This is a genomic window from Glaciimonas sp. OK215, from assembly GCF_057787885.1.
Genome location: NZ_CM173544.1, coordinates 576,716 through 692,058 on the forward strand (window position 1 = coordinate 576,716; position 115,343 = coordinate 692,058).

A 115,343-nucleotide genomic window follows, 5' to 3' on the forward strand; every position below is an offset into this window, starting at 1 on the left:
GAGCAGGGCGGTTTGTTCCTGTCGGCGTTAAATGACCGCCTGGCTCAACATGCCTGTTTGATGAGCGATCGGCTTAGTTTTGCCGATATGGCGATATTCCCGTTTGTCCGGCAGTTTGCGCATGTTGATAAAGAATGGTTTTACGCCAATGCCGACACGCATTTAATTCGCTGGCTGGATGGGTTGCTGGAATCCGCCTTGTTCATCTCGGTGATGGAGAAGACGCGATGACCGAAAACATGCAGAAAATCAGGTTTTTCCGGTCGCGTATTCCCGCATTCGAATGCGTTCCCGGCTGCCATGATTGCTGTGGACCGGTGAAGGCTTCGTCAGAAGAGATGGCAAGACTGCCTGTCAAAAGTGATGCAGAGCATGATGCTGCGCTCGCCGCTTTAAGTTGTCCGCATCTCGGCGACCATGGCTGCCAGGTCTATGACGACCGGCCCATCATCTGTCGTTTGTTTGGCACCACGCCACGACTCGCGTGCCCGAACGGGATGCGCCCGGATGCCATGATCGATACGCGGATCGAGGCAAAGATCGACCGGTTTTTTCGCGAGGTACGGCACGTACTGGTTTGAGACGTGCAGTGCGTCGAGAATAAAATTATTCGTCCGTCGGCGAATTATGTGGGCTCGGAAGACTTAAAATTTGTGCCAATTGGCAAGCGGAAATAAGCGCCCTGAATGGGGCGTCGTTAAGGTCCCTTTAAGCCAACTATCTAACACCCCCTCATCTCAGGAGAAAAAATGACTGTTCGCCGCATTGCTGTAAATACCACTACTCGTCTCGTCACGACGCTGACTTCGGCGCTGGCCATGACGGCCCTGCTGGCGTCCTGCGGCTCGTCGGTGCCGCTGAAGGAGAGTCGGACGGCAGCCGAACGTCCGGCAGCCGGAGCGCGGCTGACATCCGCGACGCTGGTTACCGGGAAGTTTAATTGCGAATTAGGTAACAAGGTTGAAGTCGAGTCGCATGCCGGAAACGCTGCGCAATTAACCTGGAAAGGGAAAACGTACGCGATGACACCGGTCTCGACTTCCACCGGTGCGGTGCGTTTCGAAAATCAGGCCAGCGGTCTGGTATGGATCCAGATTCCAGCCAAGTCGATGTTGTTGAATACCCGGCAGGGCGCGCAACTGGCGAACGAATGCAGGCTGCGTTAAGAGCCGGTAAGCAACGGCATCAATTAACAATCTTCGATAACAGCATCAGCCATCCATCACCAAGGAAAAAAATGTCTGCCCATATTTCCAACGTGCGTCCAAAATACGACAAGGTGCTGATCGATATCGTCGATTATGTGACCAAGTACAAGATAGTCTCGAAAGTAGCCTACGACACTGCGCGTAACTGCCTGATCGATACACTGGGATGTGGTTTGGAAGCGTTGGAATATCCGGCGTGCAAAAAATTGATGGGGCCGATCGTGCCGGGTACGGTGGTGCCAAACGGTGCCAAAGTACCGGGTACGCAATTTCAGCTGGACCCGGTTCAGGCCGCGTTCAACATTGGCATGATGATTCGCTGGCTCGATTTCAACGATACCTGGCTGGCCGCCGAGTGGGGTCATCCATCGGACAACCTGGGGGGCATCCTGGCAACTGCCGACTGGCTGTCACGCAACGCGGTCGCCGCCGGCAAGAAGCCGCTGACAATGAAAGACGTGTTGACCGGCATGATCAAGGCACATGAAATTCAAGGCTGTATCGCGCTCGAAAATTCATTCAATAAAGTAGGTCTGGATCACGTGCTGCTGGTCAAAGTCGCATCCAGCGCGGTAGTCGCTGACATGCTCGGTCTGACCCGTGAAGAAACGCTGAATGCGGTGTCGCTGGCATGGGTCGATGGCCAGTCGCTGCGTACCTATCGCCACGCGCCAAATACCGGCTCGCGCAAATCCTGGGCCGCAGGCGATGCGACCTCGCGCGCAGTACGTCTGGCGCTGATGGCGAAGACCGGCGAGATGGGCTATCCATCGGTACTGACCGCCAAGACCTGGGGTTTTTACGACGTCCTGTTCAAAGGCCAGCCGTTCAAATTCCAGCGCAAGTATGCATCGTATGTGATGGAAAACGTGCTGTTCAAGATTTCCTTCCCGGCCGAGTTCCACGCGCAAACGGCGGTCGAAGCAGCGATGACATTGCATCAGCAGCTGGCGCAAGCGGGTAAAGCGGTCGAGGACATCAAACAGATCACGATCCGTACCCACGAAGCCTGCATCCGCATCATTGACAAAAAAGGTCCGCTCAACAATCCGGCCGACCGCGATCACTGCATCCAGTACATGGTTGCGCTGCCATTGATCTTCGGCCGTCTGACTGCGGGCGATTATGAAAACCGGATCGCCGCCGACCAACGCATCGACGTCCTGCGCGACAAGATCGTCTGTGTCGAAGATCCGGCTTTCACCAAGGATTATCACGATCCGAAGAAGCGTTCGATCGCGAATGCGCTGACGGTTGAATTCAAGGACGGCAAGAAACTGAAAGAAATCGTGGTTGAATATCCGGTCGGCCATGCGCGTCGCCGCAAGGAAGGGATTCCACTGCTGGAAGATAAATTCAAGATCAATCTGGCGCGCCAGTTCCCGATCAGGCAGCAGCAAAAAATTCTGGAGGTGTCACTCGATCAGAAAAAACTGGAAGCGATGGCGGTTAACGAGTATATGGATTTATACGTCATTTAATTCTCGGTTCCCACCTTGGCCGGTCAGTTTTGGCTGAGATGACGGTTTTTAGAGACGTCCATTCGCGAGGAGATAGCATGAGTTACGCCAGCCTGTACCAACGATCGGTCGATGATCCACAAACATTCTGGGCCGAGCAAGCCAGAAGAATCGACTGGCATCAGCCCTTTACTCAAGTTCTCGACTATACCAAGCCCCCGTTCACCAAATGGTTCGTCGGCGGCACCACCAATTTGTGCCATAACGCAGTCGACCGCTGGGTCGCCACACGCGGCGAGCAGGCGGCACTGATCGCGATTTCGACTGAAACCAACAGTGAGCGCGTGTATACCTATCGAGAACTGCAGGCGGAGGTGGTGCGCGCCGCAGCCATCCTGCAATCGTTCGGCGTAGGGCGGGGCGACCGCGTGCTGATTTACATGCCGATGATCGCCGAAGCCGCATTTGTGATGCTGGCCTGCGCCCGCATCGGTGCGGTACATTCGGTGGTGTTCGGCGGCTTTGCCGCACATAGCCTGGCGACGCGCATTGACGATGCCAGGCCCAAGTTGATCGTCTCCGCGGATGCCGGCTCGCGCGGCGGCAAAGTCGTGCCGTACAAGGGTTTGCTGGACGATGCGATCAATCTCGCACAGCACAAGCCGGGGCACGTGCTGCTGGTCAATCGCGGCCTGGCGGAGATGCCGTTGACTGCCGGTCGGGATGTCGATTTCGCGCAACAACGCGCGCTGCATATGGATGCTCGCGTGCCGGTAGTCTGGCTGGAATCGAATGCGCTTTCTTATGTTCTGTACACCTCGGGCACCACCGGCAAACCCAAGGGCGTGCAGCGCGATGTCGGCGGCCAGGCGGTGGCGCTGGCGACCTCGATGGACTATATTTTCCGCGGCAAGGCTGGCGGTACTTTTTTCAGCACTTCAGACATTGGCTGGGTCGTCGGCCATTCTTACATCGTCTACGGGCCGTTGATGGCTGGCATGGCGACCATCATGTACGAGGGATTGCCAACTTCTCCCGATGGCGGCGTCTGGTGGAGCATCGTCGAGAAATATAAGGTGACGCAGATGTTTTCGGCGCCGACTGCGATCCGGGTATTGAAAAAGCAGCCCGCGGAATTGCTGAAGAAATATGACGTGTCATCGCTGCAAGCATTGTTTCTGGCCGGCGAACCGCTGGATGAAACGACCTCCAACTGGATTGCCGGCGCGCTCGGCGTGCCGATTATCGACAATTACTGGCAAACCGAATCCGGCTGGCCGATGCTGACCATCGCCAAAAACATCGAAGACAAACCGACCCGGCTCGGTAGTCCCGGCGTCCCGATGTACGGCTACAAGATGGCGCTGCTGAATGAATCCACCGGTGAACTTTGCGGCGCCAACGAAAAAGGGGTGTTGGTGGTGGAGGGGCCGCTGCCACCCGGTTGTCTGCAAACCATTTATGGTGACGACGATCGTTTTGTCAGCACCTACTGGTCGAATTTCGCGCGTCATGTCTACTCCACCTTTGACTGGGGCATCCGCGATGACGATGGCTATTATTTCATCCTGGGGCGTACCGACGATGTCATCAATGTCGCCGGACATCGGCTGGGTACGCGAGAAATTGAAGAGAGTATTTCCAGTCATCCGAACGTTTCGGAAGTGGCGGTGGTCGGTGTCGAAGATAAGTTGAAAGGGCAGGTTGCGGTGGCGTTTGTGATCCTCAAGGATGGCGGCGGGCTGACCGATGCGGCGGCCCGACTGACTATGGAAAAAGAGATCATGGGCGTGGTCGACCAGCAGATCGGTGCGGTGGGGCGGCCTGCGCGGGTGTACTTCGTCAGCCTGTTGCCGAAGACGCGTTCCGGCAAGTTGTTGCGGCGCTCGATTCAGGCGATTTGCGAAGGGCGTGATCCGGGCGATTTGACGACGATTGAGGATCCCGCTTCGTTGCAGCAGATTCGGGAGGCGCTGACGAGTTAGGAGGGGAGCGCAGCTATACGGAGTGCCTTGCGCCGGGTGACGCGGAGGCAATCCAGCGTCCACAGAGTGTCTGATTCAGGCATTGCCCAGAGTATATTGTAGAAATTGCATCTGATTTTCTTCGTTATGTTCGCCAACGCGTTGCCAGCCACCGCATGTTTGCCAATAGCGCGTTATCATTGCACTGATTTGCTGTGCCGATTTCGGGCTATCCGGCTCGTGTCGTGCAGTCAGACAGACGGTTTGGCGCCAGCAGGTTTTTTCCCCCATCATCTTTCACTATGACTTACATCCTTCGTCCCGCGACGGTCAGCGACGCAGAAGCCATCTGCGGCGTCTATAACCCCTATGTGTTGAACACCACCATCAGCTTTGAGAGCGTTGCCGTGACGCCGCCGGAAATGGCGCAGCGGATCAGCGACATCACGGCGACGTTTCCGTGGCTGGTGTGCGTTGACGGAGAGCAGATCCTCGGTTACGCCTACGCTGCCAGATGGCGTCCGCGCACGGCTTATCAGCATGCTGTCGAGAGCTCGGTGTATCTATCCGGCGCAGCGGCTGGCAAAGGTCTAGGCACCATGCTGTATCGCGCGCTGCTGGCGGAACTGGCCAAGTTGCCGGTGCACACGGTGATTAGCGGCATTGCCCTGCCGAATCCGGGCAGCATCGCGCTGCACGAAAAAATGGGGTTTGAAAAGGTCGGCGATTTTCGTCAGGTCGGCAGAAAATTCGATACCTGGATTGATGTCGGTTACTGGCAACTGGTGCTGTGATGAGATCTTCTTCATTGGCGCTCGCAACCGTTGTGGCCGCGCCGTTACCTGTCGTCGACGGCGTCGCTCCCAGTTATTTGTGGCTGCCGGCCGGCGACTGGCCGGACTTGCTGACATTTCTTGGGCAACGTTTCCCGGCTGTTGCCAGCGCTACCTGGATTGCCCGGATGGGAAAAGGCGAAGTGGTGGATGCCAGCGGCGAACTGCTGACACCGGCGACGCCATATCGGCGCGGCAGCTGTATTTACTATTACCGCGAACTGGACACGGAAACCCCGATCCCGTTTGAAGAAGCCATCCTGTACCAGGACGACCGCCTGCTGGTGGTCGACAAGCCGCATTTCCTGCCAGTGATTCCGACCGGGCGGTTCTTGCATGAGACGCTGCTGGTGCGGCTGAAAAAGAAGACCGGGCTGGCGCACCTGACGCCGATACATCGACTCGATCGCGAAACCGCAGGGGTGGTGATTTTTTCCTGTGACATCGCGACCCGCGGTGCGTATCAATCGCTGTTTCAGCAGCGCCTGGTGGACAAGGTCTATGAGGCGCTGGCCCCGGCCATGCCACAGCTGGATTTGCCGCTGGTGTATCGCAGCCGGATGGTTGACGGCAGCCCGTTTTTCCGTATGCAGGAAGTCTGCGGTGAGCCGAATTCGGAAACCCATATTGCACTGATCGAACGGCGCCAGGAAAACAGTCTGTATCGATTGCGCCCGCTGACCGGCAAGAAACATCAGCTGCGGGTCCACATGGCCGCACTCGGCATGCCTATCGTCAACGACACTTTTTATCCCGATGTCCATCCGTGCAAAGGGGATGACTGGTCGTCGCCGCTGAAGTTGTTGGCGCGCGCCATTTCCTTTCAGGACCCGGTGAGCGGGGAGCGCTTGCGTTTTGAAAGTAAGCGCATCATCTGAAGGTGCAGTCGTAAGCTGTGCTGATCCGCCTCAGATTCTTTGCAATGTTTACACGAATATCAGGAGCAACAGATGAGATCAACCCGTGCCACCTCCGCCGTCGAGCGTCTCAACGCACGCAGTAGCGGCCTGCGCTATTCAATGGTACGTACGGCAGGCGAGTTATTTATCCTGGCGCAAAATGCCGGTGAAGCACCGGCCATCCGCGTTAGCGAACCCTTGGAACTGGATGAATTTGTAAAATTCGTCAATGCCTACGGGCCGCAAAAGCCCAGGCGCATCAGCAAGCTCGACGTTGCGTTCGAGAAGCAATTGCAGAAAAGAGACAAATAGCCGCTACCATGAACCCCGATCCTGTCACGCCAAACGACACAGCTGTGCGCGTCATCCTGGTCCATGGCATGGGGCGCACGCCACTGTCGATGCTGATTCTGGCTGCGCGTTTGCGCGCCGCAGGCCTGCACCCGCTGCTGTTTGGCTATTTGGCCGCCTTCGAGCGCTGGCACACATGTCTGGCGCGCCTGCACCAATTCATCACGCGCAAAACCAGGGGCCAGCGCTACATTGTGGTCGGCCATTCGCTCGGTTGCGTGCTGACCCGGGCAGTCCTGCCACGGCTGGCGCAACAACCCGAAGCATGTTTCTTTCTGGCACCACCGATGCAAGCCAGTCGCATGGCAAGAACCTTTTCGAGTTGGCGTCTGTTCCGCTTGATGACAGGAGAGATGGGTCAGTTGCTGGCGCAGCAGGACTGGATCGAACAATTGCCGATGCCGACGATACCCACCACCATTTACGCCGGAACCGCCGGCCCGCGTGGACGCTGGTCACCGTTTGGCGATGAACCGAATGACGGGATCCTGACCGTTGCCGAAACACGGCTGGCGAGCATTACCTTGATTACCGTACCGTCGATACATACCACTATCATGAACTCGCGTCGTATCTGTGACGACATTGTCGCCGCTGTGAACAGACTGAATTAGATGCAGGTTGTGGAAGGCATTCCGCTTTTTCGCCCTGCCTGATCTTATCTGTGCCGCTATCGAACTCAGGAAAATTACGAAATGACAATAGGAATACTAGCGGCCATGCACGATGAAGTCGCCGACCTGATCGACGCCATGACCAGACAGAGCGGCAATCACGTGCGCCGCATCGGCATGCGCGACTATCACGTCGGCGAGCTGGACGGGCAGCCGTGCGTGGTGGTGCTCGCCAGAATCGGTAAGGTCGCGGCAGCGGCGACGGCGGTGACATTGATTCGTGAGTTTGGCGTGACGGAGCTTGTGTTTACCGGCCTTGCCGGCGGCGTCGGACCGCATGTCAAGGTCGGCGATATCGTGGTCGGAGACCGTTTAATCCAGCACGATCTGGATGCGCGTCCGCTGTTCCCCCAGCACGAGGTGCCGTTGCTGGGGCAGTCCGAATTCGTGGCGGATAGCGCGCTCGGTGCTGAATTGCAAGCGGCAGCCAGCTTCTTTCTGAGAGAAGATCTGCAACAGGCGGTGCTACCTGAGATCCGGAAGGCTTTCGGCATTGGGCAGCCGGTATTGCATGTCGGGATGATTGCCAGCGGCGATCAATTCGTGGCGGATATCGGGCAGGTCGAGCGCATCTTGTCGGTATTGCCGGATGCACTGGCGGTTGAGATGGAGGGCGCCGCTGTGGCGCAAATATGTTTTGAGTACGCCGTGCCTTGTGCCGTATTACGTACCATATCCGATCGCGCCGATGCCAGCGCACACATCGATTTCGGCAAGTTTCTGAGCGGTGTCGCCAGTCACTACTCGACGGGTATTCTGCGGCGCTTTTTTGCGGCACGCGGTTCGGATCGCGCCGCTGGCGGGACCTGAACGAACGCTCTTCGACTAAAGATCAAAACGTTTCATCAGACCGATTGTCATCAGATCGGCGTCGTTCTTGTTTCTGAAGGTGACTGCCCGCCCGAAATTCGCGAAGGCTTTCAAGCTGCTGCCGAGGTTCCGGTCAACCTGGATGGAGATCAGGCCGTTGAGCGTCAAGTCGCCGGATTCCCGTCTGTTGGCCGCAAGATAAGGGCCCGCACCGCCACTGATGGACCAATCTTCAGCTATCGGTTGCACGTACCACCCTTGCACAGCGATCCCGCGGCGATTCACGCGCACGCCGTCATCGCCTTCTTCGATGCCGGCAACCGACGTTGCCCATTGGCCGTCGTATTTTTTTGCTTCAACCGCATAGCTAAGTCGCTTTCCCGGTCCCGACTGATTTGTCTGGGCGAAACCGCCCGCCACTGCGAGCCATATCGGGTGGCGGCCGGGTTGGTCAGGCGCACTCGCATACCCGGAGCCGAGTTCTTTGCCGATGCCGACCAGCAAGGTGCCAGAGGAAGGGGCGCCGGGCATCACAACGTGGTTATAGGCAAGCCGGACATTCAGACCGCGGGAATACTGGTCGAGGCGGGCCAGAAAGGCCACGGAAAACAACGCGCCAAGGCGTGCATCATCGATTTCTGTTCCGTTGACGGTCGTTCTGTTCATGCTGAAATACGGCCCGGCAGCGAGCTCGACGTCGAGACTTGGCTGCAATTTTTTTCTGTAGACCATCTGCAGCGCGTATCCATCCCGATGGTTGTTGTCCGGATGCCCTTCGTTGTAATAAACAATGTCAAGCCGAGGTGCTTCGCCAACTGGGATGCGGCCGCTCGCAACCTGTCCGAAAAGATCGATAGTCGGTCCGAATCTGATTTCCGCAGCGCGCCATCTCATTGGTTTTTGGCCGCTCAAGCCGGGGCCGTACATGATGCCGTTTCCGAGTGCTGCCGATGCGTAGCCTTGATATCCGTCTGTCGGCGACTCCGTCGCTTGCGCCGCGTCGGCGGCCTGAGCCAACGGTAACCAGCAAATCAGTGCACAGGCCAAAGAAAAATCGCGAACCGTTTTATTTTTTATGAGCATGACGCCCTTCCTGTGTCAGTGAAAACCGGCTTGACGGCTTGATCATGCGCTGTTGCGTTTCAAATCAACGTCTTCGGGGCCCGGGCGTTGACTCTCGCTTGTAAAACAGCGAGCTATCGACAAGCGCGTGTCAGAGGTAACTATCTCACGGTTCCGACGTTTTCGGCAGCTCTTGTGCGGACATAGCCCATTCGGCAGCGCTCCTGGCATGAATGCCGGTTGTGTCGAATACGGGGACCGGCGCATCATTCGGCCCCACCAGCATGGCGATTTCCGTGCAGCCGAGAATGATCGCCTGCGCCCCTTGCACAACCAGGCTGGCAATGATGCGTTGATATTCGGCGCGGGAAGTGTCGCGCACCTGGCCCATGCAAAGCTCGTCATAAATGATGCGATGCACGATCTCTCGATCAGGCTCGGAGGGAATCAGCACATCAATGCCGTGGAGGCGAACGAGCCTGTCACGATAAAACGCTTGTTCCATGGTGAAACGGGTGCCGAGCAAGCCGACTTTGACTAGCCCCGAGCCTTTGATCTCAGCGGCAGTTGGATCCGCAATGTGGAACAGCGGAATCGAGACTGCCGACTCGATGGCTGGCGCCACCTTGTGCATCGTGTTGGTACAAAGAACCAGGAAATCGGCGCCTGCCGCTTCGAGTGCACGGGCTGCGCCGGCTAGCCGCCGCCCGGCTTCCGGCCAGTCTTCTGCATGCTGCAGACGTTCAATTTCGTGGAAGTCGACGCTGTAGAGAATCACCTTTGCAGAATGCAGACCGCCAAGCTGCGCTCTGACCGTTTCGTTTATGAGGCGATAGTAAGGAACCGTAGACTCCCAACTCATACCGCCAATCAAGCCAATTGTTTTCACTGCGATCCCTGTATGCCGGTAATTGGAGACGCTTAACTATCTGGCGGCTTGTGGCCGCCACACGCGGTTTTTATGCAGACCGCCCGCCGCTCAGCCGAACGGCCTTACGCCAATCAACCACCCGTGCAGCAGGAATGCGAACAGCGCCCAACTCACGAGCCCGACGCTGACAACGACAACATCCCGCGCGCGCGTTCCGGCAGGACCGTGCGTTCCCGCCAGCCGATCGCGGCGGCGCGCCGCTGCGAAATCCGCCACGGCCCAGACCAGGAAGGCGCCGAACAATACAACGGCAGCCAGGCCGCCGTTCGCGAGCAGGTGCGCCAGGGCCCAGACCTGTACGCCCAGCACCATCGGGTGCCCGACCGCGGCCTTGATGCGGTTGCCCGGCACGTACGCGGCCGCGAGCAGAACGAAGGCCAGTGCGGTCAGCGGCGCGGCGAGATGGCGCGTCGCCGTTGGCGGCGTCCAGAGGAGCAACGGGTGCGCGCGCGCCAGTCCGTAGCCCCAGACGATCAGCACCAGCCCGACAGCCGAAGCCAGTGCGTACGATCCTTTCCAGCCGTTTTGACCCATACGGGCAATCTGCGCTGCGCGCCAAGGCGCGGCCACGATGCGGACCGAGTGCACGCCTAGAAAAATCAACAAGCCTAGTATCAGTACCGTCATGTCGTAGCCCTCGCGTTTTTGTGCTTCGTGATTGTCGCACAACAGCCCGCGGGTTCCAAACTCACGTTGGCGCAGCGCAGATCGCGCTCGCGAAGCTGCTGCTCATAGAGGGCAAGTGCCGATTGGTGTAAAGTGCGGTGGTAAAAGATCGGCGGCGCTGTATCAAACAGGCCACACGCAAATATAATTTGTAGCCCGGCCAGTTTTCAAGCTGGCGAATACGCTGCTTACTCAATTAAATATTAAAGAATTTGAACTCGATGAAAATAGCAACGTGGAATGTCAACTCGCTCAAGGTCCGTCTGCCGCAGGTCTTGCAATGGCTGACGGATAATCCGGTGGATGTATTGGCAGTGCAGGAGACCAAACTGACCGATGATAAATTCCCGCAGGCGGAAATCGAGGCCGCCGGTTATCAGGTGGTGTTCAGCGGTCAGAAAACCTATAACGGTGTGGCGATTCTTGCACGTCATCCGATCACGGATGTGGTCAGGAACAATCCGTTGTTTGAAGACGAGCAACAGCGTTTGCTGACCGCGACGATTGCCGGCATGCGGATAGTCTGCGCGTACATTCCGAACGGACAGTCGCTGGAATCGGATAAGTATCAATACAAGCTGAAGTGGCTGGATGCTTTGCATGACTATCTGGATGGCGAGCGCCAGCAGCATCCGAATCTGGCGTTGCTGGGCGATTACAATATTGCGCCGGAAGATCGCGATGTCTATGATCCGGCGGCGTGGGTCGGCGAGAATCTGGTCTCGCCGCCAGAGCGCGCGGCGTTCGTCCGCTTGCAGGGCCTGGAACTGACCGATGCGTTTCGCATGTTTGCGCAAGCGGAGAAACTATATAGCTGGTGGGATTATCGCCGCATGGGATTTCGCCTGAACCGCGGCATGCGCATCGACCACATCTTGTTGTCGCCGCCATTGGCTGCAAAATGTACGGCGTGCGTCATCGACAAGGTGCCGCGCAAATGGGAACAACCTTCCGATCATGCGCCGGTGATTGCGACCTTGGAGGAGTGATCGGTTTGCAGGCGGAAATAGAAAAACGCGACCTTCGGGCCGCGTTTTTTTATTTCCGCTGATTGCCTTTCTCTCCTGGCGCGCTGCTTCGGCGGAGTCGGCGCTCACTGGATTCCCCCATTGAGCGGCATTGTTAAATTGCCATGCAGCATGTTTCGCCGAGATGTTTACCTTGCTTTAAGGTTGCCTAAAAGATCAGGGTGGTAAGCGTCAATTTTTATTGATTGAACGTCCAATCAATTTAAACTATACTCATTTGCTTAAATAGCGGGCAGACGGTGCGCCCTGCGCACGCTGATGGAGAAGAAGTGAGGAAAAGAAACGAAATGCAGTCGTTGCGGCGGCAGCAGCTGATTCAGGCGACGCTTGCCGTGATCGACCGGGTCGGTCTGGCCGATGCCACCATCGTGCTGATTGCCAGGCAAGCGGGATTGTCGACCGGCATCATCAGCCATTATTTCGGCGATAAAAGTGGTTTGCTGGAAGCCACCATGCGCCAGATCTTGCGTGACTTGAGCGACGATGCATTGCGGCGCAGGCGTGCACTGGCAGGTGAAGAAGACACCGCGCAGGCGCAACTGCGGGCGTTGGTGGATACCAACTTTAGCGACAATCAAATCAGCGGTCCGGTCATGAAAACCTGGTTTGCTTTCTGGTCGTCGAGCATGCATCAGCCATCGTTACGGCGCTTGCAGCGGGTCAACGACCAGCGTTTGTATTCCAACCTGTGCGCCCAGTTCCGACGCGAATTGGCGCTGCCGCAGGCGCGTCAGGCCGCGCGCGGCCTGGCCGCGATGATTGATGGATTATGGTTGCGCGGTTCCCTGTCCGGCGAAGCGTTTGATGTGAGCACGGCCCGGAAAATTGCTTATGAATATCTGGATCAACAGTTGGCCAAAGGCAGTGCGGGTTCGTAATGCGTCGTAGCCGGGCTCGCGTCAGGCCGCCTTAAGCAGGCGCTAACCGGAATGAAACGGTTCGGCAGCACATTGTGATTTTTCATTTAACCGAATATTTATTCGAACAGAGGGGCTTCAAATGCCAGTATTCCCACTGCAGCAACTTTACATCGGCGGTCGTCGGGTCGATGCCACCAGCGGTACGACATTCGAGAGCATCAACCCCGCCAACGGTGAGGTGCTGGCAGTGGTCCAGCGCGCCGCCAAGGCTGACGTTGATCTGGCTGTTGACAGCGCCAAAAAGGGCCAGCGCGTATGGGCGGCGATGACCGCGATGCAGCGTTCACGCATCTTGCGCCGTGCGGTGGAAATTTTGCGCGCACGGAATGACGAACTGGCTGCAATCGAAACGCTGGATACCGGCAAAGCACTGTCGGAAACGCGTTATGTCGATATCGTCACCGGCACCGATGTGCTGGAGTATTACGCGGGTCTGGTGCCATCGATCGAAGGCCAGCAAATCCCTTTGCGTGAGAGTTCGTTTGTCTACACCCGACGCGAGCCGCTGGGTGTGGTCGCTGGCATTGGCGCGTGGAATTACCCGATTCAGATCGCCCTGTGGAAAGCGGCCCCGGCACTGGCTGCCGGTAACGCGATGATTTTCAAGCCGAGCGAAGTGACTTCGCTGACGACGTTGAAACTGGCAGAAATTTTCACTGAAGCAGGTTTGCCGGATGGCGTCTTCAATGTGTTGACCGGCAGCGGCCGGGAAGTCGGTACGTGGTTGACGGAACATCCCGGCATCGAAAAAATATCCTTCACCGGCGGCACCGCGACCGGTAAAAAAGTCATGGCCAGCGCCTCCAGTTCGACACTCAAAGATGTGACGATGGAACTGGGAGGAAAATCGCCGTTGATCGTGTTCGCCGATGCGGATCTGGATCGTGCCGCCGACGTCGCCGTGATGGCAAACTTTTACAGCTCGGGCCAGGTCTGCACCAACGGCACGCGCGTGTTTGTGCATCGCTCATTGAAAGAAGCGTTCGAAGCCAAGGTGCTGGAACGCGTTGCCCGCATCCGTCTCGGCAACCCGCAAGACGCCGACACCAACTTCGGCCCGCTGGTGAGCTTTACGCACATGGACAGCGTGCTGGGTTACATCGCGACCGGCATTGCCGAAGGTGCGCGTCTCCTGATCGGCGGCAAGCGTGAAGTCAGCGGTGCATACGCCAAGGGAGCGTATGTGCAGCCCACAGTCTTCACCGATTGCACCGACGAGATGACAATCGTCAAGGAAGAAATCTTCGGTCCGGTGATGAGCATCCTGGTGTTCGATGAAGAAGACGAAGTGATTCGTCGCGCCAACGATACCGAATATGGTCTGGCGGCTGGCCTGATGACAGAAAACCTGAGCCGCGCCCATCGCGTGATTCATCGGCTGGAGGCAGGGATTTGCTGGATCAATACCTGGGGCGAGTCGGCGGCGGAAATGCCGGTCGGAGGTTACAAACAATCCGGCGTCGGCCGTGAAAACGGCTTGACCACGCTGGAACATTACACGCGCATCAAGTCGATCCAGGTGGAGTTAGGTGCTTACACGTCAGTGTTTTAACGCGCTTCATTGAGCGAGCAATCAGGAGCAACACATGCGTCAATCTCAAGAATACGATTACATCATCATCGGCGCCGGTTCTGCCGGGAATGTGCTGGCCGCGCGCCTGACTGAAGATGCGGGCGTCACGGTGCTGCTGCTGGAAGCCGGCGGCCCCGATTACCGTCTGGATTTTCGTACCCAGATGCCGGCTGCGCTGGCGTTCCCGTTGCAGGGACGGCGCTACAACTGGGCCTACGAAACCGATCCGGAACCGTATATGAACAACCGCCGCATGGAATGCGGACGCGGTAAAGGTCTGGGCGGGTCATCGCTGATCAACGGCATGTGCTACATCCGCGGCAATGCGATGGATTACGACGGTTGGGCCAGGCATGACGGCCTGGAAAACTGGTCGTACCTGGATTGCCTGCCGTACTTCAAAAAAGCCGAAACCCGCGATGTCGGCGCTAACGATTACCACGGTGGCGAAGGCCCGGTCAGCGTCACCACGCCGAAGGCTGGCAACAACGTCTTGTTCCATGCAATGGTCGAAGCCGGTGTGCAAGCCGGTTATCCGCGCACCGATGATCTTAACGGTTATCAGCAGGAAGGCTTCGGTCCTATGGATCGCACCACCACGCCAAACGGCCGTCGCGCCAGCACCGCCCGCGGTTATCTGGATCAGGCCCGCGCCCGTCCAAATCTGAACATCGTCACCCATGCGCTGACCGACCGCATCCTGTTTTCCGGCAAGCGCGCCAGCGGCGTCGCTTACCTGCACCACGACACCCCGCTCACCGCACACGCCAGACGCGAAGTGTTGCTGTGCTCGGGAGCGATTGCCTCGCCACAGATTTTGCAGCGCTCAGGCGTCGGCCCGGCGCCATTGCTACGCCGGCACGATATTCCGGTGGTACTGGATTTACCCGGCGTTGGGGCTAACTTGCAGGACCATCTGGAAGTCTATCAACAGTACGAATGCAAGCAGCCGGTGTCGCTGGCACCCGCATTGAAACTCCACAATCAACCGGCGATCGGTGCCGAATGGCTGTTCATGGGGAGCGGGACCGGTGCCAGCAATCAGTTCGAAGCGGGCGGTTTTATCCGTTCTGACGAGAGCTTCGCCTGGCCGAACATCCAGTATCACTTCTTGCCGGTGGCGATCAATTACAACGGCAGCAATCCGATCAAGGTGCACAGCTTCCAGGCGCACATGGGATCGATGCGCTCGTTGAGCCGCGGTCGCGTCCATCTGAAATCGAAAGATCCACGGCAGCATCCAAGCATCCTGTTCAACTACATGGCGGACGAGCAAGACTGGCATGAATTCCGTGCCGGTATTCGCATCACCCGCGAGATCATCGGCCAGCCGGCGTTGGCAGCCTATGCCGGCAACGAAATTTCGCCAGGCAAGCAGGTGCAGAGCGATGCCGAACTGGATGATTTTGTCCGCAACCATGCCGAAACCGCATTCCATCCATCTTGTTCGAACAAGATGGGCTATGACGAGATGGCGGTGGTCGATGCGCAAGGGCGCGTGCATGGTCTGGACGGTTTGCGCGTGATCGATGCATCGATCATGCCGATTATCACCACCGGCAATCTGAACGCCCCGACGATCATGATCGCCGAGAAAATCGCCGATATGATTCGTGGGCGTGCACCGTTGCCGAGGGTCAATGTGCCGTATTACATGGCCGGTGATGCGCCGGCGCGGCGTCAGCGTTAGCTTTGTATCGTTGCCGGACTTGCATAAAAAAGCGACCGTCTGGTCGCGTTTTTTATGGCTTGGCTGATGCGCGAGTTGCTATCATTGCTGACGCTTCTTCTCTTCCTTCTTCACTTTCTTGTCAGCCTTCTTTTCTTTCATGGTTTTGGCGGGTTCTTTCTTTACCGCTTTTTTCGTATCCTGGCTCTTGCTCATGATTTTTGCTCCAATTGTTTAATAAGCACCCATAAAGTCACGTTTACCGATTTCAACGCCATTGTGGCGCAGGATTGCGTAGGCAGTGGTGACGTGGAAGAAAAATTGTGGCATACCGTATTGCAACAGATACGCCTGACCCGTCAGCTTCTTCTCTTTTGGGGTACCGGGACGCAGCAAGACTTCCAGGGATTCGCTGCCGTCGATTTGCGTTGCTGTCAGGCCATCGATGAAGGCCAGCGTTTTCTTGATACGCGCTTGCAGTTCAGCAAAGGTCTGCTCGCTATCTTCATACGCCGGTACTTCGATACCGGCCAGACGCGATGAGACGCTTTTAGCGAAATCAGCAGCGATCTGAACCTGGCGCGTCAGCGGGAACATGTCCGGGAACAGGCGCGCTTGCAGGAAGGCGCTGGCATCGATTTTCTTTTCGGCAGCGTGAGCTTCGGCTTTGGCCAGGACATCGCTCAGGCCGTTGAGCATTTGTTTGAAGACGGGAATGGATGAGGTGTACATGGAAATTGTCATGGGTGAGCCTTGGTTGGATGAAGTCGACGTGCAAAGTGATGAAAGTATATCCGGTTAGCGGCGTTCATGAACAGATCGTCGGCGGCAGACGAACATGCGTACCGATCATACTCATCGTCGCTTATGTGACGGGGCAAAACCTGGCGCGCATGGTGCGCCTTGCAACATACGTTACGCTTGCTGCCAGCCCCTGCGCTTACTCAGGCATATCTGGCGTGACCCGCAGCCATCCGGTTGGACAACGTTGGATATCTGGGTAATAACCGGCTGGGTTCCTGCAGTAATAACTATAATCTGCGCCCGCTGGGACATAAATCAATTGGCTGTCGTCGGGGTAGACAGGCGCGCCATAGAAGTAGGGATCCCAGAAGAACGGGCCGCCGACGATGAACAGGCCGCGACCGTGAAAATCGTGGAATCTGCCATCGTGGAACCTACCTGACATACGCGCGCCGCCGCGATGGTTATCAAAGTGCTGGTGGCCCTGAAAGCTACCGCCATTATGTTGAAATCCACTGCTATCTCGCGCCTCTGCCAAGTTGCACCCTAGCGCCAGCATCAGCGCTGCCAGCCATACAAAAACCGCTTTCGTGTTCATGCCAACACCTCTTCCATAATTGCTTCTAATGCAATACATCGACTTGTGCCTCCCTGTCTTTAGTCTAGGTATTGATAGCTAAACGACTAATACAAACTGGTAATGCTTGAAACAATCTGTATCAAGAATGGAAGTAGAAGATGGCGAAATGCATGGCGAGTACGCAGTTCGGACAGGCGGAGAATTTTGTCTCGGGGAACGGCGGTAAGGTTTAGAAGCCCGCCAACCGGCCGCCAAAAGTATCGTATGGTTGAATATGACGAGCTTGGGCTTCTCAGTCCAAGCTACAGATTGTCAATTTGAATTCCTGACAGCGCTCTGAAAATGCTAATAACGCAATAACTTTACTTGCCCCAGCTATCCTTCAAAGTCACCGTCCGGTTAAACACCGGTTTTCCCGCCACACTATCCACCCGATCCGCGACAAAATACCCGTGCCGTTCAAACTGATAACGGTCATCCGGCATCGCAGCGGACATACCTGGTTCCAGATAGGCAGTGACCACTTCCTTCGAGTGCGGATTCAATGCCAGTTTGAAGTCCTTGCCGCCCGCATCCGGATGCGGGTCGTTGAACAGACGGTCATACAGGCGGACCTCGGCTTCCAGCGCATGGGCGACGCTGACCCAGTGGATGTTGCCCTTGACCTTGTAGTTGGCGCTGCCGTCAGTGCCGCTTTTACTGTCTTCGAAGTAGTTGCAGTGCACGGCTGTGACGTTGCCGTCGGCGTCTTTGTCGAAGCCGGTGCATTCAACGACATAACCGTGACGCAGGCGGACGCGGCTGCCGGGTTTGTCCGCGCTCGGCGGGGTCAGGCGGAAATAGCCTTTGACCGGCGTTTCCATGAAGTCTTCCCGTTCGATCCACAAGGTTTTGCTGATCGGGAAGTGGCGCAGCGCGGTGGCGTGTTCCGGGTGTGCCGGTGGGTAGACCGGTGCGTGGCACTCGACGGTTTCGCCTTCCGGAAAGTTGTCGATGATCAGTTTTAGCGGGCGCAGCACGGCGTTGGCACGCGGGGCTTTCGGATCCAGGTCTTCGCGCAGCGCGCCTTCGAGCGAGCTCATGTCGATCCAGCCGTCGGACTTGGTCACGCCGGTGCGTTCGCAGAACAGTTGCAGCGCTTCCGGCGTATAGCCGCGGCGACGGATGCCGACCAGGGTCGACATGCGTGGATCGTCCCAGCCGTCAACGATGCCTTCGTCCACCAGTTGACGCAGCTTGCGCTTGCTGGTGATGACGTAGGTGACGTTGAGGCGCGAGAATTCGTATTGATGCGGTACCGGCTTTTGCAGGAAGCCGCCGTCGCTGAGTTTTTCCAGGATCCAGTCGTAGAACGGCCGGTGATCCTGGAATTCCAGTGTGCAGATCGAATGCGAGATGTTTTCCAGCGCATCCGAGATCGGGTGGGTGTAGTCGTACATCGGGTAGATGCACCACGTGTCGCCAGTGCGGTGATGATGGGCGTGACGGATGCGGTAGATCGCCGGATCGCGCAGATTCATGTTCGGCGACGCCATGTCGATCTTGGCGCGGACGATGTGCGCGCCATCCTTGAATTCGCCGGCTTTCATGCGCCGGAACAGGTCCAGCGATTCTTCCGGCGAACGGTTGCGGAATGGCGAATCCTTGCCGACTTCGCCAAAGTTACCGCGATTGGCGGCCATGTCTTCGGCGCTTTGGCTGTCAACGTAGGCGAAGCCGGCGGCGATCAGGTGTTCGGCCATTTCATACAATTGGTCGAAATAGTCGCTGGCGAAGTACAAATGCTCGCCGGTTGCGTCTTTCCAGTCGAAACCCAGCCATCTGACGCTGTCGATAATGGTATCGACGTATTCCTGCTCTTCTTTTTCGGGATTGGTATCGTCGAAACGCAAATTGCAACGGCCCGCGTAATCGCGCGCCAGGCCAAAGTTGACGCAAATCGACTTGGCGTGCCCGATATGCAGATAACCGTTAGGCTCAGGCGGGAAGCGCGTTACGACCGGTGGCAACGGCTGACCCTGGCCATCCTTGCGTTCGGCATAGACGCCGGCGGTCATATCGGCTTCGATGATGGTGCGCAGGAAGTTGGACGGTGCCGGTGCTGGCGCACTGTCGCCGTTAGGAGTGCCGGTCTTGTGATCGTTGCTCATGAATGATTTTCTCGCAAAGCTTTACAGAATATGGATGAGGGGCATTTTACCGTAGCAGAGTGGTTTGTCGGTCCTGCAATGGGGTTTTTTGTTAACCTGCCGGCTGAGTAAGCCAGCGTGATTTCCGTAAATATCGGACAATTTGCGTTACTCACAGCAAGGATCCAGCAATGCCCGCAAAAGCAACACAACAAGCCGCCATGCGTACCATGGCAGTGCGCCACCCGGACCACCCGACGATCCCGGTCGCGCTGTTCTACCCCAGCAAGTCGCCGACAAGAAAAATGCGCCTAGGCCCCTACGCCCCGGTGCTGGCCTTCAACGGCGTCCCGGAATTCCCGTTAAAAGGATTGATCCTGCTATCCCACGGTACCGGCGGCAGCCAGCTTGCCCACTACAACCTGGCCCTGCGGCTGGCACAAAGCGGCTATCTGGTGGCCGCACCACAACATCCTGGCGATAACTGGGAGGATCGCTTGCTAGTCCGCTCCGACAGCTATTTTGCCGAACGTCCACGGCAGTTGTCGCGCTTGCTGGATGCCGTGCTGGCCGATTCCCACTGGCGCGACCGGATTCCAGCCGATCGGATCGGTGCACTCGGCCACTCGGCGGGCGGTTTCAGTGTGCTGGCGCTGGCAGGCGGCATGGCTAATCGGCAACAAGTGCTGCGGCATTGTGCTACCACCGATGACGATCAATTGTTTTGCCGCTTGGGTGGCGATCCGGATGGCCTGGTCGAGGCGACCGCAGCGATAGATTTCGATGTACGGGATAGGCGCGTGCGCGCGGTATTTGCGATGGCACCGATAGGCGTGGTGTTCGCGCCGGAATCGCTGGCGCGGATAGACGTGCCGCTACAGGTCGTGACCGCCGAGAAGGACGCCGTGCTAACGCCGAAATATCACGGCGACTGGCTGCGTGCGCGCTTGCCGCAGGCTGAATTTGAGCAGGTGCCGAATGCCGGGCACTTTGCCTTCATGGCACAGTCACTGACGCCGCTGGTATCGGACGCCGGCGATCCGGGCGCGAATCCGCCGGGGTTTGACCGGGCGACTTATCTGTTGCGGCTGGAACAGCAGGTGCTGACTTTCTTTGATAAAACCCTGGGCTGACACGTCATTGAGGATTGTTGTAAATTGTCAAATAATACTTTTAACTGTCGTCGCCATGCGCTGCAGCGGTTTCCTGTAAATTTGTTAACATTTGTCCTGATGGCTGTTTCAACCGAGAGAGATGATGTATGTGGCCCTATCCTAAAATCGTTGCCCATCGCGGTGGCGGCACGTTAGCCCCGGAAAATACCCTGGCAGCCATACGTTGCGGCCTGGCGCATGGTTATCGTGCGGTTGAGTTCGATGTCATGTTGTCCGCCGACAGCGTGCCGGTGTTGATGCACGACCCGCTGTTCGGGCGCACCGTCCGTGGGGTCGGCAAGGTCAGCGATTTCACTGCGGCGCAATTGACGGCGATGGATGTGGGCGGCTGGTTTGGTCCGGAATTTATTGGCGAGCCGGTCTGCACTTATCAGCAGGCCATGGCGTTTTGTCGGCAGCACGGAATCTGGATGAATGTTGAAATCAAGCCGGTTGAAGGGTTGGAAGTCGAGACCGGGCATGTGGTGGCGCAGGTGACGCAAGCGTATTTTGAGACTGAAGTCGCGGCGCATGTGGCGCAGCCCGACGCCGCCACGGCGGCCCGTTTGCCGTTGCTGTCGTCATTTTCGCAGGAGGCGTTGCGCGCGGCGCAGGTTGCTGCGGGAGCGATTCCGCGGGCGTATCTGACGGACGTGATTGAAGATGACTGGCATCAGCGCCTGCAGGAATTGGGGGCGGTCGCCTTGCATACCAATCATAAGCATTTGGCGCCGATGCAGGCGGTGGCCATCAAGCAGGCGGGTTATGGCTTGTTTTGTTATACCGTGAATACGGTCAGGCGGGCGGGAGAGATGCTGGCCTGGGGCGTGGACGGGATTTGTACCGATCGGATTGATTTGATCGCCGCCGATTTTGGTCGTTGAAACAGTCATTACTCCCTGCGAGAGGCACCGCTGATCCGCTCGGCATGACGCGTCAAAACCTGGTCGCATCCACAAAAAGCCCGTCGGGGAAGATCCTGACGGGTTTTGTACGGCATAGCCTCTGAGGTGAGTGGCTTGTATCACGTATAATCAAGGGTTTGCAAAATAATACTTCCCTTGCTCGCCTTTCTTTTTTGCCCAAGAACATGAACTCAGCCGATATCCGCGATAAGTTTCTCAAATTCTTTGAATCCAAAGATCACACCGTTGTGCGCTCGTCCAGCCTGGTGCCGGGTAATGACCCGACACTGCTGTTTACCAACTCCGGCATGGTCCAGTTCAAGGACGTTTTCCTGGGCACGGAAAAGCGCAATTACGTGCGCGCAACGTCGGTACAGCGCTGCTTGCGCGCCGGCGGCAAGCACAACGATCTGGAAAATGTTGGGTACACCGCACGCCATCACACCTTTTTTGAAATGCTGGGTAACTGGTCTTTCGGAGACTATTTCAAGCGCGATTCGCTGATTTGGGCATTTGAGCTGCTGACCAAGGTGTACGGCTTGCCAGCTGACAAACTGTGGGCCACTGTATATGAAACCGATGACGAAGCGTACGACATCTGGGTCAACGAAATTGGCTTGCCGGCAGAGCGCGTGGTCCGTATCGGCGACAACAAAGGCGCGCCGTTTGCGTCGGATAATTTCTGGCAAATGGCAGACACCGGTCCTTGCGGACCATGTTCAGAAATTTTCTACGATCACGGCCCGGATGTCTGGGGCGGCCCGCCGGGCAGCCCGGAGCAGGACGGTGACCGTTACATCGAAATCTGGAACAACGTGTTCATGCAGTTCGACCGTCAAATCGATGCCAAGACCGGTGAGGCGACATTGACGCCGTTGCCGCGTCAATGCGTCGATACCGGCATGGGTCTGGAACGTCTGGCGGCAGTCTTGCAGCACGTGCATAGCAACTACGAAATCGACTTGTTCCAAAGTCTGATCAAGGCCGCCGCGCGCGAAACCAATGTCACCGATCTGACCAACAATTCGCTGAAAGTGATCGCCGATCATATCCGCGCTTGCTCGTTCCTGATTGTCGATGGCGTCATTCCTGGCAATGAAGGCCGCGGTTATGTACTGCGTCGCATCATCCGCCGCGCTTTGCGCCACGGTCACAAACTGGGTCAAACCAAGCCGTTCTTCTACCGGCTGGTCAAGGATCTGGTACTGGAGATGGGCGCGGCCTATCCCGAGTTGCCGGAAGCCGCCGAGCGCGTGGAGCAAGTCTTGCAGCAGGAGGAAGAGCGTTTCGGCGAGACCCTGGAACACGGCATGAAAATTCTGGAAGCCGCGCTGGCCGGGAATCCCAAGAAGCTGGACGGCGATACTGCGTTCACTCTGTATGACACCTTCGGTTTTCCGCTCGATTTGACGGCGGATATTTGCCGCGAACGCGAAGTCGAACTTGACGAAACGGGCTTTGACGTAGCGATGAAACGCCAGCAGGACGCCAGCCGCGCCGGCGGTAAATTCAAGATGGCGGCAGGGGTTGAATACAGCGGCGACAAAACCAGTTTCGTCGGCTATCACGAGTTGGCACATGACGCCAAAGTACTGGCCTTGTACGTTGACGGCAGCGCGGTACAAAAAATCGGCGCCGGTCAAGACGCGATTGTGGTGCTCGATACGACGCCGTTCTATGCGGAGTCCGGTGGGCAGGCAGGCGATGTCGGCGTGCTGGAAACTGCGACGGCATTGTTTGCGGTATCCGATACGCAAAAAGTCCAGCCGGAAGTATTCGGTCATCATGGCCGTCTGGAAAAAGGTTCGCTCAGCGTTGGCGAGCAACTCGGGGCCAAAGTCGATACCGCTCAGCGCGCGCGCACCGTGCGCAATCACTCGGCAACGCACTTGATGCACAAGGCGCTGCGCGAAGTGTTGGGCGCGCATGTGGCCCAAAAAGGTTCGCTGGTCGATGCTGATAAAACCCGTTTCGACTTTAGTCATAACGCCCCCGTAAGTGCCGATCAAATTCGCCGTATCGAAGAGATCGTCAACCGGGAAGTATTGGAGAACGTTGCCACCAGCGCCAAATTGATGTCGTTCGACGACGCAGTTGGCAGCGGTGCGATGGCCCTGTTCGGCGAAAAATACGGCGACGAAGTACGCGTCTTGTCGATTGGTTCTTCGACCGAATTGTGCGGCGGCACGCATGTCAGTCGCACTGGCGATATCGGCTTGTTCAAGATTGTTGCCGAAGGCGGCGTGGCGGCGGGTATTCGTCGCATCGAAGCGGTCACGGGGATCGGCGCACTGGCACTGGTACAAAACCTGAGCCAGCGTGTGACGGAAGCGGCGGCGGCCTTGAAAGCACAGCCGGAAGAACTGACACAACGGATTGGTCAGGTGCAAGATCACGTCAAGGCGCTGGAAAAGGAACTGGCCGCATTGAAGTCGAAACTAGCGGCGAATCAGGGCGATGGCCTGGTCGATCAGGCGGTGGATGTCAACGGCATCAAAGTGCTGGCAGCCACACTCGAAGGTGCCGACAGTGCGACCTTGCGTGAAACCATGGACAAGCTGAAAGACAAGTTGAAAACGGCGGCTATCGTGTTGGCGGCGGTCAAAGACGGCAAGGTCAGTCTGATCGCCGGTGTCACTGCCGATGCGACCGCTAAAGTCAAAGCCGGTGAACTGGTCAACTTCGTTGCTCAGCAAGTTGGCGGCAAAGGCGGCGGCCGTCCTGACATGGCGCAAGCCGGCGGCACCGATCCGAGTGGTTTGGCGGCGGCGTTGCAAGGTGTTGTGGCGTGGGTTGGCGAGCGCGCTTGATGCGCTAAATATGGAAATTTGATGAGGTCGACAGAAGTGGGTCGACCAAGTAAAAACGGGGTCTGCGGTTTCACCGACGCGTGTGAAATTTTGCTGACCCCGTTTTGCGTTTAATGACTGATTTTGCGGAGCATAAGCTGATGAGCGATTTTAAATTCTGCCCGATTTGTGCAGCCTCTTTGATCCTGCGCGCCGATGATGGCGAGGCAGGAAAGCTCCGGCTGGCCTGTCCTGATGGCCACTGGACGCATTGGGATAATCCGTTGCCGGTGTTGGCGGCGCTGGTCGAGATCGATGGCCGGATCTTGCTGGCGCGGAATGCTGCGTGGCAGGAAAATATGTTCGCGCTGATCACCGGATTCATGGAGCGCGATGAGACGCCGGAGCAGGGCATTGCCCGTGAACTGAAGGAAGAAACCAATCTCGACGCTGACCAGATTACCTTGATCGGCGTGTATGAGTTCATGCGCAAGAACGAGCTCATCATTGCATATCACGTAAAAGCATCCGGCACGATACGATTGTCGGAGGAGTTGCTGGAGTACCGCCTGTTGGCGCCAGAAAAGTTGAAGCCCTGGCGTGCCGGTACCGGTTATGCGGTGGCTGAATGGATGCGCGAACGAGGTTTGGCAGTGGAATTTGTGGATAGGCCGATTTTGGCGGACTGATGTCGGCGCACTCAAACTCCCGTTAATACGACCGCAACCGGTCGGCTAGCGCCATTGGCCGTATTCGGGACCGTCCAACATAAGTGCTTTGAATACGCGCATAATCTAGGAACTTTATATTGCTGCTGTTGCGCATTTATTGTTTTTATGGCATCTGTTAATGTTTATATTTTGTCACGACGATTAATTGTTGATTTGTAGCAATGCTGTTGTAAAAAATGGCGGATTTTTGTTGCGATGCATCAAAGCTGATATGTTTGGAGTAAAATCGCCAGACCGCAGTGAATGTTAAATAATTTTTGATCTACAAATTGGTTATGGAATTTAATAAAGAACTTGATGCACGCGGTTTGCACTGCCCGTTACCGATTTTGAAAACCAAAAAAGCGTTGGCGGACATGTTGAGCGGTGAAGTGCTGCGTGTGTTAGCGACCGACTCTGGTTCGGTGCGTGACTTTCAGGCTTTCGCCAAGCAAACCGGTAACGACTTGCTGTCCCAAAGCGAAGAGAATAAAGAATTCATTTTCTTTATGAAACGCAAGTAAGCTCGCAAGCTTTTCTGCCATGTTGGGTCTGCTCGCGCCGCGCTACAAGCCATTTTCAAAAGCTTGGTTGCAGGCGGCAAACGTGGATGGGCGCCAAAACCTCTATCGCGTGTATATGCTCGTGGTCAGCGTTCTGCTGATTGCCAATTCTTCAAGTTTCCCTGTTTTACGGTTCTATTATTGATAGTGGCATTGTGAACGGGACGAGTGATTTTTCCCTCAATTTTCATTGTCTTTATATTAAATAAATCTCTTTCCTTTTAATGCGACCTTACTTTCGTTATAACAATTAGTTGATTTCTTCTAAAAATTAATAGAACGATCGTGCTAAATTTTGGTTGTGTGTTGAATTCTCTCTTATAATCTCCTATTCAATTAACGTTAACGTCAACTCGATTCTCATTTTTATTAAAAGGCAGACCGATGAAAGTATTAGTTCCAGTCAAGCGTGTAGTCGACTACAACGTCAAAGTGCGCGTTAAATCCGATGGCACAGGTGTGGATATTGCCAACGTCAAAATGTCGATGAATCCGTTTGATGAAATTGCGGTGGAAGAAGCCACGCGTCTGAAAGAAGGCGGCAAAGTCACCGAGGTGATCGCGATTTCCTGCGGCGTCACCCAATGCCAGGAAACGCTGCGCACCGCGATGGCGATCGGCGCCGACCGCGCCATCCTGGTCGAGTCCGATGCCGAGCTGCAACCGCTGGCGGTGGCCAAACTGTTGAAGGCGATTGCGGATAAAGAACAACCGCAACTGATCATCCTCGGCAAGCAGGCGATCGACGACGATTGCAACCAGACCGGCCAGATGCTGGCCGCCTTGCTGGGCTGGCCGCAGGCGACCTTCGCCTCCAAGGTCGTGCTGGAAGACGACAAAGTGCTGGTCACGCGCGAAGTCGATGGCGGCCTCGAAACCCTGGCGCTGACGCTGCCGGCCATCATCACCACCGACTTGCGCCTGAACGAGCCGCGTTACGTGACGCTGCCGAACATCATGAAAGCCAAGAAGAAAACCCTGGATGTGTTCAAGCCGGCCGATCTGGGTGTCGACGTGACCCCTCGGCTGAAGACGCTGAAAGTGGTCGAGCCTGCCAAACGCAGCGCCGGGATCAAGGTGCCGGACGTCGCCACGCTGGTGGCCAAGCTGCGCAACGAAGCCAAAGTCATTTAATCCGCGACCACTTTCACAACCGAACAGATACAGCGGGCCGCCGCCCTCATTTGCAGGCGACCGCAACACCTCATCATCAGGAGATACCATGACCGCTCTCGTCATCGCTGAACACGATAACGCCACCCTCAAAGGCAGCACTCTCAACACCATTACCGCCGCGACCCAATGCGGCGGCGAGGTGCACGTACTGGTCGCCGGCAAAGACTGCAGCGCAGCGGCACAGGCGGCTGCGCAGGCCGCCGGCGTGACCAAGGTACTGGTTGCGGACGCTGCTTATTTTGCCGACGGACTGGCTGAAAACATCGCCGAACAAGTGCTGGCGCTGGCCGCCGGCTATAGCCACATCCTGGCCCCGGCCACCGCTTACGGCAAGAATATCCTGCCGCGCGTGGCCGCCAGACTCGATGTCGGCCAGATTTCCGAAATCGTCAAAGTCGACAGCCCGGATACCTTCGAGCGCCCGATCTATGCGGGCAACGCGATTGCCACCGTGCAGTCGGTCGACGCCATCAAAGTTATCACCGTCCGTACCACCGGCTTCGATGCGGCGGCCGGCGGCGGTGCGGCTGCGGTCGAGAACATCAGCGCTGCGGCGGATTTCGCCAAGTCGGCGTTCGTCTCGCGTGAACTGGCCAAGTCGGACCGGCCTGAACTGACTGCCGCCAAAGTCATCGTCTCCGGCGGCCGTGGCATGGGTTCGGCCGACAACTTCAAGATCCTGGAGCCGTTGGCCGACAAGCTCGGCGCAGCGATGGGGGCTTCGCGTGCGGCAGTCGATGCCGGATTTGTGCCGAACGACTGGCAGGTCGGCCAGACCGGCAAAATCGTTGCGCCGCAGCTGTATATCGCGGTCGGTATTTCCGGCGCGATCCAGCATTTGGCCGGGATGAAGGATTCCAAAACCATCGTCGCCATCAACAAGGATGAAGAGGCGCCGATCTTCTCGGTCGCGGATTACGGCATCGTCGGCGACTTGTTCGAGATCGTGCCGCAACTGGTGGCCGAACTGGGTTAAATCCGCCTTGCGGTAAGAGCAGGTTGACACACAATAATTAGATCGTTTGCAAAAACGCCAGGGCAGTATTACGGAAGTGGTACTGCCTATTTTTTTTTGGAGTACTTGATGAGTTACGTTGCGCCGCTAAAAGATATGTTATTCGTCCTGAATGAACTCGCCGGCCTGGAACAGGTTAGCCAGCTTCCTGGATGCGCAGATGCTACGCCGGAGACAGTCGAAGCCGTATTGCAGGAACATGCCAGGTTTTGCAGCGAGGTGGTAGCGCCGCTGAATCGCTCTGGCGATCAGGAGCCGAGCTATTGGCACGATGGCAATGTTACCACCAGCAAGGGCTTTAAAGAGGCGTTCAAGGCGTTTGCAGAGGCGGGATGGCAGGGCGTGCAGCATCCGGTGGAATTTGGCGGTCAGGGTTTGCCGAAGTTGGTGGCGACACCATGCATGGAGATGCTGAATGCGGCTAACCTGTCGTTCGCGCTGTGCCCGTTGCTGAGCGACGGTGCGATTGAGGCATTGATGACTGCCGGCACCGATGAGCAGAAGCAAACTTATCTGGAAAACCTGGTTTCCGGCAAGTGGACCGGCACCATGAACCTGACCGAGCCGCAGGCCGGTTCCGATCTGGCACTGGTGCGCACTCGTGCCGTACCGCAAGGCGACGGCACATTCAAGATTTCAGGTACCAAGATTTTCATCACCTACGGTGAGCACGACATGGCCGAGAACATCGTCCATCTGGTGCTGGCACGCACGCCCGACGCCCCGGAAGGCGTGAAGGGGATCTCGCTGTTCGTTGTGCCGAAATTCCTGGTCAATGCCGATGGTTCGCTCGGCGCTCGCAATGACGTGCATTGTGTCTCGATCGAGCACAAGCTGGGCATCAAAGCCAGTCCGACGGCAGTACTCCAGTTTGGCGATCACGGCGGTGCCATAGGTACGTTGGTGGGACAGGAGAATCGTGGCCTGGAATACATGTTCATCATGATGAATGCGGCGCGCTTTGGGGTCGGCATGCAAGGTGTCGGCGTGGCAGAACGGGCCTACCAAAAGGCCGTAGTCTTTGCCAAAGACCGCATGCAATCACGTGATCTGAGTGGTTCCGCCGGACCCGTGGCGATTATTCAGCACCCGGACGTGCGGCGTATGTTGATGGCCATGCGTTCACAGATCGAAGCAGCGCGTGCGTTGGCGTACGTAACGGCGGCGGCATCCGACGCGGCGCACCACCATGCTGACGAGGCAACCCGCAAAGCCAATCAGGCATTCTACGAATATCTGGTGCCTGTGGTGAAAGGCTGGTCAACCGAGATGTCAATTGAGGTTGCCTCGCATGGCGTGCAGATTCATGGCGGCATGGGCTTTATCGAAGAAACCGGTGCTGCGCAGTTTTACCGCGATGCGCGCATTCTGACGATTTATGAAGGTACGACGGCGATTCAGGCGAATGATCTGATTGGCCGTAAAACCGTGCGTGACGGCGGCGCTATTGCCAAAGGCATCGTCGCGCAAGTCATGCGCACGCAAGCTCAGCTGGCAGCCAGTGGCGACGCTGATTTGGTAGCGATCGGCAAGCAACTGGCAATCGGTGCAGATGCGCTGGAAAAAGTGGTTGACTATGTGGTGGCGAATCTGAAGAGCGATATCAAGGGTGTATTTGCCGGTAGCGTGCCTTATCTGAAATTGGCCGGCATTGTGCTGGGCGGCTGGCAGTTGGGTCGGGCAGCTTTGATTGCGACACAAAAGCTGGCCTCAGGCCAGGGCGATGCCGGCTTTTATCGGGCCAAGATCGGCACCGCGCGCTTTTTTGCCGATCATGTGCTGGCGCAGGCCGATGGGCTTCGGACTTCGGTTGTTAGCGGGAGTGTCGGCGTGATGGCATTGAGCGAAGATCAGTTCTGACAATTTATGTTGGCAATATTGAAAAAAGCAACCATCAGGTTGCTTTTTTTTGTTGCAGGTTGGGTCAAACATGTACGTCGCCCTGTTTGCTTATTCGGCAATCAGCCGTAAGCGCCACCAGTGAATAGCAGATCAAAGGTGCGCGCAATGCTGCCGATCAAGCCGATCGCACCGACCCCGACCGTCAATACCAGAATGACTGCTATCAGCCAGCTGGATTCCGACTTTTTGTCGGAGCCGGCGTTGTGTTGGGCGTCCCATTTTTCATCTGGGGTCAGTCCGGTTATCAGCGCCTCAAGAATGGCAATCAATGCCGAGATCAGTAGCGGCGCAAACAAATACATCTTTTGCTGATCAGGCCACAGCATCAGTGCGAGTAAGGATAGTGGCAAAGTGGCAAAATGCAGCCAGCCCCCAATGTCTTTACCGCCGTTTAAATAAAAACGGTGCAGGCCGATACTGCCGAATACTGTAGTGATAAAAGTGGCGAGGGTTTTGTTTTTGTGTGCGGTGGTCATGGGGCGTCGAGGAATATTGAGTCGCGTTGTCAGTGAATGAGGCGTAAAAACGGGCAGTGGCCACCTGATTCTGACGTTCAGCGTGGTCTCCAGACTGCCTAGTTGAGGGCGTAGTGTAGCGTAACCCTTGCGAAGTTGTTGATCGTAATCGTGATACTGGCCTGAACGCCCTGAGAGGGCTGAAAGCATCTCGAAATGCCCCCTGTTTGGTGGATTTCATGCAAGCCCCATGCACGTCGACAGGCAGTTGCAGGGCGCCTGATGCAGCGGCGCGACACCCTAGGGTAGTCCGAGGTTGCGGGATTGGTCTGACTTGCGTTATAATTTGCGGCTTTTTCCGTGTTCGACAACACTTTTTGGAATCATTATGGTCGTTATTCGTTTATCTCGTGGTGGCGCTAAGAAGCGCCCGTTTTACAACATCGTAGTTACTGATTCGCGCAATCGTCGTGACGGTCGCTTCATTGAGCGCCTGGGTTTCTACAATCCGGTTGCGTCTGGTGCATCGGAGAGCTTCCGTATTGCCCAAGATCGTCTGACCCATTGGGAAGGCGTTGGCGCGCAAATGTCGCCAACCGTTGCTCGTCTGGTTAGCCAGGCTGGTAAAAAAGCTGCCGTTTAATTCTGTAGCTGGCAACTGATTTGTCTACAGTTACTACAGTTACTACAGTTAGCGCAGTTACGCGGGCAGCTGAATCGGCACAATCAGGGGTCACGACTAGCGTTGTGATTCCGACAGATTTAATCATGGTCGGTTACATAACCGGTGCCTATGGTATTCAGGGCTGGGTGCGGATTAAGCCGTATTCGCCAGACGCCGATGCGTTATTGAACGCCAAAAAATGGTGGCTGGGTAAACCTGATGTGACAGATCTGCAAGATGTTGAGATGATGCAGGCCAAAAACCACAGTGGCGACATTGTGGCGCGGTTGGTCGGAGTGACTGGACGTGATGCCGCCGAGGCGCTGAAAGGCACCGCTGTGCATATTCGTCGCAGCCATTTTCCAGCATTGGACGACGGGGAATTCTACTGGGTCGATTTGATTGGCCTGGCAGTTGAAAACCTGCAAGGCGAACAACTGGGTGTGGTAGCTGACCTGATGGACAATGGCGCGCATCCGATCTTACGGATCGCTGTGCCGGTTGTTGCCGGTCAGGACAAGACAGCCGCAGAATTGTTGGTCCCTTTTGTGGATCAATTCGTCAAGACCGTTGATCAGGACGCAAAAAGGATTACGGTGGATTGGGGCCTGGATTATTAGGCGCCGGGTCATTAGCCGAATTCGCGTGCTTGAGTGGCAAACTGAGCGGCAAACAATTTCAGTAGGGAAGCAATCAGGTGGGCGCTATGCAATTTGATGTCGTCACGCTGTTTCCGGAAATGTTTGCGGCGTTAACGCAGTCGGGTGTTACACGGCGTGCATTCGAGCAAAAAAGATGTGAGTTGGTGCTGTGGAATCCGCGTGATTTCACTACCGACAATCATCGCACGGTAGATGATCGGCCTTACGGTGGCGGTCCCGGCATGGTTATGCTGGCCAAGCCGCTGGAAGCAGCGATCGAAGCCGCCAAACAGCGCCAGCAGCAACAGGGTTCGGCCGTACCTCGGGTTGTGTATCTGTCGCCGCAAGGCCAGCCGCTCACGCACCAGCGTGTCATGCAACTGAGTACCGAGCCAGGTCTGGTATTGTTGTGCGGGCGTTACGAGGCTATCGATCAGCGTTTGCTGGATCGTTGTGTTGATGAAGAAATCAGCCTCGGCGATTTTGTTTTATCCGGCGGTGAATTACCAGCGATGGCACTGATGGATGCGGTCGTCAGGCAATTGCCGGGTGTGCTGAATGACGGTGCTTCAGCGGTCGAAGACAGTTTTGTCAATGGCTTGCTGGATTGTCCGCATTACACCAGGCCTGAAGAATATGATGGTGTGGCTGTGCCGCCGGTATTGATGGGTGGGCACCATGCCGAGATCGAGAAATGGCGACGCCAGCAGGCGCTACTGGCGACTGTTAACAAGCGGCCGGATCTGATCTTGAAGGCACGTCAGGCAGGATTATTGACGGCCAGCGACGAGAAATTTTTACGCACTATCATCGGCTAGCACGGCAGTACGTTTGCAGGCACCGATGTTGATGTGTGATCAGTTTGTAGTAAGCAGTCAGTATCATGTAGTACGAAGAGCGGCCAGTCGGTCGTTCATGTTTAACCCCATCCTCTACTGAGCAGTGCATCGCACCTGGTGTCAGCAAGATGGTATCTGGAGCTAAAAATGGACTTGATCCAACAACTTGAGCAAGAAGAAATTGCCCGTCTAGGCAAAAATATCCCTGAATTCGCACCTGGCGACACCGTTGTCGTCAGCGTCAACGTAGTTGAAGGTACGCGCAAGCGTGCTCAGGCTTACGAAGGCGTTGTGATTTCGCGTCGTAACCGTGGTTTGAACTCGAACTTCATCGTCCGTAAGATTTCTTCCGGCGAAGGCGTTGAGCGTACATTCCAGTTGTACTCCCCACTGATCGCTTCGATCGAAGTCAAGCGTCGCGGTGATGTCCGTCGCGCCAAACTGTACTATCTGCGTGAGCGTTCGGGTAAATCGGCGCGTATCAAAGAAAAATTGCCGCAACGTCGTACTGCCGCTAAAACAGCAGCGTAAGCTTTACTGGTCGGGCATGTGTATTGCTTAGGAAAAGGGGCGCCGGCAGGTGCCCTTTTTTTATATTTGGCCTAAGCGCAAGGCTGATTGTCCAATAAACGGGGAGTGCGTCGGAGGGGATTCACTTTGAGTTGAACGGATCTCTAAATTTGTATGACAATAGAACTTCATGCGATGTGCTACAGGAATTGTTTTGGTTAAATTAACTTTCGATCCTCTGATGCTCCCGATTGATGCCGTCGCTGGCGAGTCAGCGCTGGCACCGGACAGGATGAATGCCGATTGGTTACGCCAGCGTTTCGCGCAGCCGCCGCCATGGCTTCCTGAAAATACCGATGAGCAGTTGCGTAATCGGAACAGAACGACTGCGCCGACCGCTGCTGCGGTCCTGATCCCGATTATCATGCACGCGGAAGGGCCGACATTATTGTTCACCCAGCGTACGGCGCACCTGACCGATCATGCGGGCCAGGTCAGTTTTCCCGGCGGCCGAACCGAACCAAGCGATGCGTCGGCGATCGAGACAGCATTGCGTGAAGCGGAAGAAGAGATCGGCCTGCCGCGTAGCGAGGTTGAGGTGATTGGCAGCTTGCCCGAATATTTCACCGGCACCGGATATCGGGTGACGCCGGTGGCCGGGTTGATTCAGCCGCCGGCAACGTTGCGTGCCGATCCCGACGAGGTCGCGGAAATTTTTGAAGTCCCGCTGGCTTTTTTGATGAATGGTCTGAACCATCAGTTGCGCACCTTCGACTTGCCGGATGGTTATCGCCGTACGTTCTATGCGATGCCTTACGAGCGCTTTTTTATTTGGGGGGCGACGGCCGCCATGCTGCGTAATTTATTTCACTTGCTGCGCGCATGATTCCGACATGTGCCGGTGGCAAGGCAGCTATTTCCGGCATCGAGCTTGCTGCGCCCGCAGTGGCTACGTATCGCCGTATTCCTTAAGCTGATTCACGCGAACTTTATACACTCTCGGTCATAATGGCTCTGGCCTGTCCGTGCAGACGCGAAACTCGACCTTTTCCATCGTCGATGCGCGAATAAATGCGCGCTAAGTGCCGGACAAGTTTGATTCTGTCGGTAGCCTGCGTTATCGTATGCTCCATCGGGTTGTTTAAATATAAAACAGGATTTGCTGACTTCTAAGGCTGATTGATGACTTTTCTCTCTATTCTGTTTGCACTGCTATTCGAACAACTCAAACCGCTTCGTGCGGACAATCCCGTATACGCGTGGATCAAGTATTTCGCGATCAGAATGGAGGCCTGGTTTAACGCCGGCCAGGCGCGCCACGGACGTGTCGGCTGGTTCTGTATGATGTCGGCACTGATGCTGCCAACGGCGCTGATTTACTGGCTATGTGTTCGCATCGGGCCACTGGCGGCATTTGGCTGGAATGTAGTGATTGTTTATTTGACGCTGGGATTTCGTCACTACAGCCATTATTTCACCTCGATCCAGTTGGCGTTGAATACAGGCGACGTTGCCACCGCACGCAGCCTGTTGGCCGAGTGGGCCAAAGAGGACACGACCGATATGGAGGTTAGTGAAATTTCCCGGATTGCGGTGGAAAAGGCCTTGATTACGACGCACCGTAATGTGTTTGGCGTGTTCTTCTGGTTTTTGATGCCGCTCGGCCCTGCCTGTGCGGTGATGTATCGGGTTGCTGAATATCTGGCGCGCGCCTGGAATGAGCCGGATCATATGAAAAATGAGAAGTTTGGCCGTTTTGCGGCGCAAGCTTTTTACTGGATAGACTGGATTCCGGCACGGCTGACTGCAGCTGCTTTTGCCGTAGTCGGCAATTTTGAGGATGCCATCTTCGCCTGGCGTAATTTTGCCGATCGCTGGGAGAGTGAAACCGACGGCATCATCCTGTCCTCCGGTGGCGGTGCGATGGGTGTATTGCTGGGAACGCCGGACGAGAATGCCAGCGCTTTCCTGCCGGTCGACGCCGCCACGGTAGACTCCACCGGACTTGAAACAGACAGTCCGCCGGGCGACGCGCCTACGCCGCGCGCACTTCAGAGTACGGTAGGCCTGGTCTGGCGTGCGTTGTTGCTTTGGATGTTTTTGTTATTGCTCATATCGGTGGCAGTCTGGTTGGGGTGACATTGTTTCTCTGCCATTTTTTTGATGGTCTTCTATAAGATATAATACGTAAGAATTGATTGCGTAATTGCAGAGTGGATTAACCGCCGCCTGACCGATGACCGGTCGGGCGACGTGGTAAATAAGCAAGTCTGATCTAATCACCCTCAATTGCATAAAACCGTAGCTCTCATCTCACAAGGATGGCGAGAATATGTTTGTTGTAAGTATCAAAAAAGAAATGAGCTGTCTGCATGGCCGATATTACTGAACCCACTAATGCGTCTGCCCGCGAATTTTTCATCCAGGGAATAACCAGTGATGGAAGACAGTTCCGCCCCAGTGATTGGGCGGAGCGACTGTGCGGCGCGATGTCCTGTTTTCGACCTGAAGGCAGCGGCGGGCGGAATGCCCATTTGCAATATTCTCCCTATGTTCGGCCGGCGCTGCTGAACGGTGTGCGTTCCGTTGTCGTGAATGAAGCTATACGCGAGATTGAGCCGCTGGCGTATCATTTCGTCGTCAATTTTGCCAAAGACAATGATTTGCAAATCGTGCATGCCTGCCTGCTGCCCGATGTAGATCAATCAAACAAAGAATCGCCGCACTCGTCCTGAGATACGGTCACGCCGCGATCCGGCTGGGATTAGATCCGGCCGGCAACAGATTTGTATTCGGCATCCAACAAAATCATACGGAATTTCTACTATTCGGCAGTACTGCGAAAAAGAAATAGCCATACGACGCTTCCAGACAAAAAGTCCGTGTAATATTTCGCACAACTGTTTGCAATGGAGTGGAAATGTTTCGAAGTGGCAGGACATTCTTTTTACCCATTGCTGCTTTATCCGGGCTGATGCTGGGCCTTGCTGTCACGATCGTTGGATTTGTCTGCGTGCTCCATCTTGAGCACCAGAAAATGCAGGCCGATTTTCGGCAGAGCGCGAATATACATCTGCGCACCGTGGTCCACGGTTTCGAAGATGTGGTGTACAAACTACGCACCGTGACGCAGCTATTTGCCGTTGTGGATAGTGTTACCCGCGAGCAATTTCATGACTTTGTCGAGCCACTATTAAGTCGCTCGCCTTATATTCAGGCGCTCGGTTTTCAGCGTTTGATTACGCCAGCGCAGCGCCCGGCATTTGAAGCCGACATGCGCAAGCGCTATCCCGACTTCCTGATTCGCGAAATGGTCGATGCCAGGACGGACGCCGGTTCACTCAAGGCGCCAAGCCGTATTGTTGACTACATCGAGCCGATTTCCGGTAACGAAGCCGCATTCGGCTTGAACATCTCGAATAACCCGGCGCAGGAAGATGCGATTGAGCGCGCGCGCGATACCGGCCTGCCATCGTCTACTCGTGTGTATGGCTTGACCCAACCCAGTGCCTACAAGTGGGGCTTCGTGATCCTGATGCCGGTTTATCAGCGCGGTGCGGTGCTGGCGACTGTGGAGGACAGGCGACGGGCGGTAACCGGGTACACCAGTGCTGTCATGCGTGCCGATGATGTGGTGGGAAAAATACTGCTGCGGGAGGATAAGGAACCACTGGCTAAAGTGTTGCTGAGCGTGTATGCCAATGCGACGCCAACTGCGTCCAGTCTGGTCTATCGTAGCGGCAGCCATGATGCGGCCTCCTCTCTCAACATGTTTTCGACCTGGCTGTTCCAGGACATGCCGGAAACCATTTCACGCAACTTCGACGTCGCCGGAAAACCGTGGTACATCGTGGCAACCACGCCGCAATCCGCTTTTGCCGAAAGTCATCTGGGGTCATTGCTGGTGCTGATCGTCGGTGGCTTGTTAAGCTTGATCGGCGCTTCGTATATGTACGTTTTGGCGACCCGTTCCAGGCGCATTGAGCGTCTGGTCGATGTCCGCACCCGGCAGGTGCGTCTGGCGACCGAATTGATGAAGGAAGACAGCGTTGCCCGCAAGCGGGCGGAGCAGGCGCTGCAATTGTGTGAGCGGGCAATCGAGGCGAGTGCCCACGCGATTATTATCACCAGTGCGAGCTTGCCCGACCATCCGGTGGAGTATGTTAATCCGGCATTCCAGCTCATCACCGGCTACACCGCAGAGGAGATGATCGGACGCAATATCGATGTGCTGTACGGCGATGATAACGAGCAGGCCGGACTGGAAGAAATTCGTTCCGCGCTCAGGGAGCAACGTAGCGCCAATGCGATATTTCGCAGCTACCACAAGGATGGCACGCTGTTTTGGAACGACATGTACGTGGCGCCGGTCAAAGATGGCGCCGATAAGGTCACGCATTTTGTCACCGCCTTATATGACATCACGGAAATGAAACGCTATGAGGCCGAGTTGGAGCATCAGGCGCGTCACGATACGCTGACCGGACTGGTAAATCGGAATGTGCTGCGTGACCGCCTGAGTCAGGCAATTGTTTATGGCGCACGTTACAGCCATCAGGTATGGGTGCTGTTCGTCGATCTGGACCGCTTCAAATTCGTCAATGACACCTTGGGCCATAACGCCGGAGACCAGTTATTGAAGAAAGTCGCGGCGCTGCTCAAATCGTTCACGCGCGAGGCCGATACGATTGCCCGGCTCGGCAGCGATGAGTTCGTACTGATTCTGCCTGAGCGCCGCGAAGAGGAGCTGGGCGTCAAATTGATACAGCAGATCATGGAAACGATTGCGCGACCCTTGCAAATCGAAGGACACGATTTTTTCCTGACCTGCAGCGTCGGCGTCGCGGTATATCCAAATGACGGTCAGGATCCGGAAAGCCTGTTGAAGCATGCCGATATCGCCATGTATCGGGCCAAGGAGATGGGCAATAACAATTACCAGTTCTATACCGCCGAGATGAATGAACGGGCGCTGGAAAGATTGCGCATTGAAGGGGATTTGCGCAGTGCGCTGGAGCGCAATGAATTTGTGCTGCATTATCAGCCGCAGGTAGATTTCCGCACCGGCCGTATCGTTGGCATGGAGGCGCTGATCCGCTGGATACATCCGAAGCTTGGCGTGATCTCGCCGACGCGATTTATCGATCTGGCCGAAGAGACCGGCTTGATCGTGCAGATCGGTGCCTGGGTGCTGCGCACTGCCTGTGTGCAAGCCAAAGCGTTCCAACGCAAGGGTTTGGGATATTTACGGGTCTCGGTGAATTTGTCGGTACGTCAGTTCTATCAGAAGAATCTGGTGGAGTCGGTGATCAAGGTATTGGATGAAACCGGCCTGGCACCGCATTATCTGGAGATCGAGTTAACTGAAAGTCTGGTGATGACCGACGTACAGTTGGCGGTGGGCATCCTCGAACATTTAAAAACGGTCGGTGTGCAATTGTCGATTGACGATTTCGGCACTGGCTATTCCAGTCTCGCTTATCTGAAGCGTTTCCCGATCGACGCGCTCAAGATCGACCAGTCATTTGTGCGCGACATCACGCGCGATCAGGATGATGCGGCGATTGTTGCTTCGATCATCTCACTGGCCCATAACCTGCGCTTGCAGGTGATTGCCGAAGGGGTCGAAACGCGCGAACAGTTGTCCTACCTGCAGCGCCATCGCTGCGATGAAATGCAGGGTTTTTATTTCAGTCCGGCAGTTCCTGCCGAACAGATTGAAACAATGTTGCGCGAAGGCAAGACACTGCCGTAACGTTTGTCAGACTGCTGGTTGCGCGGCGTGTAGCCATCTTCAGGAACACAGGCAGCAGTTTGCGGTCGTATTGTCTGCCGAGCAGGCAGGCCCTTGTCACGCTAAACTGAATGCGCAAGAGAGTCGCATTTTTCTTATGGAGCATACGATGACAACCACCAGAACCGAGCGCGATACCTTTGGCAACATTGAAGTTCCGGCAGAACGCCTTTGGGGGGCGCAAACGCAACGCTCGCTAGAGCACTTTCATATTTCCACCGAGCGCATGCCGACCGAGCTGATCACGGCACTGGCCTTTGTCAAACACGCTTGCGCCCGGGTCAATCTGGACCTCGGAAAACTGGAGTCGCGTAAAGCTGGCGCCATCATGCGTGCAGCAGAAGAGGTGATCGGCGGCAAACATCCGGATGAATTTCCATTGGCAGTCTGGCAAACCGGTTCCGGTACGCAGAGCAACATGAACATGAATGAAGTGCTGGCCAATCGTGCTTCCGAGCTGCTCGGCGGTGAGCGCGGCGAAGCACGTTTGATCCATCCGAATGATGCAGTTAATTTAAGTCAGTCATCGAATGATATTTTCCCGACAGCGATGCATGTCGCTGCAGTGGCGGGTATCAGCGAATCATTGTTGCCGGCATTGAAGGCATTGCGTGCCACCTTGCAGGAAAAGTCGCTGGCGTTCGCCGACATCGTCAAGATTGGCCGCACCCATTTGCAAGATGCGACGCCGCTGACGCTGGGTCAGGAGTTTTCCGGCTATGTCGCGCAACTCGATCATGCCGAACGCATCATCGCCGCGTCGTTAGATGCCTTGTACGAACTCGCTGCCGGAGGTACGGCGGTTGGCACCGGTCTGAATGCGCATCCTGAATTCGGCGCCCGCGTCGCTGCGGAGCTGAGTAAAGCGCTGGACCTGCCGTTCCGTACTGCAGAAAACAAGTTTGCCGCGCTGGCGGCCCACGATGCGCTGGTCGCAGCGCATGGTGCATTAAAGACTTTGGCTGCGGCACTGATGAAGATCGCGAATGATGTGCGCTGGATGGCTTCCGGGCCGCGGTCCGGGCTGGGTGAAATCAGTATTCCGGAAAACGAACCAGGTAGTTCGATCATGCCGGGCAAGGTAAATCCGACCCAGTGCGAAGCGCTGACCATGTTGTGTTGTCAGGTGTTCGGCAACGATGTCGCGATTAACTTCGGCGGCGCTTCCGGCAATTTCGAGCTGAATGTGTTCAAACCGCTGATCGCGCATAACTTTCTGCAAAGCGTGCGCCTGTTGGCAGACGGTATGAACAGTTTCGATCATCATTGCGCGCGCGGTATTGGCGCGAACGAGGATCGCATTGCCGAGCTGATGGAGCGCTCGCTGATGCTGGTGACCGCGCTGGCACCGCATATCGGTTATGACAAAGCCGCTCAAATTGCCAAGCATGCGCATCACAATGGCAGCACCTTGAAGCAGGCGGCACTGGATCTCGGCTATGTCACCGAGCAGGAATTCGCGGCCTGGGTGCAGCCTTCGCAAATGATCCGGCCTGAATAGCGAGAGCTGACTTTTGCCCGGGAAAGGCGTCAGACGGATGTTGCCTGAGTAGCCCTATGTTAAATAAGGTTAATTTAAATGCCTTCCGTGGCGCGTTGAATCATGCTTTACTATAATGCTGGCTACTGATCGTAGCGTTTTGGCAAGTGGTCGCCCCGGGCTGAGAGCGAACCCGCGTTGCGGCCACTACCTGCGATCTGCATTCTTTTTAGCGTCATCCCGAAAGCCTATGTTTCTACCCGTTTTTCTACGTCCAACCTGCTGTGTCGATGCTGCGCCGAAGCTAAGGTTTTTCAGGGTTTTTTGCGCATGACGACATGCCGCCGCAGGCCTGCATCATGGTTGATGTATCCCATCTACGCCATTGTCTTCGGCCTGCTGTCCGTGAATGCAACCGAGGCTTGCGCCGCCTATAAAGTCGAGATTGACGCTCCCAAGGAAATCAGCGCTTTGCTGAAAGAGCATCTTGATCTGGTGCGCTACAAGGATCGCGACGATCTGAGCGAAGACCAGCTGAAATTCATGCTCGAGACGGTGAACGATCAGGTCGTGCAACTTGCTTCGACCGAGGGTTATTTTTTACCGACCACCACGGTCAAAGTTGATCCGGGCGAGGTCAAGGTGATTCATCTGAAGGTGGATGCGCATCAGCGCACCATGGTTTCCAGCGTCAACATTGATGTGACCGGCAAGGTTGCGGCTGAAGTGCCGGAACGGATCCCCCGAATTCAGCGCAACTGGCGCTTGCCAGTCGGTCGGCCATTCCGTCAGGGCGATTGGGATGCGGCCAAGGAGCACAGTTTGCAGCTGCTGCAATACAAGCGGTTTCCTTCAGCCAGGATTGTGCGCTCTGAGGCAAGAATTGAACCTGATAACAACGCTGCAAAATTATCGGTGCAATACGATAGCGGACCGACGTTTACACTGGGCGCGCTGGAGATCAGCGGTACTAAGCGGTATCCGCCAAGCATCATCGAAAACGTTAATCCGCTGAATGTCGGTGAGGATTATGACCTTGATCGCTTGCTGTATTTACAGCGGCAGATTCAGAGTACCGGTTATTTCGGGAATGTCATCGTCGGTATCGATGACGATCCGGCGCACCCGGAGCTGGCGCCGGTGAAGGTCCAGGTCACCGAATTTCCAACGCAACGCATCCGTGCCGGTGTCGGCTATGCCACGGATACCGGCGCCGATGTGCAGGGACGCTATACGAATTACAACATATTCGGCAATGCCTGGGTGTTTGACAGCCAGGCCAAGATTGAACAGAAGCGTCAGCAGGGTTCGCTCGAATTGGATATGCCGCCAGACCAACGCAGCTTCATCAACGGTATCAATACTTCGGTTGATCGCACGACGCTGCAAGGGGTTGACCTGCGTAGCCTGCGGGCCGGATTGAAGCGCGCGCGTACCCTGGAAAATTACGACACGGCGCTGACGCTCGATTATTATCGCGATGCGCTACAGCAAATCGATGGCGCAGTGTTGCCACCCAACACCGTGATCCTGCCGGGCCAGCATCAGGCGGTGGTGCCGGGATTCAGCTGGACCCGGCGTGACGTCGATGATCAGATTTTCCCGACCGAAGGCCATATATTTTCGGCCCAAACCGGGATTGCTTTCAAGGGCCTGCTGACCGACCAGAATTTTTTTCGTGCTTATCTGCGGTACAAGCAATACGTGCCGGTCGCCAAACGCGACATCATGATTTTCCGCGTGGAAGGCGGCGCGGTGATTACCCAGGGCGCCAGTTCGGAAGTGCCGGCATCGCTGTTGTTCCGCGCCGGCGGTAATGAATCTGTGCGTGGTTATAGTTATCTGGGTATCGGCAACACGCAAAACGGCATCGTTTATCCAACCAAATATCTGGCGACTGCCAGCGCCGAGTATCAGCACTGGTTCAATCATGCGTGGGGCGGTGCGGTGTTCTACGATATCGGTGCCGCGACCAATAGCTGGGCCGCTAAGGAAATCAAGGTCGGCACCGGCGTAGGCGTCCGCTGGCGCAGCCCGGTGGGTCCGGTCAATGCCGACCTGGCATATGGCGTACAAGACAAACGCATCCGGCCGCATATTTCGCTAGGCATCGCTTTTTGAGAAATTGGTTCCTAGTTCATTTACCACTACAAGACAGTTTGCATGACCAGAGCATTCCCACCAACTCCCGACCAATCAGCAGCGCCCGAACCGATACCTCCTTCAGCCGGTAAGCGCGGCGGCGGTCGGTCGCGTTTTGTGCGCAGAATTCTGGCGTTGATATTGACGTTGATGTTGGTATTGGTGCTGGCCGTTGTCGGGCTCTGGGTTGGCGCTCACTCCGAATCCGGTACCAGGGTAATATGGCAAGCGAGTACTTGGCTATCGCAACGGCATCTGAGCGGAGAACTGGTTGGCGGCACCCTGGCCGATGGTGTCCGTCTGAAGAATGTCGTCTATCGCGATGCCACGCAACAATTTTCCATCGACAAGATCGATGGCAACTGGGCGCTGAGCCTGTCGCCGCTGAAGCTAAGCGTCAGCCACTTGCATGTCGGCACGGTAGATGCACGGATGCCAGCAAAGCCGTCCGAGCCAATGACGTTACCGACCCGACTGGCCTTGCCGCTGGCATTGTCGCTGAATGGCATTACGCTGGACAAGCTCTCCCTGCAGCAAGGATTGAGCACAACTGAATTGCGCAATTTGTCATTGCATGCGGAATCTGACCGGATCCACCATGCGCTGGTATTGGAACGACTGGACACCGCGTTCGGCCGCGCCAGTGCCATTCTTCATCTGAGCGGCGACGCACCATTTCCGATCAGCGGCGGCGCTGAATTGAGCGGCGCCTACGAGCAGGAAAAATATCAAGTCGATGCCAATCTGTCCGGTACGCTGTCGGCCTTGAACATAGAAGTGCATGGCCGTGGCGACAAATTGAGCGGCACCGCAAACATTGCCGCGACGCCGTTCGCACCGATACCGTTGCAGCGCGTGCAAATAAGCGCCAAACACATCAATCCCAAATTATTCAGCACCGCAGCGCCTCTGGCTGACCTGAATGTGCAAGCGGATCTGGTGCCGGTTTCAACATCCGCGTCCGCCGGCAGCTCAGGTAAAGCCAGCGCCAATGCCGACCTGACGATCCTGGCCGTGAGCGGCCCTGTACACCTCACCAATGCGATGCCGGGCGCGCTCGATAAAGATCGCCTGCCGTTGATTTCCGCAGATGCCGAGTTGCGACTCGATGCGCAGACCCAACAACTCTCCAGCTTTCAGATAAAACTCGTGGATAAGGCCGCCATCAGCGGTGCCGGTGTATATCATAGCGACGGCAAAGAAAAACACACCGGCGCGTTTAACTTCAACGTTGCGGGCCTTGATTTGCATGCGCTGCACGGGCAGTTGCATGCGTCGCAGTTAGGTGGACCGGTCAGCGTCAGGCTGACCCCGGACACGCAGGAAATTCGCTTGCATCTTGCCGATAAAAATCTCTCGGCAAAAGTCGACGCGTTGATCGACCCCAGGAAAATCACCTTGCGCGCCGCACAATTGGCTGCCGGGCCCGCACGTCTCGATGCTAGCGGCAGTGTAGCCCGCGGCGGCGAAATGGCCTATGCGGCCAAGGGCAAGCTGCGTGATTTCGATCCCGGTTTGTGGATAAAAACCAGCGCGCCCAAGCGTGCCGGCGCCGGCAAAAAGGCCGGTGGTGGAAAAGCTGCCAAACCGGTCTCTGCCCGCATCAACATGGATCTCGATGCTGCTGGCAAGTTGATGCCAGAGCTGCAACTGAAGCTGAAGTTCAGCATCCTCGACAGTGTGTATGACGACCTGCCGATGACTGGGAACGGCACCATCAATCTGGCCGGCAAGCGTTTATTGCCAAGCGCTGCGCGACTGTCGGTCGCCGGGAATAACGCGCAGCTGAATGGCAGTTTCGGTGCGAGCGGCGACCATCTCAATGTGAAAGTTGACGCACCGCAATTGCAGCGACTGGGATTCGGCTTGGGTGGCGCTCTGCATCTGGACGGACAGATTACCGGCAGCATGCAGCGACCCGCAGTGCGGGCCAGCTACAGTGCCGAAAAATTGCTATTTGGTGCACATCAGCTTGCCAGCCTGGCGGGACAAGCCGACATCCAGGCCGACCTCAGTGCCAAGCTGACGGCTGCCGCCAACCGCCTGCAACTCAGCATCGAAGCACATGGTTATCGCGGTCCGGATATCGTCCTCAATAAGTTGAGCGCGAATCTGTCCGGTACTTTTGGGAACCACAGCCTGAAGCTCGAAAGCGACGGCACCGTGCGTGAAAAGCCATTGGCCCTGCGGCTGGCGGCACAAGGAAAACTGTTTGAAAGTGCTACTGGCTACGGTTGGCAGGGCGGCTTGAGCGAATTCAAGAATCAGGGAATCCCGCGGATTTCGCTGGATGCACCATTATCGATTCGCGCTACGGCCGATACGGTCGTGTTGGGCGCCACGCGCTTGAATATTGCGAATGCTGTCATCGATCTGAAAAACTTTAGTGTCGACCATGGCCGGATTCGCTCCGCTGGTGCGATCAATGCACTGAATGTGAATACCATGCTGGATCTGGTGCATGAATTTAGCGGCAACGCGCTACCGTTAAAAACCGACCTGGTACTCGACAGCAGCTGGGATTTTGGATTGACCGAAAGCGCTACCGGTTTTTTCATGGTCAAGCGCCGCAGCGGCGACGTCCGTGTGAATTCAGGGCGTGGAGAAACGGCGCTGGGCTTGTCCGAACTGCGGGTGCGGGCGGATTTTCAGGGTACGCAGGTCAATCTGAATGCGGCAGTGGCAGCCGCCCGGATCGGATCCGCCAATGCCCAAGTGCAACTGGGGTTGGTGCGACTGGGAAATAGCCTGACAATTACCGATCGCTCGGCGTTGGCGGGGGCCGCCAACGCCAGTGTTCCCGCATTGAAAACGGTGGGCGCTCTGATCGGACCGCAGGTCGGTCTGGATGGCAGCCTGGCGCTGAACGTCAAGCTGGCTGGCATGCTGGGACAGCCGAAATTGTCCGGGGCATTAACCGGCGATAAGCTCGCGCTGACCCTGTACGATCAGGGCATCAAATTGCGCGATGGTATCGCCCGTATCACTTTGGCAGAAAATGTCATCGATTTGCAGCAGCTGGAATTCCACGGCGGTGATGGCACTTTGCGCGCCAGCGGGCGGGTTCAGCTAGGAAAAGCCAATCCGGATCTGACGGCAACTGTGGTGGCGGATCGCTTACAGCTGTTCGCCAGTCCCGACCGGCAATTGATGTTGTCAGGTCAGGCCAAGATTGCCAACGTCAATGAGCAGTTGCACGTTGACGGCAAGGTCACGGTCGACCGTGCACTGTTCGATTTGCCCAAGAGTAGTGCGCCGACGCTCGGTGACGATGTCGTGATTGTCCGGAATGATGCCAAGACCCGTGCTACCGCGCTGACGGAAAAAGAAAAAATCGCGAAGACGGCAGAAAAGCCGGCTGGCAGCATGACGCCGATCATGAATATCGAAGTGGGTTTCGGCAGCGATTTCCGCTTCCGTGGCAGTGGTGCCGATCTGCGTCTGGGCGGCAGCATGATGGTGCATAGTGAACCCTTTTTGCCGTTGCGCGCCACCGGGACTATCCGTGTCATCGACGGTACCTACGAGGTGTTCGGGCGTAAGCTGGCGATTGAACGCGGCCTGATTAACTTCCGGGGGGCGATCAATAATCCGAACATCAATATCCTCGCGATGCGGCGCAATCAGGATGTCGAGGCGGGCGCTGAGATCAGCGGCTACGCAGCGGCACCGAGGGTCAAGCTGGTGTCTGAGCCGAATGTCCCGGATGAAGAAAAGCTGTCCTGGCTGATGTTCGGCCATGGCAGCGATAGTAGCGCGCTCGGTCAGCGTCAGGCTGCAAGTCAGGCATTGGCGCTGCTGGGCAATTACGGCGGCAAGAAAATCGCGCAAGGCATCGGCCTGGATGAGTTTTCCATCGGTTCCAGTGAATCCGGCCTGGTCGACCAGCAGGTCGTGAACCTTGGCAAAGCGATTACCGAAAAAATCAACCTCGGCTATGAACAAAGTCTGACCGGCGCAGCCAGCGTATTGAAATTCACCTGGCAACTTTCAAGGCGCTGGTCGATGGTGGTGCGCGGGGGAACCATCAACGGCATGGATGTGTTGTATACCCGGCGCTTTGACAATCTTGGGACGGACAAGAAGAAAATAGATCCTGTCGAAAAAAATGACAACAAGCCGCAATAAGGAACGGGGGCATGCTGCGACCCACGTAGCGCTATCTTTCGATACACTGACGTCTTTTCCCTGGAAGTTGCCGTTTTATGATTCTTAGATACCTTCAGGCCTATCCGTCCGTGTTGCAAGATCAGATACGCCAGCTCATCGAGCAGGATCGTTTGGGCGAATATCTGCAGAAGCGTTATCCGGGAAAGCATGCGGTGCAAAATGATAAAACCTTGTACGCCTATACGTTGGCGCTGAAGCAGGAGCATCTGAAGAATGCCCCGAACATCGACAAGGTGCTGTTCGACAGCCGGCTCGACCTGACGCATAAGGCCCTGGGTTTGCACACCGCCATCTCGCGCGTTCAGGGCGGCAAGCTGAAGGCCAAGAAGGAAATCCGCGTAGCCTCCTTATTCAAGGACGCCGCACCGGAGTTTCTGCAGATGATCGTGGTGCATGAACTGGCTCACCTCAAGGAACAGGATCACAACAAAGCCTTTTACAAACTCTGCGAATATATGTTGCCTGGGTATCACCAGCTTGAGTTCGATCTGCGGGTGTTCTTAACCCATCGGGACCTGAACAAAGCGGTTGCCAAAGAAACTGTTTAAGGTTTGGCGAAATTCAGCTGAGAATCAGCTGCTTCCGACACCCTAACTTGCGAGGCCTGCCATGCGCCGCTACAAACGGCTGTTGATCGTTATTCTGTTTCTGGCGTCGCTGCTCGCGCTATTTCAATTTTCGGGTCTCAGAGAACATTTCAATTTAGTGTTTCTGCGTCAACAGATCGTCGACAACAAAGTCAGCGGTTTGCTGATCTTTGTTCTGCTGTTTTGCCTGGGCAACCTGATTCAGGTACCCGGCTGGATATTTCTGGCCGCGGCCGTACTGGCGCTGGGCAAGACCTGGGGCGGTCTGGCGACCTATATCGCGGCCACCGTCTCCTGTGTGTTTACTTTCCTGACAATACGTTTCATCGGCGGTGACGCCATCCGCGAATTGAAGAATCGTCATGCGCGCAAGATACTCCGTGGCCTGGATGCGCACCCGATTAAAAGCATCGCGTTGTTAAGGGTATTGTTTCAGACCGTTCCTGCCCTGAATTACGCGCTGGCTTTGTCCGGCGTGAAGTTTTATAAATACCTGATTGGCAGCATGCTAGGTTTGCCATTGCCGATCATGTTGTATTGCCTATTTTTTGACTATGTCGGCAAGGTGCTGCATGTGGTTTGAGGCGATTGTGGCTCAGCGGCCTTCGATAGTCCCGTATCCGATATCATGACCGTTCGATTGAAGCGGAAGGTAAACAATGAACAAACAATTTTCTGTCGCTTGTGAGCGCAATCGTGTGCCGATTGCCGCAGTGCTGGGGAGTGTATTGACGACGTCGCAACGGGTGCTGGAGATCGGTAGCGGTACTGGCCAGCATGCGGTGTATTTCGCGGCGCAATTTCCGCATCTGACCTGGCAAACCAGCGACTTGCCGGCAAATCACGCGAGTATCCTGGCCTGGCAGCAGGAGGCTGGATTGCCGAATGTGTTGCCGCCGTTGGCGCTGGATATGGCAGATCCCGATTGGCCGCAGACGCTGGCGGCAGCGTACGATGCGATTTTCACGGCGAATACCTGCCACATCATGGCGTGGCCGCAGGTGCGGAACATGTTTGCCGGCGCGGGACGGGTGTTGGCGTCCGGCGGACGCTTTTGGACGTATGGGCCGTTTAATGTCGACAGGCAATTTACCAGCCCCAGCAATGCGGCGTTTGATGCCAGTTTGAAGGAATATGCGGCGCATATGGGAATACGGGATATGGCCGAGCTGCTGGTGTTGGCGGCTGAGCATCATCTTGTGTTGCTGGCTGACCATGCCATGCCGGCGAATAATCGGTTGCTGGAGTGGGAGCGGGTTTAACCTAAAAACGGCAGTTGACCGCTTCAAGTGACCTATACGATTTTGATTAAATTGAATAGTTCTTCAATCAATACGGTCACCTGTCTGGTGACCACGCTACCGGCACGATTGCACATTTTTCCGGCTCCCTGGCGTCGTTGCTCCTCCTTGCAGAATGCAGTCTGCCGCGTCGTCGCGCCTAGCCAGAAAGCCGGAAAAACGCACACTCATGCCGGTCCAACTACCGTTTCTAGGTTTAAGCGTTGTTGCTGCTACCGCCCCCGGTTTCTTAACTGCGACGCCCTGTCATTTCTTCACCGGCATCCGGCCGCAGTTTCAGTGCGAACGGCAGCGAACTCATGGCGATGATGCCGATGGTCAGAAATGCCGGCCAGAAGTCGGCGCTGACGATGCTGGTATTGCCCTGAAGCTGGTTTGAGATTTGTAGTGCGAAGCCGCCTACCGTGACGCCCATGCCGATGGCCAGTTGCTGGGCGACGCTGGTCAGGCTGGTAGCCTGGCTCATTTGTCGGGGGTCGATATCGGCATAGGCGATGGCGTTCAGGCTGGTGAACTGCATCGAGCGGACGCAGCCGCCTAGCAGCAGTAACGCCGCCACTATGGCATGCGGGCTATCCGCAGTGAGCGCACCGAATGCGGCCATCGATGCAGCACCGAACATGGTGTTATAGATCAGCACCGAGCGGAATCCAAAGCGTTTTAGAACGACACTGGTGATGGTCTTGACAAATATGGCGCCGATCGACGATGCGCAGGTGAGCAAACCGGATTGAAACGGCGACATCCCGAAGCCAAGCTGGAACAACAGCGGCAGCAAGAACGGTAAGGCGCCGACGCCAATCCGGAACAGCGAACCGCCAAAGATATTCATGCGCAGCGTGGGAATCGATAACAGGCGCAGATTCAGCAGCGGATGTTCGCAGTGGAACGCATGCCAGACGTAGGCCAGCAACGCGCTTGCGCCGATAGCCAGGCAGATCAGCGAGACGTCGCTATTGACCAGGTGGCGTCCGGCGCTGGCCAGGCCAAACATCAGGCAGGAGCAACCGACCGCTGACAGCACAAAGCCGATCCAGTCGAGTGGTACGGCGCGGTCTTCGCGCAGGTTTTGAATATACCGGTTGGCAAGGTAGATGCCGAGTATGCTGATGGGGATATTGATGAAAAATATCCAGCGCCAGTGAAAATAAGTGGTGATGAAGCCGCCCAGCGGCGGTCCGATCACCGGCCCCAGCAATGCTGGAATCGTCAGGTAGCTGAGGGCTTTTACCAGGTCGGCCTTGGTGACCGTGCGCAAGATCACCAGACGTCCGACCGGGACCATCATGGCGCCACCCAGGCCCTGGAAAAAACGGGCGGCGACAAATTCGGCCAGCGTGTGCGACATGCCGCACAGGATAGAGCCGAACATGAACACGCCTATGGCGCTGCGAAAAACGGTGCGCGCGCCGAAACGGTCTGCCATCCAGCCGCTGATCGGGATGAACACCGCCAGACTGACCAGATACGAGGTCATCGCCAGTTTCAGCGCAATCGGACTTTCGCCCATGTCGCGCGCCATGGCCGGCAATGAAGTGGCAATGACGGTCGCATCCATGTTCTCCATGAAGAGAGCACAGGCGACAATCAGAGGGGTAAGAAAAACGCGTGAGATTGCCATGAGGGAAGGTGCGCAGACGACAGTCTCTGCTGCAATCGAAGCTGCCGCAGAGACTGTCGCAAAAGCTGGCTAGTATACCGTTTGGGCGCATCCTTCGCTGATCAGGTAGCATACTCGCTTGTTAGTATTTTCTCGTTTCACACCACGCCGTGTGAGCGCCGCTTTGGTAAAAATATGGCCACAACGCCTCAATCAGCATCAGATATGTCTTCAGGCCACAATTCCGACGCAATTCCAAATGTACCCGGCGGCAACGCGCAGCCATACGCAGAGTGTTATGCCTTGCTCGACGATCGGAGCGCGGATCAGACTGTCGCCGCCTCCCGTTTGTACACTGGCTACCAGAGTGCGCTCTGCTGCCACACTGCCGCGCAGTTACCGCAGTTGCTGGCGCAGATGCAACAGGCATTGCGGGACGGCTTGCAGGTGGTGACGCTTTTCAGTTACGAACTGGGCAGCGCGCTGCACGGCATGGCGTCGCTTTCTACCGAATTGGCGCCGGCAGATGCGCCGCTGGCAGAAGTGCTGCTATTTGCAGACTGCCGCAAATTGACCGCCGCAGAGGTCGACGACTGGTTGCAACAGCGTGCGGATGGCGAGATCGATACCGGTTCCGACAGCGCGCAGGTGTCCGGCATCGCCAATGTGCGCGCCAACATCGATCGCGCTGAATTTGACGCCGCCATTGCCCGCATCCACGCGTATATCGAAGCGGGCGACACCTATCAGGTGAATTACACTTACCGCTTGCATTTCGATGCTTACGGTAGTCCGCTGGCACTGTATCGACAATTGCGCGAGCGCCAGCCGGTGCCTTACGGGGCACTGATAGCGTTGCCTGACGGTCGTGCCGTCTTGTCGTTGTCGCCGGAATTATTTGTGCGGCATGAGCAGGGCGTACTGACGGCACGACCGATGAAAGGTACTGCGGCCGCCAGCGCCGATGCGGCACAGAATCAGCAGACGGCGCTGGCCTTGGCAGCCGATCCCAAAAATCGCGCGGAAAATCTGATGATAGTTGATCTGTTGCGCAATGATTTGGGGCGGGTGGCGCAATCCGGGTCGGTGCGGGTGCCAAGGCTGTTTGAAGTCAGCCGTTACAACACGGTGTTGCAAATGACCTCAACGGTGCAGGCGCAACTGCGCAGCAATGTCGGCCTGACCGAGTTGATGCTGGCACTGTATCCATGCGGTTCGATTACGGGAGCGCCGAAACTGCGGACCATGCAAATCATCGCTGAGCTGGAGGCGGCGCCGCGGCGCTTGTATACCGGTGCGATTGGATGGTTCGACGCGCCTGCGGGAGAGCGTCAGATCGGGGATTTCTGTTTGTCGGTACCGATTCGCACTTTATTGCTGGAAGCCGAAAATAATGATGGTGTGCGGCACGGCGAGATGGGCGTCGGCGCCGGTATTGTGCACGATAGCGTGGCGTCGGATGAGTACGCTGAATGCGCATTGAAAGCGCAATTCCTGACCGGTCTGCGCGGCGATTTTTCCCTGTTTGAAACCATGCATGCGAGCAGGGCAGACGGCTGCCGTCATCTGGATTTGCATCTGCAGCGCTTGCGCGCATCTGCTGCGTATTTCGGATTTGCGCTGGATGAAGCCGGATTGCGAGCCGGATTGCGTGAACATTGTTCCCGCTTCCCCGATAGCGCGGCGTACCGGCTGCGCCTGAGGTTGTCGGCGGATGGCACTTATGCCGTGGCGAGTGCGCAGCTGCTTCCTCTTGATCTGCCCGTGAAGGTGTTGATTGCCAGTACGCCGATGCAACAGCACGATCTGTTTTTGCGTCACAAAACCACCCTGCGCAGCCGCTACGATCAGGCCTGGAAATGCGCCGAGCAGCAGGGTGCCTTCGACATGCTGTTTTTTAATCAGGCCGGCGAGTTGACCGAAGGTGGCCGCAGCAATGTGTTTGTCAAACTTGGCGGGCGCTGGTACACGCCGCCGCTGGCTTGCGGTTTGCTGCCTGGCGTGATGCGTAGCGTGGTCCTCGCTGATCCGGAGTGGAATGCATCGGAACGAAGACTGACGCGTGACGATCTGCAGGCCGCCGAACAGATCATGCTGTGCAACGCGCTGCGCGGCACCTTGGCTGCGGAGATCGCATGGTGAATTCGATACGGTCCGTCAGGCCTCTCAATAGAACTGCGCCAGTAGCGGAAACTCCTTGATCAGCAGCGGTATCACGCGTGCCGATGCCAGCGCGCCGGCAATCCCGGCCACCGAGATCGACAGCATCGCCAGTGACAGCCGCACTGTCAAGCCACGATTCCGGGCGCGCAGTACCAGCGGAAGATTGATCAGCACGCTAGCCAACGACGCGATGACAGCACCGGTGGCGACCACGTGTGCCGACACCGCATTGTTGCTCAGCAAGCTGGCAGCTGCCGCCACCGCACTGGCACTTGAGACGACCCCGCCAATCAGGCTGACGGCATAAATGCCAAGTTCGCCAAAGGTATCCTGGGTCAGCACGCCGGCGATGTGCAGGATCAGAAACAGCAACCCGTATTTCAGCGCTGCGGTCATTGAAAACGGTAGCGGCAAATCGCCCGGTTCGGCCTGGCTGTCATCGCTGGTGCGCATCGCATTGCGGTCCATGAAAAACCAGCCGGCGTTGACCAGCAACATCAAAACGAACGGCACCGCGGCCGTTAATGCCGCTTCAGGAGCAAGAATGAATAACAGGCTGGCGTTGCGTATCGTCATCGCTGCGGTAGCCAGCAGAATGCCGCGATAGGCAGCGCTCACGGTGTCCGGCCGATTGTCTTTGGCACGCGACGCCATCTCATTGACGGTGACGCTGCTGTTGACCAGCCCACCCAAAAATCCGGCCAGCGCGATACCACGCGTGCCGTAGATTTTCCAGAGGACGTAGTTGACGAAGCCGATGCCGGCAATCAGAATCACCGTGACCCACGCAGCGCGCGGCTCAATCAGATGCCATGGACCGATGGCGCCGGGCGGCAAGGCGGGATAAATCACAATAGCCAGAATCGCCAGCATCAGCGCCGAGCGCATTTCGGCCTCGGTCAGGCCAACGCTGAAGCCCGCCAGGCGATCTTTCCAGGCCAGCAGTGCGGTGACGATTACCATCACTGAGGCCGGGGTCGCAGTGTGGCCTTTGCCGCACAGGATGCCGATGACGCAGGTGATCAGCATTGCTGCCGAAGTGGTCAGTTCGGTGCTGACATGTGTGCGCAGCCGTTGCAGGTTTAAAAATACCGTCAGGCCGCCGGTCATGAACAAAATCAGATAGGCATAAGTGTCGCCCAGGATGCCGCCCATGCCGCCCAGCAATGCGATCAGTCCGAAGGTTCGCAGGCCAGCTTCCTTGCCGCGTCGTTCGCGCTCCAGTCCAATCAGCAGCCCTAGCGCCAGCGCCAGGCCCAGGCGGGTCAGGCTGACCACGTATGGCCATTTCACTTCCGGCAGGGACATGCCGATCTGGATGAGTGGTTGCGCGGCGATGTTGAGGGTATTCGGATCGATGGCGGTCATGGTGCGTGATGTTGTTGCTGTTGGGGAAACTATAAACCGAACGCGGTAAATGCGCTCAAATGAATGGCCCTTCAAAAGCAACTGCAACGATCAACCGTCTGGTTTTGCGTCTTCACATTGATGCACTGAACCGGGCCTAGAACGCAATGATCACGACCGATCCCGCCACAATCAGCGACCCGCCAATGGCTACCGGCCAAGTCAGCGGCTCACCGGCGAACAATAATCCCAACACAATCGCGAAGGCGACGCTCAGTTTGTCGATCGGAGCGACTTTCGAAACGGGGCCGATTTGCAGGGCGTGGTAATAGCAAAGCCAGGACAGGCCGGTGGCGATTGCCGAGAGTATCAGGAACAGCCAGTTGGAGGCGCCGATCAGCGCCGGCTTTTGCCATTCGTGGCGCAAGGTGACGATACCGGCAATCACGCCCAGGATGATGACGGTACGAATAAACGTAGCAAAATTCGAATTGATGCCGACCACGCCGAACTTGCCAAAGATCGCCGTCAGACCTGCAAAAAATGCAGAGCCAAGGGCAAACAGTTCCCAGCCGGGGCGTAGATTCATGTTTGATTCTCCTGTGGAAAATGACGATGGACGCCACTTTCTCACATCTACACGGCTCGGGCAAACTGATGGCGAAACCACCTGCTATTCCCGCTTGGACATGGCCGGCGCCACGAACGTCCAGGAAATAGGTAAGGGAGGAGGCATTTATGCACACCAGAACGAGCGGATGCCCGCAACGCCATAAGCACCATTTTTTTGCGCACATGTCAGCAATTGACGGGTCATCCCACCTAATGCATAAACAGGAAGAGTTGTGCGTGCAGCCATGTCTGCAAAAACCTCCCATCCCAAAGGCTGTGCTTCCGGATGGCTCGCGGTGGCGAGTACTGGCGATAAAGTTGCGAAATCTGCGCCAAGCGTTTCGGCTTTCTTTAACTGTTGCAGCGTATGACAAGCCGCGGAGACCAGCTTGTCGGGATCAAGTGGCCGATGTTGAAAAGCAGCCAGGCGGGTACCGTCCAGATGAACCCCATGCGCGTCGATCTCATTGACGAGTTCCGGATCCGCATTGAGCAACAGGATTGCACCATGTTGCCGGCAGCAAGCCAAAACTTCGACGGACAGTTTTTTGTAGACCGCCGGTTCGAGTGTTTTCGCACGGAGTTGGACCAGGCGAATCCCCGTGATGAGCGATTTTTCCAGTTGATGGATAAACTCTTCAAGTCGATTTTTATCTTCAGGCTCGGGCGTCACCAAATACAGAGGGGAAAGTGATTGTTGTCGTGTATTCATGTCCGGGCTTCTTTCGAGTTCACGGTGAAACGGTGATCAGCGTCAACGTGCCAGGCTTCAAACGCAAGCGTGGCGCCGGTTTCTGTTGCGTGGCGGCTTCGGCAGGTTCGGCTTCGGCGGCGGCCAGGTACACCTTGTGTGAAACCGGATCGATCGCCAGGGTCCTCGCGCCAGGCACGGTGTTGACGGTTTGCTTGAGTTGGTAATGGGTGGCGTCGAGTGCGCTAATCACGTTGAGCGTGCCGTCGCCGTTCGAACTGAAGGCCAACCTGGCCGCCGCATCATAAGCCGTTGCATCGCTGCCGCGACCGATAGGCGGCGCATCCAGTATTTTCCCGGTATTGGCATCGACGATTGCCATTTTTTGATTGTGGCAGCCAACGAATAGCCGCTGTGTGGCTGGATCGATGGAAAGACCCGCCGGCTCATCGCAACTGGCAGACAAGTCGTAGCGATGCGTGATCACCAGCTTTTTGGTATCCACGACAACCAGTTGGTTCTTGTCTTCCAGATTGACAAACAAGCGCCCTTTTCCGTCAACCGCGACAAACTCCGGCTTGCCGCCGAGCGGTATCGCGGCCAGCGCCTTGCCGCCCGCCGCATCGATTGGCGTCAGGCTGCCGGACCCGCCGTTGGCCGCGAACACGCGCTTGCTCGCTGGGTCATACACGATGCCATCGGGTTTCTTTTCAGCAGGCACGTTGCCGATAACCTTGAGCGTTGACAGCGCAAATATGGTCACGGAATTGTCTTTGCCGTTACTGGTGAATCCACGATCGAGATCGGCGGCCAGCGCGACGCCATGCACGCCAGGCGTATTCGGGATTGCTCCTACAATCTGCTTCTTGTCGACATCGAATACATCGACCCGGTCACCGTGCGTAATGAACAAATGCCGGTGCTCGGCATCCACGATCAGATAATCCCATTTGACGTCGCCATCCAGGTGCTGCTTGTCAATGATGTGGTAAGCGGTATCCTCTGCGTGGGAGGTAACCGGGCAGCACAGAATAAATGCAGTAATGGCGGCGACGGCGAACGAAGACGCAATTCGCATGTTACGCGGCGAACGAAGAAGCATGCTGACATTCCTTTTCAATGCATGGGTAAAAAATTCCTGGATTATCGATTGGCACTACGCCATGCGCCTCTCGACCTCACTTATTGCTGCTGGCCGGTTCCGCGCCCAGCCCCAGCTCCTTGCGCAGTTCAGTCCGCGCGGACTCAAAGTCGACTTTGAAGTCAGCGCGTGTCATCAGGCTCGCTGCGATCACTGTTCCGACAATACGCCCGGCCTCAATGTCTGAACGATAATGCACGCCACCGACGATGCGATTATTCGCATACTCGTGAGCGCGCGCCATAATCTCGATCCGCTTTTCGGGGACCATGTTCGACAGGACGATACCCATTAATGTACCAGCTGTCGCATGCCCGGAGGGATAGGCGCCCGATGCAGTCATTTTGACCACCGGCTTTACCAGGTCGCTATATTGATACGGACGTGGACGTTGCCAGAAATCTTTGGACGGATCGACCACGGCGCCTTCTGAACTCACGACCCGTGCAAAAAATGCGGAAAATTTTGGCAATCTGCCGGCGACGAATTTCGGTCCCAGGACATCGCTGAAGCGCCAGATATTTTCTACTGCATCTGCTTGAGCACGTGCCACCATTTCCGGTGTACGCGTGACTTGCAGCGTCAACACCTCGCCAAGCTCCGCCCTGGTCTGCGCCGACTCGTTCGCCGGGGGCGGCGGCAAAAGCTTGATCAAATCGATGTCCCTTGCAGAGATGAACGGCTGTGCTTCCGTTGCGCATGCGGGGAGGCTGGCGATGCTGGCGGCAGTGACGAAAAAGAAAAACAAAGATGCAGATAATTTGCGCATGACAACCACCTTGGAATGAATTGAATAAAAGAAAAACGCGTAAGAAAAACCTGCTGCCGTTTCTAGGGTTGCTTCACCTGTGCCAGCTCGCAAACCGATTTGCTGCCGTCGATGCGACAGCTATTCACCTGTTGACCGGATGTGTTCCACACCTTGACGTCCCAATGGTTGGGGCCGTCACGCTCCATCGTCATAAAGCCAAAGCCGTTGACCCATGAACTCAAGTGTTCCACCACCGCACCCGGCGCCGGTGTGGCACCAGGCGGCAATACTTCCGGCAGTGGCACCACATCTTCCTGGGTGCCCGAAAAGCCGGCCACGAACTGGGTCGGATGGGGGCTGGAAAAGCTCACCTCCTGCCAAACGTGCACGTGGCCTGACATCAGGGCATTCACACGTGGCGGCAGGATAAGTGGATTGACTTTAGCGAAGACTGACTGAAGCCCGCGATTGCCTGGCAACAGGGACACTTCGCCTTCGGCATTCCGTTTCGCCGCAAAACCGAGAATCGGATGGTGGTTGACCGCAATGTTGTAGTCGGCCTGCTGCGACAGGATCTCCAGCTTGCGGTACATGTCGAGGTACTTTTCCTGCCGGATATCGCCTTGCGGAATCGGACCGCCGCTAGTATTCGAGGTGTCCAGGACGATGAACTGCGCAGCGCCGCCCACCGGCACTGCGTAGGGATCGCTGTAGTCGCCCATGTCGTCATTGGCCGCATCATTGCAATCGCGGCCAGGCGTCAACGGACGCGGATCGATAAAACGCCACCAGCCCTGACCGCCGCGTGCGCAGGACTCGTGGTTACCGCGCACCAATATCCACGGCGCGGCTTTCAGCAATGCTGTCGCGGGTTCGAAAAAATCCGCTTTCCATGCCTCCCATCCATAGCCCCAGGCACTGCCGGCACAACCGGCGTTGTGTTCCGGACAGGCGTTTTCCCGGTACAGATAATCACCGACGTGCACCACCAGATCGGGCTTCCAGCTGGCCGCCAGGCCGGCAATTTTGGCAAACGGATACTGGCGCGCATCATTGCATGGCTGGAAAGCGCCATCGCTCTTTTTCAAACGGCAACCGGTATCGCCAATGACCACGATCCGTTTCGCTTCAGCTTGAGGCAGCGGTAACGACCGGCCTTCGACCGTTGCCGTTACGGTATGCAGCGGGATCATCTTTTCGCAAGTAAGCAACGGGAAGGAAGATGGCTTGGACTCGTCAGGCGCGGAGCGGGTCGGCCGCTGCGGAATGATTTGGGCTTGTGCCCGCACATCCATTGGTAGCCGATGCCCGTCGAGCTGGATAGGCGGGCACTGGGCGGCAACCGTCAGCACGCGAGCAACCGGCACGCCGTTCTCGCCCAGTACCACGAACGAGACGAAGTCCGCCGCGCTGCCCGATCCGCCTGCAACCGAGGCGCATCCGAATAAGGCAGCAGCCGGCGCCAGTAAAACAAGCAAACGCCAATACGAGGCGAGAGATGAACAAATCATGCCGTACTCCTTCAAATCAGCGTGTGAATTCGACCCAGACCTGATACAAGCGGTCGCTGCCGCGCATGTCCGGCGGCGGCTCCGGATATTGCGCACTCTGTACCGACTGCAGCGCGGCCCGGTCGATCATCCCGATGCCGCTGCTGACTACCACCCGTGCCTGAGAGGGGAGCGTGTCGCGCAAGTGGAACTCCAAACGTACCCGGCCGGCAAAGTGCAGTGCGGCCGCGGCCGCTGGGTAAGCGACGGCAGCCTGCACCGCAGCGCGTACCTTGGCCGCGTATTCGGCACTTGGATCGGCACGGCCGCTAGCCGCCGGCGTTGGCGGCGGGGGCGGTGGAGGCGACACAGGTTCGGTAAACGTGGTCGGCGCCTGCGCAACCGGCAACGGGGTGACCGGGGTCGGCGCTTGCTTGGGCGGCGGCAGGACTTGCGGCTGAGGCCTGGTCGGAATGACCTTGGCTTTAGGCTGCGGTGTCGATTTCGGTTTCGGCGGCTTGGGAGCGGGGGGCGGTTCAGGTGGCCGCTCGTCCTGATTCAACAGAGTGATCGGCACAGGTTCTGACAAGGCGGGTTTGAATGGCGTGCCGACCAGGATGGCGCAGACGATAGCCAATAGCGTGGCTTCGACCACGATTGCCAGGCCCAACGCCTGCATCGGAAAACGGCGGATACTTGCAGACATGATGTTCCTACCTGGCTGCGGCATTGCGCGTGGCAAGGCCGATTTCGGTCGCCCCGCCGTTACGGATTGCATCGATCACTTCCATCACCTGTTGCAGCGAGGCGGTCTGGTTGCCGGCAATGGTCACTGCCGTCTTGCTGCTGTCGCGCTGACGCAGCAAAGCCGTCAGTTGCGCCGGCGTCAGAGGGCGGTTTTCGACCAGCAGCGCACCGTCCGCCGCAATTTCGACCAGCAGCTTGGGCGGCGGCATCGTGACGGCGGTCGAACTGGTCGGCAATTTGGTCACATGACCCGAGGTGGGAATCATACGCAACGTCAACATCGCGAAAAAGACCAGCAAGAACAGCATGATATCGATCATCGGAATGATTTCGATCCTGGCCTTCCGGGTTTCGAGGTAACGCATCTCAGGCCCTCGCCGGAATGGAAATCGATTTAATATGGGGCACGCCGAATGACAGCGGCGACTCCAGACGATCGTGACGATTGACCAGCATGATCTTGATTGTCTCAAGCTGATGCAGAACAACCCGCACGCGCGTGTGCAAGGCATTGAAGAACACCAGTCCGATCATGGCGATAAACAGGCCGGAAGCCGTAGCAATCAGCGCTTCGGCAATCCCGCCGGTAACTTGCGCCGCGCCATTCTGGGCATCGCCCAGTACATGAAACGCATTGAACATGCCGATGATCGTGCCAAACAATCCTAGCAGCGGCGCCAGCGTGATCACGGTATCGAGCACCCATAGAGAGCGGTCGAGGATCGGCACCTCGTGCATGATTGCTTCTTCCAGATGGCCGCCGAACGTGTCGCGGTCGGCGCTGGCCGGTTCTTTCCGCAGGACGTCGAACAGGCGGACATGCGGCAGGTGTGAAAATTTTTCCGGCACGGACCAAACGTTATTCGCACCTTCCTTTTTCAGCATTGCGATCAACTGCTCGCCGCCTTGCTGCATGTTGGACAGGTGGCGGGTGCGTTCGATGATGACGGTCAGGGCAACCAGCAACAGCAGCAGCATCAGGTACAACGTGCCGCCGGAGTCATTGGCGAGTTCAAGTAAATGGGAAATGTTCATGATTTGAAGTGGAAAATGGAGCAGCCAGGCTGCCCCGATGAATCGGACGACAGGATCAGAAGTCGATCGTCAAGGTCAAGGCAGTGCTGCGGGCCGGCAGCAGCGTCAATTGATCGCCCGGCGCCGGCACCGACGTCGTGGTCGTAGCCGGCGTCACACCAACGATGCTGTGCTTGTCGAACAGATTGTTGATGCCGAACTGGATCTTGGCCTGCTTCGCCCAACTGACCGGATTCTTAACCGTATAGTTGACGAACAGGTTAGACAAGGTGAACGGATCGATGGCGACGGCCTGGTGGGTGGCGCCGTTGTCGTTGTACGTTTTGCCCACGCGCTTGGTGAACCACCCCATGTTCCAGGCACCCCGTTCATAGCTCAGGCCCAGCGTTTCTGTGTCGCTCGGGGCACTGGCAACCCATTGGCCGCTGGAATATTTCGCGCTGCCGTAGGTGCCGTTGATGTACAGGTTAAATCCACCGCCCAAAATAATATTGCTTTCGGCTTCGACGCCTTGACTGACTGAAGTGCCGTTGGCGAAGAACGTGGTGTTGCCGCTGATATCGGTGGATGACGAGTAGGCATTATCGAACTTGATGTGGTAAGCGTCGACATCCAGGGTGAATTTGTCGGATTTCCACACTGTACCGATCTGGAAAGTCTTGGTCTTGATCGAAGCAGGCAGGACGGTGACCTTCGCATTTTTGACGTCGAAGACGTTGGTTGGCGGAATTTCGTCGCCGACGGCGTATTGTGCGTAAGCCGACCAGTTCGGCTGCAACTTGTAATGCAGATCCAGCGAAGGCAGTGTCGAGCTGTAAGTGGCTGCGTGCGAGATACTTGGTGCGCCGCCGAGGTTGCCGACCGTCTTGCCGTTGTCCGCGAACTGCGTGAAATCCTGCCGGTACGCCGCATACTTGATGCCCGGTGTGATTTTCAGGTCATTGGTGACATTGAATTCATATTCGGCAAACGGCTGCAAGGTCGTTGTTTTGAATTTTTCATGGAAATTGGGCAGCACTGCATCGATCCAGGTGCGCGGATCGGATGGTATCTGGTAGCGGTTGGTGTCCGCATATTCCGACCACAATCCGGTACGGAAAGTCCCCATGCCGGATTCCTGGCTCAGGCGCAACAGGTTGCCGTAGGTGCGATAAGCGTTGAGCTTGTCGGTGGCACTCGTAGTAGTGATGGTTGTGCCGTTATAGTTCTGCTGGTTGTGGTACGCATAGGTATACAGCTTGTCGTCCAGCTTCCAGCCATTGCCCAGATTCGACGTCAGGCCAAGGTATTCGAAATCTGAGGTGACGTGGTAAAAATTGTAGCCGTAATAGTTAGCCTGCTTCGGATCGTTGCTCATCAGGTAGTTGTCGCCAAACTGAGCCACTTGGACGCGCGTCGGCCCTTTGGTGTTCGGCGTGTTGGAGTGCAGATCGATGTAAGAACCGAACAGGGTCAGTGCAGTATTGTCGGTAATCGCGAACTGGTATTTAAGCGAGACAGCGTCGCGCTTCTGCTTGTTGAAAGTTTGGTAGCCGTCGGACTTCATTTCATGGACGTTGAACAGCAGGTTGGACGACCCATCCGTGCCGATCTGTCCGGTTTCATGTTCAACGCCGATCAGCGAGGTGTTCCAGGTCCCATACGAACCGGTCACGCTAGTGCGCTGTCCTGGTTCGAGGTTGCGCGACAACAGGTTGATGGAGCCGCCGAAATTGGCCGGGCCGATCGTCGCTGCCGAACCCGGGCTACGATCAACCACCGCGCCGCCGATGAACTGGCTAGGAAAAAATGCCCAGGAATGGTGAGTTGGACTGTTGGTATCCTGAAACGGGATGCCATCAAAAGTGATGGAATAGTCGCCATCCTGGAAACCGCGGAAATAGGTCTTTGTATCGCCCAAGGCCGGACCGTTCGGGCTGAAACTGTACACGCCCGGCGTCATTTGGATCACCTGACTGAAATCGGCGATTGGGGAAGTATAGTTGCGGATGAAAGCGTCGCTGACCTCGGATTGCGCCGAGCGCGCCGTCAACGAACCCTGCGAAGGCGCGTTCCTGGCGGCAGCAGGAACGCTCGCTGCATGGTTGGTGGCGCCCGATCCATCGGCGGCGCTGACGGCACCAAGATCGGTGGCTTGCTGAGCCTTGGCGACGTATGGCGTCACCATACACATCACGGCTAGCGCACGCAAAACATTGACAGCACACGGCTTGAGACTAGGGACTTTCATGAGGGCTCCTGTTAGAAAGGATGCATGCTATTGAGTAAATATTTCCTCTTCATGACGTTGGTTTCCAGCCACAATCGCTAGTCGTGCCGTGTCAAAAATTTTAGCGAGTCACGTTACAGCATGGGCATCGCGGAAGGCGATTGGCGATCGCGCGCGCAACTAGAAAACGCAGCGTCGGAATGGGGGCAGGGAGGCTATGTTGCACAAATCTTCGGTAAGTTAGCGAAAAGACAGTAAATGCTCGTAAACTGAAGTCATGACAAAACCCTCTCCCGCCAAATACCGCACGACGAACTGGAAACAATACAACGCTGCGTTAAAAAGTCGGGGTTCGTTACACGTCTGGTTAGACAAGAACATGCAATGGGATGGGCAAGCCCAAGGCCGCCGTGGCCGCGTGCAGAAGTTCAGTGATGCGGCGATCCAATTTTGCCTGACGATCAAAGGCTTATTTGGATTGGCGTTGCGGCAAGCGATTGGTTTTGTGCAAAGCTTGTTACAGTTAGCGAAATTAGATTGGCAAGTGCCCGATTACAGCACGCTATGTCGACGACAGAAGCATTTGACGGTGGTCATCCCATGCCGCAGAAGTGATGGTGGATTGCATTTATTAGTCGATAGCACCGGCATAAAAATGCTAGGCGAAGGCGAATGGAAGACCCAAAAGCATGGTGCAGAATATAGACGACAATGGCGTAAAGTCCACCTAGGGATTGATGCTCAAACGATGGAAATCCGTGCGATAGAAATTACGGATAACAGCATCGGTGACGCACCCATGTTGCCTGCGCTACTCGATCAAATTCCCGCAGCAGAACCCATCATCGCCGTCAGCGGTGACGGTGCGTACGACACCAAAGGCTGTCATGACGCAATTGCGGCACGCGGTGCAGCTGCAGTGATACCCACGCGTAAAAATGCACAGTATTGGAAAGAGACTACGGCGGGCGATACAGCACGCAATGAAACCTTGCGTACAACCCGTTATTTAGGCAGGACGCTGTGGAAGAAATGGAGCGGCTATCACCGCCGTAGTCTGGTTGAAACCAAGATGCGATGCTTCAAACTGTTAGGCGAACGCGTCATGGCGAGAGACTTTGATCGTCAGGTGGCAGAGTTGCAAGTACGCGTCGCAATCCTTAATCGCTTCACCCAATTAGGGACACCTGACACCGTTCTTGTGTCCTGATTTTCTGGGGTATGGGGCTATTGCGCTCAGCAATCTATTTGCGCAACAAAGCCCTACGGAGTCGTCGATAGTAGGTCCGCCAACCGCAAACCACAGAATTGATTTGCCGAGCGACTTGTGACAGATTGATGGTTTGCAAACAGTGTAGCCGCTAACGCCTTACGACTTGGCGAGTCACGCTCGGGCGAGTTTAGGGCTTACGTTTAATCAATGCAGGCACCACTGTTTCGAAAGTGTTGCCCGCCAATTTCGTCGCACTAATCCGGATGATCTTACTTGACGGTCGTTTGCGACTTAACCGCTTGAGCATTATTCAGCGCCGCATTGCCAGGCAACTCAGCCTGATTCCAGCCGCCGCCGAGCGCTGCCACCAGTTTCACACTCGCAGCCATGCGACGGTTAAGGATGCTTAGAGCTGAATCTTCTGCGCTGAGCGAGGTGGCCTGCACGGTCGCGACACTGGTGTAGTTGACCAGACCGGCTTTGTACTGATTCAGGATCAGCGTCACTGCCAGACGTGCCGATTGCACGGTTTCATCTTGTACCTGCGCTTCTTCTTCCAGTATCCGTAGCGCCGCCAGATTGTCTTCGACTTCCTGGAAGCTGGTCAGCACCGTTTGCTTATAGGCCGCGACACTGCTGTCGTAGGCGGCGATGGCCTGGTCGGTTTGCGCCTTGCGGGCGCCGCCATCGAAAATGGTTTGCGCCAGCGCCGGACCGAGCGACCAGACCCGGCTTGGGAGAGTCAGCCAGTTGACGAAACTATTGCTCTGGAAGCCGCCGGATGCCGACAGGGTCAGCGCCGGAAAGTAGGCCGCTTTGGCGACCCCTATCTGGGCGTTGGCAGCCGCGGCGAGACGTTCTGCCGCGCTGATGTCCGGACGCCGTTCCAGCAGTGCGGACGGAATCCCGGTGGGGATTGCCGGCACCACGGCAGCCAGTGGCGCCGGTGCGATCGAAAAAGTCGACGCCGCTTGTCCAACCAACAATGCAATGGCATGTTCGGTCTGCGCCCGTAGCACGCCGAGATCAATTAGTTGCGCCTGCGCCGATTTCAACTGGGTTTGCGCCTGGATCACATCGGCTTTGGCGACGACGCCGGCAGCATACTGGTTTTGGGTTAGCTGAAAGGATCTTTGATAAGCGGCGACGGTATCCTCCAGCAGAATTTTCTGTGCGTCGAGTATCCGTAATTGCCAGTAATCCTGGGCCAATGCGGATTGAGCACTGAGTCTTGCGGCCTGCAAGTCGGCAGCGCTGGCTTGTGCGCTGGCCTGATTCGATTCGACCGTGCGGCGCACCTTGCCCCACAGATCGGGTTCCCAACCGGCGGTCAGAGACAGCGAATTTGTGGTGGCGACCCTACTGCTACTGCTGCTGCTGCTGCTGCTGCTGCTGCTGCTATTGGAACCTCTACCGGAGCGGGTCGACGAGACATTCGCATCCACGGTCGGAAAATACGCCGCGCGCGCCGCTTGCACCAGTGCGCTGGCCTGGCGATATTTTGCTTCGGCCTGGGCCAGATTCTGATTGGAGATGTCGATCTGGGTAATCAGCGAATTCAGCAGTGGATCGTTATAGGTTTCCCACCAATGGTCGCCCAGTTCGTGATCGCGCGGCTCGGCGACTTTCCAGTCTTTGGATTCCTTGAAGGCGGCAGGCGTTTCCAGCGCCGGACGAACATAATCGGGTCCGACCGCGCAGGCACTCAATAACGTCGCCAATGCCAATACACTTATATGTTTCATTTCAATTCCGTCCATTTACAGGGCTGAAAAACGCTGCGCTTTGCGCCGCGCTTGTTCGGCTATCGGTTCAGCTATCTGCCCACCATTATCGGCAACATTAAACAGTCGCGCTATCCGCATCGGCGATATCTTCGCCACGTTTGAATTTCTCTTTGCACCACAGACTGAAGCGATCCAGATACAGATACACCACCGGCGTTGTGTAGAGTGTCAGGAGTTGACTCATGATCAGGCCGCCGACGATCGAAATGCCGAGCGGCGTGCGCAATTCGGCGCCGTCGCCGCGGCCGAGCGCCAGCGGAATCGCCCCCAGCATGGCCGCCATGGTGGTCATCATGATCGGCCGGAAGCGCAGCAAGCAGGCTTCAAAGATGGCATCGCGTGGCGACATGCCCTGGTTGCGTTCGGCATCGAGCGCGAAGTCAATCATCATGATGGCGTTTTTCTTGACGATACCAATCAGCAAAATGACGCCGATCAAGGCGATCAGGCTGAAGTCGGTTTTAGTCAGGAGCAGCGCCAGCAAAGCGCCGACGCCGGCAGACGGCAAGGTCGAGAGAATCGTAATCGGATGAATATAGCTCTCGTACAATATCCCCAGCACGATATACACCGCCAGCAGCGCCGTCAAAATCAGCAACGGCTGACTATCCAGAGACGATTGAAAGACGTTTGCCGTGCCGGCAAAAGTGCCATGCAACGAGGTCGGCACACCCAGGCGGCTCATGGCATTGTTGATGGCCAGCGTCGCCTCCGATAGCGATACGCCCGGCGGCAGATTGAACGAAATGGTGGAGGCAATAAACTGGTTCTGATGATTCACCGATAGCGCGGTATTGGTCGCTTCAAAGTGCGTGAATGAGGACAGCGGGACTTGTGCTTCGACTGCTGTCGAGAGCGTTTGCGCCAGCGATGAGTTCGATGCCAGCTTGCCGTTCGCGGTCAACGCCGGCGGCGTCCCGAGCGCCGAGGTGGTTGGCGAAAGATTCGCGTTTTGCGGTGTGATGCTGACGTAAGTTTTGCTTAAAATTTCCCGGCTTTGCCAGTATTCCGGTGACGCTTCCATCACCACATGATATTGATTCATGCCGCTATAAATGGTTGATATTTGACGTTGGCCAAACAGATCGTTGAGCGAAGAGTCGATCAGCTGAGGCGTTACGCCGCTCCTGATCGCGGTCTCCCGGTCGATCGCCAAGGAGGTTTGCAAGCCCTTGTCGTTCTGGTCGGTATTCACATCCGCCAGCTCTGGCAAGTTGCTCAACGCCGCACGTATTTTGGGTTCCCAGGTGCGCAACTCGTTGAGGTCGTCCGATTGCAAGGTGTATTGATATTGGGCATCGCTGGCGCGGCCGCCGACGCGGATATCCTGTACCGCTTGCAGAAACAGGTTGGCTCCCGCGACATGAGTGAGTTTGCCGCGCAGTCGCGCAATCACCAGGTCGGCAGATAGTTTGCGTTCGGATAGCGGCTTGAGTGTGATGAACATCGAACCGCTGTTGCGCCGGCTTCCTCCGGTGAAGGCAATCACATTTGCAACGGCGGGATCTTTCTTGACGATTTCCACAAACGTATTGAGTTTGCTATGCATGGCTTGAAATGAAATCGCCTGATCGCCCTGAATTCCGCCCACCAGGCGTCCGGTATCCTGTTGCGGGAAAAAGCCTTTTGGAATGATTTTGTACAGGTGAATATTCAGGGCGATGGTGCCCGCCAGGATGAGGATCATCAGCGGGGCGAAGCGTAACGCCCAGGTTAGCGAACGCTTATAGCCATTCAGCATGGCATCGAAAACGCGTTCGGTGGCGCGGAAAAAACGACCTTGCTTGTGGTGCGGGTCATGCTTCAACAGGCGCGCGCACATCATCGGCGTAGTCGTCAGCGAGACCACCAGCGAGACCAGGATCGCCGCTGACAGCGTTACCGCGAATTCACGGAACAGGCGGCCGACAATTCCCCCCATCAACAGAATCGGAATGAATACCGCGATCAGCGAAATACTCATCGACAGCACGGTAAAGCCGACTTCGCGCGCACCTTTGATCGCGGCATCGTATGGCTTCATGCCTTTTTCGACATGCCGCGAGACGTTTTCCAGCACCACAATCGCATCGTCGACGACGAAGCCGGTGGCAATCGTCAGCGCCATCAAGGACAGGTTGTCGAGACTGTAACCGAGCGCGTACATGATGCCGAAGGTGCCGATCAGAGAGATCGGTACCGCGACTGTCGGAATCAGCGCAGCCCGTGCATTGCGCAGAAACATGAATACCACCATGATGACCAGCGCAATCGACGTCAGCAGCGTCTCTTCGGTATTGACCAGTGAGGCGCGAATGGTCGGCGTGCGATCGAGTGCGACGTTGAGATTGATGGCGGATGGGATGGATGCCTGTAATTGCGGTAGCAGGGCGCGCACACTATCGACCGTTTGAATGATATTCGCCCCCGGTTGCCGGCTTAAAATCACCAGCACCGACGGTTTGCCGTTGGCCGAACCGGCATTGCGCAAGTCAGCGACGGAATCGACCACGGTAGCCACATCTTGCACACGAATTGGCGCGCCCTTGCGATAGGACACCACCAACGGCATGTATTCGGCGGCGGTTTTGGCCTGGTCATTGGCATAAATCTGCCAATTTTTATCACCGTCTTCGAGTATCCCTTTGGGGCGATTGGCGTTGGTTGCTGCCACGGCTGTGCGGACGTCGGCACTTCCTATGCCGTATTTATTGAGCGCGGTTGGGTTTAACTCGATCCGCACCGCCGGCTGCGAGCTGCCGCCGACGCTGACGCTGCCGATACCCTGAACCTGGGACAGTTTCTGGGCCAGGACCGTATCGGCGGCATCGTACATCTGACCTTGCGTCATGCTGTCGGATGTCAGCGACAAAATCATGATCGGTGCATCGGCCGGGTTGACTTTGCGGTAGGTCGGATTACTCGGCATGCCGGTGGGCAGCAGGTTGCGGGCAGCATTCAGCGCCGCCTGGACATCGCGCGCGGCACCGTCGATATCGCGGCTCAGATCGAATTGCAAGGTGATGCGCGTCGAGTTGAGTGAGCTCGACGAGGTCATTTCAGTGATCCCTGCAATCGAACCGAGTGCGCGCTCAAGCGGTGTCGCAACGGTGGCAGCCATGGTTTCCGGACTGGCGCCTGGCAACGATGCGGAGATCGAAATGGTGGGGAAGTCGACTTGCGGCAATGGCGATACCGGCAACAGCCGGAATGCCACCAGGCCAGCCAGCGCCACCCCGATCGTCAGCAGGGTGGTGGCGATCGGACGCCGAATAAAAGGAAGCGAGATATTCATAAGCTCAGCGTCATCAAGGCCGCGCCGGTTCGGTGATCGTGCCCTGATCGTCGTCATCATCCCGATGCGCGGCGTCGGCTATCCCAAAGCGCGCTTTGACGCGCCGCGACAGGCTATCGAACCCAAGATAAATGACGGGTGTCGTGAACAGTGTCAGCACCTGTGATACCAGCAGGCCGCCGACCATGGTGATACCGAGCGGCTGGCGTAATTCCGAGCCGACCCCGGTGCCCAGCATCAACGGCAAAGCGCCCAGCAGCGCCGCCATGGTCGTCATCAAGATCGGCCGGAAGCGTAACAGACAGGCCTGATAAATGGCGTCACGCGGCGACAACCCCTCATTGCGTTCTGCATCCAGCGCGAAGTCGATCATCATAATCGCGTTCTTCTTGACAATACCGATCAGCAAGATGATGCCGATGATGCCGATAATCCCCAGATCGTTGCCGGAGATCATCAGCGACAATAACGCACCAACCCCGGCCGACGGCAGGGTCGACAGAATCGTAATCGGGTGGATATAGCTCTCGTACAACACGCCGAGCACGATATACATGGTGATGATCGCCGCCAGAATCAGCCACAGCGTATTGCTGAGTGAGGCCTGAAAGGCCAGTGCCGCCCCCTGGAAGCTGGTTTGTATGCTGATCGGCAAGCCGATTTCCTGCTCGGTGGCGCGGATGGCGTCGACGGCGGCACCTAGCGATGCGCCGGGAGCCAGGTTGAACGAGATCGTGGTGGCCGGGAACTGGCCGATATGGTTCACCACCAGCGGTGCGGTGCGTTCGCTGACGGTGGCGATACTGGAGAGCGGCACCTGGGTGCCATTCGAGGCCACCAGGAAGATGCTATCCAGCGCCAGAGGGCCTTTTTTGAATTCCGGCTGGACCTCCATCACCACCCGATATTGATTGGATTGGGTATAGATGGTCGAAATCAGGCGTTGGCCAAAGGCGTTGTACAGGGCATTGTCAATTGCCGCGGTGGTGAGGCCAAGGCGCGACGCAGCATTCCGGTCGATCTCGATATAAGCCTGCAAGCCCTGGTCCTGCTGATTGCTGGCGACATCGGCCAGTTGCGGCAATTGCTGCAGTTTTTCAATCAGTTTTGGCACCCATTTTGTCAGCTCGGTCCCATCGGCATCTTCGACGCTGAATTGATATTGGGTGCGGCTGACGCTGTCTTCGATGGTCAGGTCCTGCACCGGCTGCATATACAAGGTGATGCCGGGAACATCCCGATTCAGCTTGGGTTGCAAGCGTCGAATGACGTCGGCGGCGCTCAGATCCCGGGTATCGTGCGGCTTCAGATTGATGAGTATGCGGCCGCTATTCAGTGTGGTGTTGGTGCCATCGACGCCGATGAAGGATGACAGGCTTTCGACCGCAGGATCTTGCAATACGACTTTGGCCAGTGCCTGCTGGCGCTCTGCCATGGCCCCGAACGATACTGATTGCGGGGCTTCCGAAATGCCCTGGATCACGCCGGTATCCTGTACCGGAAAGAAGCCTTTAGGGATAAATATATACAGCAGTACGGTCAGCGCCAGCGTCCCGATCGCGACCACCATGGTTGAGCTTTGATGGTCCAGCACCCATTCCAGGGCTTTGCCGTAACGGGCGATGATATTCTCAAGCACAGCACCGCTCTTGCGAGAGAACCAGCTTTCCTCTTCCGGGGGAGTATGGCGCAGCAGCTTGGCACACATCATCGGCGTGAGCGTCAGCGAGATGAAAGCGGAAATCAGAATCGCCACCGCCAGCGTAATCGCAAATTCACGGAACAGGCGGCCGACGACGTCGCCCATGAACAACAGCGGGATCAGCACGGCGATCAGCGAAAAGGTCAGCGAAATAATGGTGAAGCCGATTTGTTCCGCACCTTTCAACGCGGCTTGCAGCGGCTTCATGCCTTCTTCGATATAGCGCGAGATGTTCTCGATCATCACAATCGCATCATCGACCACAAAACCGGTCGCGATGGTGAGCGCCATCAGCGTCAGGTTGTTGATCGAAAATCCGGTCAGGTACATGATGCCGAACGTGCCGACCAGCGATAACGGCACGGCGACGCTGGGAATGATCGTGGCAGGCACGTTGCGCAGGAAGACGAAAATCACCATCACCACCAATATCACCGCCAGGATCAATTCGAATTCGACATCTTTGACCGACGCGCGAATGGTGGTGGTGCGGTCGGTGAGGATCTTGACATCGATGGCGGCAGGCAAGGTGTCTTGCAGGCTCGGCAGGATTTTCTTGATGCTGTCGACGACACCGATCACGTTGGCGCCGGGTTGGCGCTGGATATTCAGAATCACTGCCGGTGAATTGTTGGCCCAGGCCGCCAGGCGGATATTTTCGGCATCATCCACCACATCGCCGATATCGGAGACGCGAATTGCCGCGCCGTTTTTATAGGCGATGATCAGGTCGCGGTATTCGTCGGCTGATTTCAGCTGGTCGTTGGCATCAATGGTCGAAGCCCGCAGCGGGCCGTCGAAGCTGCCTTTGGCCTGATTCACGTTGGCGTTGCCGATGGCGGTACGAATGTCATCCAGATTCAGGCCGAGCGCGGCGACTGCGCGCGGGTTCAGCTGCAGTCGCACCGCAGGCCGTTGACCGCCTGACAGGCTGACCAGGCCGACGCCAGGCACTTGCGAGAGTTTTTGCGCCAGGCGGGTGTCGATCATATCCTGTACCTTGGGCAACGGTAGCGTTTTCGAGGTGATCGCCAGCGACAGTATCGGGGTGTCGGCCGGATTGACTTTGTTATAAATCGGCGGCGTCGGCAAATCGGAAGGCAGCAGGTTGCCGGCGGCGTTGATCGCTGCCTGCACTTCCTGTTCGGCGATATCCAGGCTGAGATCGAGAGTGAATTGCAGCGTGATGACCGAGGCCCCGCCGGAACTGGTGGACGACATCTGATTCAGTCCCGGCATCTGACCGAACTGGCGCTCCAGCGGTGCGGTGACCGACGAGGTCATGACGTCCGGACTGGCGCCCGGATACAGTGTGACGACTTGAATGGTCGGATAGTCGACTTCCGGCAACGCCGAAAGCGGTAGTTGCCGGTAGGCGACGACACCGGCCAGAAAGATCGCCACCATCAGCAAGGTGGTGGCGATCGGCCGGAGAATAAACTGACGTGATGGGTTCATGCGGTTCGTCGTGATTAAGGTTGCGCGCCGGGCTGGGTCGAATTCTTGCGCTTGTCGCTGCCGGCGCCAGCATCGGCGCTGGCACTAGCGCTGGCACTGGCACTGGCCGAAGCACCTGGCCCGCCTTGGCGGCGATGACCGTGTTTCGCGGTGTTGGCCGGAGTCGCTGCCTCGGCCACCGCGCCACCAGGGCCACGCTTGACCGGTTCTACCTTGGCGTCTTCACGTAATTTATCGACGCCGTCGACGACCACGGTTTCGCCCGGCTGAATCCCGCTATCGATAGCGGTCAGCTCACCTTCTACCGGACCGGCGGTGACTTGACGTATGGTGACGGTTTTGTCGGCTTTGACTACATACACAAAATTGCCGCTGTTGCCGCGCTGGATGGCTGCGCTTGGAATCACGGTGGCGCCCTGGCGGGTGTCCAGCAGCATGCGCACGTTGACGAACTGGCTCGGAAACAGCGCATAGTCGTTGTTCGGGAACACTGCCTTCAATTTGACCGTGCCGGTGGTGCTATCGACCTGATTGTCGATGGTGACCAGCTGGCCGGCAGCGAGCTTGGTTTTCTGGGCACGATCCCAGGCTTCGGCCGGCAATGTTTTGCCGGCCTGAAGTTGTTTCATGACGCCAGGAATATTGTCTTCGGGGATGCTGAAAATCGCGGTAATCGGTTGTAATTGCGTGATGATGACAACCCCGTTGGCATCGGAAGCATGGACAATATTGCCCAAATCGACCTGGCGCAGGCCGAGACGGCCGCTAATCGGTGCGGTGACGTGCGAGTAGGTGAGTTGCAAGCGGGCATTGTCGAGGTTGCCCTGATCCGACTTGACGGTGCCGCTATATTGTTTGACCAGGGCGGCCTGGGTATCCACCAGTTGGCTGGCGATCGAATCTTGCGCCAACAGGGTCTGATAGCGTTGTAAATCAATTTGCGCTGCTCTGAGCAGCGCACTGTCGCGCGCCAGCTGGCCCTCAGCCTGGGTGACCATGACCTGATACGGACGTGCATCGAGCTCGGCCAGCAACGCCCCGGCCTTAACCAGTTGGCCTTCCTGGAAATGGATTTTCATTAATTGACCGTCGACCCGGCTCTTGACCGTGGTGGTGGCTTCGGGAGTGACGCTGCCAAGGCCGGACAGGTAAATATGCACATCGGCAGTTTGGGCGTTGGCGACCCCCACCGGCAGCGCGCTATTCGGACCACCGCCACCGGCGCCACGGCGACCGCCTTTACCGCTCCCCTGGCCGCTGGTGGCGGTTTGACCGCTGGCGGGCTGGCTGCTGCGTCCCCAGATCAGGTAGGCCGCTGCGCCGAGTACGACGACCAACAATAGCCACAGCCAGCGCCGGGATGACCCGGTGCGCTTGTCTTGCATTGTGTCGAGTTGCTTCTGTGGCTCGGGATTCTGATCGTTTGGAGTTGAGGTTTTGTTCATCGCGGGCAGGAAGTCAGTCAATTGATGGTGAATTGGTGCAGTGTAACGAGAAAATTTTACCAGCGTAATAATTCGTCCTAAGTATTACATAGTGACGAAAAATCAATGAGATCGTTCATCGCGGAGCGAATTGCCTCTGAGCTATTAATAATCAGGCAATTCCAATACGCCACAAGCCTTGCGCAATATTGCGCAAGGCTTGTGGCGTCCTTTCGATGGCTTCCGTCTGCCAGGGTCAAATCCAACGCATCTTGTAGTGGAATCAAGGCAATGCTTTTGGAGTGATCTTTTGCTTAACCCTTTTGGTCAGGCATCGCGTCGTCCTTCATGCCACGTGAGCCGCCCCAATGGCCGAAGTGACCGCGATGTCCATGATGACTGAAGTGTTGGTCGAGGATTTTTCGCTGCTCAGGTGTCAGCACTGCATAGAATGTCTTCAATGCGGCAGCGTGCGCAGTCATGCGCGCTTCCATCTTCTTCATGAATTCAATGCGGTGCTCCAGGCGTTCAGGTGCCGTTTGCCTGGCCCATTCTTCCTTGCTGGGACGATGCATGGGGGTTTCCGGACGCAGCGGCTTCATTTGGTTGATATACGTTTTCCAGGCGCCTTCCTGCGCTGCCGTGATTTTCAGCTTGTCATGCAGCCTGGCTTGACGTTTTGCCATGTGTTCGGCGAATTTGGCGCGTTGTTCTGCGCTTGGTCCTTCGTGCGTCTGACCAGCTGCCGGAGCCGTTACCGCAGGTGCGGCGGCGAGATTGCCGGTGTTTTGGGCGTAAGCACTCATCCCCATGGCACTAATGCCGATAGCGGTGATGCCGATCAAAAGTTGTTTGCGGAGCTTGAACATGATGAATCCTTTCAGGGATGGTCGGTCTTGAACAGGTAACCCTGCACAGGTCAAATTAAACCGCAACCGTGTATCAGCGATCTTTCGCCTTGCCGCCGGTTTGTATCCCTGTGTGTTACGCCACAGCTGCTTTGTATCGTTATGTATCTGGACGACATCTGGAGACGCGAATATACAAAATTAGCGTCGCCATTGCCCGCATCAGTTGCCATAATCGTGCTCATGGACACTACTGCTCAAATACTGGTGGTCGATGACGACCGCGAAATCCGCACCTTGCTGGCGGAATATCTGAATGCCAACGGTTTGCGCACATTGACTGCCAACAATGGCGCCGAGATGCGCCGGGTGCTGGAGGAGGCGCGCGTTGACCTGATCGTGCTGGATCTCACCTTGCCTGGTGAAGATGGCCTGACGCTGTGCCGGAATCTGCGCGCGCATCCTACCCATTTCGGCATTCCGGTGATCATGCTGACCGCACGCGGCGAACCGCTGGACCGGATTCTTGGCTTGGAGATGGGGGCCGACGATTATTTGTCGAAGCCGTTTGAGCCACGCGAGTTGTTTGCCCGCATTCGCAGCGTATTGCGCCGTACCCAGGCATTGCCACCGAATATGGCAACGCAGGAAGCGCAGCAAATTCAGTTTGCCGGTTTGACGCTGGACCTGATTGCCCGCCATCTGGTGAATCGCGCCGGCGTGGTAGTCGCGCTGTCGGGGGCCGAATACCGGATTCTGAAGGTATTTCTTGATCATCCGAACCGGATTCTGAATCGCGATCAGTTGCTGGAACTGACGCAGGGCCGCGAAGCCGATCCGTTTGACCGTTCGGTGGATATTCAAATTAGCCGCTTGCGACAAAAATTGGGCGACGATGCACGCACGCCTAGCATTATCAAAACCGTGCGTAACGAGGGCTATGTGCTGGCGACCACGGTCACGGTGGATTCGTGAAGAATTTGTTCGGCTCGATTGCCAATCGGGTCTTCCTGATTTTGCTGGCGGGTGTGCTGGTCGCTGCGGGTGCCACTAGTTGGCTGGCCGACAACGAACGCCGCAATGCCTTGCTTGAACTCTACGATTTTCGGGTGGCCGAGCGCGTCGAGCAAATCGTCCTGTCGCTGGATGGGGCCAGTTCCGAGATGCGCCAGGTGGTGCTGCAAACCAGTGAGAACTTCGGTCTGGAAGCCAGTCTGGCGCATGATACCGAAAATGCAGTGGCAGAAAACGCGTCGCTCGCCGCACTGCTAAGAACCCGACTCGGTGCTGCGCGTCGAATTGTCGTGTCCAAAGAGACGGGCTGTAATTTACGGTTTGGCAAATTACCTGGTCCGGGAGGTCCTGCCGAGCGTGAGCGACGGCGGATTGATGAATGTCAGGTGGTGTATGTCAGTCTGCAGGATGGCGCGCTGCTCAAGCTGAGGTTGCGCATGATGCGCGATCCCGGCGGTCTGCACGGGCGCCCGCCCGGCATGCCTTACCCGTCACCGTATTTCGCGTTATTTTTGGCATTGATCGGGATACTCGCCTATGTGGTCGCGAAAATGACGACACGTCCTATCAAGCGTCTGGCAGACGCGGCGACCGCGCTTGGCCGTGACATTGACCGGCCGCAACTGAAAGAAACCGGTCCGACTGAAATCCGTCAGGCCGCCACCGCATTCAATGCGATGCAGGCACGTATCAAGCGGCAAATTCAGCATCGCACCCATATGCTGGCCGCGATCACCCATGATTTGCAAACACCATTGACACGGCTGCGGCTGCGCATGGAAAAAGTCGGCGACCCCGATTTGCGTCACAAGTTGATCGAAGATTTAGCGGTGATGCAAGGCATGGTGCGTGAAGGTCTGGATCTGGCGCGCAGCATGGATTCAGCCGAAGCAATGCAATTGCTGGATATCGATTCGCTCCTCGATAGCGTCTGCGCCGATGCGGCCGACGCCGGCCAGGACGTGACCCTGGAAGGACAGACCCGCGCGTCGATTATGGCGCAGCCGAATGCATTGCGCCGCTGCCTGACCAATCTGGTCGACAATGCCGTCAAGTACGGACGATTTGCGCGCCTGCAGATCATGCGCGAAGGGAGCGGCGATCAAAGTCAGATCGTGATCCGGATACGCGATGGCGGCAGCGGCATTCCGGAGGATCAACTGGCAGCGGTATTCGAACCGTTTTTCAGACTGGAAACATCGCGCTCACGGGATACCGGCGGCACCGGATTAGGGCTGACCATCGCGCGCAATATCGCCGAAAACCATCGGGCTACGCTGGCATTGCGGAATCATCCGGACGGTGGTTTGGAAGTGACTTTGCGCTTGCCGGCAAAGGGTTAGGCTTCGCTTCGAAGCCGGTCGCGGGTGTCGATACGTCGCGGCAAGTCGAAAAAAACCTGCTTCCGCGATGCCGGAAGCAGGTTTTTTCGATACGCATGCAACTCAGTATGGCACGTAGTCTGGCGGGGCAGCATAGCCACGAGGTTGCGGAGGATAATAATCCGGTGGCGGCGCAGGCGCGTAGTAGCGTTGACGACGATTGTCGTCATAGCCGGCCGGCACCGGTACCCGGTTGCCCTTCGCATACATACACTGCGTGTAGACATTGTTGTACTGCCGTTGTATGCCGGCGCCGCTGCGATTGGCGTTGTTGCTGGCAGCCGAACTGCCTACCAGCAAGCCGCCACCGGCACCGATGGCGGCACCTTCACCGGCACGACCGCCCGCTGCGCCAACCAGGGCGCCGACCGTGGCGCCAATCAACGTACCGGCGACCGCAGTCCCGGTCGCATTGTCTGCGGTTGCCTGCGCCGCGTTCGGGCCTACGCGATCTTGTGCGTACTGGTGGCAGACGTTGTCGTCGTTACGGAATTGCTCGTAACTTTTACCCGCCCCCGGCATCGCCATCACGTTCGGGCCGCTTGGTACGCTGACGCAACCGCCCAGCATCACCGCTGCCGCGGCTGCGACAATTTTCAATGGTCTGTTCAAAAATGGTTTATTCACAATGACACCACCTTCTATTTATCTTGGTTGAGAGTCGTCTGGTACTACTTTCAGCCAGCCTTTGGGGCAGCGCGGAATTTGTGGGTAGTAGCCCGCAGGATTGGCGCAGTAGAACTTGTAATCCGGTGCGTCGGCGCTGGCATCGCGCTCAATGTATGTCTGGCGTTCCGGCGCAATATACACCGGCTGCGGAGCGTAATACACCGGAGGCGGGCCGTAATATACCGGCGGTGGTCCGTAATAGAACGGATCGCCTATGCTGATGCCGACACTTGGTCCGTAGAAACCGCCATGACGGCCCCAGGCGTAGCTGGCGCTACTGGCAGCGAGCAAGCTCATCGCAGTCAATGCCAAAAGAATAATTTTTTTCATAATGTCCCTCATACATTTACCAGATAGTTAATAATAATTCGGCCTTTCGGCAGCCACCAAGCTTAGTTACTTTCGGTTGCAAATGCTGTGGTTGAACGAGCAAACTGAAACAATTGCGGACCGGACTGTACATTGCGTTCTGGTGGAAATATGGATTGTAGTTCGTAATTAAGTGAATAACTTATAATTTACCACTCGCACTGGCTTCGGCGAACACGCCGAGCGTCATCTTCACTTTCACCGTCTTTCAGCGAAACTCTCGACCATGTCTACTTCAACCTCTGATCAACAGCAACCTTCGCAAGCGTCGCTAAAAGGCGTCAAAGTTATCGAGCTCGGCACCCTGATTGCCGGGCCTTATGCGGCCAGCTTGCTAGGCCAGTTCGGTGCCGAGGTGATCAAGATCGAATCTCCGGGAGACGGCGACCCGTTGCGTAAATGGCGCAAGCTGCATGACGGTACCTCGTTGTGGTGGTACTCGCAGAGTCGCAACAAGAAATCCATCACGCTGAATCTGAAATCGGAACAAGGCCAGCAGATCGTTCGCGATCTGGTAAGGGATGCCGATATCGTGATTGAAAATTTCCGTCCGGGCACCCTGGAAAGCTGGGGCATGGGCTGGGACGATTTGTCGAAGATTAATCCGAATCTGATCATGGTACGGGTTTCCGGGTACGGCCAGGACGGCCCCTACCATGCGCGTCCCGGGTTTGCCGCGATCGCCGAATCGATGGGCGGTTTGCGCAATCTGGCCGGTTATCCCGACCGCCCGCCGGTGCGTGTCGGCGTCAGCATCGGCGATACGCTGGCCTCGTTGTACGGTGTGATCGGTGCTTTGCTGGCGATGCACCATTTGAAAGTGAACGGCGGCAAAGGACAATTTATCGACATCGCACTGTACGAAGCGGTGTTCGGCGTGATGGAAAGCCTGATTCCCGAGTATGCCGAATTCGGTTTCGTGCGTGAGCGCACCGGCGCCAGTTTTCCCGGCATCGTACCGTCCAGTACCTATCCTTGCCGGGGTGACGGCTATGTGATTATTGCCGGTAACGGCGACAGTATTTTCAAGCGTTTAATGATCGCCATTGAGCGTAGCGACCTGGCCAATGATCCACGCCTGGCACGAAATGACGGACGCGTAGCGCATACCGAGATGCTGGACCAGGCGATTGCCGACTGGACCTCGCAACATGATCTGGAGCATGTGTTGCAAGTGCTGGAAAAAGCCGAAGTGCCGAGCAGCAGAGTATTCACCGCAGCGGACATCCATCAGGATCCGCACTATCGCGCGCGCGACATGATTCAGCGCTTTACGCTGCCGGACGGCCAGCCGATAGACATGCCCGGCATCGTGCCGAAACTGTCGGCCACGCCGGGACAGACCAACTGGGTCGGGCCGGAGTTGGGGCAGCATACCGACGAAGTGCTGGCGTCGATCGGGCGCAGTCCGGAACAGATTGCAGCATTGCGGCAGCAGGGCGTGATTTAATATTTGCGAACTAAAAAAGGCCTGCAAAGATGCAGGCCTTTTTAGTTGGGAAATCCAAACGGCGATCTTCCCCGCCTGAAAAACATTCAGGTCATTACATGAATGCCGCCGCCGGTTGAAATTGCGGGCCCATCGGCTGATTCAGCATCGGGATCGGCAGCGCCGGCTGTTTGCGGCGCTCGGAGCTTGGCGCGACATTGAACACTTCACGATACGTTTTGCTGAAATGACAAGCTGACTGGAAGCCGCAGGCCATCGTGATGCTGAGGATCGACATGTCGGTCTGGCGCAGCAATTCACGTGCACGGCGCAAGCGCAGCGTCAAATAATAATGGGTTGGCGACATGCCCATGTGTTCCTTGAACATGCGCTGCAACTGCCGTGGCGAAGAGTTCGACAGGTGCGCCAGTTCTTCCAGCGACAACGGTTCTTCTATATTCGATTCCATCAGCGACACCACTTCAACCATCGCCGGCCGTGCCGAGTTCATGCGCACTGTCAGCGGTACGCGCTGCTGGTCTTTCTCGTCGCGGATGTGTTCCAGAATAAATTGATCGGCGATGGCCGCGATGGTGGTCTTGCCGACCTGCTTGGAAATCAGGTTGAGCATCATGTCCAGCGGCGCAATGCCGCCGGTGCAAGTCAGGCGGTCGCGATCAATCACAAACAGGTCGCGTGAGAACGCGACCGATGGAAAGGCGCGGCGCAGTGCCGACATGTTTTCCCAGTGGGTGGCGCAGGTATAGCCATCCAGCAATCCTGCCTTGGCCAGCGCAAAGGTGCCGGTACACAGGCTGCCCATGGCAACATCCTGCGCGGCAAAACTGTGTATCAGCGCAAGGGATGCGGTATCAATTGCCGTTTCGATTTCAGTGCCGCCGCATACAAAGACGACATCAGGCACGTCGTTCGGATCGGGGCGGGAAGCGTTGACGGACAGGCCGTTGCTGGCACACACCAGGCCGCCTTCGGGACTGATGACAGACCAGCGATATAGCGGTTTGCCTTCGAGATAGTTGGCCATTCTTAATACTTCGATCGCATTGGAGAATGCAATCATTGTAAAGTTATTAAGCGGAAGAAAAGCAAAATGCGAGAAGGACGAAATTTCACTTTTAGACATGACCGGACTCCTTGGCGAACATCAGCGAGGCACAATGTACCGTCGATTGACGGGAATTAACAAATGCTTTCGGTTGTGCATCGCAATAACCGTGCCATTGTTGTCGAGCTAGATTATTCTCTCTGGGCCCGGCGCAGCGCGGGCTCACAACCCCCCACCATGAGCGCCGCTGTCATAGCGCATCCAGGCCATTTTGACGGCCCCAAATAGCCTGACTTGTGATGCCGTTTTTGCCATTTTTCGGCTGCCGGATGTCTTAATCGGCTGTTGTTATTTTGCCCGAATGGTGTCGGCCGTGCCCAAATTTTGGGCAGACGATCCATTTTGGCGCATTTTCAACCGAGTTTTTGGGATGCTGTGATGCAGCACGAATACATGAAATTATTTATTCGGAATGTCGCTTTTGCTATAGCGCTTGTTTATTGTATTGAGGCAATGTTATTACTCCGCCACTGGCAGCGATGGCGCGATTTTCAGGCGCTTGCCAAAAAGTGACGGCGTTGTCGTAATTTGAAAGGTTCCCGTCCGCTTTAGGAAATAGCACAGCAGGGCTTAGGACAAGAATGTTGTCAACAGAGAGTGTCGGAATATTCTGACATCTGAGTTGTTGAATCTTCGTTGTTGCCCACTACGGACCTGCCCAAAATGACCTCTACCAATTCGTTTTTTTCCCAGTCACTTGCCGAGCGCGATGCGCCGGTCATGCAAGCCATTGCGCTTGAACTCGGACGTCAGCAAGACCAGATCGAAATGATCGCATCGGAAAACATCGTCTCGCGTGCCGTGCTGGAAGCGCAAGGCTCGGTATTGACCAACAAGTATGCCGAAGGCTATCCGGGCAAGCGCTATTACGGCGGTTGCGAGTTCGTCGATCAGGTCGAGGTGCTGGCGCTGGAGCGGGTCAAGAAATTGTTCGGTGCCAGCTATGCCAATGTGCAGCCGCATTCCGGCGCGCAAGCGAACGGTGCGGTGATGCTGGCGCTGGTCAAGCCGGGCGATACCGTATTGGGGATGTCGCTGGATGCCGGCGGTCACCTGACCCACGGCGCACGTCCGGCGATGTCGGGCAAGTGGTTCAACGCAGTCCAGTATGGCGTCCGTCCCGACACACTGTTGATCGATTACGATCAAGTCGAGGCGCTGGCCAAAGAACACCAGCCACGCTTGATCATCGCCGGCTACTCGGCCTATCCGCGGCAACTCGACTTCGCCCGTTTCCGCGCCATCGCCGACAGCGTCGGCGCGCTGCTGATGGTCGACATGGCGCATATAGCAGGGCTGGTCGCAACCGGCCATCATCCGAATCCGATTGACTATGCGCACGTCGTCACCTCGACCACGCACAAAACGCTGCGCGGTCCGCGCGGTGGCTTCATCCTCACCAATCACGAAGAGATCGCCAAGAAAATCAATTCTGCGGTTTTCCCGGGCCTGCAAGGCGGTCCGCTGATGCACGTCATCGCCGGCAAGGCGGTGGCTTTCGGGGAAGCGCTGCAACCGGAATTCAAGCAGTACATCGGCAATGTCGTGGCGAATGCCAGTGCCTTGGGCGAAGTCCTGAAAAAAGGCGGCGTCGATCTGGTGTCCGGCGGCACCGAAAATCATTTGCTGCTGGTCGATCTGCGGCCCAAGGGATTGAAGGGTACGGACGTCGAACATGCGCTGGAACGCGCCGGCATTACCTGCAACAAGAACGGCATCCCGTTCGATACCGAGAAGCCAACCATCACATCCGGCATCCGTCTCGGCACACCGGCGGGCACCGCACGCGGCTTCGGGATCGAAGAGTTCCGCACCATCGGCGGCCTGATTGTGGAAGTACTGGATGGTCTGGCACGCAAGCCGGAAGGCTGCTCCGAGACCGAACAAAGCGTGCGCGCACGCGTTCTGGCGCTGTGCAAGCGCTTCCCTATCTATTAAGAAACGGTGCGGGGATCGGCGCCATGTCATGCGCCATCCAGAGCCTGATTCACCACATTATTTTTCCGGTAACCAACGGAGTACACAATGAACGCATTGCATCAACAAAGCCTGGTCATCGACGGCCTGAATATTTCCAAGTGGGAGCGGCCGGTTTTTGAAGACATGAAAAAAGGCGGTCTCAGCGCCGTCAACTGCACCATCTCGGTCTGGGAAAATTTTCAGGGAACGGTCGGCAATATCGTCGACATGAAAAACCTGATCCGCGACAACGCCGATTTGCTGACGCTGGTGCGTGGTGTCGATGACATCGCCCGCGCCAAGAAAGAAGGCCGCACCGGCGTCATTCTCGGTTTCCAGAATGCCCATGCATTTGAAGACAATCTGGGTTACATCGAAGTCTTCGCCGAACTGGGTGTGCGGGTGGTGCAGCTTTGCTACAACACGCAAAATCTGGTCGGCACCGGTTGTTATGAGCGGGATGGCGGTTTGTCCGGTTTCGGGCGCGAAGTGATTGCCGAAATGAATCGGGTCGGCATCATGGTCGACCTCTCGCATGTCGGCGGGAACACCTCGACCGAAGCGATTCTGGCATCGAAAAAGCCGGTGTGCTATTCGCACTGCCTGCCATCCGGCCTCAAGGAACATCCACGCAACAAGAGCGACGAGCAACTCAAGTTCATCGCCGATCGCGGCGGCTTTATCGGCGTCACCATGTTCCCGCCATTCCTGAAACGCGGCAGCAACGCCAACGTGGACGACTACGTCGAAGCGTTCGACTATGTGATCAATCTGGTCGGCGACGATTGCGTCGGTATCGGCACCGATTTCACGCAAGGTTACGGCAAGCCGTTCTTCGAATGGCTGACGCACGACAAGGGCCGTCATCGCCGCTTGACCGATTTCGGCACAGTCACCAATCCGGAAGGTTTCCGCACTATTGGCGACTTCCCCAACCTGACGGTCGCGATGGAACGCGCAGGCTGGAAAGAAGAGCGGATTCGCAAGGTGCTGGGCGAAAACTGGCTGCGTGTTTTTGGCGAAGTCTGGGTTGCCTGAGAACCGCTGCCTGCGCCAGACCTTTGCCCCAAGCCTACTAATTACTGAGGAGTACCTTGTATGAAACCCCAACTGCCTATCGAAGTGGATGCGGAAACCGGCGTCTGGACGACCGATAGCCTGCCGATGCTGTACGTGCCGCGCCATTTTTTTACGAATAATCACACTGCCGTAGAAGCCGCGCTCGGTCGCGAAAAGTATGCGCAAATCCTGTACGACGCCGGCTACAAATCGGCCTACTACTGGTGCGAAAAGGAAGCGAAGCAACACGGCATGAGCGGCCTGGAAGTGTACGAGCATTACCTGAATCGCCTGTCGCAACGCGGCTGGGGTTTGTTCAGTTTCGCTGAAGTGGATGCGCCGGCTGCGACGGCAAAAATCAAGTTGGTGAATTCGTCATTCGTGCTGCAACAGCCGGATGCGCACGGCAAGCTTTGCTACATGTTTGCAGGCTGGTTCTCGGGCGCGATGGATTGGGTGTCGGACACCACCGGCCAGAACATCAAATCGACCTGTGTCGAGACCCAATGCGCAGGCGAAGGTCATGCGCACTGCGAGTTCACGGTTACGCCGCTGGCGGCCTGAGCCGGCTGATTGACACTTAAGGATACCGAGAACTCATCATGCGTTACCCACATCTGTTTTCACCGCTGACATTAAATAAAGTGACGCTGCGTAATCGCGTTGTCAGCACCGCACATGCCGAAGTGTATGCGGACGCCGGAGGTTTGCCGGGTGAGCGCTATATCCGCTATTACGAAGAAAAAGCCAAAGGCGGTCTGGGTCTGGCGATCTGCGGCGGCTCCAGCGTGGTTTCCATCGACAGTCCGCAAGGCTGGTGGAAGTCGGTCAACCTGACGACCGACAAGGTGATAGAACCGTTGTCGCGGCTGGCTGAAGCGATGCACCGGCATGGCGCCAAGATCATGATCCAGGCTACCCACATGGGGCGTCGCAGTTCCTGGCATGGCGAGAACTGGCCGCATCTGCTGACGCCTTCCGGGATCCGCGAACCGGTGCATCGCGGTAACGCCAAGATTATCGAGATCGAAGAAATCCGCCGCGTCATTGCCGATTTCGCCGCAGCCGCCAAACGCGTCAAGGCGGCCGGCATGGATGGCATCGAAATTTCCGCGGCCCATCAGCAGCTGATCGACCAGTTCTGGAGCCCGCGCGTCAACATCCGCACCGACGAATACGGCGGCAGCCTGGAAAACCGGATGCGTTTCGGCGTGGAAGTCCTGACTGCGGTCCGTGCAGCGGTGGGCCCGGATTTTTGCGTCGGCATGCGCATGTGCGGCGACGAATTTCATGAAGACGGCATCGATCACGAGACTGCCAAACAGATTGCCAAGGCGATGTCGGAAACCGGCTTGATCGACTTCCTCAGCGTAGTGGGTTCGGGCGCCGATACGCACAATACGCTGGTCAACTGCATGCCGCCGATGGCCTTGCCGCCGGAGCCGTTCGTGCATTTGGCGGCAGGCATCAAAACGGTATCGAAAGTCCCCGTGATGCATGCCCAAAGCATTCGCGATGCGGGTCAGGCCGAACGCATTCTGGCGGCGGGCATGGTCGACCTGGTCGGCATGACACGCGGTCAGATTGCCGATCCGCACCTGGTCATCAAGATTCGCGATGGCCGCGAAGACGAGATCAAACAATGCGTCGGCGCGAATTACTGCATCGATCGCCAATACAATGGCCTCGACGTCTTGTGCATACAGAACGCCGCGACCTCGCGGGAAGAAACCATGCCGCATGTGATCGCCAAAAGCCGCGGTCCCAAGCGCCGTGTTGTGGTGGTCGGCGCCGGTCCGGCCGGACTGGAAGCCGCACGGGTGGCGCGTGAGCGCGGTCACGACGTGGTGCTGTTCGAGCGCGGCGACGCGGTCGGCGGCCAGATCAATCTGGCGGCCAAAGCGCCGCAACGCGAACAGATGGCCGGCATCGTGCGCTGGTTCGATATGGAAACCAAACGACTGGGCGTCGATCGCCGTCTCGGTGTGGATGCCGACGAAGCCATGATCCTGGCGGAACAGCCGGACATCGTGGTGCTGGCGACCGGCGGCAGCAATTTCACCGGACAGGTGCCAGCCTGGGGCGTAGCCGAGGGACTGGCCGTCAGCTCGTGGGATATTCTGAGCGGACGCGTGGCGCCCGGCAAGAATGTGTTGGTGTATGACGGGATCAGTACCCATGCGGGATTCGGCGTCGCCGATTTTCTGGCCAGCCGCGGCAGCCAGGTCGAAATCGTCACGCCCGACGTCAAGATTGCGGACGACACCGGCGGCACCACGTTTCCGATTTTCTACCGCCGCCTGTACGCGCAGGGCGTGATTCCGACGCCGAACTACTGGCTCGACCGGGTGTATGCCGAAGGCGACAAAAAAGTCGCGGTGCTGCGCAATGAGTACACCGAAATACAGGAAGAGCGCGTAGTCGACCAGGTCGTCGTCGAAAACGGCATCATGCCGAACGACAGCCTGTACTGGTCGCTCAAGCCGCAATCGGCGAATCACGGCCAGACCGATATCCAGAAATTGTATGCGGCGCAGCCCCAGCCTGCATTGGCGGAGCCGCTCGGCAACGGCCGCTTCCTGCTGTTCCGGGTTGGCGACTGTATCTCGATGCATAACATCCATGCTGCGATCTATGATTCGCTGCGTTTGTGTAAAGACTTTTAAACATGAACTCCGTGGCAACTTCAGCGTTTTTCAGCCTCAATCCAGTCATCACCGTCCTGTTCTGGCTAGCGGTGGCAGGACTGCTTTCCGGTCTGATGCGGCGCGCTACCTTGTGGCGCGCCGGTCGGACCGGTACGGCGGCACCGGTGCAGTGGATGGGACTGCTGGCGATTCCCAAGCGTTACTTCGTCGACCTGCATCACGTGGTGGCGCGCGATCCCTACATTGCACGTACGCACATCGCCACTGCGGGCGGCGCGATTGCGGCAATGGCACTGGTCGCCGTGAATTACGGCTTCATGTTGTATTGGCCGGTGTTGAATGCGGCGATTGCCTTGTTTGCGGTCGTCATGCTGATCGGCGTCGTGTTTGTCTGGCATCGTCGCCGTACGCCACCGGCACGCTTGTCGCTAGGGGCGTGGAACCGCTTGCCATGGGTGCTCGGCGCGCTGGCGCTGGGACTGTTGCTGATGGGCATCCTGCCGGTCGGCGTGTTATCCGGATTGACGGCTGCCGTGACGGTGCTGTTGCTCGGCTTCGGTGCCTGGAACCTGACCGTCGGCATCGGCCGCGGCGGGCCGATGAAACATGCGCTGGCGGGGTTGCTGCATCTGGCATTTCATCCGCGTCCGGAACGCTTCAACAAGAAGCACTTTAATTCCGGATTGGCAAAAACCGGGACGCCAACCACTGCGCTCAAGCCGCTGGCACTGGATCAGGGCGAACTCGGCGTCAGCAAGCCGGTGGAGTTCCGCTGGAACCAATTGCTGAGTTTTGATGCCTGCGTCCAGTGCGGAAAGTGCGAAGCGGCTTGCCCTGCATTTGCCGCCGGTCAGCCGCTGAATCCGAAAAAACTGATTCAGGACATGGTGGTCGGGATGGCTGGCGGCAGCGACGCCAACTTTGCCGGCAGCCCGTATCCCGGGATTCCGCTGGGCCAGCATCAAGGCGCTCCGCACAAGGCAATTTTTCCAGGCCTGATCGAAACAGATACGATCTGGTCCTGCACCACTTGCCGCGCTTGTGTCGAAGAATGTCCGATGCTGATCGAGCACGTCGATGCGATTGTCGACATGCGCCGCAATCAGACGCTGGAACATGGCGCGGTGCCGGGCAAAGGCCCTGAGGTGCTGGCCAATTTGCGTGAAACGGGCAGCGCCGGAGGTTTCGATCTGGGTGTGCGCTACAACTGGTCCATCGACCTGAATGTCGCGCAGATCGCCCCGGGCAAAGCGGTCGATGTGCTGCTGGTGGTGGGTGAGGGCGGTTTTGACATGCGTTACCAGCGCACGCTGAGAGCGCTGGTCAAGGTGCTGCAAGCCGGCGGCGTTGATTTCGCGGTACTCGGCGCACTCGAAACGGATACCGGCGACGTTGCCCGCCGTCTCGGCGACGAGGCCACTTTTCAGGCTATGGCCGGGCGGCTGATCGGCACCTTGTCGACACTCTCGTTCAAGCGGATTGTCACGGCCGATCCGCACGTGATGCATTGTTTGCGCAATGAGTACCCGGCATTCGGCGGTCGCTATGAAGTGTTGCATCACACCACTTTCATGGCAGCACTGGCGCAGCAGGGAAAGATCAGCACCAGCGTCGCGGCTGCCAGCGATCAACGGTTTACTTATCACGACCCCTGCTATCTGGGACGCTACAACGGCGAGATCGAAGCCCCGCGTGAATTGCTCAAGCTGCTTGGCTTGCCGCTGCATGAGATGGAACGCAATGGCATGCGCGGACGTTGTTGCGGCGGCGGCGGCGGCGCACCGTTGACCGATATCCCGGGCAAGCAGCGGATTCCCGACATTCGCATTCATGACGCCCGTGCCGTGCGTGCCGATACGGTGGTGGTCGGTTGTCCTAATTGCACCGCCATGCTGGAAGGCGTGGTCGGACCGCGTCCTGATGTACGCGATATTGCAGAGCTGGTTGCTGCAGCGTTGGAGGCTTAAATGGACATGGCTGTTAATTCAGGTATTAAGCGCATCAACCCGCGGCGTCCTTTCACGGTGACTGCCGATGGCTTGAAACGTATCGTGCTGGGTGAAATCGGTGCCGGCGGCACAGCTGACGTGCTGTCACTGGCAGAAGGACATGCGCATCAGCAAGCGAAGCCGTTGCGCTCCACGCAGGTTCCCACCAGGTCAATGCTGGCGGTGACGCACAGTGACCGTGGCGCGTTGGATGAACATGCGCGTCAGGTCATAGCGGCGGCCGCCTTGCTGGCCGATGCGGCAACCGAAGTGGTGTTGCTGGTGTTTGGCGAACTGAGCGACGACAGCGCAGTGCTTGGCGCCGACCGCGTGGTCGTATTGCCGCAGTACGGGAGCCAGGTGTTCGCCCCCGAACGCGAACTGGCGGCGCTGCGCCAGCTGATCGCGACGCTGCAGCCGCAACATATCTTGATTCCCGATTGCGCACCGTCCGGTGGCGATCTGGGACGACGACTGGGAGCCGCCATGGCACAGGCAGGCGGCACGGAGGACGTCAGTATTGCGACCCATGTGGTCGAAATCAACGCGGCCGGGATTGCCGCCTATCGTCAGCAACGCTCGGTGATGGCACGTCGCAGTCTGTCGCGCATCATGTTGCTGGCAGCCGATATCGTCGATACCCGTTTGCCGTTTCTGGGGCGCGGCGAGCCGGATGCAAAGCTGGTCGATGCAGTCAGCGCCGCCGCTGCCGTCTCAATGAATCATGCAGCGGCATACCGCGATCTCGGCATCAAGGTGCTGGCGGCGTCGCAAATGGCGCTGGACGAAGCGGACTTTATTGTTTCCGCTGGGAATGGCGTCAACGACGTCGGCACCTTCAACGCGCTGGCAAGCGAGCTCGATGCTGCCATCGGCGCCAGCCGGGTGGCCGTTGACGATGGCAAGTTCAGCCGCGACCAGCAAATCGGCGCCACCGGTAAAACCGTCAGTGCCAGCACCTATCTGGCGTTCGGGATTTCCGGGGCGGTGCAGCATTTGCAAGGCATCAAGGATTGCCGTCACGTGATTGCGGTCAACCTGGACGCCAGCGCACCGATGATCAAACGCGCAGATCTCAGCATCATCGACGATGCGCATGCGGTGATGCAGGCTTTGCTGACGCAGGTCAAGCAGGCGCGCAGTGTGGATGGCAGCAATGCCGGCATAAGGAGTGCAGCATGAACGCCAATCAACGCACGTTGCAACGTGTCGCCGTGCTGGTATCGGTCGGCCGGCATCCGGTCAGCGGCGTCGCACGCTATAGCCGCAATGACGCCGCGGCACTCGGCATGGCGCTCGCGCTGGCAGAGTCAAACGCGGGCCTCAGCATCGACGTCATCCACGCCGGCAATCCCGATAATCCGGCGCTGTCCGAATATCTGGCATTGGGTGCCGCCACGGTGAAAGTGATCGCAACGGCAGCGGATCAGGACGTTCTTCCCGCGTTGAAACAACAGCTGGAAAACTACGACCTGGTGCTAGCCGGCAGTCGCGCCGAAGGCGGTGAGGAAAGCGGCTTGCTGCCTTACCTGCTGGCCGGCGAATTGGGTCTGCCGCTGGTGGCCGGTGTGATTGCTGTCAAGCCGGATGCCGAGGGCGTGCTCACACAGCAGTTTTTGCCGAAAGGACGCCGCCGGGAAATCGCGGTGACGCTGCCGGCCATGCTGATGGTGCATCCGCTGGCCCCGTCCAGCGTGCGCTACGCCTACGCCAGATTGCGCGCCGGATCGATTCAGAAACAAATACCGCCGCGCGCCATCGCTTCCAGGGCGCAGCAAGGCTGGACGCTTGCGCCCGCCAAGGCCAGGCCGCTGAAACTGGCAGCCCAGGAAAAGCGTTCCGGCCATGCCCGCATGTTATCGGCGGTGGTAACCGAAAGTCGCGGCGGCAAGGTGATCCAGCAAGGCAGCGCCAGCGACAAGGCGCAGGCGGTGCTGGCCTATCTGCGTGAGCACCGGCTGATCGACTATTAAGAGTAAATGTTGCAACGCAAGTCATTTTGTAGACCCAATTTAGTCAGGTAGTTGTTCCATAAATGCAATACATGGAGAAGAAATTGAAAGTATCCAAACAGATTCAAGACCTGATCGCCAATCGTTTGAAGGGGCACAGCCTGGATGCGCCTTTTTATCTGAGTCCGGAAATTTTTGACCTGGATATGAAGGAGATTTTCGGCAAGCACTGGATTCAGGTAGCGATCGATCCGGATATTCCCGAGCCGGGTGATTACGTGACGGTCGAAGTCGGCAAGAATTCGATTGTGATCGTGCGCGACGACGATATGTCGGTGCGTGCGCATCACAATGTCTGCCGCCATCGCGGCTCGCGCCTGTGCTCGGAGCATAAGGGCACGGTTGGCAATCTGGTCTGTCCTTACCACCAATGGACGTATAACCTGAGCGGTGAACTGCTCTACGCGGAACACATGGGCGATCAGTTCGACCGCAGCCAGCACAATCTGAAATCGGTGCATGTAGAGAATCTGGCCGGCCTGATTTTCATTTGTCTGGCCGAGGTGCCGCCGCAAGACTTCGCCGTGATGCGGGAAGCGATGACACCTTATCTGGCCCCGCATTTCTTGCAGGATTGCAAGATCGCCAAGCAGGTTGACCTGATCGAAGAGGGCAACTGGAAGTTGACGATGGAAAACAATCGCGAATGCTATCACTGCGCGACCAATCATCCGGAACTGACGGCGTCGCTGTTCGAATACGGTTTCGGCTATCAACCGTCGCCGAACAACATCGAGCAGGTCGAAGAATTCACCCGTTTGGCGGCCGAGCGCAGCGCTCAGTGGGAAAGTGCCAATTTGCCGTCCCGGGAAATCGATCGTCTGGACGATCTGGTCACGGGCTTCCGTACCCAGCGTCTGCCGCTGGACCGCGCCGGTGAATCGCAAACGCTGGATGGCAGTGTGGCGTCCGCCAAGTTGCTGGGAAAATTCGAACGTGCGGATCTGGGCGGCCTGTCGTTCTGGACCCAGCCGAATTCCTGGCATCACTTCATGAGCGATCACATCGTCAGCTTCTCGGTATTGCCTTTATCGGCCGAGAAAACGCTGGTGCGGACCAAGTGGCTGGTTCATAAAGATGCGCGTGAAGGGCTGGATTATCAACTGGATAATCTGACTGCGGTGTGGAACGCGACCAATGAGCAGGACAAGACGCTGGTCGAGTTTTCACAGCAGGGCGCGCGTAGCGACGCCTACCAGCCGGGCCCGTACTCGCCGTACACGGAAGGGCTGGTTGAGAAGTTTTGCAAGTGGTATATCGATCGCCTGAGCGAATCGATTGCAGATTGAAATTTTGATTGCCGGAGCAGGTTATGGAAATGCGTGTGGATAAGCTGATGTTGGCAAAACAGGATGTGCCAGAGTCCGGTGTGCGGAGAATCAATCAGCAGAGAATCAATCAAGAGCGATTCTGGGATGCGCTGCCGCCGCAATGGAACAGCGATACGCAAGAGACGCTGGTGTGCATACAGGTACGCGCTGAGACGCATGACGTCAAAAGCTTTATTTTTGCGACGCCGGACAACAGCGGCTTCACCTTTCAACCGGGCCAGTTCATCACGCTGGAACTGGACATCAACGGTGAGACGATTAATCGCTGCTATACCATTTCGTCGTCGCCGGCCCGGCCGCACACGATCTCGATTACGGTCAAGCGGGTGCCCAACGGGCCGGTCTCGAACTGGCTGCACGACAATCTGAAAGCCGGCGACAACGTGCGCGTATTGGGGGCGGCCGGAGAGTTCACTTGCGCCACCTTTCCGGCCGACAAATACCTGTTCCTTTCCGCCGGTTCCGGCGTCACGCCATTGATGTCGATGACGCGCGCCCATCACGATCTGGCGGATGACCGCGACATTACGTTCATCCACAGCGCCCGGACCCCGGACGACATCATCTTTGAACGAGAGCTGGCCTTGATCGCCAGCAATCAGCAGAATTTCCGTACCCGCTTTATCTGTGAACGGCTCGGCGCGCGGCGCGACTGGCATGGTCCGACCGGCATGTTGTCGCTGGCGGCACTGAAACTGATGGCGCCGGATTTTATGCAGCGCGAAATTTTCGTGTGCGGCCCGGCGCCGTACATGAAGGCGGTGCGCGGCATGCTGGACGAGGCCGGGTTTGATCGCCAGCATTATCACGAGGAAAGCTTTTCTTTCGAGAGCCTGCCGGAAGAAGTGCAGGAAGCGGCCACCCATGCGGAAGATGCGGCAACGGCAACCGCCACGGCAATCCTCGAAGCCAGCAGTTTCAAGGTTACCTTTCAAAAAAGTTCGCGCGAAATCGTTTGTGGCGCGCAGCAGCATGTGCTGGAAGCGGCACGTGCCACCGGCGTCCGGCTGGCATCATCCTGCGCCCAGGGCATGTGCGGCACCTGCAAGGTAAAGTTGATTTCAGGCAAGGTCGATATGCAGCACAAAGGCGGCATTCGTCAGCGTGAGATTGATCAGGGCATGGTATTGCTGTGCTGCAGCAAGCCATTGACTGACCTGGTGGTGGATAAATAAATAGCAAGGGATAGCCGGGCCTCGATGCCGTATTCCTCAACATCGGTCCCAGCGTCGCAATTGATCGAAATTTCGTCGCAAATAGCGTACTTTGGTGGTTACCGATAGACGATGATAAAAGCGGCGAAAGGTAAAAGCATCTTGAATTACCTGTTCCACCGTAAAAATTCCATCACCTTGCCATTTCACTTTTAAGAGGTTCTCAATGAAAAAGCACCCTAACTCTTTGGTAACTAAGTTGTGTTGTCTGAGCGTCGGTTTAGGAATCACTGCGATGGCGGGTCTGGCCGGCGCGGAGACCAAGCCCAGCATCAGCATCGGCTATGTCGAAGGTTGGTCCGACAGCGTCGCCACCACCTACGTCGCGGCACAGGTGATGCGAAAAAATCTTGGTTATGAAGTCAAGCTGGTCCCGGTTGCTGCCGGTCTGATGTGGCAAGGCGTGGCCCGCGGCGATCTGGACGCCACCATGTCGGCTTGGCTGCCAGCCACCCACGGCGCCTATTACGACAAGCTGAAAGACAAGGTGGTCGATCTGGCCGTGAATTTTCACGGTGCCAAGATCGGCCTGATTGTGCCGGATTACGTGACCGCAAAAACGGTCGGTGACCTGGAAGCGCAAAAAGCCGGTTTTGAAGGTCGTATCGTTGGCATCGATGCCGGTGCCGGCGTCATGACCAAGACCGAACAGGCGATCAAGGACTATGGACTGGATTACAAGCTGATGCCAAGCTCCGGCAGCGCCATGACGGCAGAACTGGACCGTTCAATCCGGGCCCACAAATCCATCGTCGTGACAGGCTGGATTCCACACTGGATGTTTGCCAAGTGGAAGCTGAAATTCCTCGAAGATCCGAAGAATGTCTACGGTGCTGCCGAGCACGTCGATAGCGTCGCCAATCCCGGCCTGGCAGCCAAGGCCAAGCCTATCAATGATTTGTTGAAGAATTTTTCCTGGAAACCGGGTGAGATCGATAGTGTGATGCTGGCGGTGCAGAATGGCGAAAAGCCGGAAGTCGCGGCCGAGAAATGGGTAACTGCGCATCCTGAACGGGTCAAGGAGTGGTTGCAAGTGACGAAGTAATGGTATTTAGTTTCAATAATCTTCGGTACTTCCGCTGCCGGTAAATCGACGAAGGCGCGCGCCGATTGCTTCGTCTTCGTCGGGAGCTGGTGCAAACACGACGTTCAGTCGTTGTGTTTGCACCAGCTCCGTTGCCATATGCGCTATACACATTGACCAGACCGACGCCGCTGAGCGTGGTCTGGATGAATGCTTCCCCGTTGTCTACCATCAGACGGCCATTCGGTACGAAGGTGGTTTTGGTTTTGGTTTTGTTGCCATCGGTATCCTGAATTTCCACGCATGAGGAAAAAAATACGGAGATGACACTATTTGACAAAACCGCACGTGGCCGCGAAGAAATCGCCATCCGCGGGAACGCTCTGGCACCACGCTTGCGCACATTGCTGTTGCTGGTTGACGGCAAAACCGACAGCGTTATCCTGCTTAGCAAAGTCGCCGGACTGGGGCTCTCGCAGGAACACCTGCAGACGTTACTGGACGGTGGCATGATACAACTCCACGAGCAGCCCCACGACACCCGAGCCGCTGACGCCGGCGCGATTGCCGCCCCAGGCCAGGCAGCCTATGCCGGCCCTGCTATGACGCATGGAATGAAGGTTGAGCGCACCAGCTCTGCCGAGGATGTCAACGAACTGCGCCAGGTTTATCTGGAAGCAATACTGAAATCCAAAGGCGAGGAAATCACCCGTAGTCTGGGTGGTGATCATTACCCACATCTGTTTGGCAAAGACGGTAAAAATCGGTTGTAAACAATTCCAAAAATGGTGGAATTACGCCATCGAAACAGCGTCATTTTTATGATGGATCATCACTTGTCTTCAGGCGACAATCCGACGTCGTTTTTGTTAAGCCGATTACGACCGTAAAAAGTGGAATTGCGACAACATGCGCCTCTGGGTGGAGCGGCCGCTGCGGGTAAAGCGGCATTAGTCATGGCACGACAGTTGCTCCGTCGTTTTTGATTAAGTGGTTGTCGTAAATTTTCATCCGGCGCATAACCTTTCTCGCGACTATGCTATTAGCTTAGGACGAAAATAATGATTTTCAGATGGGGTGAAAGCTGGGCTGCAAAAGTATTCCGGCAAAGCGGCACAACATGGCGCAACATGGAACAAAGTGGTGCGCTGCACATCTACCGGCGGTCAGCGATATCAGCCCGGTAGCAGCGAATGATTAATCAGGAGGCAGTTGATGAAATCTGGAAAAGTGGTTGTAGACCACCTGTACAAGGTCTTTGGGAATAATCCGGGGGCGGCCTTGAGCATGCTTAAAAAAGGCTACTCAAAGGATAAGATTTTTGCTGAAACGGGGCAAATTGTCGGCGTCCAGGATGTTTCATTCGAAGTGCAGGAAGGCGAAATTTTTGTGCTGATGGGGCTATCCGGTTCGGGTAAATCCACCCTGATCCGTCTGATCAACCGCCTGGTTGATCCGAGCGCGGGCAGCATCTGGGTCGATGGCCAGGACGTCGCCGCGATGAGCAAGGCGGAGCTCATCAAACTGCGCCGGCGCGACATGAGCATGGTATTTCAGTCGTTTGCATTGATGCCGCATCGGACCGTGTTGTCCAACGCTGCGTTTGGCCTGGAAGTGGCCGGCACCGGCAAAAAAGAGCGCGAACGTCAGGCCATGACGGTGCTGGAACAAGTCGGCCTGGCGCCCTTTGCCAACAAGCTGCCATGCGAATTGTCCGGCGGCATGCAGCAGCGGGTCGGGCTGGCGCGGGCGTTGTCGGTCAATCCTTCGCTGATGATCATGGATGAGGCCTTTTCGGCGCTCGATCCGCTCAAGCGTAAGGAAATGCAGGACGTCCTGCTCGAACTGCAAAAAGAGCAACGCCGCACGATCATTTTTGTTTCGCATGATCTGGAAGAAGCGCTGCGCATCGGCAGCCGGATTGCCATCATGGAAGGCGGGCGCCTGGTCCAGGTCGGTACTGCGCAGGAAATTATCGATAACCCGGCAGAAGATTATGTCCGTGCCTTCTTTGACGGCGTCGATACCAATCGCTACCTGACTGCCAGCGATCTGATGCAAACCAACGCGGTGCCGCTGCTGAAATCGGCCGATGAACTCAAAGCGAATCCTCACCTGTACGCTAATAGCCGCTCCGACTTTGCGTTCGTGGTGGATGGCGCACGCAAGGTGCAGGGGATCATTCCGACCCGCAGTTTTGCGGATGCCAGCGGTGTGATGCAACCCGTGACGCTGCAGGGCGTCGAGTTGATTCATCACCGTACGACGCTGGACGTGGTGATGGGCAAGCTGATTGCCAGCCCGATTCCGTTACCGGTGGTGGATGCTGACGGCTGCTACTGCGGCGCGATCAGTCAATCCATGGTTCTTCAAGCATTGTCAAAAACTAGAGGCTCACATGTCTGACACTATTCCTCTCGGACGCTGGGTTGACCACGGCGTTCATTACATCCTCGATAAACACGGTAACAGTTTTGACGCCTTCGGCAACGCCATCAGCTGGTTTGCCGAAGTGATTGAACATGGCCTGCAGGTGCTGCCGATCTGGGTGTTGGTAGGTTTCTTTGTCGCCATGGGAGTCTGGCGGGTCGGCTTCAAGTTTGCGCTATTTACACTGATGGCTTTCTTGCTGATTATCGGCACCGGCTTCTGGGATCAGACCGTGGTGACCCTGGGGCTGACTATTTCAGCCACCATCATTAGTCTGGCGCTAGGCGTTCCGGTGGGGATCTGGGCCGCCAAGAGCAAACGGGTGGCGATGATTGTGCGTCCGATCCTGGATTTGATGCAAACCATGCCTGCGTTCGTGTATCTGATTCCGGCCGCAATGATGTTTGGCCTGGGGCGGGTGCCGGGGATCATCTCGACCGTGATTTTTGCGATGCCGCCGGCGGTGCGCTTGACCGCACTTGGGATTCGCCATGTCAACAATGAGATCGTCGAAGCGGGTCAGGCCTTCGGTTGCACGCCGTGGCAACTGCTCTACAAAGTCCAGTTCCCGAACGCGCTGCCATCCATCATGGCCGGGATCAACCAGACCATCATGATGGCCTTGTCGATGGTGATTATTGCGTCGATGGTGGGGGCGGGCGGTTTGGGTAACGACGTCCTGGCAAGTATTCAGCGACTCGATATCGGCCTTGGTTTTGAAAGCGGCTTGAGCGTGGTGTTGCTGGCGATTATCCTGGATCGGATTACCGAGAGTTTCGGCACGACGCCTGAGGCCGGCAAGGTGCCGCGCTTCTCCAAGCTGCGCAGGGCGTTACGCAAGCGTAGCCAGACGTTGGCGACAACCTGAGCTGCCGGAAATAAATAACTGTTCCTGATAGCCGCTGGCGTAGCGCCAGCGGCTATTGTGCGATGGACAGTTATTGCACATGTCGCATGGATGGAGACAGCATGTCTGCGCTGGGATCCAGCCGCAAAGAGTTGATCGAAGTCGCGCGCCTGATGGAAATCCATATCGAAGAAGCGCTCTCTTTCGACGACATCGCCAACCTCGTCGTCCTCTTCCCTCTTCCTGCCATTTCAGCAAAGCCTATCGCAATCGGTTCGGTTGCTCACCAAGCGGCGAACGACATTTTCAGCAGCACCATCTTGGGGCAACGGACGATGCCGCGGCGGCGCCGCTATTGTCGCGATTATCGCCATTGCCGGCTGCGGCCGACAATGGCGCTGGCGGACAATAGTATGTCGCAATCCAGCTAAGCAGAGCACAACTAAGCGTGTAATTTCTAGCTTGTGCAGCGGTGCATCGTAACTTCTCAATCCGGCACAAAACATGGCAGGCTTTTTTGCGCCGGCTTGATCTGTACCAGGCTGTTTCAGTCCGGAATATCGTCCTAAAAAACGCAGCAGTAACGCAAGGTCCTGTATCGGATCGAGGGCTATTTTTTTTTAAAAATCATCTAAAAGTTTGGCGAGGAGCTTTGATCATGAAAGCAAGACATGTTGTGAAGACGTTGGCGGCGCTGGGCCTCATTGCCGGCAATGCGTGGGCGGTGGCACCGGCGGATGTGGCGCGGCTGGGGCAGGATCTGACGCCGGTTGGTGCGGAAAAGGCCGGTAGCAAGGACGGCGCAATTCCGGCATTTTCCGGCACCGAGAGTCCGCTGCCGGGCTGGTCGTATGGCAAGCTGCGCGAGGATTACTGGAAGCACAAGGCGGAAAAACAGCTGTTTGTCATCGATGCCGGCAACGTCGATAAATATGCCGACAAGCTGACGCCGGGCCAGATTCAGATGCTCAAGCAGGTCAAGGGCTACACCATGCCGGTCTATACCAGCCATCGCGATTGCGGTTTGCCCGAGGCGGTCGAGAAGAACACCAAGGACGGCGCGCTGAAAGCCGCGATCGCCAAGGACGGCTGGTCGCTGGAGAGCGCCACGATGCCGGGCGTGCCTTTTCCGGTGCCGCAGAAAGGCATCGAGGTGATGTGGAACTGGCTCATGCGCTATCAGGGCGTGGCGGCCGAGTGGCCGGACGGGTATACCGTCGTATCGCCGCGTCCGGGCACCACCAACCCGATCATCGCGCGCTGGAATCAGTTGTCGTATTTCCCATGGGCCAAGAAAGGCCAGCACACGCCGCAGGATGCCAAAGGTTTGCAAAACGGTTTCTATTATCTGTACTCTGAACCTGCCGCTCTCGCCGGACAGGGCACGGTCCAGCGCTATTACTTCAACAAGGATACGGATACCTACTATTACTTCACCGGACAGCGCCGTGTGCGCCGCCTGCCGAGCTATGCCTACGATGCACCGCTGATCGGTTATGAGAACCAGTATCCGGCAGACATTTCCTTTGGTTTCTACGGCAACCCGGACCGTTTCGAATGGAAGATCGTCGGCAAGAAGGAAGTCTACGTACCGTACAACAACTTTGCGATGCAGCGCTTCAATACCAAGCTGGACGACGCGCTGGGACCGAATTTCGTCAATCCTGCCCTGCGCCGCTATGAGCTGCACCGCGTGTGGGAGATCGAGGGCACGGTGAAGGCTGGCGTGCGTCACTCGACACCGAAGAAGACTCTGTATATCGATGAAGATAGCTGGCTGGTCACCGTCGGCGACGATTACGATGCCCAGGGCAAGATCTGGAAGGCGAAGGAAAACTACATCACGCCGCAATCCGAAATCGGCGCCTGCGTGCCGTCCGCATCGATCTACAACGATTTGATCAGTCGCCGCTATGTGTTTGACGAAACCATTGTCGGCACCGGCAAAGACTTGAAGTTCTATCCTCCGGAAGCGAGCGATTCGCGGTTGACCGATAGCTTTTTCACCGGTGAGAACCTGGGCGCGATCAGCGACCGTTAAATTATCATCCGAAAGCGGCTGTAAGGGCTGCCGCTTTCATTCATCTATGTCGGCTGGCGTTGCGGGTAGGGCGCAATCCAGCCGTGGCGGACCAATTCCAGGGATGCGGTGCGCCTGATTTTTCACAAATTTGGGGATAGTTGAAAATGAACAAATCATTGATTCGTTTGTTCGGCGTGACCATGTGCGGTGCACTGGCCTACGGACCTGCGCATGCCGTCACGTTCGATACCGGGCTCGGCGACATGAAGGCTGAATGGAATTCGAACATTACGGGAGGGCTCGGCGTCCGTACCAAGAATCCAAGTTGCAGTCTGACCGGAGACCCGAATGCCTACGGCTGCGGCAGCGCAGCCAACACCGGGGTGTGGGCCAACGGCGACGACGGCAATCTGAACTACAAAAAAGGGCAGGCTTACACCGCCTACACCAGTTTCACCACCGAACTGCTGCTGTCGATGCCGTCGACGGGCACCAAGTTCCTGATGCGCGGCACCGGGATGTACGACTTCGCCGCCGACCACACACAGCGCACACCACTCGCGTCGGACGTCAGGAGCCAGGCCGTCGACAGCATTCAATTGCTCGACTTCTGGGGGCAGAAAGACTTCAATATCGGCGACGAGCGCGCCCATTTCCGTCTGGGTAACCAGGTGATCAACTGGGGCGAAAGCTATTTTGCTTCGGGCGGCATCAACGCCACCAATGCGGTTGATATCCAGAAACTGCTGATTCCCGGCACCCAACTCAAGCAGGCCTTGCTGCCGGCGCCGATGCTCAGTTTCGCCAGCAGTTTGCCGGCAGGCTTTTCGACCGAGGCCTACTACCAGTTCCAATGGAACGGCAACAAGTATCCGCCGGTCGGCACTTACTGGTCGGCGTCCGACGTGTTCGGGCGCGGCGCGGTTCCGGCCTCGTTCAACTCGCAGAACTTCAACGTCGCCGGCCTCGATGCCGGCACCATCGCGGGGCCGAATAGCAAGAACAGTCAGTTTTACAACGGCGTCAACCAGAATCTGCTCAGCGGGGTATACGCCGGTGCGCCCTTCAATGCCACCGGTGCCCAGTACAACACGGTACTGCCGGGCAATAAACCGCAGTTCGGGATGAAGTTCGGCTACAAGCCGGATGGCGCCGATATCAACTTCGGCTTCTACTATGAGAACTATACCGACAAGGCGCCGGTCCTGTCCTACCTGGCCAACGGTTCGTCGCAATGGTCCTACCTGCAAAATCGCAGTCTGCTCGGCGTCAGCACCAATTTCGCGCTGGGCAGCTGGGCCATCGGTTCCGAGCTGTCGTACCGGCCGCACGATGCGGTGGCGATGTCGGCCTGCTACCTGGCCGGTGGACCGTCTGACGCCAATACCAATCTGGTCAGCGGGGCCAACTGCCAAGCATGGAAGGACATGAAGAAGATCCAGTTCGACATCAATGCGCAGTTGAACATGACGCAGACCACGCATCCGTTCCTGAAGCTGATCGGCGCCGACCTGGGGGTGTTTACCACCGAACTGACGGTGATCAAATACCCCGGCGTGAATGCGAATACCCAGTACACCAGCACCGTCAACGGACAACAGGTCTATCAACTGGCCGATGCGGCGTACGGGACCTGGCTGAACAACAACTCGGGACTCGGTTATCCGATTGCCGCGGCACAGGGCACATCGACCGCGCTCGGGCTCACGGTCGACTTCAACTGGACCTACGACGGCACCTTGATCCCGGGCTGGCAGGTAACGCCGGGCATCACCTTCTATGACGCGGTCAAGGGATACACCCCGACCTTCTCCGCCAACTACGAGGCGGGCGCCAAATCGGCCAACTTCTACATGTTGTTCAACCAGAATCCGCAAAAGTGGCAGGCCGGGCTCAACTTTACGGCGTATTGGGGCGGCAATGCGGTATCTCAGCCGTATTCCGACCGCAATTTCGTCGGCGCATTTGTGACACGCAATTTTTAATGTTGTTGGACGCTGACCGGGCAGGCCCGGCCAGCGTGTTCGGTAATAGGTTGAAGAACGAGGAAGACACGTGTTAAACAAATTAATCCAAAGCCTGGAACATTGGCTCTTCACCCGGCGCCTGCTGGTGCTTGGCACGCTTGCCGCGCTCACCGCCGTGATGGCCTTCTTTGCCTTGCAGCTGCGGATGGATGCCGGCTTCGAGAAGCAGATTCCCATCGGGCACGAATATGTCAAGACCTTCCAGCAATATCGCGCGGACCTGTTCGGCGCGAACCGGCTGACCGTCGTCGTCAAGGCCAGACACGGCACGATCTGGACCAAGGAAGGCATTACCCGGCTGTATAAGGTGACGCAGGCGACCGCCTATCTGCCCAACGTCGACCGGCTCGGTGTGCAGTCCTTATGGACCCCGAACAGCTTCGTCAACGAAATCACCGAGGAAGGTTTTCGCTCGCAGCCGATCATCCCCGGCACGGTCACGCCTGACGGCTTGAACGCCGAGGAAATCGCGCGCATCAAGCAGTCGACTTCGGAAGGCGGTTTCGTCGGATCGCTGGTGTCGCACGACCAGACCGGCGCCATGATCACGGCGGAAATCGGCGAGACCGGGGTGGACGGCAAGAAGATCGATTACGTCCAATACAACCGTCTGCTCGAAGAAAAACTGCGCAAGCCCTTTGAAGATGCCGACTTCGAGATCCAGATCACCGGCTTCGCCAAGCAGATCGGCGACATCGCCGACGGCGCCAAGGCAGTGCTGGTGTTCTGTGCGATCGCACTGCTGCTGACCGCGCTGTCGGTGTACTGGTATTGCCATTCGCTGCGCTTCACGATCCTGCCTATCGTCTGCTCGCTGACCTCGCTGGTATGGCAATTCGGCACGCTGCGCCTGCTGGGTTTCGGTCTTGATCCGCTCGGGGTGCTGGTGCCGTTCCTGGTGTTCGCCATCGGGGTCTCGCACGGCGTGCAGCAGATCAACTTCATCACGCGCGAACTGGCGCATGGCAAGTCGTCGATGGATGCCGCGCGGCATAGCTTTACCGGCCTGCTGATTCCCGGCACGCTGGCGCTGGTGACTGCGTTCGTGTCGTTCATCACGCTGCTGCTGATTCCGATCCCGATGATTCGCGAACTGGCGATCACCGCTTCGCTGGGGGTCGGCTACAAGATCATCACCAACCTCGTCATGTTGCCGGTCGCCGCGTCCTGCTTCAACTTCACCAAGGCCTATGCCGACAAGGCCATGCAGAAGCGCGAACAACGCGCGCGTTGGCTGCGCACCCTGGCGCGGGTGGCCGAACCGCGCAACGCGGTCATCACGCTGGTGCTGGTGAGCGGCGTGTTCGCCACCGCCGTCTGGCAAAGCCGCGACCGCGTGGTCGGCACCCTGCAACCCGGCGCGCCGGAATTGCGGCCGGAGGCGCGCTTCAATCGCGACGCGGTGTCGATTGCGAATAACTACGACGTCGGTCTCGACTGGCTCTCGGTCGTCATCCAGGCCCCGTCCGACTCCTGCGAAAGCCCGGCGGTCGGCACCTTCGACGACAACCTGGCCTACTCCCTGAAAAACGTGCCCGGCATCGTCTCGATCAGCTCGTATGCAGACAATCTGCGCACCTACAACCAGGGTTACAACGAAGGCAATCCGAAGATGAACGTGGTGCCGATCGATACCGGCAACTACGCCGGCCTGTCGACCGAGATCGGGCGCGTGCGCGGCTATCTCAACAAGGATTGCAGCATGACCGCGGTCCACCTGTACCTGGCCGACCACAAGGCGACCACCATCAACCGTGTCATCGATGCGGTCAAACACTTCCGCGATACGCACCCGACGCCGGGCATCACGATCCGGCTGGCTGCAGGCAACGCCGGACTGCTGGCCGCGATCAACGACGAGGTGGCGCAAAGCGAATTGCCGATGATGCTGTATGTGTATGCGGCGATCATGCTGCTGGTGTTGCTGGTATACCGAGATCTGCGCGCGGTGGTCGCCTGCTGTCTGCCGTTGACGGTCGGCACCTTCATCGGCTACTGGTTCATGAAGGAGTTCGAGATCGGCCTGACGGTGGCGACCTTGCCGGTGATGGTGCTGGCGGTCGGGATCGGCGTCGATTACGCGTTCTACATCTACAACCGCCTGCAGGGCCATCTGGCTGCCGGTCAGCCGATCGTCAAGGCAATCGAGCATTCGATTCTGGAAGTCGGCATGGCCACCATCTTCACCGCCATCACGCTGGCCGTCGGGGTTGCCACCTGGAGTTTTTCGGCACTCAAGTTTCAGGCCGACATGGGCAAGTTGCTGGCCTTCATGTTCATTGTGAATCTGATCATGGCGATGACCGCGTTGCCGGCGCTGGCAGTCGTGCTGGAACGCATGTTTCCACGCCGTGGTCCGGTCCGTGCACCGGGCATGTTCAGTCATTAGGAGTGTAAAAATGAAAACAATCAACAGAACCATAAGACGTAGCGCGATGTTCGGCCTGCTGGCCCTGTGCGGCATCGCGCAGGCGGCGGAGCCGACGCCTGTACCGACTATTAAGCCGCAGCTGCAGATCCTGCCCGCCGAGCACTTCAGCGCCGCCGCCAGCGCGCAGATCCTGGCAGCGACGCGGGCGGGCAAGCGCATCGTCGCGGTCGGCGACCACGGCGTCGTGCTGCTGTCGGACGACGATGGCAAGACCTACCGGCAAGCCAAAACGGTGCCGGTCAGGTCGACCCTGACGGCGGTGTCGTTTGCCGATGCCAACACCGGCTGGGCGGTCGGCCATTGGGGCGCGATCCTGAAAACCACCGACGCCGGCGAATCCTGGCTGCTGCAACGCAGCGACAGCAAAGTCGATCAGCCGCTGTTCTCGCTGTATTTCAAGAACCCGCAAGAAGGCTGGGCCGTGGGTCTCTGGTCGATGATGCTGCACACTGCCGACGGCGGTGTGAGCTGGTCCAAGGTGACGCTGCCGCCGCCGCCGGGCACGAAAAAGGCCGACCGTAATCTGTATGCGATCTTCGCCGACGCCAAGGGCAGCTTGTTCGTCGCCTGCGAACAAGGCCGCGTGATCCGCTCGACCGATGGCGGCAACACCTGGACCTATGCCGAAACCGGCTATGCCGGTTCGTTCTGGACCGGGGTCGCATTGCAGGATGGCGCACTGTTGGTCGGCGGCTTGCGCGGGACGATTTACCGCAGTGCGGACGGCGGCGACAGCTGGCAGGCGTCCAAGACACCGTTCAAGAGTTCGGTTACGGATATCGTGCAGAAGCCGGATAAGTCGGTCTTCGCGGTCGGTCTCGACGGCGTGACGCTGGAGAGTCTCGACGCTGGCGTCAGCTTCACCGGCAAGCAACGCAGCGATCGCAGCGCACTGACGGCAGTGGTCGATACCCAGGCGGGCGTGCCGATGATTTTTTCGACAAATGGGCCGCTTGGCCAATAGACATCATCGGGTCTTCAAGCGGATGCGCGAGATCCGCGCGTCATAAGGAGAAAGTGGATGCAGGGCAACATTTAGCCGATTGTCACGCCGGGGTTGACCATTCGATCCAGTTTGATTAGTCTGGGACTCAGTATTCCGGCCGGCATCTGACGCGGTTTTGCAAGCGGTCTCAACATTGTCTTGCTGGTAATGCTACCAGCTGAATCAGTTGTTCTAGTCATAGCGTGAACGAGTGGCGGATCTCCGTCACTCATGGGTCGGATGGAGATAACATGTCGTCGCAACCAATATCCAAAATAGCTATGTCGCAGGCGGTCGGCGCTGAAGCCGCGGCTTCCGACGTTACGCATTTTGGCTTTCTGACGCTGCCGAATTTCTCGATGATCGCGTTTTCCAGTGCGATCGAAGTGTTGCGCATGGCCAATTACATCAGTCGCCAGACGCTCTATCGCTGGTCCGTTATCAGCCTGGATGGTCAGCCGGTGGCGGCGAGTAACGGTTTGCCGATTTCACCGACCCTGACCTTGGAGCAGGCCGGTCTTCCCGAAGTCCTGTTCGTCTGCGGCGGTGTGAAGATTCACGAAGCAGTCAACGACAAGTTGTCTTCTTTTCTACTCAAGCTGGCACGCAGTAATGTCAAGCTGGGCGGGATCTGTACCGGCAGCTACGCCTTGGTAAAAGCCGGGTTGATGAATGGCTATCACTGTGCGATTCACTGGGAAAATCTTTCGGCATTGCGTGAAGAGTTTCCCAAGGTACAGTTTTCCGAAGGTCTGTTTGCGATCGATCGGGATCGTTTGAGTTGTTCAGGCGGCACCGCGCCGATCGACCTGATGTTGAATCTGACCGCCAGCCGCTACGGAAAAACGCTCTCCGCCGAGATTTCGGAGCAGTTCATCCTGGAGCGGATACGCGATGGCAGCTATCAGCAGCACATTCCGATTGCCGCGCGGCTAGGATTCAGCCGCAAGGAATTGATCGAAGTGGCGCGCCTGATGGAAACCCATATCGAAGAAACCTTGCCCTTCGATGAGATCGCACGGCAAGTCGGCCTGTCGCAGCGCCAGCTGCAGCGGATGTTCAAATATTATCTGGATGTGACGCCCACGCATTACTACCTGCAACTGCGGTTGCGGCGCGCCCGCGAATTGCTGCTGCAAACCACCATGTCGATCATGAGCGTGACAGTGGCCTGCGGGTTTCAGTCGTCATGCCACTTCAGCAAAGCCTATCGCAATCAGTTCGGGCGCTCCCCGAGTAGTGAACGGCATATGCATCATCCGTTTCTTGCCGCCGCCGATCTCCCGGCGAGCGCCGATGCCGCGGTGTTGGCATTATCGCTCGAGGCCGATATTATCGCCGCCGCCGAGTTTGACGCAGACAGACAATAGCATGTCGCAATCCATCCACGTTGCACTGTGCACGCAGTGTAATTTGTGGGTGTGCCAAAGCTGAATTACCAGCAAACATTCCAGAACGATCCATAATCACCTTTTAGGTGCCGGTCTTGTACTGTGCACACCAGTCTTTCCGTTTGGAGAAAATAAATGAAATTGTTTCATCGTCCTGCCGTTGTCAGTATCGCACTGGGCATGTTGAGCGCGTTGACACTGTCAGGCGCAGCACAGGCAAGCGAACCCAAGGCTTGTCAAAATGTACGATTCGCCGATGTCGGCTGGACCGACATTGCCGCCACCACCGGCCTGGCGTCGGTTGTGTATGACGCTCTGGGGTATCACACAACAAAAACGATTGCTTCGGTGCCGATCACTTTTGCCGGTATCAAGAATAAACAAATCGACTTGTTCCTCGGCTACTGGTCGCCGACGATGGACCCGATGATCGCGCCATTCGTCAAGGACGGTACGGTAAAAGTATTGGGCACGCCGAATCTGACCGGAGCCAAATATACCCTTGCAGTCCCGACTTATGAGTACGACGCCGGCTTGAAAACCTTTGCCGATATTGCCAAGTATTCGAAAGAACTGGATGGCAAGATTTACGGTATCGAACCGGGCAACGACGGTAATACCCTGATTCAGGGCATGGTCAGCAAGAATCAATTCAATCTGAAGAATTTCAAGCTGGTCGAGTCGAGCGAGGCCGGCATGATGGTTGAACTGGGGCGCGCGGTGCGGCAAAAGAAATGGATAGTGATTCTGGGCTGGGAACCGCATCCGATGAACGTGCAGCAAAAGATCACCTATCTGACCGGCGGCGATGCGGTTTTCGGACCTAATTACGGTGAAGCCAAAGTCTATACCGTGACGCCCGCCGATTACGAAACACGTTGCCCTAACGCCGACAAGCTGGCCAAGAATTTGCACTTTACCACCGACATCGAGAACAAGGTGATGGTCCCGATCATGGATAAAAACGATCCTAAAGTCGCTGCCAAAGCGTGGCTGAAACAGAATCCGCAAGTCCTCGACAAGTGGCTGGCCGGCGTCAAGACGTTTGATGGCAAGGATGGTTTGCCGGCGGTCAAGACAGCGCTGGGACTTTGAAAAGGTAATGCTTTCCGTGACTGTCACGGAAAATCCGAACGAGCCGCCAGGCCGATTCACCGCGATGCATGATTTAGGTGAAATGTATCTGGCGGTAAATACCAACTCTGATGCGAATCAGGAGGAGATCATATGTCAGAAAATCGTGGTGTGGTGTATGTCGGTGACGGTAAAGTCGAAGTCCATTCGATTCCCTTTCCAAAACTGGACAATCCGCAAGGAAAGAAGATTGAACATGGCGTCATTCTGAAGGTTGTTTCAACCAATATTTGCGGCTCCGATCAGCATATGGTGCGCGGCCGCACGACGGCGCCAACCGGTCTGGTGCTGGGGCATGAAATTACCGGTGAAGTGATTGAATGCGGTTCCGATGTCGAGACCCTGAAGAAAGGCGATCTGGTTTCGGTCCCCTTCAACGTCGCCTGCGGCCGCTGCCGCACTTGCAAGGAACAGCATACCGGCGTCTGCGAAACGGTGAACCCGGCGCGTGCCGGCGGCGCCTACGGCTATGTCGACATGGGCGGCTGGATCGGCGGACAGTCGGAATACGTGATGGTGCCGTATGCCGACTTCAACTTGTTGCGCTTCCCGGACAAGGACCAGGCGATGTCCAAGATCCGCGACCTGACCTGCCTGTCCGACATTCTGCCGACCGGTTATCACGGCGCGGTGACTGCCGGCGTCGGTCCCGGCACCACGGTGTACGTCGCGGGCGCCGGTCCGGTCGGACTGGCTGCGGCAGCGTCTGCGCGCTTGCTGGGTGCGGCGGTAGTAATCATCGGCGATGTCAATCCCTTGCGTCTGGTACACGCGCGCAATGTCGGTTTTGAGACCGTCGATCTATCGCTCGACGCCACGCTGAGCGATCAGATTGAAAAAATCCTGGGAACCCCGGAAGTCGATTGTGCAATCGATTGCGTCGGCTTCGAGGCGCGCGGTCATGGCCACGCCGGTGCGCAGGCGGAAGCGCCAGCCACGGTGCTCAATTCATTGATGGAAATCACCCGCGTCGCCGGCAAGATCGGGATTCCCGGCCTGTACGTTACCGAAGATCCGGGCGCCATCGACAACGCTGCCAGAAAAGGCAGCCTGAGCATCCGCCTCGGTTTGGGCTGGGCCAAGTCGCATAGCTTCCACACCGGCCAAACGCCGGTGATGAAGTACAACCGCCAACTGATGCAGGCGATCTTGTGGGATCGGATCAAGATTTCCGACATCGTCGGCGTCGAAGTGATCACGCTGGACAATGCCCCGCAAGGTTACGAACAATTCGATGCCGGTGCGCCGAAGAAGTTTGTGATCGATCCGCATAACCTGGTGAAACGCGCGGCTTGATGCCGGAGCTGCCTAACGGCAGCGATAGCCGTTTGCCAGCGGAGCTGTAGAAGTTTTTAGCGTGACATCGAAGAGCTTGATCGACATGACGCGATCAAGCTCTTTTTTTTCACCAACGGGGCGCGCTTGATGTGCCTGCCTTTTTTCGCTGTTTTTGTGATGCCATATAAGAGGTTTCCACCATGCACACCACACCGACCTACGGCCTTACCTTGTCCTGTCCAAGTGAGGTCGGGCAGGTTGCCGCTGTCGTCAAGTTTCTCGCTGAGCGTCAGTGCTATATTTCCGAACTCTCCGTATTTGACGACGATGACTTCCACGCTTTTTTTCTCCGGTGCATCTTCCGTACACCAGAGGCGGAGCATTTCAAGCCCGAGGATTTGCGCGCGGATTTTGTCACCGTAGCAAAACAGTTCGGCATGCAATGGCAGATCCACGACATGCATCATCGCCCCAAAGTGGTCGTGATGGTATCCAAACTGGATCATTGTCTGGCGGATCTGTTGTTCCGCTGGAAAATGGGCGAATTGCCGATGGATTTTACCGCGATCATTTCGAACCACGCCGACCTGGCGCCGATGGCGGCGGCGCATAACATCCCGTTCCATCACCTCCCGGTAACGCAGGACAACAAGGCCGCACAAGAAGGCGCGGTACTGGAATTGATTGAAAGCTACGGCGCCGAACTGGTCGTGCTGGCGCGTTACATGCAGATCTTTTCCGAGGAAACCAGCGCCAGGCTGCGTGGCAAGGCGATCAATATCCATCACTCGTTCCTACCCAGTTTCAAAGGCGCCAAGCCGTATCACCAGGCCTATCAAAAAGGCGTCAAGCTGATCGGTGCGACGGCGCATTTCATTACCGACGATCTGGATGAAGGGCCGATCATCGAACAGGCGGTGGAGCGCGTCGACCACACCTACAACCCGGAAAAATTACTGGCGGTGGGGCGTGATGTGGAATGTCTGGCGTTGTCGCGTGCGGTGCAATATTTTATTCAACGGCGCTTGTTTGTGAACCGGAATCGAACGGTGATATTGCAGTAAGGCAAGATTCAGCCTTCTAAAAGCTGTTCAATAATTTTTTATAAAATTTTTTCGTGTCAAGGCTGTTGAAGTTGCCGTTGTCGTTGCTTTTGAAGTTGTTGTTGCTTTTGATCTTCCGCATTGAGACGCTGCCAAATGAGCCAACTGGCATTCGGATAAAGAGGGAAAACTTGTCTGAGCGCAGCGAGTTTGTTTTCCCTCCCGAATGCCAGTTGGCTCATTTGGGGACCCGACCAACGGGAGGGCAGTGGCTTTGCGGTCGCCTTCTTTTGGTTACTTTTCTTGGCGAAGCAAGAAAAGTGACTGGCTGTCGGGCCACCCCCGACCAGCATCCACGGAGTACCGAACGTTTTAATTAGCGACGACCGAATATTACGTTTTTCCACCCACCATTTTTCTGTTGTGCTTATTGCCAGCCATACAGCGCACCCATCGTAAAAATTCACCCCAACACACCCCAAAAACGACACCCTTGTCGGAAAAATACAAGCGCCCGTCATCTATGGGAAACAGTTGCCGCTCTCTTGGATCAAGAATGGCATCAAGGAACAGCAATCAGGTAAATAGCGGCTGGCTCCCAAAGATGTTGATTAACGGTGACGAGCAAAGCTAGTCAAGTCACCGTTCCATCAAGAATTTATCCACCCCGAGGGAGTCATGATGCACGGTCTGGCGTATTTATTCTTTTTTAAAAGCATGCAATGAGCATCAGCACATTCGACCTGTTCAAAGTAGGTATCGGCCCATCCAGCTCCCATACGGTCGGGCCGATGATTGCAGCCAGCCGGTTTGCCGGCTATCTGCAGGAAGCCGGCTTGCTGGACTCAGTGCATTCAGTGCGCGCCGAGTTGTACGGCTCGCTTGGTGCGACCGGCAAGGGCCACGGGACTGACAAGGCGGTTTTGCTTGGCCTGGAAGGGCATTTGCCAGACCGGATAGATCCGGATTTTGTCGAGCCCAGGCTGGCGGAAATTCGCAGTACCAGACAACTATTGCTGAATGGCACGCACACCGTTGCGCTGAACGAAAAAGAACACATGATGTTCTTCCGCCGGGAATCGCTGCCGCAACACCCGAATGGCATGCGCTTTCTGGCGCTGGACGCCAGCGCCAAGTTGCTGCTGCAGAAGGAATATTACTCAGTCGGCGGCGGCTTCGTTGTCAGTCAGGAAGGGCTGCGCGTGAACGGCGTGCAGGCCGATGGTCCGGATGTTCCTTATCCGTTTCACTCGGGCGACGATCTGCTGCGGGTATGTGCTGAAAACGGTTTGACCATCGCCCAACTGATGCTGGAAAACGAAAAGCACTGGCGTAGCGCCGAAGAGGTGCGGAGCAAGTTGCTCGGGATCTGGGATGTGATGGCGGCGGCGATCAAGCGCGGCTGCGCGAGCGACGGTGAGTTGCCGGGACCCATGCGGGTCAAGCGCCGCGCCCATGAGCTGTCGCAGCAATTGCGCAATCGCTCGGAAGAATCGCTGAACGATCCGCTGTCGATGCTCGACTGGGTCAATCTGTATGCGATGGCCGTGAATGAAGAGAACGCTGCCGGCGGCCGCATCGTCACCGCGCCGACCAATGGTGCTGCGGGGGTGATTCCGGCAGTGCTGCAGTACTACATCAAGTTTGTGCCTGGCGCCAATACGGACGGCGTGATGACCTTCTTGCTGACAGCTGCCGCGATCGGCCTGATCTACAAAGAGAATGCTTCTATCTCGGGCGCTGAAGTCGGCTGTCAGGGCGAGGTTGGCGTGGCGTGTTCGATGGCGGCCGGTGCGCTGGCCGCGGTACAGGGCGGCAGCACCGAGCAGATCGAGAACGCCGCCGAGATCGGCATGGAACATAACCTCGGCATGACCTGCGATCCGGTCGGCGGCCTGGTGCAGATTCCATGTATCGAGCGCAACGCGATGGGAGCGGTCAAGGCCATCAATGCCGCGCGGATGGCGCTGCGCGGTAACGGAAAGCACTATGTGTCGCTGGATAAGGTCATCAAAACCATGATGCAAACCGGTGCCGATATGAAGACCAAGTACAAGGAAACGTCGCGTGGCGGTTTGGCCGTCAACGTGATCGAATGCTGAACAGCATTGCAAATAGTGTCCGCAAATTTTTAGGAAAATCATGAGCAATTATTCGATATTCAGTCTGATCCGTAACGGTCTTTCGTACCATGAAAACTGGCAGCGGGCCTGGAAAAGCCCGGAGCCGAAAAAAGAGTACGACATCGTCATCATCGGCGGCGGCGGGCATGGTCTGGCGACGGCGTATTACCTGGCGAAAGTACATGGCCTGCGGAATATCGCGGTGATCGAAAAAGGCTGGATCGGCGGCGGCAATACTGCCCGTAACACCACCATCGTACGTTCCAATTATTTGTGGGATGAGTCTGCCGGCCTGTACGAAAAGGCGATGCAGCTGTGGGAAGGCTTGTCGGAAGACCTGAACTACAACGTCATGTTCAGCCAGCGCGGCGTGATGAATCTGGCGCATACGCTGCAAGACGTGCGCGATACCGATCGCCGCATTAATGCCAACCGCCTCAACGGCGTCGATGCCGAATGGCTGACCCCGGCACAGGTCAAGGAGATCGTGCCGATCATCAACCTGAACAGCCACTATCCGGTGCTCGGCGCCTCGTTTCAACGGCGCGGCGGCGTGGCGCGTCACGATGCGGTGGCGTGGGGCTATGCGCGCGGTGCCGATGCGCGCGGCGTCGACATTCTGCAGAATTGCGGCGTCACCGGCATCCGTCGCGACAACGGCGCGGTGACCGGCGTCGAAACAGTCAAGGGCTTCATCAAGGCCAAAAAAGTGGCAGTGGTGACCGCCGGCAGTTCCAGCCTGCTTGCCAGCATGGCCGGGATCAGACTGCCGCTGGAAAGTCATCCGTTGCAAGCGCTGGTGTCGGAGCCGATCAAGCCGGTGATCGATACCGTCGTGATGTCGAATGCCGTCCACGCATATCTGAGTCAGTCGGATAAAGGAGATCTGGTGATCGGGGCCGGTGTCGATCAATATACAGGCTACGGCCAGCGCGGCAGCTATCAGACTATCGAAAGCACGTTGCAGGCGATTGTCGAAATGTTCCCGGTCCTGAGCCGGGTCCGCATGAACCGGCAGTGGGGCGGGATTGTGGATGTCTCGCCGGATGCCTGCCCAATCATCTCGAAGACCGATATCAAGGGTTTGTACTTCAACTGCGGCTGGGGCACGGGCGGGTTCAAGGCGACGCCGGGCTCGGGCTGGGTGTTTGCGCACATGATCGCCAACGATAGTCCGCATCCATTGAACGCGCCGTTCTCGCTCGACCGTTTCTATACCGGCCATCTGATTGACGAGCACGGCGCCGCAGCGGTTGCGCACTAATGCACCAACGCACATACCCCATCACACAAGACTGATTCTGGAGAAACACCATGTTATTGATTACCTGCCCCTGGTGCGGGCCACGTGCGGAAAGCGAATTCCATTGCGGTGGCGAAGCGGATATTGCGCGCCCGCTGGAGACCGAAAAGTTAAGCGATGAAGAGTGGGGCGACTACCTGTTCATGCGTAAGAATCCACGCGGTGTGCATCGCGAGCAATGGGTGCACAACCAGGGGTGCCGCCGCTGGTTCATGGCCGAGCGCGATACCGTGACATATGAATTTCTTGGTTACAGCAAGTTTGGCAAAAATGCCGCGATGGCAAAGCCGGCAACAGAAAAAGGGAGCGCAGCATGAAATCCAGCACAAAGCCCAGCACAAAGCAAAGCCATCGCTTGACAGCAGGTGGCCGGATCAATCGCAACAAAGCGCTGACGTTTTCCTTTAACGGCAAAACCTATGAGGGCTTTCAGGGCGACACGCTGGCATCGGCGTTGCTGGCCAATGGCGTGCATTTTGTCGCGCGCAGCTGGAAATACCATCGGCCGCGCGGCATCGTTACCGCAGGTGTGGAAGAGCCGAATGCGCTGGTGCAACTGGAAACCGGTGCTTACACGGTGCCGAATGCGCGCGCAACCGAACTCGAGTTGTATCAGGACCTGACGGCGACCAGCGTCAACGCCAAGCCGAACATCGAGAACGACCGGATGGCGGTGAATCAACTGATCGCGCGTTTCATTCCGGCCGGTTTTTATTACAAGACCTTCAAGTGGCCGCGCAGCTGGTGGGGCAAGTATGAAGAGGTGATCCGCGCTGCCGCCGGTTTGGGCAAGGCGCCGACCGAACTCGACCCTGACCGTTACGAAAAAACCTACGCGCATTGCGACGTGTTGATCGCCGGCGGCGGTCCGGCCGGACTGGCCGCAGCATGGGTGGCGGGCAAATCCGGCGCGCGCGTGATCCTGGTCGACGATCAGGCTGAACTGGGCGGCAGTCTGTTGTCCGGCCCTGCGGTGATCGATGGCAAACCCGCCTCGGGGTGGGCCGCGCATATCGCCGCAGAATTGCGGAATATGCCAGAGGTGACTATCCTCACGCGCAGCACCGTGTTCGGCTATCAGGATCACAATCTGCTGACCGTGGCTGAGCGCCTGACCGAGCATTTGCCGTTGGCTGCACGCGGAAAATTGCGCGAACGGCTCTGGAAAGTACGTGCCAAGCATGTGATTCTGGCGACCGGCGCACATGAACGGCCTATCGTGTTCGGCAACAACGACTTGCCCGGCATCATGCTGGCCTCCGCAGTGTCCACTTACATCCATCGGTTTGGCGTGCTGCCGGGCCGCAATGCGGTGATCTTTACGAATAACGACGACGGTTACCAGGCCGCGCTCGATCTGAAAGCCGCTGGCGCGCAGGTCGTGGTGGTCGATCCGCGGGCTGCCGGCAACAGTAGCCTGCCGGCATTGGCCAAACGCCAGGGCATCACCGTCGTCAACAACGCGGTGGTGGTCTCGGCCGCGGGTGGACGCCATGTTAAATCGGTTGAAGTGGCTACTCACACCGATGGCGTGCCGGGGCAACTGGTTAACACCTTTTCTTGTGATCTGGTCGGCATGTCGGGCGGCTGGAATCCGGTTTTGCACCTGTTCGCGCAATCCGGCGGCAAGGCCCAGTGGGATAAGGACAAAGCCTGTTTCGTGCCGGGTTCGGCGATGCAAAAAGAAACCAGCGTCGGCGCTGCGAATGGCGATTTCAGGCTGGGCGGGGCGCTGCGCGATGGGGCGCTGGCGGCACAACGTGCGGTCAACGCCTTGGGGTTCAAATTGGCGGCGGTACCGATCTGGAAAGTGGCCGATATTGCCGAAGCAGCTATTCTGCCGTTATGGCTGGTGGGCGATCGCAAGCGGGTCGGTCGCGGTCCGAAACAATTCGTCGATTATCAGAATGACGTTTCGGCGTCCGACATCTATCTGGCGGCACGCGAGGGCTACCACTCGGTCGAGCACGTCAAGCGCTACACCGCGCTGGGCTTCGGTACCGATCAGGGCAAGCTGGGGAATATCAACGGCATGGCGATTCTGGCCGAAGTGCTGGGCAAGACCATCCCCGAGACCGGCACCACGACTTTCCGGCCGAACTACACGCCGGTGACATTCGGGACTGTGGCGGGACGTGAGCTGGGCGATTTCCTGACACCGATACGCAAGACCTGTATTCACGAATGGCATGAAGAACAGGGCGCATTGTTTGAAGATGTCGGCAACTGGAAACGTCCCTGGTATTACCCGCGCGGCAGCGAGGATCTGCATGCTGCGGTCGCGCGCGAATGTCTGGCGGCGCGTAACAGCGTCGGCATACTCGATGCGTCGACGCTGGGGAAAATCGATATACAAGGCCCGGACGCAGTGACCTTGCTGAACTGGATGTACACCAATCCGTGGAACAAGCTGGAGGTCGGCAAATGCCGCTACGGCCTGATGCTCGATGAGAACGGCATGGTGTTCGACGATGGCGTCACGGTCCGTCTGGGCGAGCAGCATTTCCTGATGAGCACCACCACCGGCGGCGCGGCGCGCGTGCTGGACTGGATGGAACGCTGGCTGCAAACCGAATGGCCGGACCTGAAAGTCAATCTGACTTCGGTCACCGACCATTTCTCCACCTTTGCCGTGGTGGGACCGAATGCGCGCAAGGTATTGCAAAAAGTCTGCAAGGACATCGACTTTTCGAATGCGGCATTTCCATTCATGTCGTTCCGCGAAGGCACTATCCAGGATGTGTTTACCCGCATCATGCGCATCAGTTTTTCGGGCGAGTTGTCGTACGAGGTGAATGTGCCGGCAAATATGGGGCGGGCGATCTGGGATGCGATTATCGCGGCCGGCAAGGAATTCGAGATCACGCCGTACGGCACCGAAACCATGCACGTATTGCGCGCCGAAAAGGGTTACATCATCGTCGGTCAGGATACCGACGGTTCGGTGACGCCGTTCGACCTGGGGATGGGCGGTTTATGCGCAAAGTCCAAGGATTTCCTCGGCAAGCGTTCCTTGACGCGTTCCGATACCGTCAAGGAAGGACGCAAGCAACTGGTGGGCTTGCTGACCGACGATCCGGCCGTTGTACTGGCGGAAGGCGGCCAGATCCTGGCGGCGCCAAGCAACGAGCCGATTGCGAAGATGATAGGCCACGTCACCTCCAGCTATTTCAGCCCGATTTTGCAGCGCTCGATTGCGTTTGCGCTGATCAAAGGGGGCTTGAGCAAGATGGGCGAAAGCGTGGCTCTTCCGACCGCATCCGGCGGCTTTGTGAGCGCAAAGATTAACAGTCTGGTTTTTTATGATGTCGAAG

The 115,343-nt window shown here is 57.0% G+C and carries 96 protein-coding genes (2 of these 96 running past the window's edge); 68 read left to right on the top strand and 28 right to left on the bottom strand.

Annotation, left to right across the window (positions count from 1 at the left end):
• The 10 genes from AC3CHX_RS02655 to AC3CHX_RS02700 form a co-directional block, all read left to right on the top strand.
• Positions 1 to 231, top strand: partial view of a glutathione S-transferase gene (locus AC3CHX_RS02655; protein ID WP_488642562.1) — the 3' end only. It extends 375 nt beyond the left edge of the window; the window shows 231 of its 606 coding nt (coding positions 376-606); its start codon lies off the left edge, out of view; it ends in the stop codon at positions 229 to 231.
• A complete protein-coding gene (locus AC3CHX_RS02660) occupies positions 228 to 581 on the top strand; it encodes a YkgJ family cysteine cluster protein (RefSeq protein ID WP_488642563.1) in 354 nt (117 codons plus the stop codon). Before AC3CHX_RS02655 ends, AC3CHX_RS02660 begins: the two co-directional genes overlap by 4 nt.
• Before the next feature lie 168 nt (positions 582 to 749).
• Positions 750 to 1,166 carry a hypothetical protein gene (locus AC3CHX_RS02665; RefSeq protein WP_488642564.1) on the top strand — a complete coding sequence of 139 codons (417 nt, stop codon included), beginning with the start codon at positions 750 to 752 and terminating at the stop codon, positions 1,164 to 1,166.
• Between the two features lie 71 nt (positions 1,167 to 1,237).
• A complete protein-coding gene (locus AC3CHX_RS02670; protein ID WP_488642565.1) occupies positions 1,238 to 2,689 on the top strand; it encodes a bifunctional 2-methylcitrate dehydratase/aconitate hydratase in 1,452 nt (483 codons plus the stop codon).
• A 77-nt stretch (positions 2,690 to 2,766) separates the two neighbouring features.
• Positions 2,767 to 4,653 carry a propionate--CoA ligase gene (locus AC3CHX_RS02675; protein ID WP_488642566.1) on the top strand — a complete coding sequence of 629 codons (1,887 nt, stop codon included), beginning with the start codon at positions 2,767 to 2,769 and terminating at the stop codon, positions 4,651 to 4,653.
• Between the two features lie 281 nt (positions 4,654 to 4,934).
• Positions 4,935 to 5,426: an arsinothricin resistance N-acetyltransferase ArsN1 family B gene (locus AC3CHX_RS02680; protein ID WP_488642567.1), complete on the top strand. Its 492-nt coding sequence runs from the start codon at positions 4,935 to 4,937 to the stop codon at positions 5,424 to 5,426.
• A complete protein-coding gene (locus AC3CHX_RS02685; RefSeq protein ID WP_488642568.1) occupies positions 5,426 to 6,343 on the top strand; it encodes an RluA family pseudouridine synthase in 918 nt (305 codons plus the stop codon). Before AC3CHX_RS02680 ends, AC3CHX_RS02685 begins: the two co-directional genes overlap by 1 nt.
• Before the next feature lie 72 nt (positions 6,344 to 6,415).
• Positions 6,416 to 6,676 (top strand): hypothetical protein, encoded by a 261-nt coding sequence (locus tag AC3CHX_RS02690; protein ID WP_488642569.1) that lies wholly within the window; start codon positions 6,416 to 6,418, stop codon positions 6,674 to 6,676.
• A gap of 8 nt (positions 6,677 to 6,684) precedes the next feature.
• Positions 6,685 to 7,329, top strand: a complete 645-nt coding sequence (locus AC3CHX_RS02695) for an alpha/beta fold hydrolase (protein ID WP_488642570.1) — start codon at positions 6,685 to 6,687, stop codon at positions 7,327 to 7,329.
• Between the two features lie 81 nt (positions 7,330 to 7,410).
• Positions 7,411 to 8,199, top strand: coding sequence for a 5'-methylthioadenosine/adenosylhomocysteine nucleosidase (locus AC3CHX_RS02700; RefSeq protein ID WP_488642571.1), 789 nt, complete (start codon positions 7,411 to 7,413; stop codon positions 8,197 to 8,199).
• A 15-nt stretch (positions 8,200 to 8,214) separates the two neighbouring features.
• On the opposite strand, the gene AC3CHX_RS02705 is transcribed toward AC3CHX_RS02700, so the two are convergent.
• The 3 genes from AC3CHX_RS02705 to AC3CHX_RS02715 all read right to left on the bottom strand — a co-directional run bounded on the left by AC3CHX_RS02705 (position 8,215) and on the right by AC3CHX_RS02715 (position 10,819).
• Positions 8,215 to 9,282 carry a hypothetical protein gene (locus AC3CHX_RS02705; protein WP_488642572.1) on the bottom strand — a complete coding sequence of 356 codons (1,068 nt, stop codon included), beginning with the start codon at positions 9,280 to 9,282 and terminating at the stop codon, positions 8,215 to 8,217.
• Positions 9,283 to 9,427: 145 nt separating this feature from the next.
• Positions 9,428 to 10,150 carry an aspartate/glutamate racemase family protein gene (locus tag AC3CHX_RS02710; protein ID WP_488642573.1) on the bottom strand — a complete coding sequence of 241 codons (723 nt, stop codon included), beginning with the start codon at positions 10,148 to 10,150 and terminating at the stop codon, positions 9,428 to 9,430.
• 90 nt (positions 10,151 to 10,240) lie between these two features.
• Entirely contained in the window at positions 10,241 to 10,819 is a 579-nt protein-coding gene (locus AC3CHX_RS02715) for an NnrU family protein (RefSeq protein WP_488642574.1), read from the bottom strand.
• Between the two features lie 260 nt (positions 10,820 to 11,079).
• Between AC3CHX_RS02715 and xth the strand changes: the two genes are divergently transcribed.
• From xth to betA, 4 genes are all read left to right on the top strand, one after another.
• Complete coding sequence (gene xth, locus AC3CHX_RS02720; RefSeq protein WP_488642575.1) at positions 11,080 to 11,847, top strand: exodeoxyribonuclease III; 768 nt, start codon at positions 11,080 to 11,082, stop codon at positions 11,845 to 11,847.
• Between the two features lie 326 nt (positions 11,848 to 12,173).
• Positions 12,174 to 12,764 carry a transcriptional regulator BetI gene (gene betI, locus AC3CHX_RS02725; RefSeq protein WP_488644705.1) on the top strand — a complete coding sequence of 197 codons (591 nt, stop codon included), beginning with the start codon at positions 12,174 to 12,176 and terminating at the stop codon, positions 12,762 to 12,764.
• A 121-nt stretch (positions 12,765 to 12,885) separates the two neighbouring features.
• On the top strand, positions 12,886 to 14,358 hold the full coding sequence (gene betB, locus AC3CHX_RS02730; protein ID WP_488642576.1) for a betaine-aldehyde dehydrogenase: 1,473 nt from the start codon (positions 12,886 to 12,888) through the stop codon (positions 14,356 to 14,358).
• A gap of 34 nt (positions 14,359 to 14,392) precedes the next feature.
• Positions 14,393 to 16,069, top strand: coding sequence for a choline dehydrogenase (gene betA / locus AC3CHX_RS02735; RefSeq protein ID WP_488642577.1), 1,677 nt, complete (start codon positions 14,393 to 14,395; stop codon positions 16,067 to 16,069).
• A gap of 213 nt (positions 16,070 to 16,282) precedes the next feature.
• Here the strand turns inward: betA and AC3CHX_RS02740 are convergent, their stop codons facing one another.
• From AC3CHX_RS02740 to AC3CHX_RS02750, 3 genes are all read right to left on the bottom strand, one after another.
• Positions 16,283 to 16,792, bottom strand: a complete 510-nt coding sequence (locus AC3CHX_RS02740) for a DUF1993 domain-containing protein (protein WP_488642578.1) — start codon at positions 16,790 to 16,792, stop codon at positions 16,283 to 16,285.
• A 196-nt stretch (positions 16,793 to 16,988) separates the two neighbouring features.
• Positions 16,989 to 17,390 (bottom strand): hypothetical protein, encoded by a 402-nt coding sequence (locus AC3CHX_RS02745; protein ID WP_488642579.1) that lies wholly within the window; start codon positions 17,388 to 17,390, stop codon positions 16,989 to 16,991.
• Positions 17,391 to 17,734: 344 nt separating this feature from the next.
• A complete protein-coding gene (locus AC3CHX_RS02750) occupies positions 17,735 to 19,522 on the bottom strand; it encodes a glutamine--tRNA ligase/YqeY domain fusion protein (RefSeq protein WP_488642580.1) in 1,788 nt (595 codons plus the stop codon).
• Between the two features lie 170 nt (positions 19,523 to 19,692).
• Between AC3CHX_RS02750 and AC3CHX_RS02755 the strand changes: the two genes are divergently transcribed.
• From AC3CHX_RS02755 to AC3CHX_RS02795, 9 genes are all read left to right on the top strand, one after another.
• On the top strand, positions 19,693 to 20,634 hold the full coding sequence (locus tag AC3CHX_RS02755) for an alpha/beta hydrolase family protein (RefSeq protein WP_488642581.1): 942 nt from the start codon (positions 19,693 to 19,695) through the stop codon (positions 20,632 to 20,634).
• Positions 20,635 to 20,762: 128 nt separating this feature from the next.
• Positions 20,763 to 21,539, top strand: a complete 777-nt coding sequence (gene ugpQ, locus AC3CHX_RS02760) for a glycerophosphodiester phosphodiesterase (protein ID WP_488642582.1) — start codon at positions 20,763 to 20,765, stop codon at positions 21,537 to 21,539.
• 206 nt (positions 21,540 to 21,745) lie between these two features.
• Entirely contained in the window at positions 21,746 to 24,370 is a 2,625-nt protein-coding gene (gene alaS, locus AC3CHX_RS02765) for an alanine--tRNA ligase (protein ID WP_488642583.1), read from the top strand.
• 140 nt (positions 24,371 to 24,510) lie between these two features.
• Complete coding sequence (locus AC3CHX_RS02770) at positions 24,511 to 25,038, top strand: NUDIX domain-containing protein (RefSeq protein WP_488642584.1); 528 nt, start codon at positions 24,511 to 24,513, stop codon at positions 25,036 to 25,038.
• Positions 25,039 to 25,355: 317 nt separating this feature from the next.
• Positions 25,356 to 25,583, top strand: a complete 228-nt coding sequence (locus AC3CHX_RS02775; protein WP_488642585.1) for a sulfurtransferase TusA family protein — start codon at positions 25,356 to 25,358, stop codon at positions 25,581 to 25,583.
• Positions 25,584 to 25,602: 19 nt separating this feature from the next.
• Positions 25,603 to 25,767, top strand: coding sequence for a hypothetical protein (locus AC3CHX_RS02780; protein WP_488642586.1), 165 nt, complete (start codon positions 25,603 to 25,605; stop codon positions 25,765 to 25,767).
• Positions 25,768 to 26,006: 239 nt separating this feature from the next.
• Complete coding sequence (locus AC3CHX_RS02785; protein WP_488642587.1) at positions 26,007 to 26,756, top strand: electron transfer flavoprotein subunit beta/FixA family protein; 750 nt, start codon at positions 26,007 to 26,009, stop codon at positions 26,754 to 26,756.
• Between the two features lie 88 nt (positions 26,757 to 26,844).
• Positions 26,845 to 27,774, top strand: coding sequence for an electron transfer flavoprotein subunit alpha/FixB family protein (locus AC3CHX_RS02790; protein ID WP_488642588.1), 930 nt, complete (start codon positions 26,845 to 26,847; stop codon positions 27,772 to 27,774).
• 108 nt (positions 27,775 to 27,882) lie between these two features.
• The gene (locus tag AC3CHX_RS02795; protein WP_488642589.1) at positions 27,883 to 29,673 is read left to right on the top strand and encodes an acyl-CoA dehydrogenase; all 1,791 of its coding nucleotides are present in this window, start codon (positions 27,883 to 27,885) and stop codon (positions 29,671 to 29,673) included.
• Between the two features lie 101 nt (positions 29,674 to 29,774).
• Here AC3CHX_RS02795 and AC3CHX_RS02800 read toward each other — a convergent pair whose 3' ends face one another.
• Positions 29,775 to 30,191, bottom strand: coding sequence for an NINE protein (locus tag AC3CHX_RS02800; RefSeq protein WP_488642590.1), 417 nt, complete (start codon positions 30,189 to 30,191; stop codon positions 29,775 to 29,777).
• Positions 30,192 to 30,558: 367 nt separating this feature from the next.
• On the opposite strand from AC3CHX_RS02800, the gene rpsP reads away from it, so the two are divergent.
• The 14 genes from rpsP to AC3CHX_RS02870 all read left to right on the top strand — a co-directional run bounded on the left by rpsP (position 30,559) and on the right by AC3CHX_RS02870 (position 48,259).
• Positions 30,559 to 30,813: a 30S ribosomal protein S16 gene (gene rpsP / locus AC3CHX_RS02805; RefSeq protein ID WP_108439946.1), complete on the top strand. Its 255-nt coding sequence runs from the start codon at positions 30,559 to 30,561 to the stop codon at positions 30,811 to 30,813.
• A gap of 125 nt (positions 30,814 to 30,938) precedes the next feature.
• Entirely contained in the window at positions 30,939 to 31,454 is a 516-nt protein-coding gene (gene rimM, locus AC3CHX_RS02810) for a ribosome maturation factor RimM (protein WP_488644706.1), read from the top strand.
• 86 nt (positions 31,455 to 31,540) lie between these two features.
• Positions 31,541 to 32,293, top strand: coding sequence for a tRNA (guanosine(37)-N1)-methyltransferase TrmD (gene trmD / locus AC3CHX_RS02815; protein ID WP_488642591.1), 753 nt, complete (start codon positions 31,541 to 31,543; stop codon positions 32,291 to 32,293).
• 168 nt (positions 32,294 to 32,461) lie between these two features.
• Positions 32,462 to 32,845 carry a 50S ribosomal protein L19 gene (gene rplS / locus AC3CHX_RS02820; RefSeq protein ID WP_488642592.1) on the top strand — a complete coding sequence of 128 codons (384 nt, stop codon included), beginning with the start codon at positions 32,462 to 32,464 and terminating at the stop codon, positions 32,843 to 32,845.
• 193 nt (positions 32,846 to 33,038) lie between these two features.
• Complete coding sequence (locus tag AC3CHX_RS02825; RefSeq protein ID WP_488642593.1) at positions 33,039 to 33,710, top strand: CoA pyrophosphatase; 672 nt, start codon at positions 33,039 to 33,041, stop codon at positions 33,708 to 33,710.
• Positions 33,711 to 34,006: 296 nt separating this feature from the next.
• Positions 34,007 to 34,963, top strand: coding sequence for a CobD/CbiB family protein (locus AC3CHX_RS02830; RefSeq protein ID WP_488642594.1), 957 nt, complete (start codon positions 34,007 to 34,009; stop codon positions 34,961 to 34,963).
• Between the two features lie 233 nt (positions 34,964 to 35,196).
• Positions 35,197 to 35,559 carry a DUF3579 domain-containing protein gene (locus AC3CHX_RS02835; RefSeq protein WP_488642595.1) on the top strand — a complete coding sequence of 121 codons (363 nt, stop codon included), beginning with the start codon at positions 35,197 to 35,199 and terminating at the stop codon, positions 35,557 to 35,559.
• Between the two features lie 185 nt (positions 35,560 to 35,744).
• Positions 35,745 to 38,579 carry a bifunctional diguanylate cyclase/phosphodiesterase gene (locus AC3CHX_RS02840; protein WP_488642596.1) on the top strand — a complete coding sequence of 945 codons (2,835 nt, stop codon included), beginning with the start codon at positions 35,745 to 35,747 and terminating at the stop codon, positions 38,577 to 38,579.
• A gap of 148 nt (positions 38,580 to 38,727) precedes the next feature.
• Positions 38,728 to 40,119: a class II fumarate hydratase gene (gene fumC, locus AC3CHX_RS02845; protein ID WP_488642597.1), complete on the top strand. Its 1,392-nt coding sequence runs from the start codon at positions 38,728 to 38,730 to the stop codon at positions 40,117 to 40,119.
• A 345-nt stretch (positions 40,120 to 40,464) separates the two neighbouring features.
• A complete protein-coding gene (locus tag AC3CHX_RS02850) occupies positions 40,465 to 42,219 on the top strand; it encodes an autotransporter assembly complex protein TamA (RefSeq protein ID WP_488642598.1) in 1,755 nt (584 codons plus the stop codon).
• A 42-nt stretch (positions 42,220 to 42,261) separates the two neighbouring features.
• Positions 42,262 to 46,368 (top strand): translocation/assembly module TamB domain-containing protein, encoded by a 4,107-nt coding sequence (locus AC3CHX_RS02855; RefSeq protein ID WP_488642599.1) that lies wholly within the window; start codon positions 42,262 to 42,264, stop codon positions 46,366 to 46,368.
• A gap of 77 nt (positions 46,369 to 46,445) precedes the next feature.
• Positions 46,446 to 46,958: a YgjP-like metallopeptidase domain-containing protein gene (locus tag AC3CHX_RS02860; protein WP_488642600.1), complete on the top strand. Its 513-nt coding sequence runs from the start codon at positions 46,446 to 46,448 to the stop codon at positions 46,956 to 46,958.
• A 61-nt stretch (positions 46,959 to 47,019) separates the two neighbouring features.
• The gene (locus AC3CHX_RS02865; RefSeq protein WP_488642601.1) at positions 47,020 to 47,580 is read left to right on the top strand and encodes a TVP38/TMEM64 family protein; all 561 of its coding nucleotides are present in this window, start codon (positions 47,020 to 47,022) and stop codon (positions 47,578 to 47,580) included.
• Positions 47,581 to 47,656: 76 nt separating this feature from the next.
• On the top strand, positions 47,657 to 48,259 hold the full coding sequence (locus AC3CHX_RS02870; RefSeq protein ID WP_488642602.1) for a DUF938 domain-containing protein: 603 nt from the start codon (positions 47,657 to 47,659) through the stop codon (positions 48,257 to 48,259).
• Between the two features lie 268 nt (positions 48,260 to 48,527).
• Here the strand turns inward: AC3CHX_RS02870 and AC3CHX_RS02875 are convergent, their stop codons facing one another.
• On the bottom strand, positions 48,528 to 49,919 hold the full coding sequence (locus tag AC3CHX_RS02875; RefSeq protein WP_488642603.1) for an MFS transporter: 1,392 nt from the start codon (positions 49,917 to 49,919) through the stop codon (positions 48,528 to 48,530).
• Positions 49,920 to 50,123: 204 nt separating this feature from the next.
• On the opposite strand from AC3CHX_RS02875, the gene pabB reads away from it, so the two are divergent.
• Positions 50,124 to 52,040, top strand: coding sequence for an aminodeoxychorismate synthase component I (gene pabB, locus AC3CHX_RS02880; protein ID WP_488642604.1), 1,917 nt, complete (start codon positions 50,124 to 50,126; stop codon positions 52,038 to 52,040).
• Positions 52,041 to 52,064: 24 nt separating this feature from the next.
• Here pabB and AC3CHX_RS02885 read toward each other — a convergent pair whose 3' ends face one another.
• The 10 genes from AC3CHX_RS02885 to AC3CHX_RS02930 all read right to left on the bottom strand — a co-directional run bounded on the left by AC3CHX_RS02885 (position 52,065) and on the right by AC3CHX_RS02930 (position 62,105).
• Positions 52,065 to 53,429 carry an MgtC/SapB family protein gene (locus tag AC3CHX_RS02885; RefSeq protein WP_488642605.1) on the bottom strand — a complete coding sequence of 455 codons (1,365 nt, stop codon included), beginning with the start codon at positions 53,427 to 53,429 and terminating at the stop codon, positions 52,065 to 52,067.
• Positions 53,430 to 53,565: 136 nt separating this feature from the next.
• Positions 53,566 to 53,997: an EamA family transporter gene (locus tag AC3CHX_RS02890; protein ID WP_488642606.1), complete on the bottom strand. Its 432-nt coding sequence runs from the start codon at positions 53,995 to 53,997 to the stop codon at positions 53,566 to 53,568.
• A 147-nt stretch (positions 53,998 to 54,144) separates the two neighbouring features.
• On the bottom strand, positions 54,145 to 54,732 hold the full coding sequence (locus AC3CHX_RS02895; protein WP_488642607.1) for a thiamine phosphate synthase: 588 nt from the start codon (positions 54,730 to 54,732) through the stop codon (positions 54,145 to 54,147).
• Positions 54,733 to 54,751: 19 nt separating this feature from the next.
• A complete protein-coding gene (locus AC3CHX_RS02900) occupies positions 54,752 to 55,813 on the bottom strand; it encodes a YncE family protein (protein WP_488642608.1) in 1,062 nt (353 codons plus the stop codon).
• A 76-nt stretch (positions 55,814 to 55,889) separates the two neighbouring features.
• Positions 55,890 to 56,621 (bottom strand): acid phosphatase, encoded by a 732-nt coding sequence (locus tag AC3CHX_RS02905; protein ID WP_488642609.1) that lies wholly within the window; start codon positions 56,619 to 56,621, stop codon positions 55,890 to 55,892.
• Positions 56,622 to 56,683: 62 nt separating this feature from the next.
• Positions 56,684 to 58,114: a metallophosphoesterase family protein gene (locus AC3CHX_RS02910; RefSeq protein WP_488642610.1), complete on the bottom strand. Its 1,431-nt coding sequence runs from the start codon at positions 58,112 to 58,114 to the stop codon at positions 56,684 to 56,686.
• 16 nt (positions 58,115 to 58,130) lie between these two features.
• Positions 58,131 to 58,799: a TonB family protein gene (locus AC3CHX_RS02915; RefSeq protein ID WP_488642611.1), complete on the bottom strand. Its 669-nt coding sequence runs from the start codon at positions 58,797 to 58,799 to the stop codon at positions 58,131 to 58,133.
• A 7-nt stretch (positions 58,800 to 58,806) separates the two neighbouring features.
• Positions 58,807 to 59,205, bottom strand: a complete 399-nt coding sequence (locus AC3CHX_RS02920) for an ExbD/TolR family protein (RefSeq protein WP_488642612.1) — start codon at positions 59,203 to 59,205, stop codon at positions 58,807 to 58,809.
• A 1-nt stretch (position 59,206) separates the two neighbouring features.
• Positions 59,207 to 59,875 carry a MotA/TolQ/ExbB proton channel family protein gene (locus tag AC3CHX_RS02925; protein WP_488642613.1) on the bottom strand — a complete coding sequence of 223 codons (669 nt, stop codon included), beginning with the start codon at positions 59,873 to 59,875 and terminating at the stop codon, positions 59,207 to 59,209.
• A 55-nt stretch (positions 59,876 to 59,930) separates the two neighbouring features.
• On the bottom strand, positions 59,931 to 62,105 hold the full coding sequence (locus AC3CHX_RS02930; protein ID WP_488642614.1) for a TonB-dependent receptor: 2,175 nt from the start codon (positions 62,103 to 62,105) through the stop codon (positions 59,931 to 59,933).
• Positions 62,106 to 62,361: 256 nt separating this feature from the next.
• Here AC3CHX_RS02930 and AC3CHX_RS02935 point away from each other — a divergent pair, with 256 nt between their 5' ends.
• On the top strand, positions 62,362 to 63,294 hold the full coding sequence (locus tag AC3CHX_RS02935; RefSeq protein WP_488642615.1) for an IS5 family transposase: 933 nt from the start codon (positions 62,362 to 62,364) through the stop codon (positions 63,292 to 63,294).
• Positions 63,295 to 63,328: 34 nt separating this feature from the next.
• Here AC3CHX_RS02935 and AC3CHX_RS02940 read toward each other — a convergent pair whose 3' ends face one another.
• The 6 genes from AC3CHX_RS02940 to AC3CHX_RS02965 form a co-directional block, all read right to left on the bottom strand.
• A complete protein-coding gene (locus AC3CHX_RS02940) occupies positions 63,329 to 63,433 on the bottom strand; it encodes a group II intron maturase-specific domain-containing protein (RefSeq protein ID WP_488642616.1) in 105 nt (34 codons plus the stop codon).
• A 133-nt stretch (positions 63,434 to 63,566) separates the two neighbouring features.
• A complete protein-coding gene (locus AC3CHX_RS02945; protein WP_488642617.1) occupies positions 63,567 to 65,042 on the bottom strand; it encodes an efflux transporter outer membrane subunit in 1,476 nt (491 codons plus the stop codon).
• Between the two features lie 97 nt (positions 65,043 to 65,139).
• Positions 65,140 to 68,358, bottom strand: a complete 3,219-nt coding sequence (locus AC3CHX_RS02950) for an efflux RND transporter permease subunit (RefSeq protein WP_488642618.1) — start codon at positions 68,356 to 68,358, stop codon at positions 65,140 to 65,142.
• A gap of 13 nt (positions 68,359 to 68,371) precedes the next feature.
• On the bottom strand, positions 68,372 to 71,518 hold the full coding sequence (locus AC3CHX_RS02955; protein WP_488642619.1) for an MdtB/MuxB family multidrug efflux RND transporter permease subunit: 3,147 nt from the start codon (positions 71,516 to 71,518) through the stop codon (positions 68,372 to 68,374).
• Positions 71,519 to 71,532: 14 nt separating this feature from the next.
• On the bottom strand, positions 71,533 to 72,963 hold the full coding sequence (locus AC3CHX_RS02960) for an MdtA/MuxA family multidrug efflux RND transporter periplasmic adaptor subunit (protein WP_488642620.1): 1,431 nt from the start codon (positions 72,961 to 72,963) through the stop codon (positions 71,533 to 71,535).
• A gap of 293 nt (positions 72,964 to 73,256) precedes the next feature.
• Positions 73,257 to 73,811, bottom strand: coding sequence for a Spy/CpxP family protein refolding chaperone (locus AC3CHX_RS02965; protein ID WP_488642621.1), 555 nt, complete (start codon positions 73,809 to 73,811; stop codon positions 73,257 to 73,259).
• Between the two features lie 222 nt (positions 73,812 to 74,033).
• Between AC3CHX_RS02965 and AC3CHX_RS02970 the strand changes: the two genes are divergently transcribed.
• Positions 74,034 to 74,765, top strand: coding sequence for a response regulator (locus AC3CHX_RS02970; protein ID WP_488642622.1), 732 nt, complete (start codon positions 74,034 to 74,036; stop codon positions 74,763 to 74,765).
• A complete protein-coding gene (locus tag AC3CHX_RS02975) occupies positions 74,762 to 76,147 on the top strand; it encodes an ATP-binding protein (protein ID WP_488642623.1) in 1,386 nt (461 codons plus the stop codon). Before AC3CHX_RS02970 ends, AC3CHX_RS02975 begins: the two co-directional genes overlap by 4 nt.
• A 102-nt stretch (positions 76,148 to 76,249) precedes the next feature.
• On the opposite strand, the gene AC3CHX_RS02980 is transcribed toward AC3CHX_RS02975, so the two are convergent.
• Positions 76,250 to 76,786 (bottom strand): glycine zipper family protein, encoded by a 537-nt coding sequence (locus AC3CHX_RS02980; RefSeq protein ID WP_488642624.1) that lies wholly within the window; start codon positions 76,784 to 76,786, stop codon positions 76,250 to 76,252.
• A gap of 45 nt (positions 76,787 to 76,831) precedes the next feature.
• Complete coding sequence (locus AC3CHX_RS02985; RefSeq protein WP_488642625.1) at positions 76,832 to 77,185, bottom strand: hypothetical protein; 354 nt, start codon at positions 77,183 to 77,185, stop codon at positions 76,832 to 76,834.
• A gap of 265 nt (positions 77,186 to 77,450) precedes the next feature.
• Here AC3CHX_RS02985 and AC3CHX_RS02990 point away from each other — a divergent pair, with 265 nt between their 5' ends.
• A complete protein-coding gene (locus tag AC3CHX_RS02990) occupies positions 77,451 to 78,674 on the top strand; it encodes a CaiB/BaiF CoA transferase family protein (RefSeq protein WP_488642626.1) in 1,224 nt (407 codons plus the stop codon).
• A gap of 94 nt (positions 78,675 to 78,768) precedes the next feature.
• Here the strand turns inward: AC3CHX_RS02990 and AC3CHX_RS02995 are convergent, their stop codons facing one another.
• Positions 78,769 to 79,797 carry a GlxA family transcriptional regulator gene (locus AC3CHX_RS02995; RefSeq protein ID WP_488642627.1) on the bottom strand — a complete coding sequence of 343 codons (1,029 nt, stop codon included), beginning with the start codon at positions 79,795 to 79,797 and terminating at the stop codon, positions 78,769 to 78,771.
• Positions 79,798 to 80,442: 645 nt separating this feature from the next.
• On the opposite strand from AC3CHX_RS02995, the gene AC3CHX_RS03000 reads away from it, so the two are divergent.
• The 22 genes from AC3CHX_RS03000 (at position 80,443) to purU (ending at position 108,624) form a co-directional block, all read left to right on the top strand.
• Entirely contained in the window at positions 80,443 to 81,717 is a 1,275-nt protein-coding gene (locus AC3CHX_RS03000) for a serine hydroxymethyltransferase (protein WP_488642628.1), read from the top strand.
• Positions 81,718 to 81,804: 87 nt separating this feature from the next.
• Positions 81,805 to 82,776: a dipeptidase gene (locus AC3CHX_RS03005; protein WP_488642629.1), complete on the top strand. Its 972-nt coding sequence runs from the start codon at positions 81,805 to 81,807 to the stop codon at positions 82,774 to 82,776.
• Positions 82,777 to 82,836: 60 nt separating this feature from the next.
• Complete coding sequence (locus tag AC3CHX_RS03010; protein ID WP_488642630.1) at positions 82,837 to 83,361, top strand: DUF5943 domain-containing protein; 525 nt, start codon at positions 82,837 to 82,839, stop codon at positions 83,359 to 83,361.
• Positions 83,362 to 83,399: 38 nt separating this feature from the next.
• Entirely contained in the window at positions 83,400 to 85,463 is a 2,064-nt protein-coding gene (locus tag AC3CHX_RS03015; RefSeq protein ID WP_488642631.1) for an oxidoreductase, read from the top strand.
• 2 nt (positions 85,464 to 85,465) lie between these two features.
• Positions 85,466 to 87,412 (top strand): (Fe-S)-binding protein, encoded by a 1,947-nt coding sequence (locus AC3CHX_RS03020; RefSeq protein WP_488642632.1) that lies wholly within the window; start codon positions 85,466 to 85,468, stop codon positions 87,410 to 87,412.
• Positions 87,413 to 88,615 (top strand): electron transfer flavoprotein subunit alpha/FixB family protein, encoded by a 1,203-nt coding sequence (locus AC3CHX_RS03025; RefSeq protein WP_488642633.1) that lies wholly within the window; start codon positions 87,413 to 87,415, stop codon positions 88,613 to 88,615.
• Complete coding sequence (locus AC3CHX_RS03030; protein ID WP_488642634.1) at positions 88,612 to 89,406, top strand: adenine nucleotide alpha hydrolase family protein; 795 nt, start codon at positions 88,612 to 88,614, stop codon at positions 89,404 to 89,406. Before AC3CHX_RS03025 ends, AC3CHX_RS03030 begins: the two co-directional genes overlap by 4 nt.
• A 71-nt stretch (positions 89,407 to 89,477) precedes the next feature.
• Positions 89,478 to 90,734 (top strand): aromatic ring-hydroxylating oxygenase subunit alpha, encoded by a 1,257-nt coding sequence (locus AC3CHX_RS03035; protein ID WP_488642635.1) that lies wholly within the window; start codon positions 89,478 to 89,480, stop codon positions 90,732 to 90,734.
• A 23-nt stretch (positions 90,735 to 90,757) separates the two neighbouring features.
• Positions 90,758 to 91,951 carry an FAD-binding oxidoreductase gene (locus tag AC3CHX_RS03040; protein WP_488642636.1) on the top strand — a complete coding sequence of 398 codons (1,194 nt, stop codon included), beginning with the start codon at positions 90,758 to 90,760 and terminating at the stop codon, positions 91,949 to 91,951.
• Positions 91,952 to 92,225: 274 nt separating this feature from the next.
• A complete protein-coding gene (locus tag AC3CHX_RS03045; protein WP_488642637.1) occupies positions 92,226 to 93,035 on the top strand; it encodes a glycine betaine ABC transporter substrate-binding protein in 810 nt (269 codons plus the stop codon).
• A gap of 302 nt (positions 93,036 to 93,337) precedes the next feature.
• Positions 93,338 to 93,787, top strand: coding sequence for a hypothetical protein (locus tag AC3CHX_RS03050; protein ID WP_488642638.1), 450 nt, complete (start codon positions 93,338 to 93,340; stop codon positions 93,785 to 93,787).
• 442 nt (positions 93,788 to 94,229) lie between these two features.
• The gene (locus tag AC3CHX_RS03055) at positions 94,230 to 95,420 is read left to right on the top strand and encodes a quaternary amine ABC transporter ATP-binding protein (protein WP_488642639.1); all 1,191 of its coding nucleotides are present in this window, start codon (positions 94,230 to 94,232) and stop codon (positions 95,418 to 95,420) included.
• On the top strand, positions 95,413 to 96,312 hold the full coding sequence (choW, locus tag AC3CHX_RS03060) for a choline ABC transporter permease subunit (protein ID WP_488642640.1): 900 nt from the start codon (positions 95,413 to 95,415) through the stop codon (positions 96,310 to 96,312). Before AC3CHX_RS03055 ends, choW begins: the two co-directional genes overlap by 8 nt.
• Before the next feature lie 101 nt (positions 96,313 to 96,413).
• Positions 96,414 to 96,722, top strand: a complete 309-nt coding sequence (locus tag AC3CHX_RS03065) for a hypothetical protein (protein WP_488642641.1) — start codon at positions 96,414 to 96,416, stop codon at positions 96,720 to 96,722.
• A 227-nt stretch (positions 96,723 to 96,949) separates the two neighbouring features.
• A complete protein-coding gene (locus AC3CHX_RS03070) occupies positions 96,950 to 98,332 on the top strand; it encodes a DUF1329 domain-containing protein (RefSeq protein WP_488642642.1) in 1,383 nt (460 codons plus the stop codon).
• A gap of 146 nt (positions 98,333 to 98,478) precedes the next feature.
• On the top strand, positions 98,479 to 100,299 hold the full coding sequence (locus tag AC3CHX_RS03075) for a DUF1302 domain-containing protein (RefSeq protein WP_488642643.1): 1,821 nt from the start codon (positions 98,479 to 98,481) through the stop codon (positions 100,297 to 100,299).
• A gap of 70 nt (positions 100,300 to 100,369) precedes the next feature.
• Positions 100,370 to 102,730: an efflux RND transporter permease subunit gene (locus AC3CHX_RS03080; RefSeq protein ID WP_488642644.1), complete on the top strand. Its 2,361-nt coding sequence runs from the start codon at positions 100,370 to 100,372 to the stop codon at positions 102,728 to 102,730.
• 10 nt (positions 102,731 to 102,740) lie between these two features.
• Positions 102,741 to 103,736 carry a WD40/YVTN/BNR-like repeat-containing protein gene (locus tag AC3CHX_RS03085; RefSeq protein WP_488642645.1) on the top strand — a complete coding sequence of 332 codons (996 nt, stop codon included), beginning with the start codon at positions 102,741 to 102,743 and terminating at the stop codon, positions 103,734 to 103,736.
• A gap of 302 nt (positions 103,737 to 104,038) precedes the next feature.
• On the top strand, positions 104,039 to 105,127 hold the full coding sequence (locus AC3CHX_RS03090; protein ID WP_488644707.1) for a GlxA family transcriptional regulator: 1,089 nt from the start codon (positions 104,039 to 104,041) through the stop codon (positions 105,125 to 105,127).
• Positions 105,128 to 105,328: 201 nt separating this feature from the next.
• On the top strand, positions 105,329 to 106,243 hold the full coding sequence (locus AC3CHX_RS03095) for a choline ABC transporter substrate-binding protein (RefSeq protein WP_488644708.1): 915 nt from the start codon (positions 105,329 to 105,331) through the stop codon (positions 106,241 to 106,243).
• A gap of 132 nt (positions 106,244 to 106,375) precedes the next feature.
• The gene (gene fdhA / locus AC3CHX_RS03100; RefSeq protein ID WP_488642646.1) at positions 106,376 to 107,578 is read left to right on the top strand and encodes a formaldehyde dehydrogenase, glutathione-independent; all 1,203 of its coding nucleotides are present in this window, start codon (positions 106,376 to 106,378) and stop codon (positions 107,576 to 107,578) included.
• Between the two features lie 182 nt (positions 107,579 to 107,760).
• Positions 107,761 to 108,624 (top strand): formyltetrahydrofolate deformylase, encoded by an 864-nt coding sequence (purU, locus tag AC3CHX_RS03105; RefSeq protein ID WP_488642647.1) that lies wholly within the window; start codon positions 107,761 to 107,763, stop codon positions 108,622 to 108,624.
• Between the two features lie 56 nt (positions 108,625 to 108,680).
• Here the strand turns inward: purU and AC3CHX_RS03110 are convergent, their stop codons facing one another.
• Positions 108,681 to 109,010, bottom strand: a complete 330-nt coding sequence (locus tag AC3CHX_RS03110) for a hypothetical protein (protein WP_488642648.1) — start codon at positions 109,008 to 109,010, stop codon at positions 108,681 to 108,683.
• Positions 109,011 to 109,325: 315 nt separating this feature from the next.
• Here AC3CHX_RS03110 and AC3CHX_RS03115 point away from each other — a divergent pair, with 315 nt between their 5' ends.
• The 4 genes in view from AC3CHX_RS03115 to AC3CHX_RS03130 are tightly spaced (at most 50 nt apart) and all read left to right on the top strand, a layout consistent with a single transcriptional unit that may run on beyond the window.
• The gene (locus AC3CHX_RS03115) at positions 109,326 to 110,705 is read left to right on the top strand and encodes an L-serine ammonia-lyase (RefSeq protein ID WP_488642649.1); all 1,380 of its coding nucleotides are present in this window, start codon (positions 109,326 to 109,328) and stop codon (positions 110,703 to 110,705) included.
• Positions 110,706 to 110,745: 40 nt separating this feature from the next.
• The gene (locus AC3CHX_RS03120; protein WP_488642650.1) at positions 110,746 to 111,990 is read left to right on the top strand and encodes a sarcosine oxidase subunit beta family protein; all 1,245 of its coding nucleotides are present in this window, start codon (positions 110,746 to 110,748) and stop codon (positions 111,988 to 111,990) included.
• 50 nt (positions 111,991 to 112,040) lie between these two features.
• A complete protein-coding gene (locus tag AC3CHX_RS03125) occupies positions 112,041 to 112,346 on the top strand; it encodes a sarcosine oxidase subunit delta (protein WP_488642651.1) in 306 nt (101 codons plus the stop codon).
• Positions 112,343 to 115,343, top strand: partial view of a sarcosine oxidase subunit alpha family protein gene (locus AC3CHX_RS03130; RefSeq protein ID WP_488642652.1) — the 5' portion only. It continues 23 nt past the right edge of the window; 3,001 of the gene's 3,024 nt are visible here — the first part of the coding sequence; it begins with the start codon at positions 112,343 to 112,345; the stop codon falls past the right edge of the window. The genes AC3CHX_RS03125 and AC3CHX_RS03130 overlap by 4 nt, the downstream gene beginning before the upstream one ends.

Bases quoted from the DNA above. Each gene is read 5' to 3' on its own strand.
- AC3CHX_RS02660 (WP_488642563.1), top strand. From the start codon at position 228: ATGACCGAAAACATGCAGAAAATCAGGTTTTTCCGGTCGCGTATTCCC.
- AC3CHX_RS02665 (WP_488642564.1), top strand. From the start codon at position 750: ATGACTGTTCGCCGCATTGCTGTAAATACCACTACTCGTCTCGTCACG.
- AC3CHX_RS02670 (WP_488642565.1), top strand. From the start codon at position 1,238: ATGTCTGCCCATATTTCCAACGTGCGTCCAAAATACGACAAGGTGCTG.
- AC3CHX_RS02675 (WP_488642566.1), top strand. From the start codon at position 2,767: ATGAGTTACGCCAGCCTGTACCAACGATCGGTCGATGATCCACAAACA.
- AC3CHX_RS02680 (WP_488642567.1), top strand. From the start codon at position 4,935: ATGACTTACATCCTTCGTCCCGCGACGGTCAGCGACGCAGAAGCCATC.
- AC3CHX_RS02685 (WP_488642568.1), top strand. From the start codon at position 5,426: ATGAGATCTTCTTCATTGGCGCTCGCAACCGTTGTGGCCGCGCCGTTA.
- AC3CHX_RS02690 (WP_488642569.1), top strand. From the start codon at position 6,416: ATGAGATCAACCCGTGCCACCTCCGCCGTCGAGCGTCTCAACGCACGC.
- AC3CHX_RS02695 (WP_488642570.1), top strand. From the start codon at position 6,685: ATGAACCCCGATCCTGTCACGCCAAACGACACAGCTGTGCGCGTCATC.
- AC3CHX_RS02700 (WP_488642571.1), top strand. From the start codon at position 7,411: ATGACAATAGGAATACTAGCGGCCATGCACGATGAAGTCGCCGACCTG.
- AC3CHX_RS02705 (WP_488642572.1), bottom strand. From the start codon at position 9,282: ATGCTCATAAAAAATAAAACGGTTCGCGATTTTTCTTTGGCCTGTGCA.
- AC3CHX_RS02715 (WP_488642574.1), bottom strand. From the start codon at position 10,819: ATGACGGTACTGATACTAGGCTTGTTGATTTTTCTAGGCGTGCACTCG.
- xth (WP_488642575.1), top strand. From the start codon at position 11,080: ATGAAAATAGCAACGTGGAATGTCAACTCGCTCAAGGTCCGTCTGCCG.
- betI (WP_488644705.1), top strand. From the start codon at position 12,174: ATGCAGTCGTTGCGGCGGCAGCAGCTGATTCAGGCGACGCTTGCCGTG.
- betB (WP_488642576.1), top strand. From the start codon at position 12,886: ATGCCAGTATTCCCACTGCAGCAACTTTACATCGGCGGTCGTCGGGTC.
- betA (WP_488642577.1), top strand. From the start codon at position 14,393: ATGCGTCAATCTCAAGAATACGATTACATCATCATCGGCGCCGGTTCT.
- AC3CHX_RS02740 (WP_488642578.1), bottom strand. From the start codon at position 16,792: ATGACAATTTCCATGTACACCTCATCCATTCCCGTCTTCAAACAAATG.
- AC3CHX_RS02745 (WP_488642579.1), bottom strand. From the start codon at position 17,390: ATGAACACGAAAGCGGTTTTTGTATGGCTGGCAGCGCTGATGCTGGCG.
- AC3CHX_RS02750 (WP_488642580.1), bottom strand. From the start codon at position 19,522: ATGAGCAACGATCACAAGACCGGCACTCCTAACGGCGACAGTGCGCCA.
- AC3CHX_RS02755 (WP_488642581.1), top strand. From the start codon at position 19,693: ATGCCCGCAAAAGCAACACAACAAGCCGCCATGCGTACCATGGCAGTG.
- ugpQ (WP_488642582.1), top strand. From the start codon at position 20,763: ATGTGGCCCTATCCTAAAATCGTTGCCCATCGCGGTGGCGGCACGTTA.
- alaS (WP_488642583.1), top strand. From the start codon at position 21,746: ATGAACTCAGCCGATATCCGCGATAAGTTTCTCAAATTCTTTGAATCC.
- AC3CHX_RS02770 (WP_488642584.1), top strand. From the start codon at position 24,511: ATGAGCGATTTTAAATTCTGCCCGATTTGTGCAGCCTCTTTGATCCTG.
- AC3CHX_RS02775 (WP_488642585.1), top strand. From the start codon at position 25,356: ATGGAATTTAATAAAGAACTTGATGCACGCGGTTTGCACTGCCCGTTA.
- AC3CHX_RS02780 (WP_488642586.1), top strand. From the start codon at position 25,603: ATGTTGGGTCTGCTCGCGCCGCGCTACAAGCCATTTTCAAAAGCTTGG.
- AC3CHX_RS02785 (WP_488642587.1), top strand. From the start codon at position 26,007: ATGAAAGTATTAGTTCCAGTCAAGCGTGTAGTCGACTACAACGTCAAA.
- AC3CHX_RS02790 (WP_488642588.1), top strand. From the start codon at position 26,845: ATGACCGCTCTCGTCATCGCTGAACACGATAACGCCACCCTCAAAGGC.
- AC3CHX_RS02795 (WP_488642589.1), top strand. From the start codon at position 27,883: ATGAGTTACGTTGCGCCGCTAAAAGATATGTTATTCGTCCTGAATGAA.
- AC3CHX_RS02800 (WP_488642590.1), bottom strand. From the start codon at position 30,191: ATGACCACCGCACACAAAAACAAAACCCTCGCCACTTTTATCACTACA.
- rpsP (WP_108439946.1), top strand. From the start codon at position 30,559: ATGGTCGTTATTCGTTTATCTCGTGGTGGCGCTAAGAAGCGCCCGTTT.
- rimM (WP_488644706.1), top strand. From the start codon at position 30,939: ATGGTCGGTTACATAACCGGTGCCTATGGTATTCAGGGCTGGGTGCGG.
- trmD (WP_488642591.1), top strand. From the start codon at position 31,541: ATGCAATTTGATGTCGTCACGCTGTTTCCGGAAATGTTTGCGGCGTTA.
- rplS (WP_488642592.1), top strand. From the start codon at position 32,462: ATGGACTTGATCCAACAACTTGAGCAAGAAGAAATTGCCCGTCTAGGC.
- AC3CHX_RS02830 (WP_488642594.1), top strand. From the start codon at position 34,007: ATGACTTTTCTCTCTATTCTGTTTGCACTGCTATTCGAACAACTCAAA.
- AC3CHX_RS02835 (WP_488642595.1), top strand. From the start codon at position 35,197: ATGGCCGATATTACTGAACCCACTAATGCGTCTGCCCGCGAATTTTTC.
- AC3CHX_RS02840 (WP_488642596.1), top strand. From the start codon at position 35,745: ATGTTTCGAAGTGGCAGGACATTCTTTTTACCCATTGCTGCTTTATCC.
- fumC (WP_488642597.1), top strand. From the start codon at position 38,728: ATGACAACCACCAGAACCGAGCGCGATACCTTTGGCAACATTGAAGTT.
- AC3CHX_RS02850 (WP_488642598.1), top strand. From the start codon at position 40,465: ATGTATCCCATCTACGCCATTGTCTTCGGCCTGCTGTCCGTGAATGCA.
- AC3CHX_RS02855 (WP_488642599.1), top strand. From the start codon at position 42,262: ATGACCAGAGCATTCCCACCAACTCCCGACCAATCAGCAGCGCCCGAA.
- AC3CHX_RS02860 (WP_488642600.1), top strand. From the start codon at position 46,446: ATGATTCTTAGATACCTTCAGGCCTATCCGTCCGTGTTGCAAGATCAG.
- AC3CHX_RS02865 (WP_488642601.1), top strand. From the start codon at position 47,020: ATGCGCCGCTACAAACGGCTGTTGATCGTTATTCTGTTTCTGGCGTCG.
- AC3CHX_RS02870 (WP_488642602.1), top strand. From the start codon at position 47,657: ATGAACAAACAATTTTCTGTCGCTTGTGAGCGCAATCGTGTGCCGATT.
- AC3CHX_RS02875 (WP_488642603.1), bottom strand. From the start codon at position 49,919: ATGGCAATCTCACGCGTTTTTCTTACCCCTCTGATTGTCGCCTGTGCT.
- pabB (WP_488642604.1), top strand. From the start codon at position 50,124: ATGTCTTCAGGCCACAATTCCGACGCAATTCCAAATGTACCCGGCGGC.
- AC3CHX_RS02885 (WP_488642605.1), bottom strand. From the start codon at position 53,429: ATGACCGCCATCGATCCGAATACCCTCAACATCGCCGCGCAACCACTC.
- AC3CHX_RS02890 (WP_488642606.1), bottom strand. From the start codon at position 53,997: ATGAATCTACGCCCCGGCTGGGAACTGTTTGCCCTTGGCTCTGCATTT.
- AC3CHX_RS02895 (WP_488642607.1), bottom strand. From the start codon at position 54,732: ATGAATACACGACAACAATCACTTTCCCCTCTGTATTTGGTGACGCCC.
- AC3CHX_RS02900 (WP_488642608.1), bottom strand. From the start codon at position 55,813: ATGCTTCTTCGTTCGCCGCGTAACATGCGAATTGCGTCTTCGTTCGCC.
- AC3CHX_RS02905 (WP_488642609.1), bottom strand. From the start codon at position 56,621: ATGCGCAAATTATCTGCATCTTTGTTTTTCTTTTTCGTCACTGCCGCC.
- AC3CHX_RS02910 (WP_488642610.1), bottom strand. From the start codon at position 58,114: ATGATTTGTTCATCTCTCGCCTCGTATTGGCGTTTGCTTGTTTTACTG.
- AC3CHX_RS02915 (WP_488642611.1), bottom strand. From the start codon at position 58,799: ATGTCTGCAAGTATCCGCCGTTTTCCGATGCAGGCGTTGGGCCTGGCA.
- AC3CHX_RS02920 (WP_488642612.1), bottom strand. From the start codon at position 59,205: ATGCGTTACCTCGAAACCCGGAAGGCCAGGATCGAAATCATTCCGATG.
- AC3CHX_RS02925 (WP_488642613.1), bottom strand. From the start codon at position 59,875: ATGAACATTTCCCATTTACTTGAACTCGCCAATGACTCCGGCGGCACG.
- AC3CHX_RS02930 (WP_488642614.1), bottom strand. From the start codon at position 62,105: ATGAAAGTCCCTAGTCTCAAGCCGTGTGCTGTCAATGTTTTGCGTGCG.
- AC3CHX_RS02935 (WP_488642615.1), top strand. From the start codon at position 62,362: ATGACAAAACCCTCTCCCGCCAAATACCGCACGACGAACTGGAAACAA.
- AC3CHX_RS02945 (WP_488642617.1), bottom strand. From the start codon at position 65,042: ATGAAACATATAAGTGTATTGGCATTGGCGACGTTATTGAGTGCCTGC.
- AC3CHX_RS02950 (WP_488642618.1), bottom strand. From the start codon at position 68,358: ATGAATATCTCGCTTCCTTTTATTCGGCGTCCGATCGCCACCACCCTG.
- AC3CHX_RS02955 (WP_488642619.1), bottom strand. From the start codon at position 71,518: ATGAACCCATCACGTCAGTTTATTCTCCGGCCGATCGCCACCACCTTG.
- AC3CHX_RS02960 (WP_488642620.1), bottom strand. From the start codon at position 72,963: ATGAACAAAACCTCAACTCCAAACGATCAGAATCCCGAGCCACAGAAG.
- AC3CHX_RS02965 (WP_488642621.1), bottom strand. From the start codon at position 73,811: ATGTTCAAGCTCCGCAAACAACTTTTGATCGGCATCACCGCTATCGGC.
- AC3CHX_RS02970 (WP_488642622.1), top strand. From the start codon at position 74,034: ATGGACACTACTGCTCAAATACTGGTGGTCGATGACGACCGCGAAATC.
- AC3CHX_RS02985 (WP_488642625.1), bottom strand. From the start codon at position 77,185: ATGAAAAAAATTATTCTTTTGGCATTGACTGCGATGAGCTTGCTCGCT.
- AC3CHX_RS02990 (WP_488642626.1), top strand. From the start codon at position 77,451: ATGTCTACTTCAACCTCTGATCAACAGCAACCTTCGCAAGCGTCGCTA.
- AC3CHX_RS02995 (WP_488642627.1), bottom strand. From the start codon at position 79,797: ATGTCTAAAAGTGAAATTTCGTCCTTCTCGCATTTTGCTTTTCTTCCG.
- AC3CHX_RS03000 (WP_488642628.1), top strand. From the start codon at position 80,443: ATGACCTCTACCAATTCGTTTTTTTCCCAGTCACTTGCCGAGCGCGAT.
- AC3CHX_RS03005 (WP_488642629.1), top strand. From the start codon at position 81,805: ATGAACGCATTGCATCAACAAAGCCTGGTCATCGACGGCCTGAATATT.
- AC3CHX_RS03010 (WP_488642630.1), top strand. From the start codon at position 82,837: ATGAAACCCCAACTGCCTATCGAAGTGGATGCGGAAACCGGCGTCTGG.
- AC3CHX_RS03015 (WP_488642631.1), top strand. From the start codon at position 83,400: ATGCGTTACCCACATCTGTTTTCACCGCTGACATTAAATAAAGTGACG.
- AC3CHX_RS03020 (WP_488642632.1), top strand. From the start codon at position 85,466: ATGAACTCCGTGGCAACTTCAGCGTTTTTCAGCCTCAATCCAGTCATC.
- AC3CHX_RS03025 (WP_488642633.1), top strand. From the start codon at position 87,413: ATGGACATGGCTGTTAATTCAGGTATTAAGCGCATCAACCCGCGGCGT.
- AC3CHX_RS03030 (WP_488642634.1), top strand. From the start codon at position 88,612: ATGAACGCCAATCAACGCACGTTGCAACGTGTCGCCGTGCTGGTATCG.
- AC3CHX_RS03035 (WP_488642635.1), top strand. From the start codon at position 89,478: ATGGAGAAGAAATTGAAAGTATCCAAACAGATTCAAGACCTGATCGCC.
- AC3CHX_RS03040 (WP_488642636.1), top strand. From the start codon at position 90,758: ATGGAAATGCGTGTGGATAAGCTGATGTTGGCAAAACAGGATGTGCCA.
- AC3CHX_RS03045 (WP_488642637.1), top strand. From the start codon at position 92,226: ATGGCGGGTCTGGCCGGCGCGGAGACCAAGCCCAGCATCAGCATCGGC.
- AC3CHX_RS03050 (WP_488642638.1), top strand. From the start codon at position 93,338: ATGACACTATTTGACAAAACCGCACGTGGCCGCGAAGAAATCGCCATC.
- AC3CHX_RS03055 (WP_488642639.1), top strand. From the start codon at position 94,230: ATGAAATCTGGAAAAGTGGTTGTAGACCACCTGTACAAGGTCTTTGGG.
- choW (WP_488642640.1), top strand. From the start codon at position 95,413: ATGTCTGACACTATTCCTCTCGGACGCTGGGTTGACCACGGCGTTCAT.
- AC3CHX_RS03065 (WP_488642641.1), top strand. From the start codon at position 96,414: ATGTCTGCGCTGGGATCCAGCCGCAAAGAGTTGATCGAAGTCGCGCGC.
- AC3CHX_RS03070 (WP_488642642.1), top strand. From the start codon at position 96,950: ATGAAAGCAAGACATGTTGTGAAGACGTTGGCGGCGCTGGGCCTCATT.
- AC3CHX_RS03075 (WP_488642643.1), top strand. From the start codon at position 98,479: ATGAACAAATCATTGATTCGTTTGTTCGGCGTGACCATGTGCGGTGCA.
- AC3CHX_RS03085 (WP_488642645.1), top strand. From the start codon at position 102,741: ATGAAAACAATCAACAGAACCATAAGACGTAGCGCGATGTTCGGCCTG.
- AC3CHX_RS03090 (WP_488644707.1), top strand. From the start codon at position 104,039: ATGTCGCAGGCGGTCGGCGCTGAAGCCGCGGCTTCCGACGTTACGCAT.
- AC3CHX_RS03095 (WP_488644708.1), top strand. From the start codon at position 105,329: ATGTTGAGCGCGTTGACACTGTCAGGCGCAGCACAGGCAAGCGAACCC.
- fdhA (WP_488642646.1), top strand. From the start codon at position 106,376: ATGTCAGAAAATCGTGGTGTGGTGTATGTCGGTGACGGTAAAGTCGAA.
- purU (WP_488642647.1), top strand. From the start codon at position 107,761: ATGCACACCACACCGACCTACGGCCTTACCTTGTCCTGTCCAAGTGAG.
- AC3CHX_RS03115 (WP_488642649.1), top strand. From the start codon at position 109,326: ATGAGCATCAGCACATTCGACCTGTTCAAAGTAGGTATCGGCCCATCC.
- AC3CHX_RS03120 (WP_488642650.1), top strand. From the start codon at position 110,746: ATGAGCAATTATTCGATATTCAGTCTGATCCGTAACGGTCTTTCGTAC.
- AC3CHX_RS03125 (WP_488642651.1), top strand. From the start codon at position 112,041: ATGTTATTGATTACCTGCCCCTGGTGCGGGCCACGTGCGGAAAGCGAA.